Annotated in this window: 102 protein-coding genes and 4 tRNA genes (2 of these 106 cut by a window edge); 72 read left to right on the top strand and 34 right to left on the bottom strand. The window is 40.7% G+C overall.

The window, feature by feature from the left end; translation table 11 throughout:
- From RIC88_RS04180 to RIC88_RS04140, 9 genes are all read left to right on the top strand, one after another.
- A protein-coding gene (locus RIC88_RS04180; protein WP_350216260.1) for an alpha/beta fold hydrolase crosses the window boundary here: on the top strand, window positions 1-745 show its 3' portion. It extends 98 nt beyond the left edge of the window; only the last 745 of its 843 coding nucleotides appear in the window; its start codon lies off the left edge, out of view; it ends in the stop codon at window positions 743-745.
- Window positions 746-862: 117 nt separating this feature from the next.
- On the top strand, window positions 863-1,672 hold the full coding sequence (locus RIC88_RS04175) for a helix-turn-helix domain-containing protein (protein ID WP_350216224.1): 810 nt from the start codon (window positions 863-865) through the stop codon (window positions 1,670-1,672).
- Between the two features lie 30 nt (window positions 1,673-1,702).
- The gene (locus tag RIC88_RS04170; RefSeq protein ID WP_350216223.1) at window positions 1,703-2,371 is read left to right on the top strand and encodes a hemerythrin domain-containing protein; all 669 of its coding nucleotides are present in this window, start codon (window positions 1,703-1,705) and stop codon (window positions 2,369-2,371) included.
- A gap of 62 nt (window positions 2,372-2,433) precedes the next feature.
- Entirely contained in the window at window positions 2,434-4,029 is a 1,596-nt protein-coding gene (gene abc-f, locus RIC88_RS04165; RefSeq protein ID WP_350216222.1) for a ribosomal protection-like ABC-F family protein, read from the top strand.
- 157 nt (window positions 4,030-4,186) lie between these two features.
- Window positions 4,187-4,999 (top strand): ion transporter, encoded by an 813-nt coding sequence (locus tag RIC88_RS04160; protein ID WP_350216221.1) that lies wholly within the window; start codon window positions 4,187-4,189, stop codon window positions 4,997-4,999.
- Between the two features lie 80 nt (window positions 5,000-5,079).
- Window positions 5,080-5,922 (top strand): alpha/beta fold hydrolase, encoded by an 843-nt coding sequence (locus RIC88_RS04155; RefSeq protein ID WP_350216220.1) that lies wholly within the window; start codon window positions 5,080-5,082, stop codon window positions 5,920-5,922.
- Window positions 5,912-6,397, top strand: coding sequence for an RNA polymerase sigma factor (locus tag RIC88_RS04150; RefSeq protein ID WP_350216218.1), 486 nt, complete (start codon window positions 5,912-5,914; stop codon window positions 6,395-6,397). The genes RIC88_RS04155 and RIC88_RS04150 overlap by 11 nt, the downstream gene beginning before the upstream one ends.
- Window positions 6,390-6,983: a hypothetical protein gene (locus tag RIC88_RS04145; protein WP_350216217.1), complete on the top strand. Its 594-nt coding sequence runs from the start codon at window positions 6,390-6,392 to the stop codon at window positions 6,981-6,983. Before RIC88_RS04150 ends, RIC88_RS04145 begins: the two co-directional genes overlap by 8 nt.
- Before the next feature lie 99 nt (window positions 6,984-7,082).
- Window positions 7,083-8,042: a c-type cytochrome gene (locus tag RIC88_RS04140; protein ID WP_350216216.1), complete on the top strand. Its 960-nt coding sequence runs from the start codon at window positions 7,083-7,085 to the stop codon at window positions 8,040-8,042.
- Window positions 8,043-8,086: 44 nt separating this feature from the next.
- On the opposite strand, the gene RIC88_RS04135 is transcribed toward RIC88_RS04140, so the two are convergent.
- Both RIC88_RS04135 and RIC88_RS04130 read right to left on the bottom strand, forming a co-directional pair.
- Window positions 8,087-8,737 (bottom strand): tetratricopeptide repeat protein, encoded by a 651-nt coding sequence (locus tag RIC88_RS04135; RefSeq protein ID WP_350216214.1) that lies wholly within the window; start codon window positions 8,735-8,737, stop codon window positions 8,087-8,089.
- 23 nt (window positions 8,738-8,760) lie between these two features.
- Window positions 8,761-10,905: a TonB-dependent receptor gene (locus RIC88_RS04130; RefSeq protein WP_350216212.1), complete on the bottom strand. Its 2,145-nt coding sequence runs from the start codon at window positions 10,903-10,905 to the stop codon at window positions 8,761-8,763.
- Window positions 10,906-11,028: 123 nt separating this feature from the next.
- Here RIC88_RS04130 and RIC88_RS04125 point away from each other — a divergent pair, with 123 nt between their 5' ends.
- Window positions 11,029-12,318, top strand: a complete 1,290-nt coding sequence (locus tag RIC88_RS04125; RefSeq protein ID WP_350216211.1) for an amidohydrolase — start codon at window positions 11,029-11,031, stop codon at window positions 12,316-12,318.
- Window positions 12,319-12,786: 468 nt separating this feature from the next.
- Here RIC88_RS04125 and RIC88_RS04120 read toward each other — a convergent pair whose 3' ends face one another.
- A complete protein-coding gene (locus RIC88_RS04120; RefSeq protein ID WP_350216209.1) occupies window positions 12,787-13,350 on the bottom strand; it encodes an EF-hand domain-containing protein in 564 nt (187 codons plus the stop codon).
- A 113-nt stretch (window positions 13,351-13,463) separates the two neighbouring features.
- Here RIC88_RS04120 and RIC88_RS04115 point away from each other — a divergent pair, with 113 nt between their 5' ends.
- The 12 genes from RIC88_RS04115 (at window position 13,464) to RIC88_RS04060 (ending at window position 23,031) form a co-directional block, all read left to right on the top strand.
- Complete coding sequence (locus tag RIC88_RS04115; RefSeq protein WP_350216207.1) at window positions 13,464-13,862, top strand: hypothetical protein; 399 nt, start codon at window positions 13,464-13,466, stop codon at window positions 13,860-13,862.
- A 121-nt stretch (window positions 13,863-13,983) separates the two neighbouring features.
- Window positions 13,984-14,628 carry a cupin domain-containing protein gene (locus RIC88_RS04110; protein ID WP_350216205.1) on the top strand — a complete coding sequence of 215 codons (645 nt, stop codon included), beginning with the start codon at window positions 13,984-13,986 and terminating at the stop codon, window positions 14,626-14,628.
- A 66-nt stretch (window positions 14,629-14,694) separates the two neighbouring features.
- Window positions 14,695-15,282, top strand: coding sequence for a Crp/Fnr family transcriptional regulator (locus RIC88_RS04105; RefSeq protein ID WP_350216203.1), 588 nt, complete (start codon window positions 14,695-14,697; stop codon window positions 15,280-15,282).
- Between the two features lie 61 nt (window positions 15,283-15,343).
- Window positions 15,344-16,312 carry a cyclase family protein gene (locus RIC88_RS04100; protein ID WP_350216202.1) on the top strand — a complete coding sequence of 323 codons (969 nt, stop codon included), beginning with the start codon at window positions 15,344-15,346 and terminating at the stop codon, window positions 16,310-16,312.
- 28 nt (window positions 16,313-16,340) lie between these two features.
- Window positions 16,341-16,637 carry a DUF1330 domain-containing protein gene (locus RIC88_RS04095; protein ID WP_350216201.1) on the top strand — a complete coding sequence of 99 codons (297 nt, stop codon included), beginning with the start codon at window positions 16,341-16,343 and terminating at the stop codon, window positions 16,635-16,637.
- A 184-nt stretch (window positions 16,638-16,821) separates the two neighbouring features.
- Window positions 16,822-17,658: a methylated-DNA--[protein]-cysteine S-methyltransferase gene (locus tag RIC88_RS04090; protein ID WP_350216200.1), complete on the top strand. Its 837-nt coding sequence runs from the start codon at window positions 16,822-16,824 to the stop codon at window positions 17,656-17,658.
- A gap of 230 nt (window positions 17,659-17,888) precedes the next feature.
- A complete protein-coding gene (locus RIC88_RS04085; protein ID WP_350216198.1) occupies window positions 17,889-18,581 on the top strand; it encodes a 2OG-Fe(II) oxygenase in 693 nt (230 codons plus the stop codon).
- Window positions 18,565-18,831, top strand: coding sequence for an Ada metal-binding domain-containing protein (locus RIC88_RS04080; RefSeq protein ID WP_350216196.1), 267 nt, complete (start codon window positions 18,565-18,567; stop codon window positions 18,829-18,831). Before RIC88_RS04085 ends, RIC88_RS04080 begins: the two co-directional genes overlap by 17 nt.
- A complete protein-coding gene (locus tag RIC88_RS04075) occupies window positions 18,831-19,442 on the top strand; it encodes an alpha-ketoglutarate-dependent dioxygenase AlkB family protein (RefSeq protein ID WP_350216195.1) in 612 nt (203 codons plus the stop codon). The genes RIC88_RS04080 and RIC88_RS04075 overlap by 1 nt, the downstream gene beginning before the upstream one ends.
- Window positions 19,443-19,552: 110 nt before the next feature.
- Complete coding sequence (locus tag RIC88_RS04070) at window positions 19,553-20,683, top strand: serine hydrolase domain-containing protein (protein ID WP_350216194.1); 1,131 nt, start codon at window positions 19,553-19,555, stop codon at window positions 20,681-20,683.
- A gap of 93 nt (window positions 20,684-20,776) precedes the next feature.
- Window positions 20,777-21,871, top strand: a complete 1,095-nt coding sequence (locus RIC88_RS04065; protein ID WP_350216193.1) for a type 1 glutamine amidotransferase domain-containing protein — start codon at window positions 20,777-20,779, stop codon at window positions 21,869-21,871.
- A 59-nt stretch (window positions 21,872-21,930) separates the two neighbouring features.
- Window positions 21,931-23,031, top strand: coding sequence for an adenylate/guanylate cyclase domain-containing protein (locus RIC88_RS04060; RefSeq protein WP_350216192.1), 1,101 nt, complete (start codon window positions 21,931-21,933; stop codon window positions 23,029-23,031).
- Between the two features lie 81 nt (window positions 23,032-23,112).
- Here RIC88_RS04060 and RIC88_RS04055 read toward each other — a convergent pair.
- Window positions 23,113-23,186: transfer RNA gene (locus RIC88_RS04055), tRNA-Arg, on the bottom strand.
- A gap of 97 nt (window positions 23,187-23,283) precedes the next feature.
- Window positions 23,284-23,370, bottom strand: a tRNA-Ser gene (locus RIC88_RS04050).
- Window positions 23,371-23,652: 282 nt separating this feature from the next.
- Between RIC88_RS04050 and RIC88_RS04045 the strand changes: the two genes are divergently transcribed.
- The 9 genes from RIC88_RS04045 to RIC88_RS04005 all read left to right on the top strand — a co-directional run bounded on the left by RIC88_RS04045 (window position 23,653) and on the right by RIC88_RS04005 (window position 30,935).
- Window positions 23,653-24,393 carry a toxin-antitoxin system YwqK family antitoxin gene (locus tag RIC88_RS04045; protein ID WP_350216191.1) on the top strand — a complete coding sequence of 247 codons (741 nt, stop codon included), beginning with the start codon at window positions 23,653-23,655 and terminating at the stop codon, window positions 24,391-24,393.
- A gap of 114 nt (window positions 24,394-24,507) precedes the next feature.
- On the top strand, window positions 24,508-25,476 hold the full coding sequence (locus tag RIC88_RS04040) for a vWA domain-containing protein (protein ID WP_350216190.1): 969 nt from the start codon (window positions 24,508-24,510) through the stop codon (window positions 25,474-25,476).
- Window positions 25,473-26,279 (top strand): hypothetical protein, encoded by an 807-nt coding sequence (locus tag RIC88_RS04035; RefSeq protein ID WP_350216189.1) that lies wholly within the window; start codon window positions 25,473-25,475, stop codon window positions 26,277-26,279. The genes RIC88_RS04040 and RIC88_RS04035 overlap by 4 nt, the downstream gene beginning before the upstream one ends.
- 93 nt (window positions 26,280-26,372) lie before the next feature.
- Window positions 26,373-27,551: an acetyl-CoA C-acyltransferase gene (locus tag RIC88_RS04030; protein ID WP_350216188.1), complete on the top strand. Its 1,179-nt coding sequence runs from the start codon at window positions 26,373-26,375 to the stop codon at window positions 27,549-27,551.
- Between the two features lie 77 nt (window positions 27,552-27,628).
- Window positions 27,629-27,829, top strand: a complete 201-nt coding sequence (locus RIC88_RS04025; protein ID WP_350216187.1) for a hypothetical protein — start codon at window positions 27,629-27,631, stop codon at window positions 27,827-27,829.
- Window positions 27,829-28,122: a type II toxin-antitoxin system RelE/ParE family toxin gene (locus tag RIC88_RS04020; protein WP_350216186.1), complete on the top strand. Its 294-nt coding sequence runs from the start codon at window positions 27,829-27,831 to the stop codon at window positions 28,120-28,122. Before RIC88_RS04025 ends, RIC88_RS04020 begins: the two co-directional genes overlap by 1 nt.
- Window positions 28,110-29,411, top strand: a complete 1,302-nt coding sequence (locus RIC88_RS04015; RefSeq protein WP_350216185.1) for a toxin-antitoxin system YwqK family antitoxin — start codon at window positions 28,110-28,112, stop codon at window positions 29,409-29,411. The genes RIC88_RS04020 and RIC88_RS04015 overlap by 13 nt, the downstream gene beginning before the upstream one ends.
- Window positions 29,412-29,463: 52 nt before the next feature.
- A complete protein-coding gene (locus RIC88_RS04010) occupies window positions 29,464-30,600 on the top strand; it encodes a M23 family metallopeptidase (protein WP_350216184.1) in 1,137 nt (378 codons plus the stop codon).
- 20 nt (window positions 30,601-30,620) lie between these two features.
- Complete coding sequence (locus RIC88_RS04005) at window positions 30,621-30,935, top strand: potassium channel family protein (protein ID WP_350216183.1); 315 nt, start codon at window positions 30,621-30,623, stop codon at window positions 30,933-30,935.
- A 49-nt stretch (window positions 30,936-30,984) separates the two neighbouring features.
- Here RIC88_RS04005 and RIC88_RS04000 read toward each other — a convergent pair whose 3' ends face one another.
- From RIC88_RS04000 to RIC88_RS03990, 3 genes are all read right to left on the bottom strand, one after another.
- Window positions 30,985-32,385 (bottom strand): M16 family metallopeptidase, encoded by a 1,401-nt coding sequence (locus RIC88_RS04000; protein ID WP_350216182.1) that lies wholly within the window; start codon window positions 32,383-32,385, stop codon window positions 30,985-30,987.
- Between the two features lie 7 nt (window positions 32,386-32,392).
- Window positions 32,393-33,772: a M16 family metallopeptidase gene (locus RIC88_RS03995; protein ID WP_350216181.1), complete on the bottom strand. Its 1,380-nt coding sequence runs from the start codon at window positions 33,770-33,772 to the stop codon at window positions 32,393-32,395.
- Between the two features lie 106 nt (window positions 33,773-33,878).
- Window positions 33,879-35,045: a PQQ-dependent sugar dehydrogenase gene (locus RIC88_RS03990; RefSeq protein WP_350216180.1), complete on the bottom strand. Its 1,167-nt coding sequence runs from the start codon at window positions 35,043-35,045 to the stop codon at window positions 33,879-33,881.
- Between the two features lie 138 nt (window positions 35,046-35,183).
- On the opposite strand from RIC88_RS03990, the gene RIC88_RS03985 reads away from it, so the two are divergent.
- Both RIC88_RS03985 and abc-f (RIC88_RS03980) read left to right on the top strand, forming a co-directional pair.
- Window positions 35,184-37,172 carry a sensor histidine kinase gene (locus tag RIC88_RS03985; RefSeq protein WP_350216179.1) on the top strand — a complete coding sequence of 663 codons (1,989 nt, stop codon included), beginning with the start codon at window positions 35,184-35,186 and terminating at the stop codon, window positions 37,170-37,172.
- A 58-nt stretch (window positions 37,173-37,230) separates the two neighbouring features.
- Complete coding sequence (abc-f, locus tag RIC88_RS03980; protein WP_350216178.1) at window positions 37,231-39,111, top strand: ribosomal protection-like ABC-F family protein; 1,881 nt, start codon at window positions 37,231-37,233, stop codon at window positions 39,109-39,111.
- An 18-nt stretch (window positions 39,112-39,129) separates the two neighbouring features.
- Here abc-f (RIC88_RS03980) and RIC88_RS03975 read toward each other — a convergent pair whose 3' ends face one another.
- The 3 genes from RIC88_RS03975 to RIC88_RS03965 all read right to left on the bottom strand — a co-directional run bounded on the left by RIC88_RS03975 (window position 39,130) and on the right by RIC88_RS03965 (window position 44,432).
- Entirely contained in the window at window positions 39,130-39,549 is a 420-nt protein-coding gene (locus RIC88_RS03975) for a hypothetical protein (RefSeq protein ID WP_350216177.1), read from the bottom strand.
- Between the two features lie 67 nt (window positions 39,550-39,616).
- Window positions 39,617-40,312 carry a hypothetical protein gene (locus RIC88_RS03970; protein WP_350216176.1) on the bottom strand — a complete coding sequence of 232 codons (696 nt, stop codon included), beginning with the start codon at window positions 40,310-40,312 and terminating at the stop codon, window positions 39,617-39,619.
- 97 nt (window positions 40,313-40,409) lie between these two features.
- Window positions 40,410-44,432 carry a hybrid sensor histidine kinase/response regulator transcription factor gene (locus RIC88_RS03965; protein ID WP_350216175.1) on the bottom strand — a complete coding sequence of 1,341 codons (4,023 nt, stop codon included), beginning with the start codon at window positions 44,430-44,432 and terminating at the stop codon, window positions 40,410-40,412.
- A gap of 151 nt (window positions 44,433-44,583) precedes the next feature.
- Here RIC88_RS03965 and RIC88_RS03960 point away from each other — a divergent pair, with 151 nt between their 5' ends.
- The gene (locus tag RIC88_RS03960; protein ID WP_350216174.1) at window positions 44,584-44,994 is read left to right on the top strand and encodes a lipocalin family protein; all 411 of its coding nucleotides are present in this window, start codon (window positions 44,584-44,586) and stop codon (window positions 44,992-44,994) included.
- Between the two features lie 76 nt (window positions 44,995-45,070).
- On the opposite strand, the gene RIC88_RS03955 is transcribed toward RIC88_RS03960, so the two are convergent.
- A complete protein-coding gene (locus RIC88_RS03955) occupies window positions 45,071-45,736 on the bottom strand; it encodes a DUF6090 family protein (RefSeq protein ID WP_350216173.1) in 666 nt (221 codons plus the stop codon).
- Between the two features lie 181 nt (window positions 45,737-45,917).
- Here RIC88_RS03955 and RIC88_RS03950 point away from each other — a divergent pair, with 181 nt between their 5' ends.
- Both RIC88_RS03950 and RIC88_RS03945 read left to right on the top strand, forming a co-directional pair.
- On the top strand, window positions 45,918-46,736 hold the full coding sequence (locus RIC88_RS03950) for a M48 family metallopeptidase (protein ID WP_350216172.1): 819 nt from the start codon (window positions 45,918-45,920) through the stop codon (window positions 46,734-46,736).
- Window positions 46,737-46,861: 125 nt separating this feature from the next.
- Complete coding sequence (locus RIC88_RS03945) at window positions 46,862-47,833, top strand: YitT family protein (protein ID WP_350216171.1); 972 nt, start codon at window positions 46,862-46,864, stop codon at window positions 47,831-47,833.
- 99 nt (window positions 47,834-47,932) lie between these two features.
- Here the strand turns inward: RIC88_RS03945 and RIC88_RS03940 are convergent, their stop codons facing one another.
- Entirely contained in the window at window positions 47,933-49,054 is a 1,122-nt protein-coding gene (locus tag RIC88_RS03940) for an amidohydrolase family protein (protein ID WP_502879993.1), read from the bottom strand.
- A 106-nt stretch (window positions 49,055-49,160) separates the two neighbouring features.
- Here RIC88_RS03940 and RIC88_RS03935 point away from each other — a divergent pair, with 106 nt between their 5' ends.
- Entirely contained in the window at window positions 49,161-49,643 is a 483-nt protein-coding gene (locus tag RIC88_RS03935) for a deoxycytidylate deaminase (RefSeq protein WP_350216170.1), read from the top strand.
- A 51-nt stretch (window positions 49,644-49,694) separates the two neighbouring features.
- On the top strand, window positions 49,695-50,720 hold the full coding sequence (locus RIC88_RS03930; protein WP_350216169.1) for an alkaline phosphatase D family protein: 1,026 nt from the start codon (window positions 49,695-49,697) through the stop codon (window positions 50,718-50,720).
- 58 nt (window positions 50,721-50,778) lie between these two features.
- Here the strand turns inward: RIC88_RS03930 and RIC88_RS03925 are convergent, their stop codons facing one another.
- The 3 genes from RIC88_RS03925 to RIC88_RS03915 all read right to left on the bottom strand — a co-directional run bounded on the left by RIC88_RS03925 (window position 50,779) and on the right by RIC88_RS03915 (window position 55,266).
- Window positions 50,779-53,250, bottom strand: a complete 2,472-nt coding sequence (locus RIC88_RS03925) for a TonB-dependent receptor (RefSeq protein ID WP_350216168.1) — start codon at window positions 53,248-53,250, stop codon at window positions 50,779-50,781.
- A gap of 85 nt (window positions 53,251-53,335) precedes the next feature.
- Window positions 53,336-54,589, bottom strand: a complete 1,254-nt coding sequence (locus RIC88_RS03920) for a sensor histidine kinase (protein ID WP_350216167.1) — start codon at window positions 54,587-54,589, stop codon at window positions 53,336-53,338.
- Window positions 54,586-55,266 (bottom strand): response regulator transcription factor, encoded by a 681-nt coding sequence (locus RIC88_RS03915; protein WP_350216166.1) that lies wholly within the window; start codon window positions 55,264-55,266, stop codon window positions 54,586-54,588. Before RIC88_RS03915 ends, RIC88_RS03920 begins: the two co-directional genes overlap by 4 nt.
- 127 nt (window positions 55,267-55,393) lie before the next feature.
- Between RIC88_RS03915 and RIC88_RS03910 the strand changes: the two genes are divergently transcribed.
- The 3 genes from RIC88_RS03910 to RIC88_RS03900 all read left to right on the top strand — a co-directional run bounded on the left by RIC88_RS03910 (window position 55,394) and on the right by RIC88_RS03900 (window position 59,247).
- Window positions 55,394-57,850 (top strand): S9 family peptidase, encoded by a 2,457-nt coding sequence (locus tag RIC88_RS03910; protein WP_350216165.1) that lies wholly within the window; start codon window positions 55,394-55,396, stop codon window positions 57,848-57,850.
- Between the two features lie 142 nt (window positions 57,851-57,992).
- Window positions 57,993-58,718 carry an NAD(P)-dependent oxidoreductase gene (locus RIC88_RS03905; RefSeq protein ID WP_350216164.1) on the top strand — a complete coding sequence of 242 codons (726 nt, stop codon included), beginning with the start codon at window positions 57,993-57,995 and terminating at the stop codon, window positions 58,716-58,718.
- A 70-nt stretch (window positions 58,719-58,788) separates the two neighbouring features.
- Complete coding sequence (locus RIC88_RS03900; RefSeq protein ID WP_350216163.1) at window positions 58,789-59,247, top strand: GNAT family N-acetyltransferase; 459 nt, start codon at window positions 58,789-58,791, stop codon at window positions 59,245-59,247.
- Between the two features lies 1 nt (window position 59,248).
- On the opposite strand, the gene murB is transcribed toward RIC88_RS03900, so the two are convergent.
- Both murB and RIC88_RS03890 read right to left on the bottom strand, forming a co-directional pair.
- The gene (gene murB / locus RIC88_RS03895) at window positions 59,249-60,265 is read right to left on the bottom strand and encodes a UDP-N-acetylmuramate dehydrogenase (protein WP_350216162.1); all 1,017 of its coding nucleotides are present in this window, start codon (window positions 60,263-60,265) and stop codon (window positions 59,249-59,251) included.
- 11 nt (window positions 60,266-60,276) lie between these two features.
- A complete protein-coding gene (locus RIC88_RS03890; protein WP_350216161.1) occupies window positions 60,277-61,995 on the bottom strand; it encodes an amidohydrolase in 1,719 nt (572 codons plus the stop codon).
- A 58-nt stretch (window positions 61,996-62,053) separates the two neighbouring features.
- Between RIC88_RS03890 and RIC88_RS03885 the strand changes: the two genes are divergently transcribed.
- The 4 genes from RIC88_RS03885 to RIC88_RS03870 all read left to right on the top strand — a co-directional run bounded on the left by RIC88_RS03885 (window position 62,054) and on the right by RIC88_RS03870 (window position 66,345).
- Window positions 62,054-62,563, top strand: a complete 510-nt coding sequence (locus RIC88_RS03885) for a hypothetical protein (protein ID WP_350216160.1) — start codon at window positions 62,054-62,056, stop codon at window positions 62,561-62,563.
- Between the two features lie 159 nt (window positions 62,564-62,722).
- Window positions 62,723-64,879 carry a 30S ribosomal protein S1 gene (rpsA, locus tag RIC88_RS03880; protein WP_350216159.1) on the top strand — a complete coding sequence of 719 codons (2,157 nt, stop codon included), beginning with the start codon at window positions 62,723-62,725 and terminating at the stop codon, window positions 64,877-64,879.
- Between the two features lie 68 nt (window positions 64,880-64,947).
- Window positions 64,948-65,018: transfer RNA gene (locus RIC88_RS03875), tRNA-Cys, on the top strand.
- A gap of 469 nt (window positions 65,019-65,487) precedes the next feature.
- Window positions 65,488-66,345 carry a hypothetical protein gene (locus RIC88_RS03870; protein WP_350216158.1) on the top strand — a complete coding sequence of 286 codons (858 nt, stop codon included), beginning with the start codon at window positions 65,488-65,490 and terminating at the stop codon, window positions 66,343-66,345.
- Here the strand turns inward: RIC88_RS03870 and RIC88_RS03865 are convergent.
- Complete coding sequence (locus RIC88_RS03865; RefSeq protein ID WP_350216157.1) at window positions 66,339-67,448, bottom strand: DegT/DnrJ/EryC1/StrS family aminotransferase; 1,110 nt, start codon at window positions 67,446-67,448, stop codon at window positions 66,339-66,341. The two genes, RIC88_RS03870 and RIC88_RS03865, sit on opposite strands and share 7 nt — an antisense overlap.
- The gene (locus RIC88_RS03860) at window positions 67,445-68,065 is read right to left on the bottom strand and encodes a sugar transferase (RefSeq protein WP_350216156.1); all 621 of its coding nucleotides are present in this window, start codon (window positions 68,063-68,065) and stop codon (window positions 67,445-67,447) included. The genes RIC88_RS03865 and RIC88_RS03860 overlap by 4 nt, the downstream gene beginning before the upstream one ends.
- Before the next feature lie 80 nt (window positions 68,066-68,145).
- On the opposite strand from RIC88_RS03860, the gene RIC88_RS03855 reads away from it, so the two are divergent.
- Window positions 68,146-70,590, top strand: coding sequence for a penicillin acylase family protein (locus tag RIC88_RS03855; protein ID WP_350216155.1), 2,445 nt, complete (start codon window positions 68,146-68,148; stop codon window positions 70,588-70,590).
- The gene (locus RIC88_RS03850) at window positions 70,587-70,958 is read left to right on the top strand and encodes a hypothetical protein (RefSeq protein WP_350216154.1); all 372 of its coding nucleotides are present in this window, start codon (window positions 70,587-70,589) and stop codon (window positions 70,956-70,958) included. The genes RIC88_RS03855 and RIC88_RS03850 overlap by 4 nt, the downstream gene beginning before the upstream one ends.
- On the opposite strand, the gene RIC88_RS03845 is transcribed toward RIC88_RS03850, so the two are convergent.
- A complete protein-coding gene (locus RIC88_RS03845; RefSeq protein WP_350216153.1) occupies window positions 70,959-71,390 on the bottom strand; it encodes a DUF4920 domain-containing protein in 432 nt (143 codons plus the stop codon). It lies immediately after the preceding gene.
- Window positions 71,391-71,592: 202 nt separating this feature from the next.
- On the opposite strand from RIC88_RS03845, the gene RIC88_RS03840 reads away from it, so the two are divergent.
- Window positions 71,593-71,763, top strand: coding sequence for a hypothetical protein (locus RIC88_RS03840; RefSeq protein ID WP_350216152.1), 171 nt, complete (start codon window positions 71,593-71,595; stop codon window positions 71,761-71,763).
- A 123-nt stretch (window positions 71,764-71,886) separates the two neighbouring features.
- Window positions 71,887-73,128, top strand: a complete 1,242-nt coding sequence (locus RIC88_RS03835) for a tetratricopeptide repeat protein (RefSeq protein WP_350216151.1) — start codon at window positions 71,887-71,889, stop codon at window positions 73,126-73,128.
- On the opposite strand, the gene RIC88_RS03830 is transcribed toward RIC88_RS03835, so the two are convergent.
- Both RIC88_RS03830 and RIC88_RS03825 read right to left on the bottom strand, forming a co-directional pair.
- Entirely contained in the window at window positions 73,125-73,580 is a 456-nt protein-coding gene (locus RIC88_RS03830; protein WP_350216150.1) for a hypothetical protein, read from the bottom strand. The genes RIC88_RS03835 and RIC88_RS03830 overlap by 4 nt on opposite strands.
- Window positions 73,581-73,793: 213 nt before the next feature.
- Entirely contained in the window at window positions 73,794-74,804 is a 1,011-nt protein-coding gene (locus RIC88_RS03825) for a quinone oxidoreductase family protein (protein WP_350216149.1), read from the bottom strand.
- Window positions 74,805-74,885: 81 nt separating this feature from the next.
- On the opposite strand from RIC88_RS03825, the gene RIC88_RS03820 reads away from it, so the two are divergent.
- The 3 genes from RIC88_RS03820 to RIC88_RS03810 are packed head-to-tail and all read left to right on the top strand — an operon-like array spanning window position 74,886 to window position 77,140.
- Window positions 74,886-75,221, top strand: a complete 336-nt coding sequence (locus RIC88_RS03820; RefSeq protein WP_350216148.1) for an arsenosugar biosynthesis-associated peroxidase-like protein — start codon at window positions 74,886-74,888, stop codon at window positions 75,219-75,221.
- A gap of 3 nt (window positions 75,222-75,224) precedes the next feature.
- On the top strand, window positions 75,225-76,262 hold the full coding sequence (gene arsS, locus RIC88_RS03815) for an arsenosugar biosynthesis radical SAM (seleno)protein ArsS (RefSeq protein ID WP_350216147.1): 1,038 nt from the start codon (window positions 75,225-75,227) through the stop codon (window positions 76,260-76,262).
- A 17-nt stretch (window positions 76,263-76,279) separates the two neighbouring features.
- Window positions 76,280-77,140: an ABC transporter substrate-binding protein gene (locus tag RIC88_RS03810; RefSeq protein WP_350216146.1), complete on the top strand. Its 861-nt coding sequence runs from the start codon at window positions 76,280-76,282 to the stop codon at window positions 77,138-77,140.
- Window positions 77,141-77,213: 73 nt separating this feature from the next.
- On the opposite strand, the gene RIC88_RS03805 is transcribed toward RIC88_RS03810, so the two are convergent.
- The 4 genes from RIC88_RS03805 to RIC88_RS03790 form a co-directional block, all read right to left on the bottom strand.
- Window positions 77,214-77,951 (bottom strand): pentapeptide repeat-containing protein, encoded by a 738-nt coding sequence (locus RIC88_RS03805; RefSeq protein WP_350216145.1) that lies wholly within the window; start codon window positions 77,949-77,951, stop codon window positions 77,214-77,216.
- A 324-nt stretch (window positions 77,952-78,275) separates the two neighbouring features.
- Window positions 78,276-79,142 carry an ATP-binding protein gene (locus RIC88_RS03800; protein WP_350216144.1) on the bottom strand — a complete coding sequence of 289 codons (867 nt, stop codon included), beginning with the start codon at window positions 79,140-79,142 and terminating at the stop codon, window positions 78,276-78,278.
- 811 nt (window positions 79,143-79,953) lie between these two features.
- Window positions 79,954-82,818, bottom strand: coding sequence for a PD-(D/E)XK nuclease family protein (locus tag RIC88_RS03795; protein WP_350216143.1), 2,865 nt, complete (start codon window positions 82,816-82,818; stop codon window positions 79,954-79,956).
- A gap of 44 nt (window positions 82,819-82,862) precedes the next feature.
- Window positions 82,863-83,870 carry a S41 family peptidase gene (locus tag RIC88_RS03790; protein ID WP_350216142.1) on the bottom strand — a complete coding sequence of 336 codons (1,008 nt, stop codon included), beginning with the start codon at window positions 83,868-83,870 and terminating at the stop codon, window positions 82,863-82,865.
- A 169-nt stretch (window positions 83,871-84,039) separates the two neighbouring features.
- Between RIC88_RS03790 and RIC88_RS03785 the strand changes: the two genes are divergently transcribed.
- The 12 genes from RIC88_RS03785 to RIC88_RS03730 all read left to right on the top strand — a co-directional run bounded on the left by RIC88_RS03785 (window position 84,040) and on the right by RIC88_RS03730 (window position 99,450).
- The gene (locus tag RIC88_RS03785) at window positions 84,040-86,571 is read left to right on the top strand and encodes a zinc-dependent metalloprotease (RefSeq protein ID WP_350216141.1); all 2,532 of its coding nucleotides are present in this window, start codon (window positions 84,040-84,042) and stop codon (window positions 86,569-86,571) included.
- 275 nt (window positions 86,572-86,846) lie between these two features.
- Window positions 86,847-87,428, top strand: coding sequence for a VanZ family protein (locus tag RIC88_RS03780; RefSeq protein WP_350216140.1), 582 nt, complete (start codon window positions 86,847-86,849; stop codon window positions 87,426-87,428).
- A gap of 69 nt (window positions 87,429-87,497) precedes the next feature.
- Window positions 87,498-88,214, top strand: coding sequence for a hypothetical protein (locus tag RIC88_RS03775; protein ID WP_350216139.1), 717 nt, complete (start codon window positions 87,498-87,500; stop codon window positions 88,212-88,214).
- Between the two features lie 182 nt (window positions 88,215-88,396).
- The gene (locus RIC88_RS03770; protein WP_350216138.1) at window positions 88,397-88,831 is read left to right on the top strand and encodes a hypothetical protein; all 435 of its coding nucleotides are present in this window, start codon (window positions 88,397-88,399) and stop codon (window positions 88,829-88,831) included.
- A 362-nt stretch (window positions 88,832-89,193) separates the two neighbouring features.
- A complete protein-coding gene (locus RIC88_RS03765; protein ID WP_350216137.1) occupies window positions 89,194-89,580 on the top strand; it encodes a helix-turn-helix domain-containing protein in 387 nt (128 codons plus the stop codon).
- 52 nt (window positions 89,581-89,632) lie between these two features.
- The gene (locus RIC88_RS03760; protein WP_350216136.1) at window positions 89,633-90,028 is read left to right on the top strand and encodes a VOC family protein; all 396 of its coding nucleotides are present in this window, start codon (window positions 89,633-89,635) and stop codon (window positions 90,026-90,028) included.
- 329 nt (window positions 90,029-90,357) lie between these two features.
- On the top strand, window positions 90,358-91,047 hold the full coding sequence (locus RIC88_RS03755) for a hypothetical protein (RefSeq protein ID WP_350216135.1): 690 nt from the start codon (window positions 90,358-90,360) through the stop codon (window positions 91,045-91,047).
- 302 nt (window positions 91,048-91,349) lie between these two features.
- Window positions 91,350-92,405, top strand: coding sequence for an efflux RND transporter periplasmic adaptor subunit (locus RIC88_RS03750; RefSeq protein ID WP_350216134.1), 1,056 nt, complete (start codon window positions 91,350-91,352; stop codon window positions 92,403-92,405).
- Between the two features lies 1 nt (window position 92,406).
- Window positions 92,407-95,466: an efflux RND transporter permease subunit gene (locus RIC88_RS03745; protein WP_350216133.1), complete on the top strand. Its 3,060-nt coding sequence runs from the start codon at window positions 92,407-92,409 to the stop codon at window positions 95,464-95,466.
- Window positions 95,463-96,761: a TolC family protein gene (locus RIC88_RS03740; protein ID WP_350216132.1), complete on the top strand. Its 1,299-nt coding sequence runs from the start codon at window positions 95,463-95,465 to the stop codon at window positions 96,759-96,761. The genes RIC88_RS03745 and RIC88_RS03740 overlap by 4 nt, the downstream gene beginning before the upstream one ends.
- Before the next feature lie 424 nt (window positions 96,762-97,185).
- Window positions 97,186-97,677: a DinB family protein gene (locus RIC88_RS03735; protein WP_350216131.1), complete on the top strand. Its 492-nt coding sequence runs from the start codon at window positions 97,186-97,188 to the stop codon at window positions 97,675-97,677.
- 246 nt (window positions 97,678-97,923) lie between these two features.
- Entirely contained in the window at window positions 97,924-99,450 is a 1,527-nt protein-coding gene (locus RIC88_RS03730; RefSeq protein WP_350216130.1) for a bifunctional GNAT family N-acetyltransferase/carbon-nitrogen hydrolase family protein, read from the top strand.
- 44 nt (window positions 99,451-99,494) lie between these two features.
- On the opposite strand, the gene surE is transcribed toward RIC88_RS03730, so the two are convergent.
- Genes surE through dnaG form a run of 4 tightly spaced genes read right to left on the bottom strand, consistent with a single transcriptional unit; the run spans window position 99,495 to window position 103,999 of the window.
- On the bottom strand, window positions 99,495-100,265 hold the full coding sequence (gene surE / locus RIC88_RS03725) for a 5'/3'-nucleotidase SurE (protein ID WP_350216129.1): 771 nt from the start codon (window positions 100,263-100,265) through the stop codon (window positions 99,495-99,497).
- Window positions 100,266-100,268: 3 nt separating this feature from the next.
- Window positions 100,269-100,871, bottom strand: coding sequence for a hypothetical protein (locus RIC88_RS03720; protein WP_350216128.1), 603 nt, complete (start codon window positions 100,869-100,871; stop codon window positions 100,269-100,271).
- Window positions 100,868-102,067 (bottom strand): bifunctional 3,4-dihydroxy-2-butanone-4-phosphate synthase/GTP cyclohydrolase II, encoded by a 1,200-nt coding sequence (locus RIC88_RS03715; protein WP_350216127.1) that lies wholly within the window; start codon window positions 102,065-102,067, stop codon window positions 100,868-100,870. The genes RIC88_RS03720 and RIC88_RS03715 overlap by 4 nt, the downstream gene beginning before the upstream one ends.
- A gap of 3 nt (window positions 102,068-102,070) precedes the next feature.
- Entirely contained in the window at window positions 102,071-103,999 is a 1,929-nt protein-coding gene (gene dnaG / locus RIC88_RS03710; RefSeq protein WP_350216126.1) for a DNA primase, read from the bottom strand.
- A gap of 83 nt (window positions 104,000-104,082) precedes the next feature.
- Here dnaG and RIC88_RS03705 point away from each other — a divergent pair, with 83 nt between their 5' ends.
- The 7 genes from RIC88_RS03705 to RIC88_RS03675 all read left to right on the top strand — a co-directional run bounded on the left by RIC88_RS03705 (window position 104,083) and on the right by RIC88_RS03675 (window position 112,834).
- Window positions 104,083-105,393: a hypothetical protein gene (locus RIC88_RS03705; RefSeq protein WP_350216125.1), complete on the top strand. Its 1,311-nt coding sequence runs from the start codon at window positions 104,083-104,085 to the stop codon at window positions 105,391-105,393.
- Between the two features lie 108 nt (window positions 105,394-105,501).
- Window positions 105,502-106,593: an Mrp/NBP35 family ATP-binding protein gene (locus tag RIC88_RS03700; protein WP_350216124.1), complete on the top strand. Its 1,092-nt coding sequence runs from the start codon at window positions 105,502-105,504 to the stop codon at window positions 106,591-106,593.
- Window positions 106,594-106,596: 3 nt separating this feature from the next.
- A complete protein-coding gene (locus RIC88_RS03695; protein ID WP_350216123.1) occupies window positions 106,597-106,875 on the top strand; it encodes a NifU family protein in 279 nt (92 codons plus the stop codon).
- 7 nt (window positions 106,876-106,882) lie between these two features.
- The gene (locus tag RIC88_RS03690; protein ID WP_350216122.1) at window positions 106,883-109,816 is read left to right on the top strand and encodes a T9SS-dependent choice-of-anchor J family protein; all 2,934 of its coding nucleotides are present in this window, start codon (window positions 106,883-106,885) and stop codon (window positions 109,814-109,816) included.
- A 32-nt stretch (window positions 109,817-109,848) separates the two neighbouring features.
- Window positions 109,849-110,700, top strand: coding sequence for a PASTA domain-containing protein (locus RIC88_RS03685; protein ID WP_350216121.1), 852 nt, complete (start codon window positions 109,849-109,851; stop codon window positions 110,698-110,700).
- Window positions 110,697-112,538, top strand: coding sequence for a T9SS type A sorting domain-containing protein (locus tag RIC88_RS03680; protein WP_350216120.1), 1,842 nt, complete (start codon window positions 110,697-110,699; stop codon window positions 112,536-112,538). The genes RIC88_RS03685 and RIC88_RS03680 overlap by 4 nt, the downstream gene beginning before the upstream one ends.
- On the top strand, window positions 112,535-112,834 hold the full coding sequence (locus RIC88_RS03675; protein ID WP_350216119.1) for a rhodanese-like domain-containing protein: 300 nt from the start codon (window positions 112,535-112,537) through the stop codon (window positions 112,832-112,834). The genes RIC88_RS03680 and RIC88_RS03675 overlap by 4 nt, the downstream gene beginning before the upstream one ends.
- Here RIC88_RS03675 and RIC88_RS03670 read toward each other — a convergent pair.
- Together RIC88_RS03670 and RIC88_RS03665 are read right to left on the bottom strand one after the other, a co-directional pair.
- The gene (locus RIC88_RS03670; RefSeq protein ID WP_350216118.1) at window positions 112,831-114,054 is read right to left on the bottom strand and encodes a site-2 protease family protein; all 1,224 of its coding nucleotides are present in this window, start codon (window positions 114,052-114,054) and stop codon (window positions 112,831-112,833) included. The two genes, RIC88_RS03675 and RIC88_RS03670, sit on opposite strands and share 4 nt — an antisense overlap.
- Window positions 114,047-114,682, bottom strand: coding sequence for an HAD family hydrolase (locus tag RIC88_RS03665; protein WP_350216117.1), 636 nt, complete (start codon window positions 114,680-114,682; stop codon window positions 114,047-114,049). The genes RIC88_RS03670 and RIC88_RS03665 overlap by 8 nt, the downstream gene beginning before the upstream one ends.
- A gap of 234 nt (window positions 114,683-114,916) precedes the next feature.
- Between RIC88_RS03665 and RIC88_RS03660 the strand changes: the two genes are divergently transcribed.
- Window positions 114,917-114,990: transfer RNA gene (locus tag RIC88_RS03660), tRNA-Ile, on the top strand.
- 72 nt (window positions 114,991-115,062) lie between these two features.
- Here the strand turns inward: RIC88_RS03660 and RIC88_RS03655 are convergent.
- Window positions 115,063-115,343 carry the end of an MCP four helix bundle domain-containing protein gene (locus tag RIC88_RS03655; protein WP_350216116.1) on the bottom strand. The gene runs 361 nt beyond the window's last position, so only the last 281 of its 642 coding nucleotides appear in the window; its start codon lies off the right edge, out of view — the gene reads right to left on this strand; it ends in the stop codon at window positions 115,063-115,065.

Here is a 115,343-nt window from a genome sequence, read left to right as displayed (position 1 = left end):
TGAAGGAGATCTTAATGTTCTGCTGGTTCATGGTTGGTGTATTGATCAAACCTATTGGGACAGCCAGGTAGACGCCTTGAAATCAGACTATCGTGTAGTAACAATGGACTTACCTGGTTTTGGTGAGTCAGGTATAAACCGTGAGGAATGGACCATAGAAAAATATGGAGAGGATGTCAATACACTGATCAAACAACTAAATCTTTCAAATGTTGTATCGGTTGGACACTCAATGGGAGGAAACGTGGTGTTGGAGTCGGCAGTAAATAATGATCAGGTAATAGCCGTGATCGGTATTGATAATTTCAAAGATGTAGGATCTGAATTAACCCCCGAGGTGCAAGAACAGGTAGACGACTTCATGGTCATGCTGGGTGAAAACTTTGCAGAGATCGCTTCAGCCTATGCGGAAGGATCACTTTTTCACAATAGCACAGACAGTTTGGTGAAGAAACGTGTAATGGATGATTTTGCCTCCAGCAATCCGGCCAGCGCCATCGGCAGCCTCAAAGCACTGGTGGACTATGGATCAAAAGAACAGACGCTTCTTTCTAAATTAGAACAGCCACTCTATCTTAATAATAGCAATGCCTCTCCTACCAGTCGTGATGGACTGGACACCTCCGGTGTTAATTATGAGGTGATAGATATTGATTCTACTGGTCATTATCCGATGATCGAAAAGCCCAAGGTTTTTAATGAATTGCTAATAGATATTTTAGCAAGGATTGAAGCAAAGCTTTAAGAATTACCTCGAGAAAGTATATTAATAAAAAACAACAGACAGCAAGATTGGACAACTTTCGGCCTTTTACGTATACTAGTTTTGGCCGAAATATCGATTTAAGCGTTGGTAAAGGAATTGCTATCGTACATCAACCATCACCTGGATGGTGACATTTCGTTGGAGCGACTTTCAAAGCTCTCTGGCTACTCTCCTTTTTACCTTCACAGAAAGTTTAAAAGTAAGATTGGTTATTCCATTCGCAATTTCATCATCCACCAGCGAATCGAAACAGCCGCCTACATGCTTACCCTCACCACAATTCCCATTGCACAGATCAAGCACTTGGTTGGGTACGAGACTGCTAGTTCCTTTAACAAAGCATTCAAAAAAGTGATGGGTGTTTCACCCAAATCATTCCGTACCAGCAATAATTATCTGGAAGCTGTGCATCATGTACCAAAAAGTGAATACCTGTCACTTAATTACGAACTGATCAAACTTCCGCCACGCAACGCCATAGTATTCCCCAGTGTGGGAAACTACTTCCACCGCGAAATTTATCAGGTTTGGGGCGAGGTGGATCGTTATTTACAAGTGAACGAGCTGAGCGAAGATCAATTCGAATATCTGGCCATCCTCCACTCCTGCCAAAATATAACACCTGACCTTCCGGGCAGGTATGATGCGGTAATTGTCCCTAAACCGGGGACAAAGCTGGAAGCCAATCGCTTCTTTCAGACACAGGTGCCTGGTGGAAAATTCATCAAGTATCGCTTTTGCGCTAATGCTGCAGATTTTCAGAGGCTGACGCTAGTTATTGGAAAACACATGGAAAGTCAAGGCATTGTCCATGGTCAGGGTATTTCCTACCTGGCATTCCATACCCTGCCCAATCCGGGTAATCCAGACAACCTTCTCACCGACTGGTATATGCCAATCGAGTAGTCAATCAGAATCATCTTAATACTTAAACATATGAAACAACAAGTGGATTTATTTACGCCAATTCATAAGGCCATCAGGGCGATGCTTTATCAGCTAGGCAGTGAGCTGCAGTGTACGAACATTGCCAACAAAGAGGAATGCAGACTCATGGTGGACAAGTTGGAGCACAGCCTCGAACTGCTGGAAGAACATGCCCGTCATGAGGATGAAATCATCTTCCCGGCTATTGAAAAAGCGCTTCCTGGGATCACTGAAGAATCAACTGAAGAGCATGAGGCCTATTCAAAAAAGGTAGAGCGTCTTAGAGCTTTGCTTGCAGATTTAAAGATGGCAGTTCGGAAAGACGAAATTCCAAACGCAATGGTGGCTAATCTTCGAATCAAATTTACTGACTTCATTGCCTACTACTTACTGCACATGAATCACGAGGAAGAAACACTGCTTCAGGCGTCCATTCAGCACCTATCCTCCGACGAACTACTAAACGTCCGTCTGAGAGTGCAACTGGATACGGATCCAGAAAGGTACACCGAATGGCTACAATGGATGCTTCCTGCCATGGACTTGAGTGAGCTGGTTCCTCTGTTTCGTCAGGTTAGACAAAATGCTCCGCCAGAGGTCGCACAAAAATTCGATGCAATCGGCAATGAGTGCATCCCAGAGCACAGATGGAACTCACTCCATGAAATGATGAATTAATCATGGTTCGCATGGAGTCCGGTTGTAATGGTCGGGCTCTTTGCTTTTAACTCTTTTCCGATTTGATACATCTGCAAAACATATCGTATTCACATCCAAACAAAGACCCACTCTTCGACGGCATAAGTCTGAACATTAATAAGGGTGATAAAGTTGGTTTGATTGGCAGAAATGGTATAGGCAAATCCACATTTTTGAAGCTTATCACAAAGGACCTTCAACCTACCTCAGGAACAATAGAGATCCGCATTACGCCGTATTACATCCCACAGCTGGTTAGTCAGTATGACCATCTCACAATCGCACAATCCCTAAATGTCGCGGAAAAAATCGCTGCTTTACATCGAATACTTGCCGGAGGCGGAACAATAGATGATATGATGACACTTGATGATGACTGGTCGGTTGAAGAACGCTGTATGGATGCTTTACATAAATGGGGGCTGAAGAACCTGAAACTTACACAAAAACTGGAAGGACTAAGTGGCGGTCAAAAAACAAGGGTTTTCCTCTCAGGTATCTCCATACATCAACCTCAAATGGTCATAATGGATGAGCCGGGCAATCATCTGGACCTGACCGGAAAAAGAAAGCTACACACTTGGATCGATCAAACATCCCACACATTACTTGTCGTGAGTCATGATCGTTCGTTTCTCGATCGGATGAGTACGATATGTGAATTGCACAAACATGCGCTGGTAATATATGGGGGCAATTATCAGCATTATCTCAAGCAAAAAGAGTTAGAACAGGAAGCATTATTTCATGACATACACACCAAAGAAAAGGAGCTTCGAAAGGTTATTGTCAAACAAAGACAAACCATAGAACGACAACAAAAGCAAGTGTCCCGAGGGAAAAAGAAACAGGTAAAGGCAGGTGTGCCGAAAGTGATGATAAATAAAATGAAGAATGATTCCGAAAACACTTCATCACGGTTAAAAACCACACATATACAGAAGACGGAAAGCATCGGAAGTGAGCTGTGCGAGCTGCGGGAAAAGCGCACTGACCCTTTTAAAATTAAAGTTGGATTTAGCCAGTCCACCCTGCATGAAGGGAAGCAACTAGTCAGCGCCCAAGAGATCAACTATAGCTATAATTCTATTCCCATATGGAGGAGTCCACTAAGTTTTGAAATCAGAAATGGAGACAGGCTGGCTATCCTTGGCGATAATGGTTCCGGAAAATCAACTTTAATTAAACTGGTTTTGGGACATCTACAACCAGACCGTGGTGAAGTACGTCGAGCAAATTTCACTGCTATATATCTGGATCAGGATTATTCTATAATCCAAAATGGGGTATCCATTTATGACCAGGCAGAATCGTATAATAACAATTCGCTACCTGAACATGAAGTGAAAACCATCTTGAATCGCTTCTTATTTAAATCAAATGACTGGAAAAAATTGTGTGCAAGTCTTAGTGGAGGTGAACGAATGAGGCTCTCACTGGCGTGCCTGTCGCTCTCCAGCAAAACTCCGGACATCATCGCTCTGGATGAACCAACCAACAACCTTGATATTGAAAACATAACCATTCTGACACACGCCATCAATGAATATCAAGGAACGATTCTGATAGTATCCCATGACCAGGTCTTTCTTGAACAGGTTGGAATAAAAAACTCACTGGATCTTTCAAGCCCATAACTTTATAGATGGTGAAATTCCTGTTGAAAACATTTATCATTTCACCTCTTTTATTTGACATCCATCTATGTAAAAACCTGTTCACTGATCAATTATTAGGAATTATTCACCAATTCAAGGCTATCTTTCCTCAACGTTCACCCTATCGCCGACACACATGATCCGTTTTGTAGAGCACATCCTTAAAAACTTCCTGGAGTCACCCCGTTTCCAGAACTTCATCACATTCATCATTATTCTAAATTCCGCTCTCATCGGGTTGGAAACCTATCCAACGATGATGAAAGACTATGAACCAATCATCGACACTTTCGATATGGTCATTCTGGTGTGTTTCACCATTGAGATTGTTCTAAAAATTTTCATTTTCCGCCGTAAGTTTTTCACCAATGGCTGGGATGTCTTTGACTTCTTCGTAATAGGTATCTCCATCCTTCCGGCTGCAGGGTCATTCTCAATTTTCAGGGCATTAAGGATCATCCGAACCCTACGTTTACTTAAGAGCTTACCAAAACTTCGCCTCATCATTGAGTCGCTCCTTCACTCACTTCCAAGTATCGGGTGGATTGTGGTTTTGCTCACCATCGTTTATTACATATATGCTGTCGTAGGATACAATCTTTTTGCTACCCAGTACCCTGAATATTTTGGTTCATTACACACCTCCTTTTTTACTCTTTTTCAGATTATGACACTAGAGAGTTGGTCATCGGCTATCGCCCGTCCTATTATGGATGGCGTCCCTTATTCAGCGGTCTATTTTGTGACTTTTATACTTATCGCTACCTATACTACACTCAATGTATTCATCGCCATAGTGGTAAATACCATGAACCAACTGGCGCTAAAAGGCATGCATGAAGACGAAGAACAAATGAAACAGTTTATGGCTGCTCAGCATAAAGTATTGCATCAGAAGCTGGATCAGTTACAGAAAGAGGTATCGTCACTAAAAAAGGACAATAAGTAGTCATCCAAATTATTTTTTCACAGAAGTGTAACAAACTCATGTCTTTGGGTTCAAAGAGGAAATTGAAAACAAAAACAGACATGAAAAAAATAACATTCTTATTTAGCGCCATCCTCTTTGCTCAGCTTGCAATAAGCCAGGCGCCTATTCAGGTAGAAAAAAGCGGAGAAGGAAATCCAATTCTTTTTTTACCGGGCTTCACTACTCCGGGATCGGTATGGAATGAAACCATCGAGAACCTCAATGGTACTTTTGAAACACACACAGTATCCTACGCCGGTTTCAATGGATTGGTTCCCATTGGCACTCCCTGGTACGCACCTATCAAAGATCGTTTGATTGAGTATGTGAAAGAAGAAAAGCTTACCAACCTGACCGTGATTGGTCACAGCATGGGTGGAAACCTGGCAACTGATCTAGCTGCTGCATTAGGTGACCATGTAACCGGATTGATCCTGGTCGATGCACTCCCTTGCATGCGGGAACTGATGATGCCCGGTGTACCTGCTTCCTCTCTCCAGTATGACAGTCCATACAACAATCAGATGCTGGACATGCCCAATGATGCCTTCAAAAATACGGCGCTCATGATGGCCAGAAACATGACCAACCAGGAGGATAAAGTAGAAATGATGGCAGGATGGTCAATAGCTGCGGATCGTAAAACATACGTTTATGGATATACGGATTTATTGAAACTGGATCTGAGACCCACATTGGAAAATATTCAGATTAAGACATTGATCCTGGGAGCGACATTCCCTACTCGAGAAATGTGTCAACAAACATTTGAAAAGCAATATACGAACCTGACGAATAAAACAATCTCGTTAGCCGATGATAGTAAGCACTTTATCATGTTTGATCAGCCGGAGTGGTTATACTCGCAGATCAATAGCTACCTAACAAGCAATGCCCAATAAAAACAAACTTTTCGAAACCCTGCACACTGATTACTTCGGAATGGTCAATCAGATGTGCCTGGGTTTTATGAAGGGAAATACTGACTTAGCAAATGATCTAACTCAGGAGTCATTTATTAATACCTGGAGAGCCCTTGAGAAATTCAGGGGTGCATCCAGCTATAAGACCTGGATTTATCGAATTACAGTAAATACCTGCTTGAAGTATATCCGGGATAATAAACTGAAAGATCAAACCTCCATTGATGCGTACATGCAACTTCCAGATGATTCGGGAAATGCAGAACAGAAACATCAAGAACTCTATCATGCGATTGGTCAATTGGGGGAAGTGGACAGACTCATCATCATGATGGTGCTGGACGAACTTGAATACAATGAAATAGCAGAAGTGGTGGGAATCAACGAGGGTAACCTGCGAGTGAAAATCCACCGCATCAAGAAGAGCCTTAAAAAAATATTAGAAAATGAGTGATCTATTAGAAGACCTAAAAAATAAATGGGATGACGCAAAGGAGAAAAATCTTCAGCGTCCATCCACTGCTGAGGTAATAAACCTCTCTAAAAAGAAAATGAAGGGCGCGGTAAATATGCACATCGGAAACATTGCAATCCTTACCATTACCCTGATTGGCATATCTGCGTTCTTTATCTATGTGGCGCCTCTTCAATGGGTATTAAGCCATATAGGGATCGTCCTGATGACAGGTGGATTACTGCTCCGTATCTTGATTGAATGCTACAGTATCTATCGTGCCTCAAAGGTGAAAATCAGCGATTCAACGGCAGTTTCAAGCGGAAAGTCTTTACGATTCTATGCCTATCGCAAGCGCATTCACGGACCGGTGACCATTTCCATATTGATAGCTTATACGTTAGGGTTCTATTTACTTACACCCGAGTTTGCCACGTATTTTACAACAACTCAAGTCGTGCTCATAGATTTATCATACCTCCTTGCAGCGGCAATTTTTGGTTATTCTATCCGAAAGGGAATTAAAGATGAAATGAGGCTCTTGAATGAATGGAAGGAATTACAAGAAGAAATTGCGAAAGAGTAGCAATTAAAATTTGTAGAAAATCATTAATTTTCATTGGTCACACCCAGCCGCCTGGTACTTAACCCTGATGGTAATGGTGTGCCATAAAACCTAACACCAATGAAAAAAGTATTAAAAATCCTGGGATTGGGATTGGCCACTATAGTGGTAATCCTGATCGTAACTTTAGTGGTCATTAACTCAAGTGACATTCCTTCTTATGAAATAGAAACCATCTCATTTGAGCACGAAAGTAGTCCTGAAGCCATAGCAAGGGGTAAAAAACTATCACAAATGCTATGTGCTAACTGTCATATGGATCGGTCCACCCGAAAACTGACAGGACAGAGAATGAAAGATGTACCTACAGAATTTGGAGAAATTTTTTCACCTAACATTACTCAAGATGAGACCTATGGAATCGGTACCTGGACAGACGGAGAAATCGTTTACTTACTTCGGACAGGCATAAAGAGAGATGGTCAGTATGCACCGCCTTATATGGCCAAGCTACCTCACATGTCTAATGAGGACATCAATGCAATTATTGCATTTCTAAGATCAGACGATCAAATGGTACAGGCGGAAAATAAAGCAGATATACCTCCAAAACCATCTCTTCTAACCAAAATTCTTTGCAAAGTGGCATTCAAGCCATTTCCAATGCCGGAAAAGTCAATTCCTCCACCAGATACAACTAATACTGTTGAACTGGGGAAATACCTTGCCCATAACCTGGACTGCTACTCCTGTCATTCTGCTGATTTCAAAAGCAACAATTATTTAGACCCTCCTCAAAGCATTGGATATTTTGCCGGTGGAAATCCAACATTAGATATGGAAGGAAGAGTAAAGATAACTCCAAACCTTACACCTGATCAGGAAACGGGAATAGGCAGTTGGTCAAAAGAAAAGTTTATTAAGGCTGTGAGATTTGGTCAGAAAGAGGGTGAGCAGGCACTTACTTATCCGATGATGCCCTACATCCAGCTCACGGAATATGAAGTAGGAGCTATTTACGATTATCTTCAAACCATTCCGGCAATTGAGAATAAGGTCGTGCGATCGATTTATAACTGAAAAATCAAAGCAGTAGTTTCTAACGAAACTACTGCTTTATCTACTTACTCTCCTTTTTCACAAAATTCCTGGATAGCCTCCTGAGTACTCTCTTTGCCCCAGCTCGGAGCAAAAGGATTATCCTTTTCACCCTCTTTATCAAACAGTGCAAGAGCTTTAAAAATACTTCCGCATGCATCCTCAGTTCCTCCACCCATAAACTGAGCCGTACCATATTGCATTCTTCCCATTAAGTAATGCGCCCTTGGATTGTCGGGATTCAATTTGATAGCTTTTTGAAAAGAGGTAAATGCAAGTCCACTATACGTCATACCCCTTGTTGCGGGATCAACTGTCAGCTTCATCATATGGATATACCCTCTCATGGCTTCCAATTCAGAATCGTTTGGATTAATAGTTTCTCCTTTTTCCACTGCTTTCATCCCCAGATCAAGGTACTTGTCTTTGTCCTCTGCATTTTCGTACATGAAACTCATTCTGATGTAACCAAATGCTGTATAGTAGTATGGTTCCCACCTGTTGCCTTCTGCCTCTCCTATTCTATTCAATTGATTGATTACATCCTGAAGTGCTTCCGGGCTCTCAGCACTAAATATGGCTGGAACATTCTTTCCCATTGCTTTCTCAAACTGACCGCTGGCCAGAACAATAGTGGCGCATAGGACACCTGCGATTATTAATAGATTCTTTTTCATAATTGATAAGTATTTAATTGATTTTAAAGATTGGGTAACTGATTAATGCCTTTGTTTTTTGATAGGGTGATAAACACACCCAGGAATATGAATCGCCTGGCTGGTGGAGTTATAGGTCTGCTTGCGTAAAAACCGTTCCCATCCGGTTGGTTGGCAAATTCATAGCCATAGATATTATTGATTCCCAGCACATTATTGACCATTGCATGAATGATCACCTGGTTGCTGTAGAGATAGCTGAAATTGAAACTTAAATCGTGGTACGAAGGAGTTTTGCCTCCTTGAAATTGTTCACTGTTCAGGTCATTATAGGGTCTTCCACTTGCTAACGAATAAGTAAGCCCCACCTGACTTTTAATCTCGTCGATAAACTTCTTCATCACAAAAGAGAAGTTGTGTGCGGAGGCAAATGAAGGGGTAAATGAACCCGGATAGTCTTTATATGTCCTTTCGGTTTGTAGAAAAGAATAGCTGATCCAGTAGTCTGTGTTTTTAAAGGTCCTGGAATCTCTCCAAAAAAAGTCAAGCCCCCTGGCATAGCCGTTTCCATCAAATTGGAAAGTGTTGGCATCATAGATGTTCTGATATTTCAAAAGCTCATCATACCGCTTCTCATAAGCCTCTATTCTAAAGCTCCTTCCCTCTTTGATCCATTGATAGTTTGCTATATAATGCTGGGCTTTCTCCGGACTCACCGAAGGAGAGGTTAGTATAATCTGCGTGGATGGAGCCTGATAAAATTGTCCATAAGCAAGCGAAATCTGGCTACTAGCTCCTGTCTTATATGCTGCTGAAAGGCGAGGAGATACATTTATTTCATTGGTTAGATTATTGCGCTCTAGTCGTCCTCCTGCTTTAAAACCAAGTGATGAGGAAACATAGGTTTCGGCTTCAATGAAAGTGGCGGCAAGGGTTTCATCAAACTCCTGCTCAAACGGACCTGAAGCATCCGCCAAAACCTGGTCTACTTTACGATTAAATACTTCACCACCAAACAGAATAGCCAGTCTGTCAGAGTGCTGATAATCCGTCACCAGTTTGGTGTGAAAACCAACCAAGTCCTGATCGCTGCTGTTCGTATCAATGGAAGCAAAATCCTTACTTCTGGTAAAAGAAGCTCCACTTTTTATTCCCCACTTATCATCTATCAACTCCCGATAAGAAGCATTAAAGTGTGCATAATCATTGGAGACAGAAACAGGCAACTCCACCTCAGGATTTGCAATATCAGACTCATACAAGTCCATATTTGAAGTGCTGAGATTGGTGTAGAATTTCAGCATCCCTGTTTTACTTGTTTTAATTCGATACGCAAAATTTCCATTTACTTCCTCCGGGGCTTTATCCCAGTTTAGGTTTTGTGGAGCTAGTTTGAAATATGGGGTTAGGTTGGTGTATTGGATTTTACCTGCAAGTGAGCTATTCTCAAAGGCTCGGGTAGCCGAAATATCAGCACCTACGGACATCAGAGAAATATCCGTCCGATTATTATCCGCTAAATCCTTTGATTGCAAAATCAAAGCAGAGGAAAGTGCCTGGCCGTATTCGGAAGAATACCCCCCGGTAGAGAAGCTCATTCCTTTGAACATGAATGGAGAAAATCGACTTCTGCCGGGCGTATTCGGAGCAGATGGGCTGTACTCATTGTGCACTAACATCCCGTCAATAAAAGTTTTGGTTTCCCTACCATCCCCTCCTCTCACAAACAGTCTTCCGGTCTCCCCTACTGTTTGCGTGCCGGGCAATGTGTTCAATGCACCCGGTATATCTGCTGTCGCGCCAGCTGTGGTTACAATATCAAGCGGCTTCAATACCTCTCGTTTTCCTTCCTCGGAAGCGTGAAAAGCGCCGGCTGTGATAATCACCGAGTTCAACTCACTTATTTTTTCCTTCAAAATAATATTGAGTTCCTGACCTCCGGGCTCTAATGACAATACAACCTCGTGAAACCCAATATAAGAGGCAATCAATACAAGGCTGTCTTCATTAGTAGTGAATGAAAAATTACCATTGATATCTGTAGTTGCTCCATCGTAGGTGCCTTTCAGGTAAACATTCACTCCAAGAAGTGGTTCGCCAGACTTCTCAACTACTTTTCCTGAGATGGTCACTTGCCCAATAAGCGTAAGGCTTAAAAGAAATAAACAAAGGGTTGTAATCGATCGCATGAGTTTTGACTTTTAGATTCAATCCAAAAGTCCCGCAGATCACAATCATGAACCAATCATCCTCACCGAACTGTAGAAATATCATGATGAGTTGTAACTTATGCTTTCAAAATCAGAAATATTATGAAGAAAACTATTCTTACCTTATTTACTCTAATATTCTCATCAGTCCTATTTGCGCAGAAATTCGATAAGCAAATCGAAAAAATGGTAGCGCAAACGGAGAAAGACGTCATCGAATGGCGGCACTGGTTTCACCAGAATGCAGAGCTAAGCAATCGGGAATTTGAAACAGCGAAACGAATCACAGAAATACTTACTGAAATTGGCTATGAGCCGCAAACCGGAGTAGCAAAAACCGGGGTAGTTGCCATCCTCAAAGGAGGAAAACCCGGCCCTGTTGTTGGATTGCGAGCAGACATTGACGGACTTCCGGTAAAAGAAAGAGTAGAACTGCCATGGGCGTCCAAACAAATGGGTGAATATAATGGTGAGCAAGTACCGGTGATGCATGCGTGTGGGCATGATACACACATCAGTATTTTACTTGGAGTTGCTAAAATGCTATGGGAAATGAAAGAAGAAGTACCGGGCACGGTAAAATTCATCTTTCAACCGGCTGAAGAAGGAGCACCAAAAGGTGAAGAAGGTGGAGCGAAATTAATGGTGAAAGAAGGAGTGCTCAAAAACCCTGATGTAGAGGCCATCTTTGGTTTGCATATCAACGCGCAAACACCGGTAGGGAAGCTGAAAGTCAGACCGGAAGGAATCATGGCTGCTGTCAATTCCATGCGAATTGACATTAAAGGCAAACAGGCACATGGTTCTGCACCCTGGGATGGAGTAGACCCGGTAGTTACTGCAGCACAAATGATCAATAATTTTCAAACCATTATCAGTAGAAACATGCAGCTCACTGAAGCTCCGGCGGTGTTGACTATTGGTGCTATTCATGGAGGGGTTCGATACAACATCATTCCGGAGGATTTGTATATGCTTGGAACTATCAGAACTCTGGATGCGGACATGCGAACTCAAATCCTGAAGCGCATCAGAGAAGTAGCCCAGAAAACCGGTGAATCAAATAATGCTGAAGTAGAAGTCTGGATTGATGAAGGATATCCTGTCACTTATAATGAGCCTACCCTTTATGACCAAATGCTTCCAACCTTGATGCGAGCAGCAGGCGAAGAAAATGTGGAGATCATCAAACCGATTACAGGGGCCGAAGATTTTTCATTCTTTCAGGAACAAATTCCCGGCCTTTATTTCTTCGTGGGTGGGTGCCCACCTGAAAATAATCCTGACGAGGTGGCCGGACATCACACCCCGGATTTCTATGTGGATGATGCCGGAATGAAGCTTGGGATGAAGGCAATGATGGGGCTTACACTGGACTACATGAGTAAATAAAAAAAGAAGCCGTCAGACGGTTAGTAAATTGAGTTATCATAATTGCGTCAGTTTGTTGAACCGTCAGACGGCTATTTTTTTCCTTCATTAGATCATACGCTTCCTAAATAGGAAAATAATTATATTATTTCTTTAAATAATTAAAAACCATAAGTATTATGCTTATGGTTTTTTATGGTACAATACCAATATATAATTGCAGTATTTGAATTGATCTTTGGCCCATAAACATTAAAGAAATCAAAGCTATGGGTTATTTATTTAAACTTTTTGCCAAGAAGGATAGAATCAAATTATCAAAGGCAGAGTCAGGAGAATGGATGGTAAAAAAGAATCTTAAGATCTTATACATCGGATCGAAAGAAAAGTGTCAGACCTATATGAACCAGCTAAGGATAGCTTGAGCAAGCTAATAAGTTTCAAATAGGAACAGGTGTATGAACCCCGCTACATGCGGGGTTTTGTTTTTTAGTCTCGATCACCCCAAAAACCAAATAGCCAATTACCGGGAGATTTTTCATCGCTTGACATAAAAAACTCATCAACAGCTTCCATCAACTCATCTTTGGTGATAAAATCATCCCCATCCCTATCCAGTTTCACAAAAGCTTTGGCAGAATGCTTAATGGGAATGTGATAGCACATAAACATATCAGAATATTCATTCACTGAGATTACATCATCCTTATTCAAATCAAATGAGTCAAAGATGGAACTGATCATGTGCTTTACCCAGCTTTTATAAATATGCTCATTACCCTTACTGAGCATATTGTCGAAGAATTCAAGAAAGTGCTCCTCATTGGCTACTCCCCCTTGAAGTTCAAAGTACTTTTGAAACATCCTCCAACTCTGGGTACTTCTGTTGATGATACGCTCATAGTTTTCGGTCCCGGGTTTGAACATCCACAATACGCATAGTGATTCGCCTATTTCACGGAAGTCATTTTCCTCTAAGACACCATTTCTATCCTGATCCAGCACCACTCTGAAATAGTGCGATATCTTTTCTTTTTGAAGCTCTGATAGCATATCTACTGGTTTTAGGTTGCTAAAAGATAAGGGATATATCTTAATACACAAGCTTCAATAAAAGTGACCACAGAGAAACAATCAAAGCTCATAATCGAAAATATTTTTTGACAATGCTTTTTGATATCTTTAGTAGTATGGAGGGGCTTTACAAAGAAATACATGATGAGAATGAGATTGTCGTTATCGACTACTCCAAAGTTCCCCATGAGAAAGAGTTTGAACTAATGAAATATTCATTGGAATATATTTCCAATTATGAAAAATCTTCAGCGCTGGTTTTGGAGATTATATCTGGTGTAAAACTTAGTGCTGAAATTCTTGAATACTTCCCACAATATTTTGATAAAATAAGAAAACATGTAAAAAGATGGGGATCTGTTGGTTTTGGGAAATTGATTTTTAAAGAAATGATTGATGCTAAACTTATCAGACCCAAATCCGGTGAAAATAGAAATATCGATTGGTTTGAGACAAAGGAGGATGCGATTAGGTTTCTGGTGCAAGAATGATCTAGATCCTAATAATCAATAAGTTCAGAGGCTCGGAAAACAAATTTATCAGTCAATCAGCCATGTTTTTTGACCTGAAATCTTATTATCTTTCTATAGTCAATCATCAAACTAACCAACCATGAAAAAGATCAATTTTATTGTAACTGTATGGGTTGTTCTTGTTATGTCATGCTCACAAGGCAATGAAGGAACTCATTCTCACGGTGGCGAATCACACACCCATGACCAAACGAAGGAGACCTTCTCTATTGAAAAGTTAGTAGCAGAAGTGAAAACTGTACCAGATTCCATTATGGAATATTTGCATGCTCAGCACCATTCGCATAAAGTACTGGAGCGTAGAACCGTCCCTCCGGGCTATGAATCCAAAGAACTCAAAAACTGGAGTGAATACTTTGCAAAAGTGGAAGACCTGCCGGCCATCAATCCAGGACCCGGTGAATACGTACATGTTATGGAGGGATATAAACACGGATATAGGAATCTTGTTATCGGTATCACCGAAACCTTCCCCGGTGGAGCACCACCTATGCACACTCATAAGGGTGAGGAATCTCATGTATTGTTAGAGGGTACGATTCTATACGCATTAGGTGACACGCTATTCACCATTGAGGCTCCATACATTGTCAACATCCCACCTATGGTACCTCATGCGTTTAAAAATATAGGAGAAAAAACCGCTAACCTGGTCGTCATCTTTCCTACGAACGTATGGGAATACGATGTGCTTGATTTTTTTCCATTTAAGGAAAAAGAGTAGCAACTAAATTTGGATGGTGTTGACTTCAAGACCCACCATCCATTTTTAAGCAATCCTGGCAAACAGATGTACAGCACCCTCATCGAGAACATCAAAGAACTCGTTCCTCTTTCTGAGAAAGAAGCGGAGTTGGTTTGCGATGCATTTAAACCCCGCCACTTGAAAAAGAAAGAGCATCTGCTTCAGAAAGGTGATCCTTCCAACCATATGCGTTTTGTTTCTATTGGATGTATGAAGGTTTATTCCGTTGATGAGGACGGGCAGGAACACATTCTTCAGTTTGGCATTTCCGGATGGTGGATCAACGATCTTTATGCCTTTCTAACTGAAACACCCGCTACCCTTTTCATTCAGGCCATTACGGAAAGCACCATGATGCAGGTGCATCGTGATCGGCTAAACCAGCTGTACGATGAGGTGCCCATGATGGATCGCTTCTTTCGCATCAAAACACAAAATGGCTATGTCGCTTTACAGGAACGAACCATCCGATCCATGAGTGATAGCGCCGAGCTACGCTACTCCGAATTTATCAATCGATACAGAGACATGGAGCAGCAAATTCCTCAATATATGATCGCATCGTATCTCGGCATTACCCCTGAACATCTGAGCACCATTCGAAAAAAGATGAGCACACAAAGTCTTTCTTAAGATACCTTAATGTTTTCGTTTTCGCTGGCTTGAAACTTTGTAATCAAAAAGTTAAAAAGCTATGAAAGCAACATTCTTTTCTATGTTATTGCTCCTCACATTGGCTGTCCAGACACAGCACAAAGAGGTAGTTGGTACAAGTCCATGGGGACCGGAAGATGAAATCGGCACCCTGAACTTAATGACCGAAGCATCCAAGCTTCAGGTTCTCTCTCAGATTAATTCGGGCAAGGCTTATGATCTTAGTGTCGACTACTTTGTGGGTATGCCTAGTTTCCATGCACTTGGAGATCCAGGCTATCAGTATTGGCTGACTCACACTCCTCATGGTACGATCGTTGACAATCCGAATGGAATGGGTGAAGTGATGAATCGCAAGGTGAGTTACACAGGGGATGCTATCTCTATGTACACGCACATGGGTACACACATTGATGCACTCAACCATTTTGGACTGCACGGAAAAATTTGGAATGGATTTACTCCGGAAGAACATCTGGGCGACAAAGGCTGGAAAAAAACCGGGGCAGAGACCATCCCTCCCATCATCGCTCGTGGAGTGATGATTGATGTAAAATCATCCAAAGGGACACTTCCTGCGAACTATCGGGTTACTGCCAAAGACCTTCAGGATGCACTTAAAAAACAGCGAGTTGGGTTGGAGCCTGGCGATGTTGTCGTTATCCGCACAGGTCAGGCTAAGTTTTATCAGGATGCAGATCACTATCTCGACAACTATCCTGGTATCAGCCTTGATGCTGTAAAGTGGCTTATTGAAGACAAGGGCATCATGCTTCTGGGTGCAGACAACCTCAGTTTCGAGGCATTCCCTCCGGAGCGAGAAGATGATTGGGTACCTGTACACACCTATCTACTGGCTGAAAAAGGTGTGATGTTCATTGAGCAGATGTACCTGGAAGAGCTGGCCAATGATGAGGTGTATGAGTTTGCATTCATCGCAGCTTCACTGAAACTGAAGGGTGCAAGCGGCTCTCCAATGCGTCCCATTGCCCTACCTATATCCAAATAATTCTGAAAAAAATTAAACAACAAACAACATGTCAGCTTACATATTATTTGACAACCTCACGGTAACCAGTCCTGAGGATTTAGAAACCTACAAAAGCCAAGTGGCTAAAGTGGTAGAAAAACACCAGGGAAAGTACGTGGTACTGGGTGGTAAAACAAGAGTGGTTGAGGGATCGGTAACACCCAGTTACCTGGTCATGATTCAGTTTCCAAGTTTTGAAATGGCGGAAAAGTGGTACGACTCGGACGAGTACAAAGATTTGAAGGCTCTTCGTCTGTCTGCCACAACATCCACCGGGGTGATCATGGAAGGGTTACCTGTCTGATTGGTATAAGCGAATGGCTCACTTGAGTCCATTCGCTTTAATCGATCTGGGACGGTGTAAACGTCCTTGATTGTAATTAAGCACTCAATGATTGGTTCTAATATGTCTAATTTTATCTCCGCAAGATTCGGGTGTTTTCCAGATATACCCAGTGCTAGTTTTACCTTCGTAAATAAGCATAAGAATGGAAACACAAAACAGCATCAACTTTCAGCGAATTGAGCTGGCCATCGGATACATCCGGGAAAACTTTCGGCAGCAACCAAACCTAGATGAGGTGGCGGAGCACGTACACCTAAGCCCGTATCATTTCCAGCGAATGTTTTCTGACTGGGCGGGTGTAAGTCCGAAAAAATTCCTTCAGTATATCAGTACGGCGCATGCAAAGAGACTTTTAAAAGAGGAACAGGCTACTTTGTTTGAGGCCTCCTATGAAACCGGTCTTTCAGGCACCAGTCGGTTGCACGACCTTTTCATCAACATCGAAGGGATGACTCCTGCAGAGTACAAGAACGGAGGTAAGAATTTGTCCATCAACTACAGTTTCGCTGATAGCCCATTCGGAGAGATCATCGTAGCATCCACCACCAAGGGTATTTGTCATCTGGCTTTTTCTGTAGATAAAGGAGATGCGTTAAATGACCTAACCAATCGCTTCCCTAATGCTTATTTTAATCAGCATCTGGACATGATTCAACAAAATGCGCTCTTCATTTTCACTCATGACTGGAGTAAGCTCAATGAAATCAAACTCCACCTGAAAGGCACAGACTTCCAACTGAAAGTCTGGGAAACACTGGTCAAAATTCCATCAGGTGGTCTTTCTACCTATGGAAAAATTGCAAAGCAAATCAGCAAGCCTAAAGCTTCACGAGCTGTGGGGTCTGCCGTTGGAAATAACCCGGTCGCTTACCTCATCCCCTGTCATCGGGTGATTCAGTCTACCGGGCAGATTGGGGAATACCACTGGGGAAGCAACCGTAAAACGGCTATGATCGGCTGGGAAGCTTCACAGGTGTAATAAGCAATCTGCTTTTTATTACTGACATCTGATAAAAATAGAATTTATTAAAAAAATGATCTTAGAATGAACCAAGGAGGTTTAGTGCTTTTTTCAAAAAAAACACCCCCTGCTCGGGGTGCTTGTAAGTCCCCTTTAGGGGATTTAGGGGTAAGTTTTATGTAAGTTTCATTTGAAATCATTTTTACTCGGATACCAATAATTTTTTATCACTAAAAAGTCTTTTCGCAATGAAAAAATTACCCTGGGAAGAAATACATGAATCCCTGAACACGCGAGGGTTTGCCTCCCTACCCGGATTAGTTGATCCTAAAACCTGTGATGAGTTGATCTCCCTTTACCCTGAAGAACCCATCTACCGGAAGACAGTTGTGATGGAGCGTCACCGATTTGGGTTGGGAGAATACAAATATTTCAACTATCCCCTGCCTGTATTCATACAGGAGTTGAGAGCTACCATGTATCCATACCTGGCTCCAATCGCCAATCAATGGATGCACGTCCTTAATATGGAAACCAGATACCCGGAAGATCATGAAACGTTCCTTGCTACCTGCCACAGTCAGGGACAGCAACAGCCTACCCCCCTGATCCTAAAATATGGTAAAGGTGGCTACAATACTTTACACCAGGATCTTTATGGATCTGTGTACTTCCCACTGCAACTGGTGCTATTTCTATCCGACTATGGAACAGCCTATGAAGGCGGTGAATTTGTAATCACAGAGCAAGTCCCTCGTTCACAATCAAAAGCACGGGTAATCAAACCACAAAAAGGTGATGCGCTTTTGCTTGCAACATCCTTCCGCCCGGTTAAAGGGACTCGAGGATATTACCGAACCAACCTTCGGCATGGAGTAAGCGAAGTAACTTCAGGCAATCGGTACACGATGGGAATTATCTTTCATGATGCAACAAACTAGTATGATTAATCACACATGCATCACTGATCATGCTCTTTTCCAGGCAATAAGATCCGGTAAAATTAAGCTTGGTGGAAACAAGCGATTGAAAATATTCGGAAGGTTAAATTGCAAATCAGGCAAACGAATGAAAAGATATAACCGAGTGTTTTTTGTAAGTGAAGAAGAGGCCATAGCAGAAGGGTACCTACCTTGTGGTCATTGCTTGCGAAAAAAGTATATTATCTGGAAACAATCGACTAGGAAATAATGGAGCTATTTGAGCGAAAAGTTGATTACACAAAAAACTGGTTGCCCCATGATGGTATTGTTAATTATTATGGCAAAATATTCAATCCTACGGAAACTAATCGCTTGCTCATGGCCCTTTTGAACACAATTGACTGGCAGCCTGATCAGGCAATCATTTTTGGAAAAACCATCACTACCAAGCGGAAAGTGGCCTGGCATGCAGAAATGCCTTTCCCTTATCGTTATTCCGGAACCACCAAAGTTGCACTCCCGTGGACAAAGGAACTTAAATACCTCAAAGAAATGGCCGAAAAACATTCCGGAGAATCATACAATTCGTGCCTGCTCAATTTGTATCATAACGGTGAAGAAGGCATGGCCTGGCATAGCGATGGGGAAACGGAACTAAAGAAAAATGGAGCAATCGCTTCTTTGAGCTTTGGTGCAGAGCGAAAGTTTTCTTTTAAGCATAAGCAAACCAAGGAACGCATCTACCTTCAGTTGGAACATGGGAGTTTGATGGTGATGAAAGGCACCACTCAAACCCACTGGCTTCATCGGCTCCCACCTACCAAAAAGGTTAGTCAGCCTAGGGTGAACCTAACCTTTAGGCAAATGATGGAAAGTTGATCCGGTTATAAACCCTCAACATCTCCTTTCCAAACCACTCATCAATTATCCTCTTGTTTGAGGGATGAAGTCGTGCTATTTTTTGTTAAGAAATCACAAACTCAAAACATATGAAGTGGCACTCCTCAACCTTGTTTGTATTCACTTGCATTCTCCAACTAGCTTTCGGACAAACTGATCAAAAAATTCAGGCTGCACTGGACAGCATCCAAATAGCAGCGGATTACCCAGGTGTTGTATTCACTTATATTGATCCCGAAGGCGATGTGTACGCTTTTGCCAGTGGGATGGCTGATAAGGAAAATGATGTGCCTATGACCATCAATCACAAGCTTCATGGAGGCAGTACCGGCAAGACCGTGGTTTCTGCAGTGATCATGCAACTCGTCAGTGAAGGTAAGTTGTCATTGGATAATAAAGTCTCAAAATTCCTGGGAAGCAATGACTGGTATTCCCGTCTGGCCAATGCAGAGGATATCACGATAAGAAACTTGCTTCAACACACTTCGGGTATTATTCGATATGAATTCAAAGAGGCTTTCCTGAATGATCTGGCTATTGATCCTTCTCGTGCCTGGAAGCCGGAAGAACTCCTAACGTATGTGCTGGATGACGAACCTCCTTTTGCTGCTGGTCAGGGATTTACTTATGCAGACACAAACTACATTTTGCTCGGTATGATCATTGAGCAGATTACCAATAATTCCTTCTATGAAGAAGCGGAAGAACGTGTATTGCAGCCACTTGGAATTACCAACTTCACCCCTACCAACACTGCATCCGTCCCCAACATGGCCCAGGGGTATTATACCGAAGGGTCTGAGTATGCCCTTGGTTTCAAAGCTCCGTTTCTTGTCGGTGGGAAAGCACAAAACAACATGCAGTTTGAGTGGACCGGAGGTGGATATGCCTATAAAAATGCAGACTATGCCAGCTTGCTCAAAAACATATATGAAGGTAGAGCTTTTGACATGAGTGAGCTCAAAGATGAATTTTATAACTACGTGGAAGCCGCTGAGATCAGGAGTCAGTATGGACTTGGCGTCATTAAATATGAATTTCCGGGATTAGGTACATTCATTGGGCATTCAGGATTCTTTCCTGGATACAACACGGCTGGATTTTATCATCTGGAAACAGGTCAGGTCTTCACCATGCAAATTAACTCTACCAATGAAGCTCAATTACAACGCTTTTTTGGAAGCTATCTTAGACTTGTTCGATTGATTATGGAAGAGTGAATAATTATCAAATCCTGCTGTCGCTAAAACTCAGTCTTGTAACTTTTAGTGATCGTTCTTCCTCATCACACAAGAATCTCTTTACTCACTAACATGTCCAGAACAAAAAAGATAATTAAATGGTCCGTAATCACCATTGTCATTCTTGTCATATCATTGACAGCATTTGGTTATTGGTTTATGGGGCTCATAGTAGCAGATAAACCGATGTATGAAGGCATCACCAAAACACGTTCTTCTGATCTCACCTACTTGATAAATGACTCGGTTGAGTACCGAGGAAAAATACTAGCTGTAGTAACAAGCACCGCTGAAATGGGTACCAGCGGCAAATCAACAGGCTATGAATTAACGGAGCTATCTCGTGCGTACTATGTTTTCATGGCTAATGGATTTGAAGTAGAGGTAGCAAGCCCACTTGGCGGCCAACCTCCGGTGGTCATAGATGATGACGATGTTGGGAGTTATGACTATGCTTTCATGAATGATTCCGCTGCACAATACAAAGTCAACAATACCCTTGCCTTAGCTGATATAACCGCTTCGGATTATGCAGGTGTCTATTTTGTAGGTGGTAAGGGAGCTATGTTTGATTTCCCTGACAATGCTTCAATCCAAAATCTCGTTCGAGAACTCTATGAGAATGATAAAGTGGTTGGTGCAGTATGTCACGGTCCGGCAGCATTGGTCAATGTCAGCCTAAGTGATGGGAAAGCATTATTAGCAAACAAGACCGTCAGTAGCTTCACTAATGAAGAAGAGCTGTTCCTTATCCCGGATGCTCCTGAAATATTTCCATTTATGCTTCAGACTAAGCTGATTGAATCAGGGGCCTCTTTTCAAGAGGGTTCTTTATACCTCGAAAATGTAGTGACTGATGGAAACCTGATCACAGGCCAGAACCCTTGGTCTACCTGGGCTGTTGCTGAATCAATGATTGAGGTGTTGGGGTATACTCCGAAACCACGTACAATCACCGCTGAGGAAATCTCGGTAGCTATTCTAAATATGTATGCTCGGTTAGGTTATGAACAAGCCAGGCAACTATTAGCAAAAAACTTGAATGAAGGAACTCCTATCCATAGGGAGCTTCTTGCGGTGCATAGCATCATTTCAGCAATGCAATGGAAACTGGGGACTACCATTGACCTTATCCGTCTTTTGGCATATGCCAAATCGAAGAAATAGCTGTAAACCCCTTTATGCGTTAATTTAGGGGCTGTTCATCACACCTGAATTCCATCACTGTGCTCAACCCTAAACAAAAACGAAACATCAGTCGCATCATCCCTTTTGGGATCATCTGGTTAGTGACCGGTTGGGTGTTTTTATTAGCTGAAACAGTAGCAACAGGTAATCAAAACCTCAACCCAAATACTGCTGTTACCTTAACAATACCTGTTTTCATTTTTGCAAGTTTGGCCGTGACCTCTGTTGGTCTATTGGTTGGGTTGATCGAGTTGGTTATTCTTGAGAAGCGATTTCGTCATTACAGCTTTGCCAGAAAGGTTGGCTACAAATTCATATTTTATCTAGCGCTAATGCTGATCCTCCAGGTCATCCTCTTCCCAATCGCATCTGCACTGGATCTTGGAGTGAGTCTGTTTGATCAAATAGTATTGGAAAAGACGCTACTATACTTTCAAAGTCTGGTCTTCGTCAATACCATGTTTCAGCTTTCCTTTCACCTGATTTTGAGTCTGCTATATGCAGCAATCAGTGAAAATCTGGGACATCAGGTGATGTTCAATTTTTTTACCGGTATGTATCATAGACCCAGAGTGGAGGAACGCATATTTATGTTTTTGGATATGAAAAATTCAACCACTATCGCTGAAAAACTGGGACATATAAAGTACTTCGATTTTCTACAGATGTATTACGATGCGATGACAGACCCCATCATCAATCATTTGGGTGAAGTGTATCAATATATCGGAGACGAAGTGGTCATTTCATGGAAGAAAGACCAGGGACTTAAAGACAACAACTGTATTCGTTGCTTTCAGGGGATAAAGGATAGTCTGGCCCTTATGGAAAGTCAATTCAAAGAAAATTATGGAATAGACCCGGAATTCAAGGCTGGTATACATGTGGGTGAAGTAACCACAGGCGAAATTGGTGCACTAAAAAAGGAAATCATATTCACCGGGGATGTACTAAACACCACCGCCCGCATTCAGGCACTCTGCAACGAACATCAAGTGTCATTGATAATTTCAGAGGAGCTCAAAGATCAACTTCCTGATGATGTTCAGACTCGGAATCTTGGTGCTATTCAACTCAAGGGCAAATCACAATCCACTAAAGTAGTAGCTTTACTAACAGATGCTGCACTCTCCTGTTGAGCAATACGACAATCTTTTTTGTGGGGAGAGTTATTGTAATCCATAGAAACAAAAAACCCGCATTTCTGCGGGTTTTAGTAGTGATTCGCCCAGGGCTCGAACCTGGAACCCCCTGCTTAGAAGGCAGGCGCTCTATCCAGTTGAGCTAGCGAACCATTGCCTTCACCAATGTTTCGGCAATTAAAATTGCTCGATCACCAGCAAACTTGAATCGGATTTTCTCCGGTTGCTGCTTTCGCAGCATTTTGTTTGCGGAGAGAGGGGGATTCGAACCCCCGGTACGATTTCTCGTACGCATGTTTAGCAAACATGTGGTTTCAGCCACTCACCCACCTCTCCGGGTTTTTTCTGAATATTTCAAGAATTCTTCAATTCAAGACCGTTTCTGTTTCAAAGGCTGAAACGGTTTCAGCCCTGCCTGCCGGCAGGCAGGCACTCACCCACCTCTCCGGGGTATTAGCTTAAAGCTCTTTTTAGCATTAAAAACGCTAAATATCCCAATCAAATGACCACACTTTTGTGGGATATCCCTGAAAAGGAGTGCAAATATAAAAGTTACCATCAAAAATCCATTTCCTTAATCCATTTCTTTAGTAATTTCCTTTTAAATAATCTTGTGATATGAATAAAACACAGATTCTTTTAGCCTTGGTGATCATTAGTATCTTCGGTGTGAGTGTTACATTCCTGGACCTCTCCCACATAATTGCTAAAAGGTCAAATCCGACCGATACCAAAAGAGCTCCTAAACATGGGGAGGTAAGACAGTACACCAAAGACCAGCGCCTGAAAACTATCGTCAATTATTATCAGGGAATTAAACATGGCACCTCCTATCTATACCACGATGATGGAGAAACAATTCTACTTGCCATGCCCTACATCAATGGGAAGAGAGAAGGAGTTTCTAAGAAATACTATGAAGATGGGCAACTATACGCCTCCACATCTTATCAAGATGACAAAATTCATGGACCGAGAAAAACATATTATTCCAATGGTCAACTCAAATCTGTAGTTAATTATGGATATGGATATGCTGGAGTAGGAACTGAAGAGTATCTTTTAGAAGGAACCAGAAAGCCTGAAAATAAAATTCAATTTGAAAAAATTGGTGATCGTTACATGTTATCAACCTCCGAAGCATGTACGGAAATCAGATTCCTGATAGGTCAGCTAATTGAAGATTCGTTTTATGATCCATCGGATAAAAATGTAAGGCTTCTTCCCAAAGAAAATGGAGTTTACTTTGTAGATACAGAAGTCTTCACACCTAGCTATCTTAAATATCAGGACATTATTTGTTCATGCAGTAGTTCGCAAGGAAATCCGATTATCTTAAAAGCAAAACTGATTCTGTAAATCCGAAGACTGCCGCTTCCACCCTTAAAAAATGTTAATCCATAAAATACTAGTTCATATCAATGAATTGATCTGTTAGATTTGCCGCCAAAGAACCTGAAACACAATAGGTGCATGAAATGGGTTAATTCCGTAAGTACTTTCGAACTTGTTCTGTTAGGAACATTCATCTTGCTCTATGCTGCATTTATATGGCGGGTTGTGTCAACGACCAAACGATTAGGCCTTCCAGCAAGAAGGGTTTTAATCAAAACCATTCTTCGTAGTTTATATTTCTTTCTAATCGTCTTAGCATTGCTGGGGCCAAGTTTCGGCGATGCTTCTCGGGAAATAAAAACGGTTGGTAAGGACATTTTCATCTGCATGGACCTTAGTCAATCCATGAATGCGAACGACGTTCAGCCCTCCCGACTAGAGAAGGTTAAGTTCGAATTGAAAAATATTGTGGAGGCCTTTAGTTCGGATAGGATTGGCCTAATCATGTTTAGCAGTGAAGCTTACCTGCAATGTCCGCTTACTTACGACAACAATGCCCTCAATCTTTTCATCCAAACCCTTAATACTGAGATGGTTCCGAACTTTGGAACTGATTTTGGTCCACCACTAGAAATGGCTACCGAGAAACTAATAGCAGATGACACGGTAGTCACACGATCCAAGTCCAAGATTACCATTCTCATCAGCGACGGGGAAGATTTTGGAGACAATACGGATGAAATAGCTGAAGAACTGGAATCGGAAGGCATTACATTATTTACCCTTGGAGTGGGTACCAAAAAGGGTAGCAAGATTCCAACCCGGAATGGGTTCAAAACAGATAACTCGGGAAATGAAGTAATATCACAGCTCAATTCTTCTTCACTGGAAGATTTGGCTGAAAACACGGGAGGAGAATATTTTGAAATAAATGAATCAAGAAACGATGTTGAGCGTTTGATAAATGCGATCAACAATGTAGAAGGAGAAATGCGCGATGCAAAACAAATAGATTCTACTCAAAACAGGTATTTCTACTTTTTGGGTCTAGCATTGTTTTTGATGGTAATGGATGTACTATTTAGTGTGAAATTGATCAAACTATGAAAATCGTATTTGCTGTCATATTAGCTTTAATAATTTCCGATCCTAAAGAGATTGCTAAGGTCAATACCCTTAAAAAAGAAGCAGAATCCGCCTATCTGGCTGGAGATTATGAGCTAGCTCTCTCAAAATATACTATCCTAAGTGATTCGCTAGGTATTGATGATCCGGCAATTAAATTAAACCTGGCGCACTCGCACTATCATCTAGGTGATACCGCTGGAGCAAAAAGCAGATATAATCAGCTGGCCACTGCACCTAGCAATAAACTAAAATCTGTTGCCTTCCAGCAACTTGGTGTTATGAGTAAGGATGCCGGAAAACTTGAAGAAGCGCTACAACAACTCAAATCAGCCATTAAAGCTGATCCAACAAACCAGGAAGCACGCTATAATTATGAAGTAGTGAAAAAACTGCTGGAGGAACAAAAGAAACAGGAACAAAATCAGGATCAGCAAGATCAAGAACAGGAGAATAAAGACGGAGAAGACGAGCAGGAAAAGAAAGATCAAGAGAAGAAAGACGGAGATCAGGGGGATCAGGAAAAGAAAGATGGTGAGCAGGAGAAGTCTGAGGAAGAAAAGAAAAACGAAGAACAACAAAATCAGGAGCAGAAAGAGGGAGAAGAGGAACAACAGGAGAAATCCCAGGAACAGATGACGAAGGAAAAGCTCAAAGAAATGGGCATAAGCGAGGAAAAAGCTCGCCAGCTACTGGAGGCTATGCGTCAGAGTGAGATTAAGTACCTACAACATCAAAAAAGAAAACCTACCAAGCGACCTCCAAGTGGAAAACCGGATTGGTAGCAGATTCTGAACTTTTACGATCTTTGCGTCCCGAAATTGAACCTTCGGGACTTTTTATTGATTAAAAAAACAAACAATAACCACATCATAACAATGAAAGAAGTTTACATAGCAGCGGCAGTTCGTACACCTATTGGAAGCTTTGGAGGAAAACTTTCCGGTTTTTCTGCCACCCAGCTTGGAACATTCGCAATCAAAGGAGCATTAGAAAAAGCCGGAGTGGCTGCTGATCAGGTACAAGAAGTTTTTATGGGTAACGTCCTTTCTGCCAACCTGGGACAGGCACCTGCCCGTCAGGCAGCTATTGGAGCAGGTATTGGTCACAATGTGCCTTGCACGACGGTTAACAAAGTATGTTCTTCAGGTATGAAGTCTGTTATGTTTGGAGCTCAGTCAATCATGCTTGGCATTAATGATGTGGTAGTTGCGGGTGGAATGGAGAGTATGTCAAATGTACCATACTACATTCCCAAAGCAAGATTTGGATACAAATACGGCCATGGTCAAATGATTGATGGTTTAATGCACGATGGGCTTTGGGAAGTGTACAACGGATTCCCAATGGGCAACTGTGCTGACAATACCGCCAAAGAGATGAACATCTCCCGTGAAGCTCAGGATGAATATGCAATCAACTCTTACAAAAGAGTTGCCGCCTCAACAGAAGCCGGAGATTTCAAAGATGAAATTGTGCCAGTAGAAATTCCTCAACGAAAGGGTGATCCTTTGGTAATGAACGAGGATGAAGAATTCAGAAATGTGAATTTTGATAAGATCCCTTCACTAAGGCCTGTATTTGATAAAGCGGGGACAGTGACTGCAGCAAATGCATCGACTATCAATGATGGAGCATCTGCGCTCGTCTTAGTTAGCAAGGAAAAAGCGGAAGAATTAGGACTTACGCTCATTGCTAAAATCAAAGGTTTTGGAGATGCAGCACAGGAACCACTTTGGTTTACAACCGCCCCTTCATTAGCTATTCCGAAAGCATTAGCTCATGCGGGTATTGAACAAAGCGATGTTGACTTCTGGGAAGTAAATGAAGCATTTTCTGCTGTAGCAATTGCCAATCAACAGAAATTAGGTTTAGATCCGGAAAAACTAAACGTATTCGGCGGTGCAGTTGCCATCGGTCACCCACTGGGAACATCAGGCGCACGAATCATTGCAACATTAAATTCTGTCCTGACCAAAAAAGGTGGAAAAATTGGTGTAGCTGGAATATGTAACGGTGGCGGAGGAGCTTCTGCTATTGTTATAGAGAAAGTTTAAGACATAAAGCAATCTCGTAAAAAGTCCAACGTTCTACGTTGGACTTTTTATTTAAAAGAAGGTACTTTTATAAAGTTATGACTCGATTTACAATAGATATTCCGGATGAAAAGGTTCCTTTTTTCAAAGAGCTTATAAAAAATCTCGGTTTGGAAAAGGATATAGATATTCGTGAAGATCAAAAACAAATTGTTCTGGATCGAATCAAAAAATCAAAAAACAATCCAGAACTTCTACTGGAATGGGAAGACATTAAGAATGACTTCAAGCTCGGCTAATGAGTTTCTCAATTAAAATTGAGTCAGAAGCCAAAGAGGACATACAGGAAGCCATCGATTGGTACAATGCTCAAAAACCGGGACTTGGTGCTTTATTTTTAGAGGAGATAAATAGTTCGGTTGAACAGCTAAAAATCAATCCGCATTATCAAGTGCGCTACGATGAGGTGAGATGTTTACCTACAAGAATATTCCCTTTTATGATTCATTTTACTTTAAATGAAGAAGCGCAAACCGTAATTATAAGAGGAGTTTTTCACACATCAATGAGTCCAAAAAAATGGAAAAGATAATTATTGTTTTTTTCACTCTTGTTCTTTACTCGAAGGCTTACACCCAAACCCAGATCAAAACCTACTATGAGCAAGGACAGCTTAAGGAAGAGTATAATATCCTTAACGGAGATAGCACTCGGGTCGATGGAGCATACAAAATGTATGACCTCAATGGTAACGTGATAGTTTCTGGGAACTTCGATTCAGGAGCAAAAGATGGCATTTTCTACAATTATTACCCGGACGGAAGTATCCAAAGGCAAACGATCTATAAAAATAATTTGAGAGAAGGATTGACTCAGATATTTTCTCCCGGTGGAAATGTCCTTCAGGAAACAATGTTTGAGCGAGATACCATTGTCGGGGAGATCAAACTTTATGACGAAAAAGGCAACCTAAAAGGGGAGACCACTTTTGCAAACGGTAAACCCAATGGCTTGGTTCGCTCCTATTTTGACAATGGAAATATCAAAGAAGAAGTTACCTATCAAAACGGGAAGCCGAATGGCATCACTCGCCACTATTATGAAAACGGGGAACTTCAACTGGAAGCTAACTATCGTGGTGGTCTGCTTGATGGCGATTATAAAACTTACTATCCATCTGGGAAATTGGAGATGGAAGTGGTGAACATACGAGGAGACCGAACCGGCTCTGTAAAAATGTATCATGAAAACGGTCAGATAAAAGCTACAGGCAGCTATGCCAATGGCGCTCTTCAAGGTGATTATTTAGTATATTTTGAGAATGGTGATACGAAGAGTGAATACAAATATCGGGATGGATATCGGGTAGGTAAAAGCCTGGATTATTTTGAAAACGGGAATGTACGACTGGAGTCCAGTTTTTCCAACAATGGACTTAATGCTACCGTAAAGGAGTACAATGAAAAAGGGAAGTTGATCGCTCAAAAAGAGCTTTCAAATGAATTACCAGAAGGGACTTGGAAAACATGGGACGATAAAGGAAACCTCTTAGCTATCGAACGATATGAGAAAGGAAAACTTCATGGAATCCAGGAAACTTATGAGAAAGGTCAAAAAAAGACCACCACTGAATACCGGTTTGGAAATAAGTATGGACCACACAAAGAATACTATTCCAGCGGAGACCTAAAAATTGAAGCCAGTTACGAACTGAACAAATTACAAGGTGATTATACCTCCTATTATAAAAATGGACTAGTAGAATACTCGGGCAAATACATAAGGAACAGACGTCATGGGGTGTGGATCTACTATGATAAAAAAGGAAAACAGACGGAGGAAATCACTTACAAGCACGGCGAGAAAGTGGAAGGAAATTAAACCGCCGATCAATTTTTCCTAACAGCTTCACTCATTCTCCGTACAAAGGGTAATGAACTCGAAGTTTATCGCCACAATCCTTCTTCTCTCAATATTGTTTGGTTGTACAGAAGAAAAAGTACCTGAAAGATTTTATCCAAGAAACGACCATCACGCGTATTGGTACTCTCTTAAACAGGCCAATTTGCTTAGCACAGCTTTGGGCAAAGAATGGCTCGAAGCATCAGAAAAGCCCTTTGAACAACAAATTCAAGTTCAACTCCCCTATCAGGAATCATTTGTTTTATCCGACTTAAAACCCGAAGCTATAGGATATCGATTTGAGGCAAAAAGAGGACAAAAAGTTCTGGTAGACATCCAACTTATCACCAAGGACACCACCAAAGTTTTTGTTGATCTATTTAGAGTTCAGAATGATTCACTTGGCGACTACCTTCAGGTGGCTTCTGCCGACAGTACGCTGCAACTTGGATTTGAACCTCGAAGGGATGCTTCCTATTTATTGAGATTGCAACCGGAACTTTTGAGAGGAGGACATTACACTGTCACCATTGAAAATGTGCCCACCCTTGATTTCCCCGTAGCAGGCAAAGACAAAAGGGCGATTCAAAGTGTTTTTGGTGACCCCAGAGATGGTGGCAGACGGGAACATCATGGAGTAGACATTTTTGCAAGCCGGCACACTCCCATTCTTGCGCCAACAAAGGCCGAAGTGCGCTTTGTAGGTGTTCGTGGTTTGGGTGGCAAAGTAGTGTGGCTTTTCGATCGGGAACGAGGTACGAATCTATACTTTGCTCACCTTCAGGAGCAAAAGGTAAAAAGATACCAAATGGTGAATCCCGGTGATACGATAGGTACAGTAGGCAACACCGGAAATGCCAGATATACCCCTCCACACCTTCATTTCGGTATTTATCGAAACGGCCCGATTGATCCTTATGCATTCATTGTCCCTGAATATGCCAGACCGAAACCTATCATTCCAGATACGATTCTCTTAGGAAAGAAAATAGAACTTACTAATGATCTAATTCTCAAATCAGCAATGAACTTTAACGCGGATCCAATTGATACGGTTAAGGTAGGAGGTGTTATTACCATTAATGCTGTTAATCACAACTACATACGAGTAACCAATGAAAAAGGCATTACCGGATTTCTAACAATGAAAGAGGCGAGTAAATTCTAAGAGAATCATTAATTTGAAATATGATTTTCTTTCAAACCATCAAAGCATTTCTTGCTGATAAGGAGTACCGGGATTTACTACTCACTGGATTGGCCATACTTATTCTTGGAACAGTGGTTTACCATGAGCTTGAAGGGTGGACTTACCTTGATGCCTTTTACTTTTCATTTATCACACTTACAACCATAGGTTTTGGTGATTTTGCACCTCAGACCGATGGGGGTAAAATCTTCACAATCATTTATATCACAATAGGGGTTGGAATTATCCTGTCCTTTATCAACACACTCTATCATCATTACAGCAAGGTCATTAAGAAAAGTAGAAAGAAATAAAAAAAGCAACTCATCAGGAGTTGCTTTTTCATATCATTACATGTCCGGATTAATTTCCGCCAAATTCTTTTTCGTAATCATTGATTTGCTGCTCGATTTTTTTCTTGTCACCGACAATTACGAGTTTCATATCCTCCGGTCTGATGTACTTTTTCACCAACTCACTTACCTGCTCCGGAGTAACCGCATAGATATTTTTCACCTTTTCGGTAAGGAATGATTCCGGTAAATCATAGATATCTAAATAAGAAAGCTGTCCAATAATACCTCCTGGAGTAGAGTTCTGAAGCACGTAAATTCCTGCCTCGTAATTCTTGATACCATTAAGTTCCTCTTCTGAAGGAGGTTCATCCTGCAACTTATAAATCTCCTTGGTGATCTCTCGCAAAGCGGGTCCGGTCACATCTGTGGTCACATCTGCCATTTCAAACCAAACTGCCGACTTATATCTATCAGAAATCGTGCTGTATGGAGAGTAGGTGTAGCCTTTGTCTTCCCTGATATTGCTTGTAATCCGTGATCCAAAAGATCCCCCTAAAAGGGAGTTTGTGATATCCAACGCCTGATAATCAGGATTTGATGGATCTGCAACAGGCAATCCAATCATTATTGTAGATTGAGGTGCATCCGGTCTGTCAATCATCTGAATATTATCCGAAAGCTGCGGTTCTGCCAACGGGTAGTTTGCCTCACTACCAGCCTTCCATTCACCAAAATTGCTTTGGATCGCGCTCTTCACAGATTTAGCATCAAACTTTCCTGCTACGTAAACAGTCGTTCGTTTTGCTCCAAAATTTTCATCATAAAATGCCCTTATCTTCTCCAAATCATAGCTGTCTAGCATTTCATCTGTTGGGAAAATTCTTCCATACGGATGATCGGGATAGATAGATGCGTAAAACTTATCCATCGCCTGAGATTGAGGTTGTGTCTTACTTACACTCAGCTGTCTCTTTCGATCATTGATCAAACGGTTCAGCTCCTCCTCCGGAAAAGTAGGGTTCATTAATACGTCACCCATCAGTTCAATTGCATCAGGAACAAACTCGTACAAAACAGAGGCAGTCAGCGTGGTGGAGTGATTTCCAACACCAATGGAGAGGTCTCCTCCCATACTGGCAATCTGATCTGCAATTTCATTTGCCGAGCGATTAGTACTGCCTTCCTGCATTAGATCCCCCACCAAATCAGCCAGCCAAACTTCATCAGCTCCTTCATTGATATTTCCGGTCTTGATCACAATTTGAATGGTAGCTTTAGGAATAGAGCCCCATTGCACCATGACTCCTTTCATTCCATTTTCAAGATTAAAGACGTCTTTTTCAGGAAGCGTGAAGCCTTTTGGCTCTCCTCCCGGTGGAGGAGTTTCTTTTTCAGTTTCTATCTCCTGAGCTATCCCCCAAATAGGGATCAGGTATATATAAAATATATATTTAAGTAATGTTTTCATGTTTCTTCTAGTTAAGAGATTCAGCGGTTGGTTTCAATGAGAGAATGGTTCTATTGGTTGGTCGCAAATATTCCTCAATCGTTGCGTTAACATCCTGAATAGTCACTTTTTTAAACTCACTTTCAATGTCATTTATCCTGGCAGGATTGTCATCAAATAACGCAAAACTGCAAAGCAAGTCCGCTCGTCCAAAACCAAAAAATCCACCTAAATTATCGTATAAGCTTGATCTGATCTTTACGATTGCATTGTCCAACATGTCCTGCGTTACCCCATTGGCTTGCAAATCAGCAATCACCGCATCTACTGATTGAATAATGCTATCTGCTTCTGTTGTGTTATCATATGTTAAGTCAAACATCCACTGCATGGGGCCTTTGTAATTGAACATATTACCCAGGTAGTTGATACCTCCTGAAACATTCGCCGCATATCCATTTTCCTTTACCAGCTCCTTGTATAGTAAGCTATTGTCACCTTGAAGTAGGATTTGATCTAACAATCCCATAGCATAATATGATGTGCTGTTTCGTTCAGGCATGTGATAAGCCATTGCAATTGCGGGTTTTGTAGCTAGCTTATCTTCTTTTTCAAATCGCTTTTCTTCCGTTTGTCTCTTTTCTGAAATGTCCGGAGTAGATGGAAGTTCCGCTGATGGAATATCACCGAAATACTGCTCTATCCATTTCTTCGCATCGGCTATTTCAAAATCTCCCACCACAGAGATGGCAGCATTATTTGGTGCATAGTAGGTATCAAAAAAGCTCTGAACGTCTACTAAAGTAGCAGCATCCAGATCTTCAAGGTCACCGTAGAAGTTGTGCGCATTGTACCAATTTTCATTGGCATACTGAGGCATGTCTAACCATGGAAATCCACCATATGGCTGATTCAATACATTTACTTTCACCTCATTTTTCACTACTCCTTGTTGGTTAGTTAGATTGTCTTGTGTAATAGCCAAGCCTCGCATTCTGTCTGCTTCAGCCCATAACATTGTTTCTAACTTGTGAGATGGAACAATTTCAAAGTAGTTCGTGAAATCAAAACGTGTGGAACCATTGAGAACGCCACCGTTTTGCTGAACCAATTTGATGAACTCCATCTTTCCAAGATTCTTGGAGCCCTGAAACATCATATGCTCAAATAAGTGAGCAAACCCTGTTCTATCTTTCGGTTCTATTCTAAATCCTATGTTATAATAGGCTGCAATCACCACCGTTGGTGAGGTTTTATCCTGAGAAAGGATCACTTTCAAGCCATTGTCCAGCTTGTAGTATTCCACCGGCACCTCGAAGTAGGCCGATTCACTCTTTTCTTCTGCAGGTGTACAACTAGCCAGCCATACAGAGCAAAGAGCCATTAATAATAAATTTCTGTGCTTCATAAGTGCGTTTTTAGGTATAATAAGATTGGTAATAAAATAAATTTGAGATTATTTCAATAGCTGAATTCCATGAATGGGAGTAACAGATAGTTAACGGATCAACTAGCTATTTCGCATACGATATTCTAAAAATGGTACCTGCCAAATCATCCGATACCAGCATTGATCCATCCGAAGCAAAAATTAAATCAACAGGTCTGGCCCACCCCGTGTTTGTTTCTTTATTTAAAAAGCCGGTGGCAAAATCTTCGTATGCTGTGCCTATACCGTTTTCCTCTGTTACCATGGTGATCTTGTACCCGGTATGCCCCACTTCAGGTTCCCGGTTCCAGGAACCATGTTCAGCTATAAATATTTTATGTTTATACTCTGAAGGAAAGGTCTCACTGGTACAAAATTTAACTCCGAGTGGCGCAACGTGCGGTCCAAGGTTTTGAGCAGGCTTCACAAAATCGGAACAAGGATACTTATGTCCAAACTCCGGGTCTTTTATATCACCCCCATGGCAATACGGATAGCCAAAGTGTTGGCCAGGCTCAGAAATTCGATTTAGCTCACAAGGTGGTAAATCATTTCCCATCCAGTCTCGTCCATTGTCCGTAAACCACATCTCTCCAGTCTCAGGATGCCAGGTAAACCCGACTGTATTTCTTACTCCGTGAGCATACACTTCCCGATCTGAACCGTCAGGGTTCATGCGGGTTATGCTTGCATACATTTCATTTTTACTTTCACAAATATTGCATGGTGCGCCGACCGGGACATATAGTTTTCCATCAGATCCAAAAGCAATGTACTTCCACCCATGATGTCCATCGCGTGGATAATCATCATAAATCAAGACTGGTTCAGGTGGATTATCCAGATTTGCCTCGATGTTATCATACCTCCAGAGTTTTGAGATCTCAGCAACATAAAGAGAGCCATCTTTAAATGCGACTCCATTAGGTGAACGCAGATCAGTAGCTATTACATATTTTTCATCCGCTTTCCAGTCACCATCCGTATCACGAATGGCATACACGGTACCTCCTCCTCTATTTCCGATAAATAGCGTTCCACTTTCAGTAAGTGCTAAGGATCTGGCATTGTTTACCCTGGCAAAAACTTCAATCTGAAAACCTTCAGGAAGTACAACCTCATTAAGATTAATTCCTTCCATAGAGGTAAGAGCGGAGGATGAACCTTCAGGTTCCCCATCATTAGAAGTGTCTGCATTATTAGAAGAACATGATCCCAAAATCAGAAAAACAAGAAATAAGCTCTTATTCATGGCTTTTTTTCTTCAAGTTAAAAAATCCATTGGTAACCTGGTTCATAAATTCAATCGAAGAAATACTCCTATAAATAGAATAGTCTGGCAAAAGGTAATTTTGTTTCCTACATTTCTGCCTCAAACCAGCAATTCAACTTGATCACCAGAACTTTCGCGTATATCTCATTTATACTGCTGCTTAATGCTAGTTATGCACAAGAGCATCTGCTATTATTCAAAGGTGAGCGCATCGAGCTGAATGGTGCCTGGAATCTGACTATGTATGATTTCCTGAGCTATGACGAAATTGGTCAGAACAAAGAAAGTGTTTTAATAGATGTACCAAGTATTTGGAATGATGTCATTTGGGAAGGGGGTAAAATAGGAGCCTATGGGTATGGCACTTACTATCGTACGTTTGTTTATCCCCGGAACCTGCCTGACACAACACTTGCCATCGAAGTGTCTGAAATAAGCCTGGCATACAGGCTTTACGCTAATGAAAAGCTAATAGGACAGGTTGGTAATCCCGGCATTGATTTATCACACAGCTCTCCGAAGATCGACCATCAAATATTTGATTTTAGCGTTCAGGCTGGCGATACCGTCACTCTCATTTTTCACATTAGCAATTTCGAACATAAGACCGGCGGCATGTGGTACGCCCCCACCATCGACTTTGAATCGAGAATTATTAACAAATTCGAACTTAACCGTACAATAAAACTGATCATTCTTGGCTGTATCCTCATCGGAGGACTGTTTCAGTTTACCATATTCATACTTAATCCGAAAGAAAAATTCTGCATCTATTTTGCACTCGTCTGTATGTCGCTTTCGATGATTATTGTTACCAGAGGTGATCTTACCATAATGGATCTTTTTCCTGGCACTTCATGGGTGACTTTGAAGAAAACACTGTACCTGGCTATTACCCTGACCGGACCAGCTAACGCTCTGTTTCTAAGGGAGATTTATCCAAAATTTTATCATAAAAAGGTCATTGACATTATGGCTATTATGGCCATTGTTCTTTCATTATTTGTTGTGGTCGTTCACCCAAGTATCACCTATTCCATCGTGCCATGGCTCCATGGATATAATATTATCATTGGGGTCTACCTCCTTGTGTGTCTCATTCAGGCAGCAATTGTTAAAAAATATGGAGCAAGGTTTTTACTCTTTGGCTACACTGCAGTATTCTTCACACTGGTATATGATATGCTGAGCAGTCAGTACGTGATTCCTTCATATTCTTTTGAAATGATGTATGTCGGTATTACCATCTACATCATCCAGCTGATGATCCTACTTTCCAGCAGGTATCTCTTCGCGCTCAAGGGAAAAGAAGAACTGTCTAATCACTTAAAAAAGGTGAATAAGGAGCTGGAAGAAATGGTAGAGCGAAGAACAAAAGCGCTGAAGGACAAAAATGAAATCATAGAAACAAAGAATGCTGAGCTTCAAAAAGCAATCAAAGAAAAAGATCACTTAATGGCGGTCGTGGCACATGACTTAAAAGCTCCTCTCTCAAGCATTCAAGGTCTTAGTGAATTGATGGGATCTAAGTTGGAAGGTCAATCGGCCGAATTTAACGAGATGATCAAAAAGGTGACCATGGATGGTAGAGCGATGATTGAAAACCTAACCGAGCTGAAGGTATTTGAGCAAGGTGATTATGAGGTAAAGTTGAAGCCATTTGATATCCGAGAACTGTTTGAGCAGAAAAAGATGGAATATAAGACCACCGCAGAGAAAAAGAACATCACGCTCGAAAGCCATCTTGATCCTAAACAAACGCTTGTTTGTTCCGACGAAAACATAATCGGAAGAATCATCGATAATTTACTTTCCAACGCTATCAAATTCACTCCAAAGGGAGGCGAAGTATATTTTGATATTTGTACAGAGAGTAAAAATATCATTCTGTCTATTCAGGATAATGGTCCGGGATTTAAAGAAAAAGACAAGAGTAAGGTTTTTAAAAAATTTCAACGATTATCTGCCCGACCTACAGCGGGAGAAAGCTCTACCGGGTTAGGATTATCCATCGTGAAGACTCTTGTCAACCTTCTCAGGGGAACTATCACTTTAGAAAGCGATGAAGGAAAAGGAGCCACTTTCACCGTAACCATACCTGTTTAATTCGATAGTTTTTTATTTGTTTTCATTCTCTCTCCTGCATTGAATTACTTTTGCGGCCATGATCGATATTACGAACCTTTCTTACTATCTCGGTGACCGTGCGCTGTACGATGAAGCTTCACTTTTCATAGGTCCAAAAGACAAAATTGGGTTGATTGGATTGAATGGAACAGGTAAGTCCACCTTGCTGAAAATGATGGTGAATGACGTTCAACCATCAGGGGGTAAGATATCGATGAGTAAAGACACTACCATCGGATTTCTGAATCAGGACTTGCTTTCATTCCAAACCCAGGACTCTATTCTTTCAGTAGCTATGACAGCATTTGCCTCAACGATGGCCATTCAGAAAGAGATCGACAAGGTGATTAAAGAGATGGAGGAAAACTATCGCGATGAGTTGGTAGATAAACTGACCAAGCTACAGGAGAGGTTCGAAACCCTGGAAGGCTACACCCTTCAGTCCAAAGCAGAAGAGATATTGGAAGGTATTGGGTTCAAGACTTCTGATCTGTCACGTCCATTGAGCGAATTTTCGGGAGGTTGGCGGATGCGTGTAATGCTTGCCAAATTGCTTCTGGAAAAGCCAAGCTTGCTCATGCTCGATGAGCCTACTAACCACCTGGATCTTCCTTCCATTCAATGGATTGAAAACTACCTTCAGTCATATGAAGGCGCATATATCATTGTATCTCACGATAGAGAATTCTTAAATAGGACAGTCAATAAGGTTGTAGAGGTAACTCAGGCAGACTTACATGTGTATTCCGGAAACTATGATTTTTATGAGCAGGAAAAAGAGCTGAGAAATGAGCTGCAACAAAATGCTTTTGAAAATCAGCAGAAGAAAATAAAAGAAGCCGAACGATTCATTGAGCGATTTAAAGCAAAAGCATCAAAAGCAAGCCAGGCTCAATCCAAGATGAAAATGTTGGATAAAATGGAGCGTGTGGAAGAGGTGATTGATGAGAATATGAAGGTCAATTTCCGCTTCAATTTTAAAACTCAATCAGGCAGACATGTCAAGCGACTGGAAAATATTTCAAAGGCTTACGGTGATTTGCAAATCCTGAAAAACACTTCTATTGGTATTGAGCGTGGTGACAAGATTGCCCTCATCGGAGCTAATGGAAAAGGAAAATCTACCCTACTTAGGATAGTAGCAGGAACTGAGAAACATGAGGGAAGGGTGCAAACCGGTCACAATGTGATTAATTCCTTCTACGCCCAGCATCAATTGGAATCCCTGGGGGTTCAGAATGACTTATTAGAGGAATTAAAACAGGCAGGAACTGGTAAAACAGAACAAGAACTTAGAAGTGTCCTTGGATGCTTTTTGTTTTCCAATGACGAAGTGTTCAAAAAAATCAAAGTGCTCTCTGGAGGTGAAAAATCCCGTGTAGCTCTGGCTAAAACACTGATTTCTGAAGCAAACTTTCTCCTGCTGGATGAGCCAACCAACCACCTGGATATGATGTCGGTAAGTATTTTGGTTCAGGCGCTGCAACAATATGAAGGCACGCTCCTCCTCGTTTCGCACGACAGGCATTTTATTACACAGGTAGCCAACAAAATCTGGTACATTGAAAATCAGGAAATAAAAGAGTATCCGGGCACCTACAAAGAGTTTGAATGGTGGTGGGTGAAAAATAATAAAGGACAGGAAACTTCAAAAAAAGAGGACAAACCTGCCGAGAAAAAGACGAAAGCTAAGCCAAAGAACAATTCTGAAGAGCAGCAATCAACCAAAGAGTTGAAAGAGGTAGAGAAAGATATTGAAACCTTAGAGACCAAAATTCAACTGCTTGAAAGTAAAATGGCCGATCCTCAGATTTATGAAAATCCCGAGGAATATGAGAAAGTGAACATAGAATTTAGCCAGAAGAAAAAAGAGCTCGAACAGCTTATGGAAAAATGGGAGGAGCTTGTTGAAAGTTAAGCCCCTCCACAGATTACTTTAATCAAGGAGGTCAGACTTTTGTTCTTTGAGTTCCCGGATTTCTTCTTTTGCCGTACTTTCATCTACAAATTCTATTTCGGCCATTACTTTAAAGCTTTTGTTTATCACCGTACACCTAAAATAATACTTTCTGCCTTCCTCAATATTCACATCCCATGTTTTAGGATTTATTACGAATACGCCTGCAACAAATGTCCGTTCACCAAGCTGAGCATATTCTGCTTTGTACCATCGCCCATTTTTAAGTTTTACAATTACTTCGTCCGGCTCCACGGTTCCAATAATTATTTCAGGTCTGCTATTTGTAAACTTTTTAGGCCTGTAAAAGTAGATTTCAGCCGTGCGCAACGAATCATTGACAGCATGATCGCTTCTGTTATCCAATATCAATATTGGTTGGTTTTTGGTTATACTCATGGTTTTTGGTTCACTCTGGCCAATCATTACTATAAAAGTGTCAGGAAAAGAATCATCTCTTCTTCTTTTATAGATCCCAACCAAATGAAAGTTCGAGCATCGCGAAAATGACAACTTCGTTATATGACGCATAAAGCTCTCCGGTATTAATGTACCGTTCTTCGTCTTTAAGCGTAAATGACGCACCTGCATAAAGTCCCAGGTTTAAATACGAGGAATCTCCGGTCCTCCATTGATAGCCAAAATTGGAGATAAGTCCCAGATTGGTTGCCTTCTCTTCAGTTGCATCGATTTCACTTACATCATAGCGTGCGGTACCCCAGGAAAAATCTAAAAAACCTCCATAATACATCGAATTTCCATCTTGAGCATAACTCTTTAGTCCGAGTCCAAGAGCAGCTGTTCCTGCGGATAATTCACTGTCTTCCTCAAAACCGGTCCATGCTGCATGTGTAACAACTCCGGCAAATGCGTACCTGAAATAGGGAACTATATAGGTTCTATCACTTAGTGCTACCTCATACTGAAATATCGGCCCGAACTGAAGAAATCCCAATGGATTGACATTGAATGAATTTTCTCCCTCTGAACTCACCTTATATAGTTCATCTGTTTCAGGATCGCTATCCTTTTGTATGTCTTCTTCATCAAAAAACTGAATTTCTTTTTCAGTTAACTCCACCATCGCTATTTCCTGTGCAAAAAGCGAGGTAGCACAAATGCATACTGCAAGTGCCAGAATTAGTCTATTTAGCTGTAACATAGTAGTAGGGTTTAAAATTTACTACTAAGCTATCCGGTAGGCTTTATCATCCTTGTCACCGAGGTTACGGTCCTTGACACCAGTGTTACCAACTATTTCACGACTCACTTTTCAATACATCTGACGGATTAATCTGGTAAACACTCTTAAAAGCGCGGGTAAAATATGAGAGATTATTGAAGCCTACAGAGTAGGCGATCTGAGAAACATGTCCCTTTCTTGATTTCAAATAATGATAAGCTTTTTTCAAACGATAGTTTCTGACAAACTCAGAAACTGAGCAGCCAATGACTGCTTTCATTTTTCGGTGCAATTGAACTCTGCTCATTGCCAGTCTTTTCGCAAATTGATCCACACTGAATTCATGATTGCTCAATTCTTCCTCGAGTGTATCTATGGCCTTTTTCAAAAATTCATCCTCCATCGATGGAATATTTTCAGCCTTAGGATTTAGTAAAAATTCATGATAGTGATGGTCTCTAATTCTTGAGCGCTGAATGAGCAGGCTGTGTACGCGAACCATAAGTTCATCTGTATCGAAAGGCTTAACGAGATAATGATCAGCCCCAATTTCCAATCCTGCTAACCTGGGTTCTTTCTCTGTTTTGGCCGTCAACATAATGACTGGTATATGACTGGTGGCAATATCTTTTCTTAACCTGCTTAATAGCTCAATTCCATCCATTTCAGGCATCATTAGATCTGTGATGATCAAATCAGGGACAGACTCCAGAGCACTGTTCAGCCCTTCCTTACCATCTCCGGCAACCTTTACCAGATATTTTTCACCAAGTTGAAACGCCAAGTATTTTTGGAGATCAACATTATCTTCAACAACCAAAATTGTATCCTGATCTTTTCCATCATTTGAGGCATCCAAAATAAATTCTTCACTCTCTTGTTGCCTTACAGCTTCATGAACCTTGGTTTTCTCAATATCAATTTTCTGATCATCTTGGTAGACATCTTCCTTGGTGGGGATGGAGATGCTAAAAGTTGTGGTAGCACTATCGCTGGTTACAGAAACTTGTCCGTGGTGAAGTTCAGTGAATTCCTTAACAAGAGCCAAACCAAGACCTGTCCCCTCTACCATTGAACCGCTTTTGGACTGATAAAAGCGACTGAAAATAGCCTCCTGATCTTCTGCGGGAATAGTAGCACCATCATTGATGACCACTATTTTAATTTTGCCATCTCCAATTTCGACCTGGAAATTGACATAAGTTGTGGCAAACTTAAAAGCATTGAATAGCAGGTTTAGCACAACTTGCTCTAATCGTTCCCTGTCATAAAAGGTGATAAAGGAGCCTGAAGGGATATCCACGATAAAGTCTATCTCCTTTGTCCTTGACAACTCATGAAACGATTCAATGACCACTTTTATCCAACCCAGTATGTCATCTTTTCTGACCGATAAAATCAACTTGCCAGCCTCCAGCTTAGCTAGATCCAAAAGTTGGTTGATCAACCGAAGCAGTCGAGCTGTATTGTTTCTTATCACATTTAGGAGCCACAATGTCTCTTTATCCTCTTTAGCTCTCTTCATTAAGCGGTCTAACGGGGAAGTGATCAACGTCAAAGGAGTTCTGAATTCATGAGAGATGCTTGTAAAAAAGCGGGTCTTCATCTCATCCAATTCCAGGATTTTCATTCGCTCCAACTGTTCAACTTTGAGGTTCGCCTTCAATCTCTCCCTTACTATAAATGTTCTGATAACAAGACCAAGGGCAGAAATAAACAGCAATCCGTACAAAGAGTACGCCCACCAGGTTTCCCATGGAGCCGGCAATATGGTAATCATCATCTTTGCATGTTTATCGCCCCAAACTCCATCGCTGTTGGTTGCTTTAACTTCTAACACATACTCACCATGATCCAGGTTAGTGAAGGTAGCCTGCCTGTCTGTAGCGCTGGTATAAATCCAGTCTGTATTGAATCCATCCAGACGGTAGGCATATTGATTTTTTAAAGGAGCCTGATAGTCAAGTGCGGCAAACTCAAGTGTAAAAAAGTTTTCCTTATGATTTAAGGTGATTTCATCATTGAAATTTATATGCCTGGTTAGCTTTTTACCGTCAAGGTTTTGTGGCTTATTGAGAATTTTCAGTCCAGTAAAATAAACAGGCGGTGAGAAGATTTTTGGTTTAAGACTATCCGGATGGAAGTAGTTGAAGCCATTTCCACTTCCAAAAAACAGATAGCCATTGGAGGCTTTGAAATAAGCATCCGCATTAAAGCCCTTACTTACCAGCCCGTCTGCTTCACTATAATTCTTAACCTCACCACTTTCGGGAGCATATTTCGTGATTCCGTTATTGCTACTCAGCCACAGGTAACCTTTTTCATCTTCAATGATCCCAAGAATAACATTGCTTGGTAACCCATCTTCAGTTGTCAACAACTCAACCTTATTCTTTTTTGTATCAAGTCTATTCAATCCTCCTCCATCTGTCCCGACCCAGATTACTCCATTCTCACCCGTTAAAACACTTAAGACTGTGCCGTGTGAAAGTGCTAATTCTCCCTGATTCTCCTCATTGAACTTCCGGTATTTTCCATTGCTTTTGTCTAGCAATAACAGGCCATCGCCATAAGTGCCAATCCATAAGTTGTCTGCATCAGCATCTGTAATATTTAAAACCGGTGGTGACCTGATTGCTCCGGGATCCAGCAGCGAATAAAAGTAGGATTCGGTGCTAGTTGGATCATAGCGAATAAGACCGCTTCCATATGTTCCAATCCAAACTAGTCCCTGACCATCTTCATATAGGTATGTAGCATTTTTTACCTCATGTCCATCAAACTCGGTGTATGTATTAATCAGGTTTAAATTCTGATCATATCGGTACACACCGTGTCCATATGCAGTCACCCAAACTTCTCCATTTTCGCATACTACAGAGGACCATATATCTGGTGCTTCTGTCAGTTTGCGGGCTTTTGGTTTAGCTCCGGAAGTGAACTCAAAGTATCCCACTTCATTTTCTGTACTGAATACAATTTTTCCGTCATCTGTTTCATCAAACTTAGTTATCACCGTATTGGAAAAAGCAGGAACCAAAGATGAAATACCGAAGGACTTGATCGGCTGGTCTTTGATATTAAACCAGGAAATACCACCTTCGGTACCAAGCCATATGTTGTCCAGGTCATCCTGATAAATGAACCATATATTGTCGTTTACAATGCTTTCCTGATCAAGTCTGTCATTCTGAAATGAGGTTAATTCTCCAGAAACAGGATCAACAGAAACAAGGCCTTTTCCTAAAAATCCAGCCCAAACATTTTCCACGTCATCTATAAAAACGAATGGGACGCGATTGTTTTCCAGATCCTGAAAAAGATATTGCTGAAAAGTTGAGGTGGATCTATCAAATGAATATAGACCTCCTCCCCACGTGCCTAACCAAATTATCCCTTTCTCATCTTCAGCCACAGATAAGATATTATCATTTTTTAGTCCATTACCTGTTTGCTCATCAGCCTGGTATCGAAAAAAAGATTCCGTCTCTTTATCAAATAGGTTTAGTCCATTTTGAGTACTTATCCATAACTCCCCATTTGCATCGACAAAAAGATCGTGGATCAGATCATCACTCAGAGAAGTTGGGTCATTTTCCTCATTTGAATAATGTTTGAATATCCCGGGGTTAATCATTTGTGCCAGTCCTCCTCCATAGGTACCTATCCATAGATTCCCTTCATTGTCCTCAGTAATATCGTTTACTGAATTGTGTGGGAGGCTTTGGGGATTGTCCGGATCATTCTGAAAAGTGATGAAAGTATCGGCATACCTATCGTATAATGACAACCCTCCACCATCGGTACCTACCCATAAATTACCATTGGAGTCTTCGTACAACGCCCAAACGCTGTTATCAGGAATAGACATGGTATCTCCGGGAATATTTTGATAAGTAGTGAAATGGTATCCATCAAACTTGTTAAGTCCATCGGTAGATCCAAACCACATGAATCCGTGTGTGTCTTTGAGTATCTCAAAAACCAGGCTATAGGAAAGACCATCCTGAACAGTTAGGTTTTTAAATCGAATATTATCCTGACCGTAAGAATTTTGACATAAAATCATCAGTCCAAGCAAATAGCTTCTGAACTTCATTGGTGAGGTTTTTTAGCGAATCCCTTCTTAAAAGTTAAGTAAATCAAAATAAAGTTCAAATGATACGTCCATGTCAAAACCTGAAACAAGAGTGATAAGACAAAGAGTGAGACCCATCTAGCTTAGTGATATCAAAAAAAATGTTTGTCCTATGAAAACTCACAAAGAAAAAATGAAACGAATGTTGAATGCGAAAATGCTCACTGGGGTCTTGTGTTTACTATTCTTATTGACCTCTTGTGGTGATGATGATTCAGGCCCAAGCCGCACTGATCTTTTGGTTGGTACCTGGGAGTTAGATGAAATCAATGGATCAAATCTACAATCCGGTTTTACAGTAGAGATCACCTTTGAGAGAAATGGTGATTATGAAGAAGATATAAATGCCAATGGCGAAGTAGAAAGGTATACTGGAGAATGGGAGTGGAACAAAGATGAGGATGAAATCACCATCGACTATGACCAAAACTTTGCTGATTGGGAGTTGGATGTAGAGGAGCTCACCGCTGATGAATTGGAATTAGATGATGGATCGGATACCTATTTACTAGTGAAGAAGTAATTTAATTTAGTCACCTTTTCATTTATCTCAGATCCCAATTGCTTTTGCTTTTGGGATTTTTTGGATTAATTGCTAATTAAAATTTCCTCAAATACTCCTCCAATTTCTCTTTTACACCTTCGACTCTCTTCTTCACCTCACCATAGAATTCATCTTTTGCCGTGAAAAGAAATCGATAGGCATAAATCATATTTTGAAACTCAGCGTCCCTAAGAAAATCATCCGCCACGGTAGATCGAGAGGTAAACCTTATATTTTTCATGAAGTATGGTTTGATGAAATCCCGAACATGCTCATTCAAAGCTTCATCATATTGATTGGTACCCCGATAGTACTGTTCATATAATTCAATAACCTCATTTCTAATTTCGAAATCAGAAATTTTATCGATCTGTCCTGAAGATTTAATGGATTCATAAACTGTACGTTGTGGTACAAATGGTGGATTGTATTGAATCGTCAAAATATCATTTCTTACCTGAGTATTATCCTTATATGGCTTTCCAGTAGTAGCCTCCGAAAGCGTAACGATGGAATTTGAGATCATCCTATTCACCTGCTGAAGGGTGTCTAGGGCTTCTATATCTGTTTCTAAATCTTTGATCAGGCTCTCCAGATACTTCTGCTCCTGGGCTTTGTTATTTGCTTCAGCTTTGTAACTCTCCAAATAAAATGCAATGGTGATACCAAGAATCACAACAAGTAAGTTTGCCAGATGATCCAGCCAATTAATCTTCTTCATGGAATAAAAATAAATGAAACGTGTTCAAAACCTTCAATTCCAACAGATTTGCGAGCCATATGTCTTACCTCTCCACAATCTTAATTGTTCTGGCACGACATTCGATGTTTATACATCCACTATAATGAAACATACGTTCTATTTTTGAGATCGTATTATCTTCATTGAAAAATTCAAAAACATGAAACGAAAGTTTGCTTCTTTTTCCGTCATCTTAATTGCGTTGGTTCTCATCCAATGCTCAAGCGTACCGATGAGTGACCGATCTCAACTATCACTTATCGGTAACGACAAAATCTTTCCAATGAGTTTTGACCAATATGAGCAAGTGAAGAAGGAAAGTAAAATTATCACAGGAACAGATGATGCACGGACGGTGAAAAGGGTTGGAACCAGAATTCAGCGAGCTGTAGAGCAATATTTCAGCGATCAGGGTGAGTCCAATTATTTGAATGATTATAAGTGGGAATTTAATTTGATAGAGGAAGACGAAATGGTTAATGCATGGTGTATGCCCGGTGGCAAGGTCGCATTTTACACTGGCATCATGCCTATCTGTAAGGACGAGCTAGGAGTCGCGGTGGTTATGGGACACGAAATTGCCCATGCAATCGCTAACCATGGACGCGAACGAATCAGTCAACAATACGCCGCACAATTTGGTCTTTCGGCTGTCAGTATTTTGCTCACTGGCGGAAGTGGCGGCCCCTCCATTCCAACTGACATTATCATGCAAGGAGCAGGTGCTGCTACTTCTCTGGGAATTCTTGCATTTTCCAGAAAGCACGAATCTGAAGCAGATAAACTTGGATTGTACTTTATGGCAATGGCCGGATATAATCCTCAGGAAGCACCAAAATTCTGGGAACGTATGGCAGCACAAAGTGGTGGAGAATCTCCCCCGGAGTTTGTGTCTACTCACCCCTCTCATGACACCCGGATTTCTGACTTGAAGAAGAATATGCCAAAGGCGATGGAATATTATAAAAATTCTGATTGATGATTTTTGAATAGATTAAAAGTTTAGAGAAAGAAGCAGACGAACTAACTGCCATTTTTGTAGCTTCGGCAAAGACAGTGAAATCACGAATAAATCAAAAATCCTAATTCACCAATCATCATTTTTTGAAATCTACACCCATATATCGCTTCTTTAAGTCCCTACAATCACTCGTTGGAGGCAGAGCAAAACGCATAAGTGATTACACAATCGCACGCTATTCGATTGCTGTAAAGGACAATGCCAGCAGATGGTTTAAAGAGTTTATTTTCTTATCACTTGGTATCCTATCAGCTGGATTTGGATTGCATGGGTTTCTATTGCCCAATGATTTTATTGACGGTGGGGTTACCGGTATTTCGTTACTTACAAGAGTAATTACAGGCTACCCATTACCAATCCTGATCGTACTCATCAACATTCCTTTTATCGTATTAGGGTATTTTCAGATAGGGAGGTCATTCGTTTTTAAAAGCATTATAGCCATCATTGGGTTGGCACTGGCTTTGAACTTCATACATTACCCGATTATTACTTCAGACAAACTACTTGTGTCGGTCTTCGGAGGTTTTTTCCTTGGAGCAGGAATAGGATTATCTGTGAGGGGTGGTGGTGTTCTCGACGGCACGGAGGTGCTTGCGATCTACCTTGGGAGGAAAACAGGTTTGACTATTGGTGACTTAATTCTGTTATTCAACATACTTATTTTCTCTACCGCTGCATACCTCCTATCCATAGAGATAGCCCTTTATTCCATCCTGACCTATCTATCTGCATCTAAGACAGTTGATTTTGTAATTGAAGGTGTGGAAGAATACATTGGGGTTATTATTATTTCAAAACGAAGTGAATCATTGCGCCTGATGATCACAGAAAAAATGGGAAGGGGGGTTACTATTTATCGTGGCAAGAGTGGCTTTGGAAAAAGGGAAGACCTGGCGGAAACAGAGATACTATATTCAGTCATCACACGTCTTGAGATAGGTCGCATGCAAAACGCAGTTAAGTCCATTGATCCACAGGCATTCATTGTGATGAATAGTGTGAAAGACCTGAAAGGTGGCATGATTAAGAAACGACAGTTTAAGGAGCATTGAGCTCTTTTAACCACAGAGAACAAGAGAGTTTACACTGAGATCACAAAGATAGATTTCTTTGAGTGCTTTGTGGATTATCCGTGCTCTCTGCGGTTAAATTTACTCCTCAAACTGACCCACTTCCAACCCAGGAACAATCTTACATGCATTCTTATAGTAAACCTTTTTCAGCACTTCATCTGAAAGGCCTAATCCGTACATTCTCCAAAAGGCATGATACTTTTTATAGTATGGAAAGTATTCGTCTTCTGTTTCCAGTACTCTGAAATAAGTATAAAATTCTTCAGGATTGTAGGCATCTTTACCAAATAATAACCGATCCTGATACTTCTCAAAAAAGGCCTTTGCCCGTCTTGGCTGTCTTCCAAATTCAGCAATCACTGCTCCTATCCCAAAGTACACATTGGGATACATTTCTAAATGCTCCCCTGCCTTATCCAGATCGTTGGCCATCCAGCCCATGTGCGCGTTTACAAAAGTGGTGTTTGGGTGTTTTTTAAAAACATTATGTTGTTCCGCTATGATTTGCTCAAAAGGTGCAGGGTCATCTGCTCCTCGTTTTCTGCCTGGGCGCATCTTCAGTTCGAGCCATCTTTCATTATCTCCATCCATGGGATCCCAAAATGGTTTTGGGTCTGCCGCATGTATAAGTACCGGAATTCCCAACTCACCACACTTCGCCCAAACCGGATCAATTCGTGGATCATCAATTGCCACACGATTTCCCTCTGTATCAGTATAACTCAGTCCAAGGCTCTTATAAATCTTTAACCCTCGTGCTCCGGCCTTTACGTCTTCTTCCAACTCTTTTACGGCATTCTCAGTCCAACCTTCTTCACCAATATTATTAAAAGAAACATTCGTGAAAACGATTATACGATTTTTAGCCTCTCCTTCTACCCTCCTTACCATTCCTGCCAGATACTCCTGTGTTCCTATATCTCTTGTTTCTCTGTTGAATCCACGCCCGCTTAAGTTTACCATAGCGCCCATATTTAATTCATCCATTTCCTTTACAAGGGATGCAATTCCTTCTTTGGTAAGGTTCCATTGGTGACTATGGATATCCACAAAAGGAAACTTTGCACGGGTAATCGGATTTTCTGGAACCACCAAAGTTGAAGTAGGATTGTAATCCTCAAAGCTCATTTGTTGTTCCACCTCCTGAGCCGACAGTGAAGTGAGACATAGTATAAAAAGAAGAGATAATGTTTTGCGCATGCTTTTTTAGGTTTAGTCGATGACAATAATACGAATCTACGTTAGTATCGGACGAGTCAATTATTTATTTGGTTCGATTTCAGTTTGGGCTGGTTAATTTCGCACCATGGAGCGACCGGAATTTGACGATATTTTTATGGAGTTGGCAGTAAACCTCGCCAAACGATCCCATTGTATCAAGCGACATGTAGGTGCTGTACTCACCAAAGACACCCGAATTATTTCCATCGGATATAATGGACCACCTTCCGGAACCCACAACTGTGATACAGAATGGCCGGAAGAGGGCTGCCCTAGAGATTCTAAGGGAAGTTGCTCATTGGCACTTCATGCTGAGCAAAATGCTATTCTGTATGCAGTAAAGAACAAAACAGACGTTGAAGGAGCCACACTCTATGTTACGCTCTCACCTTGTATTGCTTGTGCCCGGATCATTTATACGATGAAAATTGAGAAGGTCATCTACTTAAAATCATACGCCGAATACAAAGGCATTCCAAGTGATGAGGGTCTGGACTTCCTAAGAAGGTTTGGCGTAGAGGTTGAGAAATATGAGGGAAACTTGGATAACGTGACTGAGCTTGTGTAAGCTTAATAGCTAGGTAATCACCTTTTAGACATACTTGCGTATTTTTCCATAATGAAAAAGGTCCTCTACTCACTTATCTTCCTCTCATCCTTAGCTCCTGCCCAACAAGCGGATGTTACCCATAGTAAAGAAATCATCAGGATAGCTTTTGGCTCGTGTAGCCATCAGGATAATATTGAGGGTCAACTGTGGTCTGAAGTAAATGCTACAAATCCAGATCTTTGGATTTGGCTCGGGGATAACATTTATGGAGATACAACTGATATGGGGATAATGAAGGCGAAATACGATCTTCAAAAATCACATCCGGATTATCATAAACTAATCAAGAGTACCAGTGTGATTGGGATATGGGATGATCATGATTATGGCGTAAATGACGGAGGAAAAGAATTCCCCGCAAAAGATCAAAGCAAAGAGCAGCTTTTCGATTTTTTGGGTGTGGATAAAAACAATCCTGCAAGAAAAAGACAGGGAGCTTACCAGTCATACACCTACCAACATTCTACAGGAAATACCAAAGTGATTTTGCTCGACACCCGATACTTCCGCGACTTCCTGCAATGGAATAACCCCGGCACTTACGAAAAAGAATCGATTGTAAATCCAACGGGCGATATTCTTGGAGAAAAACAGTGGAACTGGCTGGAAAAGCAGCTTTCAGATCCTGAAATTGACTTCTTCATTTTAGGTAGTGGAATTCAGGTTATCCCGGAGGAACACAGATGGGAAAAATGGAGCAATTTCCCGCAAGCAAAAACTCGACTGCTTGAAATGATAAAGACAACCACTAAGGCTCCCTTGGTTATTCTCTCCGGTGATCGGCATCTTTCAGAAGTTTCAAAACTAGATTTGGATGGATATGATTACCCGCTGTATGAGTTTACTTCCAGCAGCTTAAATGCCCCAACGGAACCTTCACCGGAGAACAACGAGTTCAGAATCAAGGATAAAATACATGTACAAAATTTTGCTGTCATGACTATCATCTGGATAGCGAACAATCCGATGATCCAGCTAAAATACTATGGAAAGGCCAATAAAGAATTGGCAAATTACTCCGTTCGATTTAACTAAAAAGACCCTCCCGCTTCACAGCTAAGGAGGGTCATCACCAACTTACTCAAAGTTATTTTTAGAAATCGCCACCTTCATAATCGCCATCTCCTCTATCTCCATCCCTTCGTTCACGTTGTTTTCTTTGATTTAATCTATAGGTAAAAGAAAGTGTTGCGGTAGTTGATCGCCACTGAAATTCACTGTACTGGAATGAGTTTTCATTGAAAGTCTCACTCCTCCATTTTCTCGTATTAAACAGGTCACTTACATTAAAAGCAAGCGTTCCCTTATTCTTTAAAATATCTCGGGTTACTCCTATATCTACTGTGGTGACTGAAAAGTTTTTCCCTTGAACCGTGTTTCTTGGCGCCCGATAATTTACGTTTATCTGGGCATCAAAAAGGTTATTGAACTTGAAATTATTACTAACTCGCGTCGAAAGTGAAACAGCCTCAGCTTCATCGTAGGATACCACTTCATCACCAAATGAAACTGAGCCACCTGGAACATAAGATCTAAAAAAGTTTACATTCCCACTTACCCGATACCAGTCAGTAAAATCCTGTGAAATATTGAACTCCGCTCCAAAAGATCGCTCAATGGATACATTGTATGGTCGTGTGAAAGTAATGCCATTTTCATCAGTAGATCGTAATCGCTGCTCGACACCTTCAGTGTATCGGTAATATAAGCCACCATAAAAGGTAGACTTTTCAAGATTTAGCAAATAGCCCAACTCATAAGAGTCTGTAAATTCCGGCTGAAGGTTCGGGTTTCCTACATAAAAATTTCGATTATCCGAAATTGAGCTGAATGGATTCAGTCTTCTTCCTCTTGGTCTACTAATTCTTCGACTATAGCTGGCTTGAATAGCCTGTGTTTCTGTCATTTGATAAGTGAGGAATGCACTTGGAAAGAAATTGGAGTAATTCTGCCTATTCCTGATGTCGTTTGTTTTTTGGTAGGTAATCAACTTTGTATACTCATATCGCATACCTAACTGCCAGGATAACTTATTAAGCTTATTGCTTACTATTCCATAGACAGCCAACACATCCTCCTCGTATTCAAACTCATTTGAAAAGGTTGAGTCCACTTCATACACGCCACTTTCATTCCTTTCGGTCACGATATAATTATTTCCAACCAGACGATCAGTATATCTTGTCCCAAATTCTAATCTTCCGTCTTTGGCATATGGATGAATGTAATCTGACTGGAGCATGTATCGCTCTTCTATTTCATCATTTACAGCTCGCTGATATAGGAATGGTACTTGGTTGTTGTATGTAGTCCCTTCGCTTTGTACCAGATCACTGCTTTCCTGTTCGTTGTTGTTTTGATACTGAAAATCTGCTGTAAGCTTTTGTCCTTTTCTATTAAAATTTCTTACATAGTTCAGCGCATATTCAAGGTTTTCATCCCCTTCACCTTCATTGTCGTTACGTAAGGTCAGAGAATCAGACCCGGATGGCTCAAAGAAATCACGGTAAACCAATTCGGTTTCATTTTCTTCATCAGAATACCGATATAGAAAAGAAAGGGTCAGGGTGTTCTTATCATTAAGATAAAAATCTGAACCAAACCGTGTAGAGTAGCTTAGCCCTCCTCTATCATGCTTTCGATCCCGTATGGTAAATGAAGGACTACTTGGACTGGCATTATAGAATTCCTGCTCAGAAAACCCACTTCCATTATACCGTCTGTAGTTAACACCGACATTAGTAAAAAGATTAAACCAATCTCTTCTAAGGTTCATATTCACCGATCCTCCATGATTGTCAGGTATTCCAGTGTTCACCTGAAAGCTGCCATTTACTCCTTTATTTTGATCTTTTTTGAGAATAATATTGATAATTCCTGCAAGCCCTTCCGCATCATATCTCGCCGAAGGGTTTGTAATTATCTCCACACTCTCCACAAGATTTCCATTCAATTGTCGTAGCGCATCATTACTACTCAAACCGACCAACCCTGAAGGTTTTCCATCAATAAGGATTCGTACATTTTCACTTCCTCGCAAACTCACATTTCCTTCTACATCTACCTGAACGGAGGGTAGGTTGTCTAAAATATCCGTAGCACTACCACCAAGGTTACTCAGGTCTTTACCAATGTTAAATACTTTTTTATCAAGCGTCATCTCCATTTGTGTTCGCTCGCCTTGCACCACTACCTCTTCAAGCAGTGTTTCATTTTCTTTTATCTCTACAATCCCAGCATCAAATGCCTGATTGTTTCGATTGAGCATTACGTCTGAAATCGTCGCATCCAAAAAGCCCATAAATTGAATCCTAATGTAAAAAGTACCCGGTCTAGTTGGGATTTCAAATCGTCCTTCAACATCTGTGAGTCCTCCGGTAACAAGCGTTGAGTCCCTTTGAGAGAAGACACTAACCGTTGCAAACTCTACTGGTTGTGCATCAGATGCATTAACTAATTGTCCTTTGATGATAAATGCCGGTCTTTCTCCTTGCTGTGGTGCCTGACCTAAAGTCATTGTAATAAGGCTTGTTAATAAAATTATGAGTAATCCTTTTTTATTCATGGCTCAAAATAAACGAACCTCTTTGAAGCATGTTTGAGTGAAATTTGAAGCAAATCTGAAGTTTTAAAAATCTTTCTATTTGTGGTCAAAAGCTGATTTGAATGGTATGCAAATCAGCTTGTGATTCATACTTAATCTTGTAATCATAGAAATCGCAAATCTTTTTCACGATAGCGAGTCCTAACCCCATAGATTGGCTACTTTGATTTGACTTCTTAAACCTTTCAAAAAGGTGATCTCCCGGAATAGAAAGCTGTGGACCGGTGTTGCTGATTGAAAACTTATTATGAGTGAGGCTAACGAGTATTTTTCCTCCCTCCCAGTTGTGCCGTATAGCATTGTTAATGAGATTGGTCAGCAGCAACTCAATCAAAACCTGATCTGCCTGAACACTTACTCCATCAGCTATATTTATCTCTCGCTCTATTGATTTCAATTCCATCAACTCCCGAAACTCGTCCAGCATATGACCAAGTTTGTAAGAGAAATTAATTTCTGATACGTTCTCGAACTCTCGATTTTCAATTTTAGTCAGAAGAGCGAGCGCATTGCTCAGATTGCTCATTCGCTTAATGGTGTTTTGTGCGAAAATGATTTGTTCTACCTGCTCTTCTGTAAGATTGTCTCCATCCATGAGTACTTCCAGCTTACTCTGCACGATTGCCAAAGGTGTCTGCAACTCATGAGACGCATTTTCCGAAAACTCCTTTAAAGATTGATAGTCAGATTTAACCTTGTTGGTCATTTCTGTTAAAAACTGGTTCAGCCGTTTAAACTCAGCAACATTTGACTTAGGAAATTTTAAGCTTTGACCCGGATCAGTAAGTGAAAAGCTCTTGATAACCGCCAAGCTGTTATTGAATGGTCTTAGAATAAAATAGGAGGCAAGAAATCCTATTATTAAAACGGCAGCAAGCAATATTAGATACATTGTTACCAGCGACTCAACTAACCCATCTTTAATATCATCCGGCTCTATGATGATATCGTACAAACTTATTTGATAACTGACCCCATCCACATTCCTTATCGCATCCAGTCTAAGGTGAGGCTCCAGCCTCTCAAGCTGATTATGCATTACTACCGTATCTGAAAAGGAAGTGGTTTCTTCCTGTTGTTCCATCAGCGGAATGATCGTTAGTTTAGTCCAGTTGATCGTGTCCTTTACTGGTCTACGTTCCAGTCTTCTTTCTACACCATTTAATCGCTCAATCAAAAACCTGCGCTGCTCAAAGTTGACTTCACGCATCATCACATCAAAACTGATCACTCCTCCTACAAGGAAGACGACTAATGACACTAGTACGAAAATGATCGTTATGCGAACTATTAAATTCATGTTTCGTCTTTCATTTTATACCCCGCTCCATAAACAGTCTTCAGATAGTCTTTGCCACCAACACTCATAATTTTCTTTCGCAGATTCTTAATGTGCTGATAAACAAAATCGAAAGAATCCATTGTATCCATGTAATCACCCCATAGATGTTCCGCAATTGCTTGTTTTGTTAACAGCCGGTTTTGATTTACTACAAAGTAGTGAAGTAATTCGTATTCCTTTCGAGTCAGTTCTAAAGCAGTGTCATTGACCGTAACCTCGTGATTCTCCAGGTTTATTTCTATTTCATTGAAATTAAGCGTTCGCCTCCCTTCTTGTTTGCGCCTTCTAAAAACCGCATTAGCTCTGGCATTGAGCTCTGCCAAATGAAATGGCTTTGGCAAATAGTCATCCGCCCCTAGCTCCAGCCCATGAAGCTTATCATTAAGTGCATTTTTTGCTGAAATTATTACTACTCCTATATCCGGCCAGTTTGCTTTCACTACTTTCAATAGAGAGAGGCCATCACCATCCGGTAACATTAGGTCTAACAAGAGCACATCATAGGAAAAGGCATAGAGTTTATCTGTTGCCTGAGCAAAAGAGTTAGCAACTTCGCATACGTCACCCTCTTTCGAAAAGTAATTTCGAATGCTAGATGATAACTCTTCCTGATCTTCCACCAACAATAATTTCATAAAGCAAACATAATGGGGCTTTTTGAAGCAATTCTGAAATTACCCTGAAACGCATTTATATAAGCGGTCACAAAAAACAACTCATATTTTCTAACTTCATGATTCTAAATCAAATACAGCTTGGATCATGAAAAAGATTTTGAATTATGCATTGCTATTCCTACTATCGATTGCCACGCTAGCACAAGGTTCACTTGAATATCAGCAACCACCGGCAGAAATTAAAGAACTCATTGATGCTCCGCTTGCGCCTTGGGTACGCATTGATAATAAAGGAGAAAACGTAGTACTACTTTATCGCGATGCTTATAAGACAATTGCAGAACTTTCTGAGGAAGAGTTGCGACTGGGTGGGTTGCGAATTAATCCGGTAACTAATATTGGGAGTCGAACTACTTTTTATAATAATATCAAAGTAAAGAAAGCCTTTGATGCCGATGCTAAACAGGTATCAGGACTGCCTGAAAATGCACGCCTGGCTTACTTCAGTTGGTCACCGGATGAATCTATGATGGCTTTTACTCATACTACCACTACGGGAGTGGAAATCTGGGTTTTAGATGTAGAAAAAGGATTCGCCAAAAAATTAACTAATGCAGGCGCTAATGCGAATTTAGGTTCACCTATGACATGGTTTACTGATGGAAAAGCATTGCTGGTGAAAATGCTTCCGGATGATAGAGAACCTCTTATTAATACCGAAACTGCTGTTCCCACAGGCCCAACAGTGACGGAGAGCACAGGAGCAAAAGCTCAAAATCGTACCTATCAGGATCTATTAAAGGATCCAACTGATGAAAAGAATTTTGAGCAGCTAGCACAGTCTGAAATCTATAAAGTGACAATAGATGGTAACTTATCCAAATGGATGGATACCGGAATGCATGAAGAACTGGACTTTTCACCTGATGGAAATTATGTTTTGATTACCACAATCAAACGACCATTCTCTTACTTAGTACCATACTATCGATTTGCCTCAGAAACAACTATCTATGACAAAAACGGAAATACAGTAAAGATGCTTTTGGATATGCCTGTGGATGAAGTTCGTCCAAAAGGCTTTATGGCAACAACTGATCAAAAACGATCATTTAGTTGGCGTTCAGATAAACCTGCTACGATGGTATGGGCCAAAGCACTTGATGAAGGTGATCCTGCTAAAGAGATGGAATATCGTGATGAAGTTTTCGAGCTTCCCGCTCCATTTACTGGCGAAGAAAGATCAATAATTAAAACCAAAAATCGATTCTCCGGAATCACCTGGGGTGCCGATGAAATTGCTGTAGCATATGACTATTGGTTCGACAATCGAAATACAAAAACGTATGTATTCAATCCATCAGACAATTCGCAAGAAGCGAAAATCATCTTTGATCGAAACTATCAGGATGCATACAGTGATCCGGGGGATTTTGTAACTACCAAAAACAGGCTCAATCAATCTGTACTGGCAATGTACAATGGAACTGCCTACTTAATGGGCGATGGATTTACAGATGAAGGTCAATTTCCGTTTGTGGATCAGATGAATCTTGAAAGTGGAAAAACTACAAGGCTTTATCAATCTACATATACTGACAAAGTGGAAGATTTGGTTGATGCTATCGATATGGATAAAGGAGAAATTCTTATTCGACTGGAGTCGCCGACTGAGTATCCTAATTACTACGTTAGAAATATCAAAAAGAAAATGGATTTGAAGCCTATCACACAATTTGAAAATCCATTTAAAAGTATCCAGGATGTTCACAAAGAAGTGATTACTTATAAACGTGATGATGGACTGGAATTAACAGGCACACTATATCTACCTGTAGGTTATGACAAAGAAAAAAAAGAAAAAATGCCGATGATTCTATGGGCCTATCCTGTTGAATACAAAGACAAATCAAGTGCCGGACAAAACACAACAAACCCGAACGAGTTCATTTACCCGTGGTACGGTTCACCAATTTTTTGGGTGACACGTGGTTACGTGGTATTGGATGATGCAGCCTTTCCAATCGTGGGAGAAGGTGATGAAGAGCCCAATGACACATTTAGAAAACAATTGGTAGCAAATGGAAAAGCAGCGATTGATGCAGTAGACGAGCTTGGCTACATCGACCGTAATCGCGTGGGTGTGGGTGGACACTCATATGGAGCATTTATGGTTGCGAATCTATTGAGTCACTCAGATTTATTTGCCGCGGGTATTGCCCGAAGCGGCGCATACAATCGAACCCTTACTCCGTTTGGTTTCCAGCGTGAGGAACGCTCTTACTGGGATGCTCCGGAAGTTTATAACACCATGTCGCCATTTATGCATGCGGATAAAATGAAGACACCACTTCTACTGGTACATGGCAATGCTGACAACAACTCCGGCACCTACCCCATGCAAAGTGAACGGTACTTCAATGCACTGAAAGGGCTGGGTGGTCCTGCACGCTTGGTAATGCTCCCTAAAGAAAGCCACGGCTATCGAGCCAAAGAAAGCATTATGCATGTACTATGGGAGCAGGACCAGTGGCTGGAAGAGCACGTGAAAAACCGTGACCCCATGGAAACTACTGTAGAAATGGAAGTCAAAGATGAATAATGCTTATGACCAACCTAAGGAAAGCCGGATCGCGAGTTTCGGCTTTTTTGTTGTCGTATCACTGATCTTAAATTTCAATGACTATTTAGAGAAACCAACTTTTCCAGCAAGAAAAAAAATATAAATTTCACAATAAACAAGCATGACAACATTAGTCGTAGGTGCCAGCGGGGCAACAGGAAAACAATTGGTTCAGCAACTACTGGCAATGGGGCACAAAGTCAGGATAATTGTGAGGTCTCCGGAAAAGCTCCCAAAAGAATGGAATAAGAATGACAATGTATCAATTATCAAAGCAGAGGTACTAAATATTTCATTGGATGAGATGGCTGGCCATCTGAAAGGTTGTGACGCAATTGCCTCATGCCTAGGACACAACCTGACGTGGAAAGGCATCTATGGACAACCAAGAAAATTGGTGAAGGATGCAACCCGCTTACTATGTGAAGCTCACAAAATAAACATGCTTCAAAAGTCAATAAAGTTTGTTTTGATGAACACAACCGGTAATCAAAACAGGGACCTGAATGAACACATTTCTTTTGGGGAAAGACTTGTAATTAATATTCTCAGGCTGCTTTTACCTCCACACGCGGACAATGAAAAAGCTGCAGATTATCTTAGATTAAATATTGGGCAAATGGATTCATCCATAGAATGGGTGGTTGTTCGCCCGGATACACTAATCAATCAGGACAAGGTATCTAAATATGAGATATTCCCCTCGCCAATCAGAAGTGCCATTTTCAATCCGGGAAAAACCAGCCGCATCAATGTGAGTCACTTTATGGCTAGCTTAATTACCGATAAGGCATTATGGAATGAGTGGAAGGGACAAATGCCGGTAATCTATAACATTGAAAGCTAATAGTTTTTAGCATTCCATGAGACCCAGTTACGCCTCGTGTAGGATTTGATTTTTTTGATAAATTAGGATGGTGAGTCGAATTTCTGAAATAGAGCCATTACGTGAATCATCTCTGCCTGAAGCTTATTTGTTTCTTGAGACGATCTTCACTAATGAGCAGCACATACCTAAAAAGCTTATTCCTTTACAACATAAACAGCAACTATGGTGGTGCATAAAAGATGAAGGCGCCATTGTCGGTACGGTCGCCGCATGGAAAGATGGAAAGGAATGGCACTGGGGTCGATTGGCAGTTGACGAAGGCCAAAGAGGAAGGGGACTGGGGAAGAAATTAGCCATTGGCTCCTTTAAAGAACTTTTTCAATGTGGAATAGACCAAATTATTATTGATGCAAGAGACATTACAGTAGAGTTGCTTTTGTCACTTGGAGCAAAGGTTACCGGGCCTACTACTCAGTTTTATGATATTCCGATCACTCCAATGAAACTTACCAAAAGTGATTTTGAAGGCGTGTACAATCAGACTTGACCTATATGATATTCACCTCTCGTTCCAACTCAATCCCGAACTGACCCTGAATGGATTTCATGATCTCATTTGATAGCTTAAAGAGTTCTTTTCCCCGGCCTTTTCCGTAGTTGACTAACACAAGCGCTTGCTTTTCGTGGACACCAATTTCCCCATCCCTATATCCCTTCCATCCTGCTTTTTCAATAAGCCATCCTGCCGGTACCTTTACTTTATCGGCATCAATCGGATAGCTCTTAATATCAGGGAATTGAGCTTCTAAGGCCTCAAAGTGTAATTTTTCTATAATCGGATTTTTAAAGAAACTACCGGCATTCCCAATATCCATTGGGTCTGGCAGCTTAGACTGCCGAATGTTGATCACCGCCTGACTTACATTCTTAAGGGTTAGCTCCCCCACTCCCATTTCTTCAAGTGTATCCTTAATCGCACCATAAGAAACATTAAATGTTGGGTTTTTAGAAAGGTTGAAAAATACCTTGGTTATGACGTACTCATCTCGAAGTTCACCCTTAAAGATTGAGTAGCGATAACCAAACTTGCAATCTTCCTTAAAGAAAGAAATAGTTTTTCCTGATTTGATCTCATAAGCCTCCAAGGAATGAAACACCTCCTTCAATTCGACCCCATACGCTCCAATATTTTGCATGGGTGCAGCTCCCACTGTTCCGGGAATTAATGAAAGGTTTTCAATACCTCCATATCCCCTCTCTACACACCATAAAACAAACTGATGCCAGTTTTCACCGGCACCTACTGAAACTAAAACATCTTCTTCTGTTTCGTTTTGAACTTGAATCCCTCTGATCTCATTTTTTGCAATTATACCGGTAAACCCTCTGGTGAAAAGTACATTCGACCCACCACCTAGAATCATTTTCTTTTGCGATCTGAAACGACCTGTCTGATAAATTTCATCCAGGTCATCGATGGAATCTATGATAGCAAGAAAGCCCGCATTTTCTTCCAGTCCGAAAGTGTTGTAGGGCTTTAGGGAAACGTTTTGCTGTACTATCAATGCAGGTTACTTTATTCAGCTTCGTACACTACTTCTCCACCAATGATGGTCATTGCCACTTTGGTATCCAAAATTTCCCCTTCAGGAATGGTCATAATATTTTTATCGAAGACTGTAAAGTCAGCATATTTCCCTACTTCTATTGAACCAATGATGTCTTCCATGAACGCCCCATAAGCAGCATCAAGCGTATATGACCTTAACGCTTGCTCACGTGTCATTTTTTGATCCGGCTCATAACCTTCTTCTGGGGTTCCTTTCAGGGTTTTTCTTGATACGGATGCATAAAAACTTGGAATTGGATCGAGTGGTTCTACCGGAGCATCCGTACCATTCACAATTCTGGCTCCTGATTGTAATAAAGCCTGCCACATATAAGCCCCCTCCTCAATTCTTTGTTTGCCCAAACGGTCAATCGCCCATGGACGGTCAGAAGCCATATGAATGGCTTGCATAGTTGGAATAACTCCTAACTCAGCAAAGCGAGGAATATCTTCTGCCCTCATGTGTTGTGCATGTTCTATCCTAAAGCGTGGGTCTTCCTGAAGGTTGGCTTCAAAGGTTCTTTCATATAGATCGAGAACCTCTTTATTCGCACGATCACCAATGGCATGAACACAGACCTGGAATCCAGCCTTGTATGCTTCCTGAGTCAAAGAGTCAATATGAGTCATCGGCTGTACCTGATGTCCAAATTCACCCGATGCATCAGAATACTCTTCAATGAGCCACGCCCCGCGACTACCTAATGCACCATCAGAAGCCATCTTCACAGCTCTTATAGTCAGATGATCATCATATAATCCGATATCAGGTCCTTTTTCAAAATACTCATTCATTAACTCCAAATCTCCTCTGAGCATCACATACAATCGGATTTTAAGTTTATCTTGCTCACCAAACTCCTTGAACAATTCAACCACACGACCTGATCCGGCATCCTGAAACGAGGTAATCCCATATTTCAAGCATTCATCAATTGCCAGTTTCAAAGCTTGTGAGGCATTTTCCTTTGTTGTAGCAGGAATCACTTTTCGAATATTCCCTTGAGCAGTCTCATTAAAAATACCAGTTGGACCATCCATTCCCATAAATATTTCGCCACCATCTGGTTGCTCTGTTTCTAAATTAATCCCGGCAAGCGCCATTGCTTTTGCATTGGCAAGCGCCATGTGCCCGCTGGCATGACTCAAATAAACAGGATGATCCGGAACCGCTACAGAGAGGTCATGATGCGTTGGCAGATTTCGAAACATTCGCTCTGGCTTATTTCCCCATTTATCCTGATGCCATCCTCTGCCTAATATCCATTGACCCTTGGGTGTGCTACTTGCTCTTTCTTTCACCATATCAATTACCTCGGCATAAGATTGGGCTTCCATCAGATCTACATTTATAAGGTTGTATCCCACTCCCATTAGGTGCGCATGACCTTCAACAAAACCGGGAGTCATTGTATTTCCATTTAAATCCACCATTTCGGTAGAATCTCCTTTAAAAGATTCAGCAATTTCCCAAGTACCCGCATAGAGAATGGTATCTGCTTTAACCACCACTGCTTCAACAGTCGAATTAGCCTCATCCACCGTATAAATAGACCCGTTGAAAATGATTTTGTCTGCGAATAGTTTTTGGTTCTTTTCCCCTTGGCTACAGCTAATGGCAAACATTTGTAAAATGATTACACAAATGGTTAGTGATCTAATCTGAATGGTGTGGTATCTATTCATAGTAATTATATATTCGCATCCGTAATTTATTATTAATTATTATTCAAATTTAGTTTACATGAAGAGTACCTTAATCTATTTGACCTTTTTATTGTTTTCCGGAAGCGTATTTTGTCAAACTGCTAACAATGAAGAAACGAATTCACCAGGCGAAAAAACTCAGGTCAACAAAACCAATAGTACTAATTCCAATCCCTCTTCTGTTGAAGAAAAACACTATGCTATAGTTCAGGAAATTCAAACAAACAATACCAAAATCGAATCTCTATATTTTAAAGATGAGGAGGTTTATGCTGCTTATGGTGGAGGAACCGAAATAATCACCAGAGAGTACAAGAAGCATATTTATAAAGCGGGGCAAACACTAATTGAATCTAGTCAATCGAAGCTCGACCAACTCTCACCTTCAAATTATGATGAGCGATTACCATTGCTGAAAGAGATAAATAAAGCTCAAAATCAATTATTGTATTTTATAAAAATCGATAAGACCCGATCAATCGAGAAGAAGCTAAAAAAACTAAAAACACCTGAGGATATATACCCTGTTTTCTTTGCTGAGTTTTAGCACTATCAATTTCATGGTTTTATAAAGCAAATTCCCTAAATTTGCGCTCCGTTCCAAAATGGAATGCTTTTGGTTGTTTCCAAAAGATGTTAAACAAAAATGCTGGTCAGTACCTGACTCCAACTGACACAGTGTACCTAACGGGAGTCATTTTTTATTATGGCAAAGAAAGAAGAAACTGCTAAAGCTGAGGAAAAAGAAACTAAAGCAAAAGCAACTGCTGCAAAAAAAACGACAACAAAAAAAACAGCAACCAAAAAGGCAGATGACAAAAAAGAAGAGGTGAAAGACGAAAAGAAAGCCTCAACAGCAACTGCAAAAAAAGAAACTAAAGCTGAGAAAACTGACGAAGCAAAAGCTGAAGCCAAGAAAGAAGTGAAGGAAGAAAAAGTGGAAGCTAAAGCAGAACCAAAGGCTGAGAAGAAAGAAGAAAAGAAGGAAGAGCCGAAAGCAGAGAAACCTGCTAAAAAAGCTGAACCGGAAATCGAACCGGCTGGCGATTTTGATTTTGATGATGACGGTTTTGATGATGAATACTCTGAGGCTGACCGTAAAGCAATGGAGAAGCTTTATGAGGAGACGCTTACTGAGATCACAGAAAAAGAACTAATTACCGGAACGGTAGTAGGAGTTACCGACAGAGAAGTAATTGTCAACATCGGCTTCAAATCAGATGGGCTTGTATCTCTTTCTGAGTTTAGAGATATGCCTAACCTGAAAGCGGGAGACGAAGTTCAGGTTTTTATTGAAGAGCAGGAAAATGCAAATGGACAGCTTGTTCTTTCCCGAAGAAAAGCAAAAATCGTTAAGGCCTGGGAATCTATTCAGGGTGCCCTTGATAACGATGAAGTAATAGAAGGATTTGTGAAAAGAAGAACCAAAGGTGGTTTGATCGTAGATGTTTACGGTGTGGAAGCTTTCCTTCCTGGTTCACAAATCGATGTGAAGCCTATCAGAGACTTTGACGTATTCGTTGGTAAGTCAATGGAGGTGAAAGTGGTGAAAATCAACTACACGAACGATAACGTGGTAGTATCTCATAAAGTATTGATCGAGAAAGATCTTGAAGAGCAAAAAGCTGAAATCCTGAACAACCTTGAGAAAGGTCAGGTACTAGAAGGAGTTATCAAGAACATGACCAACTTCGGTGTATTCATCGATCTTGGAGGTGTAGATGGTCTACTTCACATTACAGACATCAGCTGGGGTAGAATCAATCACCCGGAAGAGGTGCTTAACCTTGATGAGAAAGTAAATGTTGTGGTTCTTGATTTTGACGACAACAAACAGCGTATCTCATTGGGTATGAAGCAGCTTACTGATCATCCTTGGGATTCACTTGATAAGGATATCGAGGTTGGATCTAAAGTGAAAGGTAAGATTGTGAATGTGGCAGATTATGGTGCATTCCTTGAAATCATCCCTGGTGTTGAAGGATTGATTCACGTTTCTGAAATGTCATGGTCTCAACACCTAAGAAATCCATCTGATTTCATCAATGTTGGAGACGAGATCGAAGCTGTTGTATTGACAATCGATAGAGATGAAAGAAAAATGTCTGTTGGTATCAAGCAGCTTACTGAAGATCCATGGACAAAACAAGATGTTCTTACTAATTATGCTATTGGAACGGAGCACAAAGGAACTGTTCGAAACCTTACAAACTTCGGCTTGTTCATCGAGCTTGAAGAAGGTATCGATGGTTTAGTTCACGTTTCTGATTTGTCATGGACAAAGAAAATCAAGCACCCTTCAGAATTTGTGAAGGTTGGAGATGAGCTGGAAGTGAAAGTGATGGAGCTTGATATTGAAAACAGAAGACTGGCATTGAGCCACAAACACCTGGAGGAAAATCCATGGGATACGTTTGAAACCGTATTTACTAAAGGTTCTACTCATAAGTGTACGGTGACTAGTGTTTCTGACAAAGCTGCGACAGTTGAACTTCCATACGGACTTGAAGGTCAGGTAATTCCTAAGAACCTTAAGAAAGAAGATGGAACTACAGCTTCTGAAGGTGAAACACTTGAATTCAAAGTGCTTGAGTTCTCTAAAGATGATAAACGAATCGTTCTTTCTCACTCTGCTATTTGGGACAAAGATGCTGAGCAACCAAAAGCTTCTACTGGTAAGAAGTCTACTGGAGGTGGTAAAAAAGGAAACACGCTAGACAAAATCAACAAAGAAGTCGAAAAGTCTACGTTAGGTGATCTGGATGCCCTTTCAGCATTGAAGGACAAAATGGAAGACGCTGGAAAATCTTCTGCGAAGAAGGCTACTAAGGCGAAAACCAAAAAAGAGGAAGAAGAGAAATAAATCAATTTAAAGAGCCATCCGATTTACTTCAGGTGGCTCTTTTTTTCTACTTTTGCATCAAATTTTATGGCGCTGTGGCCGAGTGGCTAGGCAGAGGTCTGCAAAACCTTTTACAGCGGTTCGAATCCGCTCAGCGCCTCGCATAAGCAACCTGTAAGGGTTGCTTTTTTTTATTTCATATTGTGCGGATGAAAACCGTAGGTTCGAAACCGACCCGAAGGAAGGTTCATGAGGGGTTATGCGCATGCAAGTGCGTATGAACTAATCCGCTCAGCGCCTCGCATAAGCAACCTGTAAAGGTTGCTTTTTTTATTTCATATTGCGGATGAGTACCATTCGGTTCGAAATGCGAAGCACTCTTAAGTATTATGCTTATTAATATTTAGGATTTTACCCCACTCCTTCCTGGTCATTATCTCCCGTAATATTGTATTGTAACACATTAGTTATGGCAACATTAATTTTCTCATTAATATTAGTAGCCGTGTTTGTAGCAACAGACCAAGCATGGTTTACTCGCAAAAGCAAACGATTAGGGTGATTATTTGTAGAAATTGTTTTCCGATCTGCAACGGTCGGAAACTTTTCTGCAATATTTTTGAACTCTAATGAGAAAACTCCTCACAGCATTTTTCTTACTATTCTACATTTCGTGCTACTCGCAGAACTTTCTGTCCTGGCAATTTAGCGATCGGTATTTCTCATTTTCTGTAGGCACTGGTGCATCCACCTATTTAGGAGAATTAAATTACAATAACACCATCAACGATGATATCTCTCTGATTAATTTCGGAATAGAGGCACGCCTTCTCAATCGTATTGGTGCTCGTTTGGAAGGATCATATTTCAGCTTATCGGGAGCTGATAGAAATGCTCCGGACAGCACATTTCAAAGACAAAGAAATTTGTCATTTCAATCAAGAAATATTCATTTTCAGCTTCACACCATCTATTATTTAAAACCTTACCAGGGAGATTACTACAAAAGATTGTTCTTTGATCCTTATCTCTTTTCGGGTGTAGGATATATGAAGTTTACGCCCACTGCTACCCTTGGGGGAGAGGAGTACAAATTAAGAGATGCACAAACAGAAGGAGTAGAATACAAAAAATGGGTCACAACAATACCTGTCGGAATTGGCGCCAAGTTTAAAGCGAATGAGTTCCTGAATTTCAATCTGGAAATATCCTATCATTTTACTTTCACTGACTATCTAGATGATGTTTCTAGTACATACGCTTCGGAATTTGCAAATACAACAGCAGCCCTGCTGAGTGATCGTAAAGAAGAAGTTGGAGTGGTCAATCAGGAGTTTTATGATCAAATTCTTCCTGGCTCACCTAGAGGCAATCCGGATAACAACGACAGCTTTATTCAGATAGGCATTAGAGTAGAAATCTTCCTACCGCCGGACTTGTTTACGGGGAAAAATAAAGCAATCATTAAAAAGCCATCTGCTTACTGATTAACCCATCTTCTTATCTGATCAATAACAATTTCCTGGTCTTCTTCAGATAAACCAGTCCCTGATGGTAGACAAATACCTTTTTGATAGATTTTCTTACAAATACCTTCTCCAATAAAGTCATACTTTGAATAGGCTCCATGTAAATGTAATGGTTTCCAAAGTTCCCTTGACTCAATGTTTTGATCGGCCAGATATTGAATTAACTCATTCACATTCACGTGATTGTCTTTAAGCAAAGCAGTGGATAACCATCTATTAGATTGATATTCTTCAGGCTCCTCAAGGAAATCAAAACTGCTATTAAGAGCATCTCTATACCTTTCGAATATCGTCCTTTTTTTAGCGATGAATTCTTCGAGACGCGTTAGCTGTTTTAAGCCCAACCCAGCTAAAATATTGCTCATTCGATAATTATACCCCACCTCATGATGATCATACCCATGTTTGCTGCTATTTGCCTGAGTAGCCAGATGAAGTGCACTTTTCCTCTCCGCATCGGTACAAATCAATGCTCCTCCTCCACTTGTGGTAATAATCTTGTTTCCATTGAAAGATAAAATTCCATAATCAGCAAGACCGCCAACGTTTTTGCTATTCAACTTTGCTCCCAAAGCTTCCGCTGCATCCTCAATGACTTTGATATTAAAGTTTTTAGCAACCTGAAGAATCTGATTCATTTGCCCAGGCATCCCATACAAATGAGTAATGATTATTGCCTTAGGTAAAATCTTGCAACCTGATAAATAGTTAGATAAGACATTCGGATCCATATTCCAGGTGATATCCTCACTATCCAGCAATACAGGAATGGCTCGTTCATATAAAATCACATTGGCACACGCTGCAAATGTGAAGCTGCTGGTAAGTACTCGATCGCCATCAGAAACCCCGCAAAGCTTGAGAGCCAAGTGGAGTGCTGCGGTTCCTGAATTGACTGCTAACACTTCCTTCCCGCTGAATAGCTCACCCAGTTGACACTCAAACTCATCCAGCGCAGGACCCACCGGAGCAACCCATCCGCTTTGTAGCACACTACTTACTCCTTCCAGTTCATCTTTGCCAACATTGGGGGGCGATAGGTATATCCGATCGTGCTTCATCGTTTTGATGCGTAATCACTAAACTTAATTGTCTTTCCTTTTTGATATGAAGTCATATCCCGTCGCAATAATGCCATAATTGTTTTGCCCAAAATTTTAATATCCCATCCAAATGAAATATTATCAACGTATTCAATATCTAAACTCATCCTTTTCTCCCAATCTATTGCGTTACGACCGTTCACTTGGGCCCAACCGGTAATTCCAGGCAATACTTCATGACGTTTTTTCTCTTCTGTATTGTAAAAATCAAGATACTCGATAAGTAATGGTCTTGGCCCAACAAAAGACATATCCCCTTTGATTACATTGAGTAGCTGCGGTAATTCATCTACCGAAATAGATCGCATGAATTTTCCCAAACTTGTAATACTGGACTCATCAAAATCGGTTTTCATTGTTCTAAACTTGAACAAGCTAAAAATTCGTTCACCTTTACCAACTCGCTTATGAATGAATATGGGAGTTTTTAAAAAATGAAGTGCCAAAATAAGTCCAATTATAAGGAGTAAAGGACTTAGTAAAATCAATAATACAGATGCTGTTAAGCGATCAAAAAATTGCTTTATTACGCTTATATAAAATTTACCTCTGTGCATCTCGCTAAAAATAGGCATTACCCCTTTTATTTGATATTTTTCACCTCAAATTAAGTTTTTTATCAATCAGCACAGAAATGGCCAAAGTGGCTCATTAAATGAAAACATTTCGATTTGTCATCTCATTTAGCATTACCCTTGCTTTAGGCATTGCTTTGAACACCAAGATTGGAGTTGTTCCTCCCCTTGGAAAATTCTTAAGCCCATTTCATGGTTTTTGGCAAAATGCTGAAAATGAGGCAATCGATATTGAATCAAATGAAATAGAAAATGGACTAACAGATAGTGTAAATATCTACTTTGATGAACTGCTGATTCCTCATGTTTTCGCCTCAAATGAGAAAGATTTGTTTTTCGCGCAAGGGTATGTAACCGCCTATCATCGGTTATGGCAAATGGAATTCCAACTCTATTCTGCAGCAGGACGTCTGGCGGAAGTTCTCGGTCCAAAAATTGGCAATGCAAACATTGTAGATGTTGATAGGCAAATGCGACGCATAGGATTAATGTATGGGGCTAAAAAATCAGAAGAACTTTTCAAGAAAGAAGAACCGGAAGTGTATGCGTTGATTCAATCATATACCGAAGGAGTTAATGCATATATCAACTCGCTATCCTATGCTGATCTCCCTATTGAATACAAATTATTGGACTATAAGCCGGAAGCCTGGACGCCATTAAAGTGCTTTCTTCTCATATCAAACATGAATAATATGCTATCTCGGGGGGAAAGAGATTTAGAGCATACGAATGCACTTAAATTATGGGGAAGGGAAGTTTTTGAGATACTATACCCTGAACGCCCGGATACCATTGATCCGGTAATTCCAGCCGGAACAAAATTTAATTTTGATCCAATTATTGTTAAGAAACCAGATGTAACATTTCCTCTTGAGTTCACTGATCCAATAATTAAGAATCCGAATGAGGATAATGGTAGTAACAGTTTTGTAGTCAATGGTGAAAAAACTGCTAACGGAAAGGTGATATTAACAAATGAGCCGGACCTCAGTTTAAACCTGCCAAGCATCTGGTATATAATGCAACTCAACTCCCCTGAAATAAATGTGATGGGTGCCACCCTTCCCGGGGGACCTGGAGTTATTATCGGATACAATGATTCAATTGCGTGGGGCAATACCAACGCTAAGAGAGATTTGGTAGACTGGTACTATATACAGTTTAAAGATGAAACCAGGGACGAGTATTTATACAATGACAATTGGGTCCCAACCAAAAAAGTAATCGAGGAAATCAAAGTAAGGGGATCATTCAGCTTTTATGATACCATTATATATACCCATCACGGACCACTAGTCTATGATAGAAACTTTGGTAGTGACCGAAGTGAGCTGATCAATTTGGCAATGAAATGGACTGCTCATGAAGGAAGCAAAGAGATCAAAGCACTTTATATGGGGAATAAAGCTGAAAATTATGATGAATTTGTTGAAGCATTTGGGTATTTCAGTGGCCCTCCTCAGAATTATTCCTTTGCATCTGTAAATGGTGATATAGCCTTGTGGATCAACGGAAAGTTCCCGGTAAAATGGGAAGAACAAGGGAAGTTTTTAATGGATGGAAGCAATATCGATCACGAATGGAAGGCATATATGCCGCATTCACATAACCTTCATGTTAAGAACCCTCCACAAAATTTCGTGAGTTCTGCAAATCAACATGCCGCTGATTCGCTTTATCCCTACTATCAGTATGACTATCACTACGAGCATTATAGAGGTAGGAGAATTAATGATCGTTTGCGTGTAATGGATAACATCACAGTAGAAGACATGATGAATCTGCAACATGACAATTTCAATTACAATGCCTCAGAAGCTTTGCCAATGATGCTAGATAGTTTGGACTCTGCTTCATTTACAGATCTCGAATGGAGTTACTATAACAAGCTTGTAAACTGGGACTATTTTAATGATCCTGACATTCAAGGACCCACAATTTATGAGGTATGGTGGAGAAAACTAAATGCAAAACTTTGGGACGAAATTGATAGTAGTGAAGTAGCCGTGTATCGACCTAACTGGTTTAATACCGTAGAAATTCTGAAGAAGGAACCTGATTTTTCCATGATTGATAACAAGTATACTTCGGTCGTTGAATCAAGCGGAGACTTGTACAGACAAACCTTTAAAGAAACTATAAACTCACTTGAGGAGTATTTAGAGAAAGAAGGGAATTCACTTCTTTGGTATCAATATAAGAACACAACCATCAAGCACCTTCTTAGAATAGAACCTTTCAGCAAAGGTCAGGTCAAAATTGGTGGAAACAGATCCATAGTTAATGCAGCATCAAGTTCTCATGGACCTTCATGGCGAATGGTTGTTGAATTAGGTGCTGGAGAGGTTAATGCCTGGGGAGTATACCCTGGAAGTCAGTCAGGTAATCCAGGAAACCCAACCTATGGTCATATGATTGATGATTGGGCTTCCGGAGAGTATTACCAACTTCTCTTTGAAAAGAGCCTCAGCCCGAAACATGAAAAAGTCAATCACAGCATAACGCTAAAACCAGAAAAATGAAACTGATAATAAGATTAATCTTTATTGGAGCCCTTACTTATTTCCTATCTCCCATTTTTACCTGGTGGACGGCTATGGCCGTGGCATTTCTTGTTTGCTATATTTCACCATCATCAGGTCTAAACGCATTTGTAGCCGGTTTTCTTGGTGTTGGTCTCGTCTGGATGGGTCATGCGTGGAATTTAGATGTTCAAAATAATTCCGCCTTCAGCAATACCGTAGCTGAAATAATGCAGGTAAGTGATCCGATTTTACTCGTGTTTGCTACCGGACTCGTTGGAGGTCTTTCCGGAGGATTTGCTTCCTTGTCGGGAACATTCTTTAGACAGTTGTTCCTGAAGCAGAAAAAAAGGAGTCTATACAGTTAATCAGCTCTCTTTGATGAGAACTCCTTTTGCCACAAAAGTGATCGAGTTCCTCATGGATTCATCGTATTCCTGACCCCCATCCTCCGCATAGTGACGAGCTACATCTTCATCTAGAATTTCTTCCTTTGCAATTCCTTCTATAATCACTTCACTTCCACTAACGTCTTTAGGAACGAAAAAACCATAGTCTTTGAACGTAACACGGATGTTAATGTCGGACTCATTCATAATTGTCATCCAGCAGCCTTTCATTTGGCAAACTTCTTCAATTGTAGCCCTAACCTTAAAATTAGCATTCTCCTCACCTACTTGAGCTAAGAATTCCTCAACAGAAATAGCGTTCTCTGAAGAAATTTCTTCACCATGAAATGCAAACTTTTCTGAAGGATTACTACAGGCAAAAGCGAACAGGATTATTGCGATGTATCTCATAAGATTATTCTTTTCAGCTAAGATAAATCAGCATTACTTATTTAGGATATTTTCCTGGATTAAAAAATAAATATTATATATAACTGACTTATAATCAACATTTTAATTTGATAAAATTAATTTTTTAAAAAAACTTTTTAGTTATGTGTAAAATTAATTTTTTTGCTTACATTTGATTCATCATTAAAAACCTTATAGAGTTATGAAAAGAAAACTATTTACAGCATTTGCAATTTTGGCATTATTCACATTTACAGCATGCCAAGAGGACGCAGCTATGGAAGAACTTGTAGATGATATTGAGCTAAATCAAACTTCTGATCCGGATGGTGATGATGATGACACTAATCCTCCAGGAACAGGAGGCAGCTAAGAATGATCTAAGTATTGTTTGATAAGGTCGATAAGAAGTGGCCTTTCATCAAAAATATTGGAAACGCTTTCAAGGATTTGATAGCGTTTTTTTTATATTGCAGATAGGAAACAGTTATTTGGGGTGAAATATATTCTTACGCTATTAGTAATTCTCACAACCAACTCTTTATTGTGTGCCAACACAATCGAAGACAGAATCAATTCTATATCTTCCCTTATAAATCAACATCCTGATTCAGCATTAGTTTTAGCTCAAGAATTAATGGATGATGCCATGAAGCAGAATCATGAACTTGGTATTGTTCAGAGTAATTTCATTTGCGCTTACATATATGATAAAGTAAAGGGTGATTATGGTAAAGCAATCATTTTCTACTTAGAAGCTATTAGGAACGCTGAAGAGTCTACATATGAGCGGGTGAACGTGGATTTAATATCATTACACAAAAACTGTGGTGTCATTTTCAGAAAATTTAATTCGTATCCTTTAGCTGAAGAATATTACAAAAAGGCTTTGAGCATAGCCCATTCTATCCAAGATAGAAAAGAAATAGCGAGTATTAACTTCAATGTCGCCGGACTTCTAATGGATCAAAAAAGATATAATGATGCAATCTCTATACTAGATGATTTAATAACTAATACTGATTTTGATTCTAAAGACTATTGGAAATACAATAATCGTCTGGGGATTGCTTTATACGAGTCCAGTTATTATGATCAGGCCGTTAAAGCTCATGACAACTCTTTAAAGTATGCAGAGTTGTCTCTCGAATTGCGAGCATATACCATTCATAATATTGGAAGGTGCTTTGCTGCTCAAAACAATGATGAAATGGCATTAGCTAGTTTCAACAAAGCATTAGAATTAAAAAATCAACTTACAGATAAAACAGTTCTCTTTTCTACCTATAGTGAGCTTGGGCAGTTAGCTTTTAAAAATGACGAAATCAAAAAATCGTTGTTTTACTTCAATGAAGCTGAAAAACACATTGATGAAATTACAGATTTAGACCATTTTGAATTGTATAAATTAAAAGCCGATGCTTTATTTAGGCTAAATTCCTTTAATGAAGCTAAGCGCTATGAGGATCTTTACTCCAAAAACCTTAACAACTATCTACATCTACAAACAGAAATCCAGGAAACTGACAAGCGATATAATATGGATCTCATCACCAAGCGTTACTTTGACGAGGTTGAGAAGCAAGAAAGAATTGCTTCTATTCTTTTATACTCCAAATTGATATCAGGTACACTTTTAATGCTACTGTTACTTTCTGTAGGATATAATTGGTATCAGAAAACGAAATTGCGAAGAAGTATTGTACGGGAATTGATTGATCTAAAAATCCTCGATTAAACCTTCAATTTTAGTTTTTCCTTAAGAACTTTAAGCATACCTTCTTGACGCTCATGTAAAAGAATCAACTTATTCTTTTGCTCTGCAGATTCATCCATCATAAAGGTTACTAATTCCTCCAATTCCAAAACTTCATGTGAGTCTGGTTGCGTCAAGCGCATCTTTACGAACAACTCGCGAATACGTGCTCTTAAGTTTACATGGGTTGGGGCTATTTCTTTGGAAGTAACTATATCATCACTCCACATAGATCCTTCACCCTTTATTAGCCACTCAGCATTCAGCTTATCGTAAGTTTTAAGGATATTAAGGATTAAATCAAAGCTGGGTTTGCTTCTTCTACCCTTAATTATGTTGAAAATAACCGTTACGCTTACCTCTAAACTTTCGGAGAAAGAGGTTGGGTTCATGTCAAGAACCTTAATAAGCTTATGAACACGATCATTTATCATGTGATAAAAATAATAAATACTTTTTAAGAAAAAAAAGAAGGATTGCTTGTTAGCAACCCTTCATCATTAAGAACCAGCTATGGAAAATAGATACTCACTATCTATCTTTCGAATTTATATGCTTTTAATTACTCAACAAAGCTTTTTTCAATTTTTTTTATCAAATGATAATACAAAAGAGTTATTGGAAACTTAATTAAATAAATTTTTAGCTTAATCTATTTTTATAACCAACTTTCCAACAGAATCCCTGGACTCCATAAATGCATGCGCCTCTGCTAGGTTTGTAAACGTAAACACCTTTCCAACAATAGGCTTTAAATTATTTTTATTTACAAACGCAAAAAGTTCATCCCATATTTCGGAGGTAAGATTCTCGTTCTCAGTCAAATATCCTATATGGGATGCGAAAATACCTTTGCTCTCAGTAGCCATTTTCATCATGTTCACTTTCGGTGCATCCATGTAGGTCTTTATCCATGACAATGGATTCCACATTTTCAAATTCATACTTGCAAACCCAATCACAACCAGTCTGCCAAACGAATTGAGGAGCTTTAGGCTCTTTTTAAAGACATCACCCCCAACAGTTTCCAAAACACAATCAACTCCACCACCATCATTCATTATCTCTTGATAAAAATCATTGACCTTGTAATTGACCGGTATTCCTCCCAGCCTTTCAATCAATTCTAATTTATAATCTCTACTAGCTGTCCCATAAACCTTGCACTTCAAGGCACTTCCAATTTGCACCGCTGCTGTTCCTACACCTCCGGCTGCTGCTTGTATCAGTATTCTTTCGCCAGCCTCAACCCTGCAAAGCTTTTTCAATGCCACCCATGCTGTCATAAAATTGACAAGGAATGCAGCATTTTCTTCCGGAGTGAATTGCTTAAAAGCGGGGAAACATAAATGCTCTGGTGCGCAGGTATATTCTGCGTAGGATCCATACTGCTGACCAACAATAACCTTGTCTCCCACTTTAAATTTTGTTGCGTTCTCACCAAGTTCAACTACCTCGCCATAACATTCCATACCCATTATATATGGTTTCTTAGGTGCCCAACTATACTGCCCCTTTCTGGAAAGAATCTCTGCATAATTAATGCCTATGGTCTCGACTTTTATTTTTATCTCTCCTGATGTCGGGGATGGTTCAGGAATATCTTCGATTTTTAAAATCCGTGGCTTACCAGTCTTTCGTAGTTGATATGCTTTCATTCGTTAGATGTATGACGTTTGGATTGATTAATAATGCGCTGGCAATTTAATGTTTTAACTTCACCATAAATAAACAGAATGATGAAAGAGACCTATTATAACAGGGAAGATTTAAAAAAATTCGGTGAAATAACTGAATGGCAAAAAAAGCTGGGAGATAAGTTTTTTGATTACTATGGAAGTGTTTTTGAAGAAGGTGCACTTACCGCCAGGGAAAAATCCCTAATAGCCCTTGCTGTATCACACGCCGTGCAGTGCCCGTACTGTATAGATGCATACACTTCCGATCTTCTAAAGAAAGGTGTTGATGAAGAGCAAATGATGGAGGCTGTTCATGTTACTGCGGCAATTAAAGGTGGAGCTGCGCTGGTTCACGGTGTGCAAATGATGAATCAGGTAAATGATAAATTAATGTAAGGAATGCTAAAATCTCTCAAAAGACAAAAACACAAACTATCATCTCCTGAAGGACAAATTGAAGTTCTGGATAATGCTGAAGCAATTGATATTCCTCGATTTGAGGATAAGCTCAATGCCATTGGACATTTTCCTCTTGAGCCAACAAGCATTGAAATATTTCAAGTGAACGTTGGAAAAATGTGCAATCAGGTTTGTGCTCATTGCCATGTTGATGCAGGCCCAGATCGGAAAGAGATCATGACCAAGGAAACCATGCAGCAATGTTTGGATGCCATTCAGGATACTGACATAAAAATAGTTGATTTAACGGGTGGTGCTCCGGAGATGAACCCTCATTTTAGATGGTTCGTTGAGGAACTGACAGCAATGGGAAAACAGGTAATTGTGAGATGTAACCTGACAATTATTCTTGCCAATCCAAAGTATAATGATCTTCCTGAATTCTTTAAAAAGCACAATGTTAATGTAGTATCCAGTCTTCCATATTTCACAGCAAAACGTACAGATGCTCAGAGAGGAGATGGTGTTTTTGATAAATCAATCAAAGCTTTACAAATGCTAAATGCAGTTGGCTATGGAAAGGAGGGTTCAAAACTTAAATTAGATTTGGTTTACAATCCGGCGGGCGCTTTCCTTCCGGGGGATCAAACAACCCTAACAGCTCAGTTTAAGAAAAAACTAAGAGAGTACGACATTGAGTTCAATGATCTTTTTGCTATTACAAATTTACCGGTAAGCAGATTTCTCGAGTATCTGGTGAAAACTGAGAAATATGAGGATTACATGAATGAATTAGTTAATGCTTTCAATCCCGTCGCAGCAGAAGGTGTGATGTGCAGGAATACACTAAGCGTAAGCTGGGATGGTTATCTTTATGATTGTGACTTTAATCAAATGCTTGAGCTGAAAGTGAAAGCACCCAGCCATATCAGCGAATTTGATATTGAAGCATTGACGAACAGGGAAATAACCCTAAATCAACACTGTTACGGATGCACTGCAGGGGCTGGTTCAAGTTGTGGTGGTGCAACTACTTAAAAAAATCTGCTTGTTAAATGAAAAAAGTAAGAATTGGAGGTGTTCCGGAACATTTCAATCTACCAATACACCTGGCTAATGAAAAGGGATGGTTTAATGATGAAGGTATATCAGTAGAATGGACAGATTTTCCTGGTGGTTCCGGATACATGAAGGATGCCCTTCGCAACAACGAAGTTGACTTGTGCATTTTACTTACAGAGGGCATTATCTCTGACATCTTAAAAGGAAACCCCTCTAAGATTGTAAGTGGCCACATAAAAACCTCATTGACTTGGGGCATTCACGCAGCTACCGATTCCGCTTCGTTTCCGAATATTTTTGACAGAAAAATTGCAATAAGTCGGTTTGGCTCTGGCTCGCACCTAATGCCAATCGTCCATGCTATGATAGAGAATCAGTCTATAAATCCTGATCAGTTTATTGAAGTGGCAGATGTAGAGGGGGGAATTGATTCGTTGAAGGATGGAAATGCTGATATATTTTATTGGGAAAAGTTCACCACTAAGCCTTATGTAATGAGTGGTGAGATCAAGAAAATTGGGGAATTTATTTCGCCCTGGCCTTGCTTTATGATTGCTGCTACTAACAAAATCATTGACCTGGATCCTGAACTGGTTAGTAAAGTTTTGAAGGTGATCCATCGATCAAATGAAGATTTTATGAAATTAGAGGATGCTCCAAATTTAGTTGCAAAAAGGTATCATCAGGATCTAAAAGACACAGAAAGATGGTATCACTCAACTGAATGGTCTGTGGATGGATGGGTAAGCAACAAAATGCTTGAAGGAGTTTTATATTCCTTGAGGGAAGCTAAAATCATTAATGAAGAAGCTTCTTCAAATGGAATAATCTGGAAGAGAAATGAACAGAAATAATAAAACCCCTACCCATATAGGGCAGAGGTTCATAAAACGTCACGAGTTGGTATCGTGTATATATGAAGAGAAATTAGTTTCGATTGTTAATTAAATAGCTTGTGAAGCTTTCCCCGTTGATCTTGGTGTACTTGGCATCAATATCATCCCTCACTTCCAGACCTGAAATATCAAAATCACCTCTGGCTTTCATGTATTTTATATTCCACGATTCTTCAAAAATCGCTGACTTGAAGCTTACACCTTCATCAAATTGAGCGTATTTAAACGTGGCATCATCCTCAAAAAAGGTATTAGAAAAGTCTGCTTTTTCATCAAACTCTGCATATTTAAAAGTAGTCTCTCGTTGAAATTTTGTGTTAGAAAAATCTGCTCTACCATCAAAGTCGGAGTACTTAAACATGGCGTTTTGTTGGAACTCGCAGCTTTTGAAAGTTACATTTTTATCAAAATCAGCAATAAATGTATAGCCGGACCTATCATCGTGGATATATGCCAGAACATCATCCTTAAACGTGCAATTCCTGAATGAAATCATTACGTCAATAGACTCCTCCACAGTATTATTGCCTCCATTATTCCACCATTTTGACTTCTTTGGTAAGTCGGGCATCTTATCCGCCATATAAGTAAAGTCAAGATCACCTGAGATCGTCACGTTCTCATAAGTGATATCCTTTCCTTCCCTGATGTCTTTCATTATCTGTGCAGAAGTAACGGTCTTCTGTGCAAATGCCCTGAGTAGGAAAAGACTAAAAAGCACCAGCATAGCTATTCTGATTTTTGTGGATTGGGAAGTTGAGATTTCCATTGTCGTATCTATTGTTATTGTGTATTACTATTTAGATGCACATTGTTTAAAAAAGTTGCATCACACTATAAATACCTCTTAAAATATCAATGGTTACACCCGGGATGGGGATCGGTTAAAAATAAAAGCTCAATGGAGTTTCCAAAATCCAAAAGGCGAGGGTCACTCGCCTTTGGGTTGGTGTGGCCTTTGCAGCCAATAAACTGCAAGGTCCAATCTAACCACCTTACGGACTTAGCTTAATTGCTAAACCCATAATTAAGTTAGACAATAAAAATTTTGGATCAAAGTTTTAATCCGGAATTGAAAGTTGAAAACTGATTTTCATTCTTTTTCTGACAAAGATTGACCGATTTCTTTAATCACATCATCGAGACTTGCCGCAGAAACCCTAACAATATTCAACATCTCATCTGCCCTTTCTTTGTCACATTTTTCTTCAAGATGCTGTACGGCTCCTAATATATTAGCCAATGGTGCCCGAACCAGGTGTGAGTTCATAAATGCATAGCGCTCGAGTTTTGCATTTCGTACTTCCAAATCCTTTGTTCGTTCATCAACAATTCTTTCAAGTGAGCCATTCATGGTCTTGAGTTGACTAATCAATTCCACTACTTCCCGGTTTTTAGTTCTTAGACGACTGTATGATTTGCCCAATAGGTTATAAAGAAGTGAGAAACATCCCACGAGTGTGATTACAAAAACAGAGCCAGCAAAAGCATATTGAGTAAAAGGAATATCTGCCATGTACGACTTACCCACCATTCTATTTCCAAAACCTGCATCTATGATGAGTGTAATCAAAATGATTACCAACCACACATGTGATGTTCTCAGGTTTCCAAAAATGAAAGCTATTAAGGGTATGGACGGCATCCAATAAATGATAACATGAAATACACCTGGTAGGAAAAAGAAACTTAGTTGAAACATTAGATACAAAACCAGCAGTTGCAGGTTTCCTATCAATTTAGAATTCCCTCCTTTTTTAGCCGCTATCAATAATATTATATTGACCGCAAGGAGTGGAAGGATGAGCGGAAGTGAAGTGGCCTTTAAGTCAATTAAAAACTCACCGATTGCCAGAAGACCTATTAAGATAGTGAGTAGTAAAATTGTAATAAACTGTACCCCTTCTGATTTCGGAACCTTATAATCCCTCAGAAGCCAATTCTTTAATTTCCTGAACATTATATCTCATAGCTGATGATTCAGTCCCAATATATTGAGTTTTATGAAAAATGGCCAAGGTATATTTAGTAGAAATAAATAAAAAAGTCCTGATCATAAATGAAAAGGACCTAAATACTTATATAAAAGTATGAAGAGGATCGTTCTCTCAGATAAACTGAGTATGTATTTTTAACTCACTCAAAGTAAAGCCTCAGCGTAAGCCCTTAGAATAAACATGCCGATCAAAATCAGCATCCCTATTCGGATTTTTATCGAAGATGATTTAGAAAGTTCCATGGCGGTGGATCGTTTTATTAATGATTACAATGCAAAGATGATTCACATTCATCAATAGTTGCAAGGTTTTCTGGAATGTTCATAAATTCTTAATAAGAACTAGAAATCAAAACAATTAATCGTTCGATTGCCAATAATGACATAACAACCAAATAATCATATGATTAATTAATTTGCATTAATACTATTTGGCAATGTGAACCAACCACGAAATCTTCTACGAATAGTCCTCAAATATGATATTCGACCAAAGGGCAAAATTGAACAACAAGTTTGAGGAGGTATCCAGCACGAAATCAAAGTGCATGCTTTATCGATTAAAAGTCTTCTTTAATCGTACATAAAAAACCCCAACCTTTTCTGGCTGGTGCATCACTCAAACTACTACTCAATCACTACTAAAATCTTAATCCGAAAAGCAAAGCTCCTGGCTTCTTCATTATCAAACTCCTTCCTTTATCCATGCAACAGGATAAAGACAATAAAAATGCTAATAAATTCTAAAAAATGTTAAATGTGGTTTATACCGAATTTATCGCTCGCAGATCCCACGAAAATCACAAAAGTTACATTTCTTTAGATCCTCTGTCTGGTCGAATGGTTCTTCCTTACTAAAGATTTCCGTCAATAACTCTTTCATCTTTTGCTCAAATGGAGGTAGATAAGCTCTGGCATCAGCGATCGGATTACCATTGGTTTTCAGACGGTAGTCAAAATCGGTTTGAAAGAATTGCTTAATATTAATCAATCCTGGGACTATGGAATTTTCCTGACCATATTTAGAGGCATACAGCCAGGCGTAGAAGAAGGTTTGATAGCCTGCTTTTCTTCCGGGTTGATATTTATAAAATACGTCCGGATTGAAAATATTGTCGAAGGATCCGATCTCCGTTTCGTCTCTCCCTGTCTTATAGTCCAGCACCCTCACGGTCTCTCCTTTTCTATCCACACGATCTATGTCTGCACCCAGCTTTACATTTATTGATTTTTCATTTGGTTGAATCTCAATGAAACGCTCATATTTATCTTCCGCCTCCAGGCTGATGATTTCGAAAGGGACATATTGTTTATCCATCTCTATCACTTGCTTCACAAACTTTCGAATGATTTCCGCCATCACCACATTTCGATCCTTAAACTCAAAGCGCTTTTTGCCCTTCATCCCAAACTCATCCTTAAAAGCTTTTTCCATTGCCCCGTCAATAGAACTCTCCATCCGGAAAAAATCATTCTCATCAATCACCCGACTCCCTTTTTCATTCATTGTATCCAAATAGAGGTATTCCAGGGTGCGGTGAAGTGCATTTCCGAAATGTCTTGCGTTCAGATCATCACTCATCTCATCACCAGAGAACAGCCTAAGCACATATCGGAAATAAAACTTCAAACGACAATCCAGGTAGATGTTTAATGCTGAAGCTGACAACCTTCTCTGGTCCATCTCAGGAACAGCATCTGTGTAAATGGATAGTTTGTCCAACACCTCTGAGGTAGTTTCAATGGAAATTGGTTTTATCTCATTGACCTGAATGGAATTACTCAGTTTCTTGCGTTTTACTTCCAATCCGCTCTCTAGTTCTATTTGTCGAATGAACCGGCTCACCTCCCCGCTCAATCCAAAGTCCGCATACATGTTATAATAAAAGAAGAGCATTTGCGAGTTTTGAAACAATCGATAGAACAGGTAGGCATAGATCGCATCTTGCGTTTCAAACGTCGGTAAATCAAAAGCCTTCCGAATGCGATATGGGATGAAAGAACCTGCGCGCTGAGAGGCAGGGAAAATATCTTCATTCATGTTTAGCATCAACACGTGCTTGAAGTCCAGATTACGAGTCTCTAACACCCCCATAACCTGTAGTCCTTCTACTGGCTCCCCGGTGAATGGGATTTTTACGGATCGTGCAGCTTTTCTAAACAACCCTTTGAAGGTCTTGATGTCAATGACCGTTGATTGCTTTTCAAGGATCTCATTCAGACGAGACAGCAGCTGCTGAAAGTGATATAGATATTCTCGTTCTAAACCGAAACGCTCAATGACCTGATCTCCAAGCACCACAATAATTTCCTGCAGGTATCCGGCAAGACTCTCTTGCTCCCCTACTTGCCTAAAAATGGTATTGAGAACAGAAGACTGGATACCTAGAATTTCTTGCTGGAATATTCGAATCTGATTTTTCTTCTTGATTTCGCGAATCAGCTTATCTAATGGATTTTTGTCATCCTTGTAGAGGTAAGGATGACTCAGGATATCGATGGTTGGCTTATGATAAAACGAGAGGCCGTTCTCCGCTGAAAGGCTGGCATGCTCCTGTAATTCAATAGCTGCTTCCAGCAATCCAAACAATGGTGTATCCTTAAGCGGGTACCCCATGGTTACATTGAGCTTATCTACTTTTTCAGGAATCGCATTCAAAACAGGAAAAAGCATGTAATCCTGAGGCAGCACCACTACAATCTCCTCCTTCTTAGCTCCTGCAGTCATCAGTCGGTCAATTTCCTCCCCGATCAACTTCGCCTGGCCAACCTCCAGTGAAACACCTGTAACATCTACTTCTTTTGGTTGCTTAACTTTCTCTGGGAGTGGGTTTGGGAAACTTTCACCCAGAATTGGGTCTTTGGCATAACGACGTAAAAAATCGCCAGCTTCCTGATTCTCATCATTTATGTAATAGCCATCTATGTCCCATATCACCACTGCCTTGTATTCAGAGACAAAATGTTTTATTAGTACTTCCTCTGCAGGAGTTAACGCATTAAACCCGGCAAAAATCAACGGCTTTTCAGAGTAATTAATCTTCTCCAAATCTTCAACCAGCTCACGATAGACATGAGAAGTATATCCTACGCCTTGAGTTTTAATCCGTTCCTTAAAGGTGGCATAGACAGGCATGAGGATACGCCAGGTCTCTACAAATTGCTCTTGGGTTTTAGTTGCGGTTGGCAGGAATTCTTGCCAGAATTTTTTAATGATCTTCTCCTGCTCTTCATCCAGGAAGTAAAAGTCTTCTGCCAGTTGACGATCATCCTTTACATAAGTAAAGAGCTGTTCGGGATTAACCAGGTAATGATCAACCTCTTCAAAATCACGCAACAACATTTCCCCCCAGAAATAAAAAGACTCAAACCCTTCGGACTGCACCTGGTGTGTTTTGAACGCCTCAAACAACTCGAAAATAAGCGTGAGTGGGTCAGTCTTCTTAGTATTGGAAAAGGAAAAAAGAAAATCTTCCAAACTAAGTGTTGCCGGTGACCATACCGGTTTATCAACTTTCTTAGAAAGATGCTTCTTCAGGAATAGACCGGCCCTTCGGTTAGGGAATACCACAGTACAATCCCCTAAATGATCATGATGATGCTCGAGTAAATGATCTGCAACTTCGGAGAGAAAGGCCATGCGGCAACATTCTACAATTGCCAACTAAAAAGCAAGTATCGGAATCAATCTTGCAGTAGTTCTATTGCTTTCAAGACAACCTGATCCTTTGTTGGGTCGACGCTCTCCACAAATACATCCGGAGGTATTCCTTTGCCTTCATAAAGAACCATATCTCTTGAGTAGGTGCGTTTGTTGGAGTAATTAAGCCTCCACCCGTTCTTCAATCGTTGGGATGCGACATGCGACATGGCTCCCATGGTAGGTGTGCCTACTATGGTTACGTTTTCACGTCCCTTCAGGGAAAGTGTGAACACATCACTGGCACTGGCCGTAAAGTTGCTGGTAAGAAGGGCGATGGGTTTTAGAAATTGATAAGGTCCTTCGGGCCTCACCTCCCAGCTTCTCAGCTTGGTGTATTCATTCTTTCCAGCCATTCGTGTTTCTTTATAATGAGAGATATAGGTTTCATCCACCAGACGTCCGGCGATTTTATGCAGCGTTTCGTCATTACCACCCGGATTGAGTCGAATGTCCAGGATGAGACCATCTTTATCCTTTACCTGATCCAATGCTTCCGCAAAAGCCTGATAGGTTCCTGCCATCAGGTTGAGTCGTATGTAACCAAAACGCTCATTCGAACTCACGAAAACATGTTCATCAATTTCTTGCAGTTCATTAAAACCATTCGATTTTAGCGTTGCATCAGACACCTTCCAAAAAGCTTCCTTGCTCTCATAGGCTTTGAGGATAGCCGCAGTATCGGAATAGGTAAAGCTGTTGCAGCGCAAATCGCTTTTGCTATCGATCAGAGAGGTATGGCCGTCATGCAGTTCGGAGATCATCTGGCAACATAAATCAAACAGCTCATCTTCTGTATCAACATCATTTAGTTTTGGCTCATAGGCTTCTTTAACTTTTTGCCAGTCTACTTCACGTATGTCAAATAATGAATATCGCTCATCCAGCAGCGTCCACAATTCATTAAATGTTTCATGTTGGACATCCGGTTTTTGCGAGCAGGAAATCAGTGGAATGAAAAGCAGATAGAAGGTGATCTTAGTTAGTCGCATGAGTTATTTAGGTAAGTGCTGATACTAATACGTTTGAATGAGATGATAAGTGTTACCGTTTGTGGAAATGATAGACTTCATTTCCATCGATCTATTTTATAAATGTAATCACTTAAAAATCAGCAGATAATTGGGTAAATTAACCTCCACACCAAACACCATTTCACACATGATTAAAAAAATTGCTATCGCTATGCTATGGGTAGGACTATTCACACCTGCTCACTCCCAGGATAAAGACAAGGAAGATGAAAAGCCCGATGAAAAGACCATAGAAGACATCACGAAAAACTGCAAAGTTTATGATGGACTTTTCAAAGTGTATCAGGATACTATCAAAGGCAGTGTTTACATGGAGGTACGTCAGGATCAAATAGGTCCTGAGTATATCCATTTTTCTCAGATTATGGATGCACCTCTCGACTTTTATGAGAGAGGCAGCTATGGTTATGAGAAGGTATTTACAATTAGTAAGAGCTACGAGCGAATTGAAATCACCCTTGAAAACATAACGGCCTATTTTGATCCAAATGACCCGTTAAGCAGAGCAAAAGATGCTAACCTGAATAGACCAATTATCTATTCAGAAAAGATCGAAGCGTCATCTAAAGACGGTAAAACACATCTCATTAAAGCAGAACCTTTGTTTTTAAAAGAAGCTTTTGTTCAAATAACACCAAGACCTGATCCTGGCAATAAAGACCCTAATGCCCTGAAGTTTGGAAGTCTTAGTGACAGCAAAACAAAATTTTTACAAATCAAAAGCTTTGAAGAGAACACTGACTTTCGAGTAGAAATGATATATGAAAATTCTACGGCAGGCATGTTTTGGCCCGTTTGGGATGATGACCTAACTGATCCACGATTTTTGAGTATAAAGGTCTATAATACCATTATCAAGATGCCAGATAATGACTATCGCCCACGATTTGATGATCCTCGGGTAGGCTATTTTGGCCAGCGTGTTACAGATATGGTTGATCGCTCAGCAACACCATTCAGAGATATGATCTCACGTTGGCACCTGGTAAAAAAAGATCCCAACGCTGAACTATCAGAGCCAGTGGAACCAATCGTTTGGTGGATTGAAAACACCACCCCGGAAGATTTCAGAGAACCTATCAAGCAGGGTATACTGCGCTGGAACCGTGCTTTTGAACAAGCAGGCTTTAAAAATGCAATGGTAGTAAAAATCCAGCCTGATGATGCCGAATGGGATGCTGACGATATTCGCTATAATGTGATTCGCTGGGTATCTCTGCCTCGTGGGCTTTACGGAGGTGCCTTTGGGCCTAGCTTTTTCAACCCAAGAACAGGACAGATGCTCGGAGCAGATGTAATCATGTACTATGGATTTATTCGTGCTGAGATCACAGAGAGTGATATCTATACACGTACGACTTCCACCAGACCCGAACGGTTCAATGCTAAGCATTGCGCTTTTGCATCGGAGCTGGCAGTCAATTTCAATGCCGGACGCACCATGATCCGGGCACTTGGCCGAGGTGAAGCAGAGGAGAAAGAACTGATCAATCAATCATTAATGATGCTTTCGCTACACGAGGTGGGCCACACCCTGGGGTTGAATCACAACTTTAAAGCAAGTCACTTCCTGGACAATGAAAAAGTGCATGACAAAGAGTTTACCAGCACCTATGGGATGACCGGCTCAGTGATGGATTATTCCGGAGTAAACCTAGCGCTGGATGCTGAGAAGCAAGGCCTTTATTATGAAGTGACTCCCGGTCCGTACGACAAGTGGGCAATCGAATATGGTTATAAAGTATTTGACCCGAAAGAAGAGGATGCGGGTCTAAACGAGATTTTGTCCCGTTCCTCCCAGCCAGAGTTATTGTTTGGTAATGATGCCGATGACATGCGCTCCCCTGGCAGAGGGATAGATCCACGGGCGCAAACGTGGGATCAGACCAACCAGCCAATTGAATATGCAATTGACCGGTTCAAGCTGATTGATCAATCCTTAAAAGGCCTGATGGATAAGGTAGCTAAAGAGAACACTTCCTACCAGTATTTCAATAACTGTTATTACTTCCTAACCGGGGACTGGTGGCAAGGTCTAACAGCCATCAGCAGGTATCCGGGAGGCGTGTATGTAGACCGATCTTTTATTGGGCAAGAGGGTGCTACCCAGCCTTTTACTCCTGTGCCATATGCTATGCAAAAGCAAGCCATGAATGCCATTAACACCTACGGCTTCAGCCCGAATGCCATGCAAACCCCATCAGAAGTGTATAGCTACCTGCAAAATCAACGCAGGGGGTTTGACTTTTGGGGGCAGACAGAGGATCCAAAAATCCATGATCGGATTCTGGCCTTCCAGCAAAACATCCTAAATCACATGATGCATGAACGTACATGGCAAAGGATCATAGATTCGGAGATGTATGGCAACACTTACAGGCTAGCAGAATATGCCACCGACCTGACAAACGGAGTGTTTAAGGATGATATTGCCGGCAGTGTAAACTATCGCAGACAAAACCTCCAGACTGAATATGTAAATAGACTGGTGGGTGTGATGAAGGCTGATGATTACAATCACGTATCCAAAGCGGAAGCCTTCCGACAGCTAAAATCAATAAATAAGATGGTTTCAAAAGCAAAGTCCCCAGATAGCGCAACAGAGGGTCACAGGCAATACCTAACCTATCTAATTGAACAAGCTATGGATGAGGATTAGCATTTTAATAAGCTAAAAAAGATGACTCCTTCTCAGCGATGGGAAGGAGTTTTTTTATCAAATAAAAAGTAGACCCTGAAACAAGTTCAGGGTGACCTTGAATTTAATAAGGAGTCATGCTGGACCGTCATTTTGCCTGAATTCTTGACCATGGTATATAAGACCCCTCTCCCATTAATGCCCCAGTTCGTGTCCTCATGAAACGTTGGTTTGTGAAGACACAAACCATGGCAAAAAACTTCATTGAATAAACCGGGTATCTTTGAAAGAAGCCAATGACCCGCTTTAAATCATCTCGTGAAAAAAGAATGTGGCTAGGCGCAGGTGTTGCGGCTGCAACAATCTTTCTTACCCTGTTCATAGGAAATCCTCTGGCCAACCAGCTGCGAGATCAAAATATTCAGGCAGTATTCTTTGTATTGGGGATGGTTTTGGTAAGTCTAGCAATTCTGATACACGGCATTAGAACCAAACCCAACAACGTCGAATGGATACTGTTGGTCGGATCAGTGGCTCTCGTTGTAATGCTTTACGTTAGACTGGGAATTCCGGAAAGAAGTCATATGATTGAATACGGAGTGCTTTCAATCTTTGTCTTCAGCGCCCTGCAAGAACGAGCAACAACCACGAACTCAAAATTAATGCCTGCCCTCCAGGCAATTCTGCTAGCCTTCTTTATTGGAGTAATGGATGAGAGCATTCAACTCTTGCTGCCTTATCGGGTATTTGATTTTCAAGACATCCTTTTTAATGGGATGGTCATCGTGATGGCTATTGCGGGCAGTAGCATACTGCGATGGTTACGAAGACGATTCAGTACAAATCCAAACCATGACAAATGTGGAAATGATAACTAAGTATGACTCGACTTTATATCGAAAAGTGAAATGTTATATTTTCACAACTTAAAAAAATCAAGCCTCCTCGTGAACGATTTTAAAACCATCGCAACATTTACATATCCATCAGAGCTAGCTGTTGCCAAATCCAAGTTAGCTTCAGAAGGAGTTGAGTTTCGAACATTGGATGAACTTTCAGTTCAGGCACACAACTTTCTCTCAAATGCTATCGGAGGTATCAAGCTTCAGGTTCGGGAGAAAAACATTCATAAAGCACGTAAAATTTTAATAGATGGAGGCTTCATAAAAGATGAGATGGTCGAATTGTCCGGGCTGGAAAAAAAGCTCAATGATATAGGTTTTCAAAAGAAATTGAAAACAGGATTTTACATTCTCATGGGAGTAATTGCACTGGCCATCATTATTGCGGTAAGCATAAAAACCTATCATGCTCCTAATGATTTTCAGAAGCTGGTAGGCAGAAATTGGTGTCTGGATCAGATGGTTTATAAGGGAGAGGTTTACTATCCGAATACCCTGCACGACGAAATACAATTTAAGGGAATCGATGAATGTGAAGAAAAAATTCAATTCCATGCAGACGGGTCTGCCACTATCCCCGGGTTTACCACAAGACTAATCAATGCAAAATGGTCACTGAAAGATGACTTGATAGAGATTTATAGTGATGACACACTGGCAACAATCTTTAAAGAGAAATACTCATATACAATGAATAAGGAGATGCTAATTTTGGCAGCTGACTCCATTACATTATTCTGTTACAATGAACTCTATCATTAGTTTCTCATTATGTTAAGATGTCCTAATTGTAATTCCGAAGAAGTTTCAAAACCACGACTATCGGCTAGAGCCTTTGCTATCACGGTGTTATTGATTGGCTTCCCTTTGCCCTTCATAAATCGGGAGGTGCATTGCTTTGATTGTGGAAAAGATTTTAAGTATAAAAAACAGCCTTTGAAAACATGAAAGTAACCGCAACCTTTATATGCATATTCATTAGCATAACCGCTTCGTCTCAACCTATCAATGAATTATTTGATGGACTATGGAAAGGACATCTTCAAAGTAAATACCTGCTCGAAGAATCAGATTCAATTAATCAAAAAGGAGATCTGTTTGTAGAAATAGATGCAGATCAAATTTCTTTCAGGTTTTCTGGTGACTCACTTTTCATGTCATATAGAGACTCAGTATATGGATCATACGCTATAAATCTACCTGACTCTATAGGTGACAATCTATCTTGTTATGATGGTTCCGGTTTTACTTGGCTAAGAGTTGATGAGATCAATAAAGACACCTTGATCCTAGATCCTAACATGTTGAGCATAGGAAAGAAATATAAAAACATGAGATCCGTAGGATCCAGATATATTTTAACAAGGACACAAGATTAATTCTACTCCGCAAACCTTTTGGAAAATCAAATTCAATGCCTCTGTTCGTACCCTCATCAAACATTGATTTACAAAGAAAACCATGGCAAGAAGACCATCAAAATGGGGAATAGCTTCATGCCTGTTTTGTAAGCACGATCCCATCAAGCTCGCAATAGCGAGCTCCCGCCAAAAATCACGAGGCTGGCTTAAGTGATGGACGGGATTTGATTTTGGCTAGCCACTTTGCACAGTTGGCAATGAAAAAAGTGTGAGTCTACCATATTGGATGTAAACGCGCACTCTAGTTATATTTGAAAGGTGGATAACGAGCTGTATTGTTTCGTTATATTGATGTTTGCAGTAATACCTGCAGCTTGAAAATGACATTTTACGAACAAAAGCTTAAAAATCTTCAGACGAACCTTTATAAAAATCAGGATCAGATCGACGCAATAATTGCAGTTAGAAACTTCATAGACGCTAACTATGAAGCTGATTTGAACATGAATCTACTGTCAAAAATTCAACTAATTTCTAAATATCATCTTATACGCTTATTCAAAAAATATTACGGTCTCACCCCAAAGCAATATTTGATCGATAAACGAATTGAAAAATCTAAAGAACACCTGGTAAAAGGAATGACCGTCACGAAATCATGTTATGCTGTTGGATTTACGAGTTTGGGATCATTCAGCGCACTATTCAAAACGAAAACCGGAGAGACACCAGGACAATTTCGGAAAAGAGCAACTTTCGAGAAATAAATTAATTTATGATACTTCATCTTTGGTGTAGATAAACTTAAATCAATTAAAGATGAAGGTAACCATCATGAGCATCCCGGTTCAGGATCAGGAAAAGGCATTCAGGTTTTATACTGAAAAACTAGGATTTATTAAGAAACTCGACACTCCTCTAGAAGGTGGCAATCGATGGCTGACTTTGGTTTCACCGGAATGGCAAGATGGGCCAGAGTTATTGCTGGAACCAGCACCCAATCATTTTGAGCCAATGAAAGTCTTTCAAGATGCATTGATGGAGGCGGGAATTCCGTGGACTCAATTCGATGTGAACGATGTGCAGGAAGAATATGACCGATTGATTGCCCTAGGTGTCGAATTCAGTATGAAGCCAACAGAAATGGGAACTTGGAAAGTCGCAGTTTTTAACGATACCTGTGGGAATAATATCCAACTTGTCGAGACACTGTAAATACTACTGCCCACAAGCCAAGAAACAGAAGTGCTTTCTACCTCCCTCTCGTCCTCGTTTGTAACGAGGATGACTAAACTACCAGCATTTACAATGTACACCCCAGCCTCAGTTCATATCCTCACGAACAGATAACCTTCGCTAAACCCCAACCTAGCGCGTTTACAACGCGTGCGTAGAAGAGAACCGGAACATTATATATTCAGCTCAGCAAAAGATAATGCTGGTTTTAAGGGTATTATGAGGTTGAATTGATAAGTTAACTGCTTAAATTTTTTAAGAATCCTTTTTACAAACGAGGACTAGATAAGAGCTATTTAAAACAAAAGATGAAATTCATTGCACATTACCTAATCGGATTGCTCCTTCTAACATCATGCGTCCAAACTGAAAATAAAAAACTAGCAATTGAATCCAATTCAGAAAAGAAAGCCATTAAACAGGCAAATCCCTCTGAGGAATCAGATAGTACTGGTGGTTTTAGCATAATCAATACAGGACCAAGGGGTGGTCGTTATTTAAGTTCTACTGGCATTGACTATAGATATACAGTTTTTAGAATACAAATTATTAATGACACGATTGTACCGATAAATTTTGACATCAAATTTCCTAGAAGCTCAATATCACTTTTACCTGATTCTACTATTGAGTTAAATGTTTTCCTTGTACCTGAAAAATATATCCCAATAGCAATAAAGGACACTTTCAATTTCGGCCTGGATTTAGAAAAGTTTTTTGAGTCTGGTGATCCCCAAAAATTTGAATTCAATTCAGTGATAGAGCCGAATAAACAATCCACTATATATATAGGGATGCTTTTTGCCTCAGAAATAGCAAATGGTGTCACAAGGTCTCAATTGGCAGTTGAATGGCATGATGAATCGCCACATTATCCTGTAGAATCAACAGTCCATTACCATTTGAAAAATCAGCCTTTAGATCTTATCTATGGTATAAGCTTTGATGCACCCAATAATTATATATCGATACCATGTGGACAAGTCCGAATCAAATAATTTTTGGGGTCGATCAATATTAGAAAATGAAAATGCTCGCCACTCTCGTCCTCGTTTGTAATGAGGATGAATTAACCCCCCTCTCCCAGCCTCGGTTCGTGTCCTCACGAAATCGAAAACCTATCTTAAATTTCATTTGTTGCAATCCACTAAACTGATACCACCATTTCACCACTCATCAAAATGAGGCTTATAAATGTGCTCATCTATGGAATATTTATTGAACTTTAAATGTTCCAACTCAAACATTCAGGACTTCTTGTGGTCTTACCATGTAATCAAGGCGCATAATGAACAAATCTGTGAAGAGAATACTGTATGTAGTCATCATCCTGGTAGTAATCGGATTGATTGCCTACCCCAAGCTCCCGAAAGTCACAAGTACTGACGCAGATGATGCCCCATCCAACACCCAAAGTGAAAAACTTACGGTGAATGCGATCATCGTCAATAGCGAGCAGCTGGCAAACACAGTAAACGTGACCGGCTCTTTGATTGCTGATGAATCGGTGGTCTTAAACTCGGAGCTCTCCGGCAAAATCGAGAAGATTTCATTTAAAGAGGGGCAAAAGGTCACCAAAGGACAGACCATTGTTACCCTCAACGACGATGAGATACTTGCAGAAATTGAAAAGCTTCAGTTCACCAAAAAACTGAACGAAGACGATGAATACCGACAAAAGGTGCTGCTGGAAAAAGAAGCGATCAGTCGGGAAGAATATGAAACAGCACTCACCACGCTCAATACCGTAAAGTCAGAAATTAAAGTACTTGAAGCGAGGCTCCAAAAGCACTACATCAAAGCACCCTTTTCCGGAATCTCCGGATTTAGAGATATCGCGGAGGGCAGCTATTTAAATCCGGGCGCCCGTATCACCGAGCTTTACCGGATCAACCCGATCAAGCTGGAATTCAACATCCCCAGCAAATACATCAGCTTAGTAAACAATGGTGATCAATTGACTTTTGAGGTAGATGGCTATGATGAGCAGTTTACCGGCGAGATTTATGCTATAGAGCCTTTGATTGATCCTCAGACCCGAAGCATCAGTCTGCGCGCAAAAGCAAGAAATGATGAGTCTAAGCTGTTCCCGGGACAGTTTGCCCGGGTTAGTCTGACGCTGGAAACCATCCCCAATGCACTGATGATCCCTACCGAATCAGTCATTCCGGAGTTGAGCGGGAAAAAGGTTTTTCTATATAAAAACGGTAAGGTGACTCCCGCGCAGGTAAGTACGGGCATACGTACAGAGGATCGGATTCAGGTTACTTCCGGCATTAATGAAGGTGATACGGTAATTACAACTGGCATCTTACAGATCGGTCCGGGGATGCCAGTAAACGTAACGATCAACTAACATGGCCAGTCTTTCCAATATCAGTATTGATCGTCCGGTCCTTGCGATCGTAATGTCGATCGTCATCATTTTGTTTGGTGTCATTGGCTTCAGCTACCTGGGTGTTCGGGAGTATCCAAGCGTAGACCCTCCGGTAATCACGGTATCCACGAGCTATACCGGTGCGAGTGCAGATGTGATTGAGACGCAAATCACCGAGCCACTGGAAGAGTCGATCAACGGGATTGATGGAATCAAAACCCTTTCCTCCATTTCTGCTGATGGAAGGAGTACTATCACGGTAGAGTTCAACCTGGAAATTGACCTGGAAGCTGCAGCAAACGATGTGCGTGACAAAGTTTCCCGGGCCGTCAGGAATTTACCACCTGATGCAGACCCACCCATCGTGACCAAGGCAGATGCGGATAGCAGCCCGATCATCGCATTGAGAATTTACAGTGAGCAAAGGAACCTGCTGGAAATGTCAGAAATCGCTGACAACCTCTTCAAGGAAACATTCCAGACCATTCCCGGTGTAAGTGAAGTGCGAATCTGGGGAGAAAAGAAATATTCCATTCGGCTCTGGATGGATCCAAACAAGCTTGCAGCCTATCGCCTCACTCCGCTGGATATTCTAAACGCCGTAGGTGATCAAAACATTGAGCTGCCATCGGGGCGTATCGAAGGGAGCGCCACTGAACTTACCGTGCGGACGTTTGGTCGCCTTTCATCCCCTGAAGAGTTCAACGATCTGATCATTCGCGAATCAGAAAATGATATCGTCCGGTTCAGGGACATAGGCCGTGCGGAGTTTTATCCTGAAAACGAACGAACAGCCCTTCGAAACAATGGTATCCCGTTGGTACTAAATGCCATTGTGCCACAACCCGGCTCCAACAACCTGGATATTGCAGAGGAATTCTACAAACGTTTGGAGGCACTCCAGAAGAACATCCCCGAGGACATTCAAACAGAAATTGCCTTTGACAACACGGAGTATATCAAAGAGTCCATTGCGGAAGTAAAGCAAACCATCTTCATCGCTTTCGGACTGGTGGTACTGATCATTTTTGCTTTCCTCAGAGACTGGCGTACCACTTTCATCCCGGTCATCACCGTCCCGATTGCCCTGATCGGATCATTCTTCATAATGTATCTGCTGAATTTCAGTATCAATGTGCTTACCCTTTTGGGTATAGTGCTCGCTATTGGTCTTGTAGTAGACGATGCGATTGTGGTATTGGAAAATATCTACTCCAAAATTGAAGATGGAATGGAGCCGGAGGAAGCCGGAAAGAAAGGAACCAAAGAGATCTTCTTCGCAGTAATCTCTACCACAGTCGCGCTTACTTCGGTGTTCTTTCCCATTGTCTTTCTCCAGGGACTGACCGGACGGCTTTTCAGAGAGTTTGGGATTACAGTTGCTGTGGCCGTGATCATATCTTCATTTGTAGCGCTGACGCTAACACCGATGCTTTCCAGTAAGATGCTGAAAAAGCGAGAAAAGAAACAATGGATTTACGAAGTAACAGAGCCATTTTTCGTTTGGCTAAATGCGAAATACAATCGTGCGCTGGACGCCTTCATGGGTAACCGCTGGATCTCAGGAGTGATCGTATTGGTGGCAGCCGGATTGATCTACGTTTTTGGTCAGGTGCTCCCATCAGAGCTATCCCCTTTGGAAGACAGAGGGCAATTCAGAATATTTGCTACTGGTCCTGAAGGTGCCACTTTCGATTACATGGACGAATATGCGATGGACATGACGAACATGCTATTAGAAAGCGTGCCGGAGAGACAATCCATTATCTCAATTACCAGCCCGGGGTTTTCTTCTTCTGCCGCAACCAATGCAGCCTTTGTAATAGTAAAATTGAAGGACATTCAGTATAGAGAACGCTCGCAGCATGAGATCGTCCAGTCTATACGTCCAAAGGTGGCCGAAAATACGATGGCTCGTGCTTTTATATCTGAGCCTGAATCAATCGGAAGTAGCTTTGGTGGCTTACCGGTAAGCTTTGTCATACAGGCACGAACGCTGGAGCAACTAAAAGAAGTCCTACCTGAATTTTTAGAAAAGGCAAACGCCAATGCTGCATTCAGCTATATCGATCTTAACCTCAAGTTTAACAAACCTGAGCTCGGTGTTCGCATCGATCGTGAAAAAGCTCAATCCATTGGGGTATCCGTGCGTGATGTAGCCCAAACCCTCCAGCTTAGCCTGAGTGGAAATCGCTTTGGTTACTTCATCATGAATGGCAAGCAGTATTATGTCATCGGACAGCTGGACCGATACAATAGAAACGAACCGCTAGATCTCAAGTCCATCTACGTGAAATCCAAAAACGGAGACCTGGTACAACTGGACAATTTGGTGTCTCTGGAAGAGCGATCCACCCCTCCCCAACTGTTTCACTACAATCGATTTACTTCAGCAACGGTAAGCGCACAACTAAGTGAAGGGGTTTCACTTGGGGAAGGATTGGAACAAATGAATATCATTGCGAATGAAGTATTGGACGACAGATATCAAACGGCACTGTCCGGTTCTTCATTGGAATTTCAGCAAAGCTCCAGTAATCTATACTTTGCTTTTGCACTGGCGCTGGTTCTCATTTATCTGGTGCTGGCTGCTCAGTTTGAAAGCTTTAGGGATCCATTGATCATCATGTTCACCGTGCCTCTGGCGCTTCTCGGTGCGATGTTTAGCTTGTGGTATTTCAATGAAACCCTCAATATATTTTCACAGATAGGCATGATCATGCTAATTGGTTTGATCACTAAGAATGGCATATTGATCGTGGAGTTTGCTAATCAGCAAAAGGCAGCAGGTCTTGATATCATGGAGTCGATAAAAGTGGCTTCCAAAATGCGTTTTCGCCCCATTCTCATGACCAGCCTTTCGACCATTTTAGGAATCTTACCTATTGCACTGGCATTGGGTGCCGGTTCCGAAAGCAGAGTATCCATGGGAATTGCGGTAATTGGAGGACTGATCATCGCGACATTCTTAAGTTTGTTCGTGATCCCGGCGATCTATTCATTCCTTACGAGTAAAGAAAAAAGACTGGCAAGAGTATGATAAAACTTCTGTTACTATTTGCACTGATACAGCCTGGAGACACTCTTACTGAAGATAAGGTGATCGAGCTGGCGCTGGAACATAATTTTGATATTCGACTGGAAAAGTATAACCTGAAGGTAGCCGAAAACAACAATACCATCGGGAATGCCGGAATGCTACCAACGGTTGGCGTAAGTGGGTCCGGACGACAATCCATTCAGGACACGGAGCAGCAGTTTATCAGCGGTGAAGGACAAAGCCGGGATGGGGCTAAAACTACTGTGTACACAGCTGGTGCCAGCCTTGATTGGACCTTATTTGATGGGTTTCGAATGTTCGCCACGAAGGATCGCTTAGAGGAAATTAGCCAGCTTAACCAGATGGCATTCAAAAACCAGGTTCAGGATGCCATATCAGATGTACTCAAATCATTTTACAACACTGCCCTGGAGCAGGATCGCCTTGCATTGCTGGAAAGTACACTCAAGCTATCAGAAGAGCGAGTGACGATCAGCAAGGAAAAGTATGAGGTGGGCAAAGCAAGCAAACTCGAGTATTTGCAAGCGCAGGTGGATTACAATTCAGATCAGTCAGCTTTAGTAAAGCAGCAGGAAGTCATTGCCATTCAGAAACTACAGCTTCTGCATCTCATCGGGGTACAAGAAGGGTATGACTCATTTACACTGGCATATACACACGATACTTCGGATAAGCTCAAAGATCTGGCTAACATTGAATCTGATGCTATTCAGCAAAATCCAATGCTAAAGCAGCTGAGAAGTCAGCAAGAGGTAAATATCCTCACGATCAAAGAAAATGAACGAGAGCGATTACCTACCCTTGATTTTAACCTGGGCTACAATTATTCCAACCTTACTGCGGAAGCAGGGTTTCTACAAAGCAACGTATCGAGCGGTATCACATACGGCCTCACAGCAACCATGACCCTGTTCGATGGATTGAATCGAAACCGAACCATCCAAAATGCAAAGATTCTCAGTGAACAATCGTTTACCGCTTACGAACAAGGCGAAGCACAGCTTCGAACTGCCGTCAGATCAGGATTGATGACTTTACGAAATGCACAGATACTGGCTGATTTGGAACAAAAGAATCTGGAGGTAGCAGAAGAAAACGTGTCCATCGCACTGGAGCGATATCGTGTTGGCAAATCAAATCCAATTGAGGTTAGGGAAGCACAGAATAATGCTGTAAACGCACAGATACGCTACATAGAAGCACTTAATACCACAAAAATTGCTGAGATTGAATTGCTAAGATTGTCAGGGAATCTTTTGGGGAGTAGGGAATAAGTTCGAATATTTAATATAATCTATCCCGGCCTTGTGCCGGAATCTTTCAAAAAATTTCACGAAATGAAGATGCCGGAATAAATGCGGCAAACCATGAAGCATATTCCCTTCCATGTGCCTGCCTTTGCCAGTAAATAGTCCGGGACCTCCAAAGATTCCTGAATTCCGCTTCGCTACATCAGGAATGACGCTACAGTTTTGAAGTTCTGAAACTCAACATAGTGCAGCACCCGCTTGTGCTATAATAAAAACATCCCCCTCTTATCCACTTTCCATCACGCCCCCCTTCAAGTGGGAATTATTCCTCTATCGCCAACCTAAGGTTGAAGTAATCCTCGCCCCTGATTTCAATCCCGTATTCGTTACGGGATCTTCCTCTCAAAAGAGATTAAATGTTAGTCTGGATATGTCTAACTTTTCATTCATGAAGCTCACACCTCAAGACGGATTCCCCTATTACATTGATTTAGTCAAAGGTGAAGAATTGAATGCACTCTTTTCGTCTACAGTTGCCATATCATTTTTAAAGTCTCTAAATGAAGAAAAAGCCTCCTATCGCTATGCACCCCACAAATGGAGCATAAAGCAGATTATTGGACACATCACTGATCATGAGCGAATAAAAATGTTTAGAGCTTTTCAGCTCAGCAGAAAGATGAAAGTAGAGCTATGGGGATATGATCAGAATTTGCTTGTTTCCAATGCACGTTTTGAAGAACTAACCATTGAACAGTTGATCATTGATTTTTCGAATGTTCGTCAGGCATCCTCAAGCTTCATTGACTCATTATCAGAGAACCAATTGCAAATCAAGGGTATGGCGCGTGAGCATAAAATCACACTTGAAGATTTTCTGAAATCAATCATTGGGCATGAGAAGCATCATTTGGATATGATTAGAGAAAGGTATTTGTAAAATGCAGTCAAATCATCCTTATATGCTTCTCTATCCCGGCCTTGTGCCGAGATCTTCCAAAATTCATACTTCTCGAAAATTCATAATAAATTCTGAATTTTAAGGTATAAAAGGAAAGCCAAGATCTATATTGAGACCTTGCGGAAACGATTATTTAAAGTTTAAATCACCCTCAAAAAGGAATTTCATACAATGACTAATAATTTAATATTCTAAACATTCCACCTTCCAGCATACCTTTACATTATGCAAGACATTGACATAGAAAACATAGAGCTCTCCTACTTAAGTCTGGATGACTATCAGGAATTGAAGCGAGCGATGATTGAATCTTATCAGAAGGTTGAAAACAACTTTTGGGAGAAACATGAGCTGGAAAAATTGATGTCTTTGTTCCCGGAGGGGCAGGTTGTTATTAAAGTAAACGGACAGATCGCCGGGTGTGCATTAACGATGATCACTAACAGTCGTGTCGCTCAAAAACGACATACTTACCGTCAGATCACAGGCAATTACACCTTTAGCACACACGAAAAAAATGGCGACATTCTCTATGGAGTTGATCTTTTCATAAAACCGGAGTTCAGGGGGCTGAGACTTGGCAGGCGCTTGTATGATTACCGAAAGGAATTGTGTGAACGCATGAACCTTCGCGGTATCGCATTTGGAGGTCGAATACCCAATTATCATACACACGCCAAAGACCTGACTCCTCGCCAATACATCGACAAAGTAAAGCTTAAAGAAATCGACGATCCTGTCCTTAACTTTCAGATTTCCAATGACTTTCATGTATCCAAAATTCTAAAAGGGTATTTGGAGGGGGACAAGGAATCCAAGGACTATGCAGTACTACTTGAATGGGACAATATCTATTATGAAGAGGTGACCGATCAGGCCAGCTCAATCAAACGTGTGGTACGTCTTGGGCTTATTCAGTGGCAGATGCGTCCCTATAAAGACCTTGATGATGTGATGCAGCAGGCAGAATACTTTATCGATGCAGTGTCAGATTATCGTTCAGATTTTGCGCTATTCCCGGAATTTTTCAATGCGCCACTAATGGCTGAAAACAACCATTTAGCTGAGCCTGATGCGATTAGAGAACTAGCCAAACACACCGAGGAAATCGTGAATCGTTTTTCAAAATTGGCAGTGACCTACAACATCAATATCATCACGGGAAGTATGCCGGAAATGCAAAAAGATCGCCTTTATAACGTTGGGTATTTGTGCAGAAGGGATGGCTCTGTAGAGCGTTATGAAAAACTGCATGTCACACCTGATGAATCTAAAATCTGGGGAATGGAAGGAGGAAATAGCCTTCAGACCTTTGAAACCGATTGCGGGAAAATTGGGGTACTGATATGTTATGACGTGGAGTTTCCTGAACTGAGCAGGCTACTTGCGGAAGAGGAAATGGATATTCTTTTTGTGCCGTTCCTTACTGATACACAAAATGGATACTCTCGTGTGAGAAACTGTGCCCAGGCACGAGCGATAGAAAACGAATGTTATGTAGCGCTGGCAGGAAGTGTCGGCAACCTACCTAATGTGCACAATATGGATATCCAGTTTGCGCAATCGGTTGTTTTTACGCCATGCGATTTTGCCTTCCCTACCAATGGGATCAAAGCTGAGGCAACACCCAATACAGAAATGATACTGATCGCTGATGTGGATGTGGATGATCTGAGAGAGCTACACAAATTTGGAAGTGTGAATAATCTTAAAGATCGTAGGACTGATTTGTATGAATTGAAGAAGAAGTAAAGTCAAGCTTTAGGAAAGTTTAGAACTTTCCTAAAGCTCTTATTTCAAATACCCCACTCCTCATTGATCTGAGCAATAGCATGGTGACCGGTCATATCAAACTGACATGGTACAATGGAAACATAATTATTGGCTAACGCCCATTCATCATTGTCCTCCCCTTTGTCATGATTTACAAAATTTCCTACCATCCAGAAGTAGGATCTTCCGTAAGGATCTTTTCGCTCATCAAATTGTTCTTCCCAATTTGCATTAGCCTGACGACATACTTTGATTCCTCTAATTGGCTCTTTTTGAATGACCGGGAAATTGACATTTAAGGCAATGCCTTTTGGAATTCCATTTTTAAGCGCTTCTTCAATCACCTTTTTCACATAATTATCAATGTGATCCATTTCAGCTGCCGGATCATAATCACACAAAGAAAATCCAATAGCCGGCAAACCTTCTATGGCGCCTTCAATCGCTGCACTCATGGTACCGGAATAAAGCACACTGATAGAGCTATTGCTTCCATGATTTACCCCTGAAACAACCAGATCAATATTCCGATCTTTCAGCACATAATGCTTTGCCAGTTTGACACAATCTGCGGGTGTTCCGGTACATTCATATGCTTCAATACCTTCAAACAGTTCACTTTTCTTTAGCCTTAAAGTATCACCAACAGTGATAGCATGTCCCATTCCGGATTGCGGACTGTCCGGAGCAACCACTACCACTTCACCGAGCTGTTTAGCCACAGTTATCAGCTTCCGGATGCCTCTGGAGGTAATACCATCGTCATTGCTTACTAGGATTAAGGGTTTTGCCATAGATTAAATTGAATTGTAAAACGCTGTGATCCGCACAAGATCGGCCATTTCGTTAGTATCTAACTTGTTGTCTTTGATAAATTTCTTTACATCCGATTGCTTCTTGATCATAAAAGCAAGCAAATCTTTTTTCTTTCCGGTATAATAGGTGATTTTCCCTTTGCTATCCAGAAAGTAGAATGAGTACTCAATCACCAACCTGGTGGTATTTCCCCCTCCCCAATAAGCTGAGGAGCTATTTACTGACTGACTTACAATACGCTCCCGAGCCATCAATGAAAGCTTGCCTTCATATACCAGCTCAAAAAACACAGGAATTTTATAGTCAATGTTAACTGTGTAAGGAATCGAGTAAAATTGACGGTAATTGTTCAGAATAGAATCAAATATCTCAAAGTAAAATACTTTATGACTTGAAAATGATTTGGTTTTGCCTTTGTAAATAACAGTTAGAAGATTGGCATCCAGATCATATTTAAGGTCTCCTTTTATGGTGTCTCTATCGACTGTCACCATGAAACCCTCATGAAAAACCTCGGATGAAAATTGCTGTGCTGAAAGGCTAACAGCAGCAATTAATAAAAGCGTAGAAAGTAAATGTCTCATTTTAAAATCTCGTGCCCTAGCTTATCTCTTTTTGTTTCCAAATATTTCTGATTGTGTTCGTTGGGAGCTATTTCTATGGCTATGTTCTCTACAATTTCCAGACCATACCCCATCAATCCGACACGTTTTTTAGGGTTATTTGTAATTAATCTCAATTTAGTAATTCCAAGCTTACGCAAAATCTGCGCACCAACCCCATAATCCCGCTGATCCGACTTAAACCCAAGCTCCAGGTTAGCTTCTACCGTGTCTTTTCCTTCCTCCTGAAGCTTATACGCTTTCAATTTGTTCATCAGTCCTATTCCCCGGCCTTCCTGATTCATGTAAAGCACCACTCCTTTCCCTTCCTTTTCTACCATTTGCATGGCTCCATGTAGTTGTCCTCCACAGTCGCATCGGCAGGATCCAAAAATATCACCTGTCACACATGAACTGTGTACCCTTACCATGACAGGTTCATCCTTTTTCCACGTTCCCTTTATCAGTGCCAGATGTTCTTCTCCTGTGTTTTTTTGCTTAAATGCTTTCAATTGAAAATCACCCCAATTTGTAGGCATACTTACTTGAATCTCCTCCTCAACCATCGATTCTTTCTTCATGCGATACTCGATCAAATCTGCAATCGATACCAACTTCAAACCAAATTTATCAGCAATCTTACGGCAATCAGGGAGCCTGGCCATTGTGCCATCATCCTTCAATATCTCAACCAAGACTCCTCCCGGAGTTAATCCTGCTAATCTTGAAAAATCAACTGCAGCTTCCGTGTGCCCTGCTCTACGTAGCACTCCTCCCTGCTTGGCCTTCAGGGGAAAAATGTGACCGGGACGACCCAAATCTTCAGGTTTTGTATCTGGATTTACCAATGCTTTGATGGTCTTCGATCTATCTGAGGTAGAAATACCAGTGGTGGTGCCGTGACCAATTAAATCAACTGAGACAGTGAATGGGGTTTCGAAAGTTGCCGTGTTCTTTCCCACCATTAAATCCAGGTCCAGCTCTTTACATCTATCTTCAAGCAGAGATGCACAAATAAGGCCTCTTCCCTCCTTTGACATAAAGTTGATGATGTCTGGCGTCACTTTATCTGCAGCACATATGAAGTCCCCCTCATTCTCTCTATCTTCATCATCTACCACGATGATCACTTCTCCATTTTTTATGGCCTCAATGGCTTCTTCAATTTTATCAAGCATTGCTTATCCTACTAATACGTTCCCTAATATTTTGGCTATTTCTACCGATACCATCTTCAACTCATTTATGTCATCCAAAAGTTCATCCACCTCTGCTTCATTTGTAGCATGTTTGAGCTTCTCGGTTTCCTCCTGAATCAATTGCTGCACGATTCTGAATTTTAAGCGAAGTACATTGGTATAGGTGACGTCCCTTAAAAATTCAGTTTCTCTCGGCACATGAATCTTATATTTCTCACTCCAGTTTTCGCTAATTTCATATTTATCAGCGCTTAAATCTATCACCGTCTTCCTGATCTCTTCATCATCATGATTCAGAAGGTATTCACCATCTATTACTTCTCCTTCATTCAATTTTTCCCTAAAGACATCAACGATCCTTCGATAGGTTTCATTTGTAAACTGGATTTCATCTGCTTCGTTCAGAAAATAGTCGATTAAATTCTGATCCTGCATTTCGCGGGTTTGTATTTTACTTTTCCCGTAATTGACCAATACTCTGATGCTTTCTCGCTCCTGATATTCAATGATTTTCCCAATATCCAGTTTATCTATCAGATCCTCTTGCTCCATTGGAAATGGGGGCATTTCCTCTTGAATCGGGGGTTCATCCCTCCCCTTATTCCTTCGGTTTTGAATCAGGATTTTATTTTGCTCTGCTACCAATACAGACTCAGCAATGCCTAATAGATCGCTGCACTCTTTGATATAAACTGTACGCTTAACCGGATCATTGATCTTGGTGATACTCGATACAATATCCTTAATTACCCCGGCTTTTTTCACCGGATCGTTTCCGGTTTCATCCAGCAGCACTTTGGTTTTGAAGCGAATGATATCCTGAGCTTCTTCACCTACATATTCCCTGAAACCCGATGCACCTAGCTGTTTCGCATAGCTATCCGGATCTTCTCCTTCAGGCAGTGCAACAGCTTTTACATTCAAATCTCCTTCAAGCAAAAGATCAATTCCTCGCATGGAGGCCTTAATCCCTGCCTGATCCCCATCAAATATTACGGTTACATTCTCCGTGTAGCGACGAATCAGTTTCACCTGATCTTCGGTAAGAGCGGTACCTGAAGAAGCGACCACATTTTCAATTCCTGCCTGATGCATCGAGATTACATCAGTATAACCCTCCACCAAATAGCAGTTATCTTCTTTCCGTATGGAATTTTTACCCTGGAACATACCATACAGCACTTTGCTCTTATGGTATAGCTCCGTTTCAGGGCTATTTATGTATTTCGCAGACTTGTCAGTACTAGAAAGTTTTCTTCCTCCAAAGGCGATCGTTTTTCCTGAAACATTGTGGATAGGGAATATAACCCTACTTCGGAAGCGATCATAATTCTTTCCTTCTTTGTCAATTACCAATCCAGCCTCAGCAAGTAATTCTTTGTTATAGCCTTTCTGTGTTGCCTCATTTAAAAGTCCATCCCATAGTTCTTTGGAATATCCTAATTCAAATTTCTTAATTGTCTCCTCAGTAAACCCTCTTTCTTTGAAGTATGACAAACCAATTGACTTCCCTTCATCCGATGTGTGAAGTACTCTTTGAAAGTATTCACTGGCAAAATTCAGGACTATATAAAGGCTCTCGCGTTTATTTTGGGCTTGCTGAGCTTCATCGGATTGTTCCTCTTCCTTGATTTCGATCCCATACTTTCCGGCCAGGTATTTGAGGGCCTCTACATAGCTAAGTCCATCCACTTCCATCACGAATGTAATGGCATCACCTCCCTTTCCTGAACTGAAGTCTTTAAAAATGCCCTTTGATGGGACTACATAAAAAGAAGGGGTCTTTTCATTGGTAAATGGACTCAGGGCTTTATAACTTGAGCCTGAGCGTTTCAGAGTCACAAAATCCCCTACAACCTCGACAATGTCGATTCGATTCTTGATTTCTTCGATGGTTGATGGATGGATCATAGTTGAAGTTGGGATGCAAAATTACCTGATAAAATGCAGACGTCATGATCAGGAATAGCATATACATTTAAACAAAAAATTCAATGCCTAAACAAACGACAGATCCGGTAAATATTCTTTTTGTTTCGATCTCCGGTTTGATCAGTGATATTGCCTGGATGTGTACACAAGAGGGGCATCATGTGAAATACTTCATAGAAGAAGAAAGTGAAAAAGAAATCGCGAATGGATTTGTAGAAAAAGTAGATGATTGGGAAGCTGAAGTCGACTGGGCAGATTTAATTGTCTTTGACGATGTGCTGGGACAAGGTGAAAAAGCTAAAAATTTGCGTGATCAGGGGAAGTTTGTTGTTGGGGGCACACCATATACAGACAAGCTGGAAGATGATCGGTCATTTGGGCAGGCAGAGCTTAAGAAACATAAAGTCAATATTTTAAACTATCATGAGTTTGACTCATTTGATGCAGGAATAGAACACATTAAAGCAAACCCCGGAAAGTATGTGCTGAAACCGAGTGGTGAGGCTCAGAATATCAAACGACTGCTTTTTGTTGGAGTCGAAGAAGATGGAAGCGACGTTCTTCGCATTCTTAGTGCATATAAAAACGCATGGAGCGATGAAGTGAAGGTTTATCAGCTTCAAAAGAAAGTGGATACAGGTGTTGAGGTTGGTGTTGGTGCATTCTTCAATGGAAAGGAGTTTATCTACCCGATTAACATCAATTTTGAACACAAAAAGCTATTTCCCGGAGAGTTGGGTGTAGCAACCGGTGAGATGGGGACCAGTATGTTCTGGAGTGGACCTAATAAAATCTTCAATTCTACACTCAAAAAAATGGAACCTACATTGGCGAAGGAAGGGTATGTCGGTTATATAGATGTTAATTGTATAGTAAATAGCAATGGGATTTATCCTTTAGAATTTACTTCTCGTTTTGGGTACCCAACGATTTCAATTCAGGCTGAAGGAATGCTCAATCCAATCGGGGATTTTTTGTATCAGCTAGCCAAGGGAGAAAAGATCAATTTAAAAACGAAAAGTGGTTTCCAGATCGGAGCTCGAATAGTGGTTCCACCATTCCCATACAAAGACCCAAAAACATTTGAGGCATTTTCAAAAGATGCAGCCATCATTTTTAAAAAGCCGATGACTGAAGGAGTGCACATTGAGGATGTGAAGCTTGTAAACAACGAATGGCTGATCACCGGGGGTACAGGAGTTGCTCTAATAGTTACAGGAATGGCGTTAACGATGAAACAGGCCCAACAGCAGCTTTATACAAGAATCAAAAATATTATGATTCCAAACATGTATTATCGAACTGATATTGGAAATCGTTGGTTTGAAGATAGTGATAAGTTACATGCCTGGGGATATCTCAGAGAGAACTAGAATGAAAGCATAAAACCAATTACTGATAGTTATCTAAGTATCCGAAATTGAATACCAAAATCGACAATTAGAGTAATTGACCAAGAGACTTTATAACTTGCGGAGCGAATGGAATTGACGAAGGAAAATCTACTAAAAGCACTGAGTGAAGTGATTGATCCAGATCTTAAAAAGGACCTGGTTTCACTCGGTATGATTCAAAATATTCACATCGATGGAAACAAAGCTGCATTTGATGTGGTCCTCACCACACCGGCTTGTCCTCTCAAAGAAGTGATCAAGAAGGACTGTGAAGAAAAAATACAAAAGCATTTAGGTAATGTGAAAACCATCATCAACATGACTTCCAATGTAACAACCAAAAGGGATGAAGGTCCGGTTCTACCTGGGGTTAAAAATATCATTGCAGTTTCATCCGGAAAAGGAGGCGTTGGGAAGTCTACGATTGCTGCGAATCTTGCCGTTGCGTTGGCAAGAAGTGGTGCTGATGTGGGATTAATTGATGCAGATATTTATGGTCCATCCATCCCAACAATGTTCAATTGCGAGTTTGAGCAACCGGGAATCGTGCAGGAAGATGGCAAAAACAAAATTGTCCCTATCCAGCAGTATGGCGTGAAGCTTATTTCCATTGGATTTTTAACCAATAGTGAAGATGCCGTGGTTTGGAGAGGACCAATGGCAAGCTCAGCCTTAAGACAATTTATATCAGATGCTAAGTGGGGTGAGTTGGATTATTTAATCATTGATTTACCTCCGGGCACCAGTGATATCCATCTTACGCTGGTACAGGCTGTACCTGTGACCGGAGCAGTGGTAGTTACCACTCCTCAAAAAGTAGCACTTGCAGATGCTCAGAAAGGTATTTCCATGTTTAAACAGCCACAAATCAATGTGCCGATTTTAGGATTGGTTGAGAATATGGCCTGGTTTACCCCAGATGAACTTCCTGACAATAAATACTTTATCTTTGGAGAAGAAGGAGGAAGAAAGCTGGCTGAAAAGAATGAGATTGAGCTGCTGGGCCAAATCCCTATCGTTCAGTCGATTAGGGAAAGTGGAGACAGTGGCTATCCTGCAGCAATGAAGGATGGAGAATTATCGGATGCTTTTAAGCATCTTGCGGAGAATGTAGCCAGACAGGTGGCAATTAGAAACGCCTCGATGTTAGAGACTAAAAAAGTAGAAGTGACCGTTTAGTATATGTCAGAATTAGTTGAAAGAGTAGAAAGAGCACTAAACAACATCAGACCATATCTGGAAGCTGATGGAGGAGACGTGAAGGTGCTGGAAGTGGATAAGGATATGAATGTAGTGCTTGAGCTAATGGGTAACTGTGGCACTTGCCCCATGTCTACCATGACACTTAAAGCTGGCGTAGAAGAAGCTATTAAAAGAGAAGTTCCGGAAATAAAAAGCGTTCATGCCGTTAACATTACTTCGCCAGACGACCCAAACGCTAAACTCCCATTTGCTAATTAATGGACCCATGCGAAGTGGGTTACTCTTTTTTTTATGCCTGATTTCCCTTGGCTCTTCAGCTCAGGAAAGGTGTGGCACCATAGCACCCACTACTGGTGAATTTGAAAATTGGATCAGTACCAAAATCGCTGAGCGTAAAAATCTAGCACATCGTTTACAAGCCCCTCTTTATCAAATCCCCGTTGTTGTTCATGTTTTTCACAAAGGTGAGCCGGTTGGTACAGGGGTAAACCTTTCTGAGGAGCGTATTAAAGCACAGATAGATTCACTAACCGCTGATTTCAGAAGGATGAATGCCGATGCGGTAAATACACCAGATGAGTTCCTTCCGGTAGCCGCCGATGTAGAAATTGAATTTGTTTTGGCAAAACAGGACCCAGCCGGAAATCCGACCAATGGTATTGTCAGGCTAAGAGGTTCGAGAGATGTATACAGGGCCAACTCTCACAGGCCGCTTTTACGATCAGAAAGTTACTGGCCTGCAGAGCATTACCTGAATATTGTGGTCACAGACCTACAAGTATTTTTAGGATATGCCTCATTCCCTATTATCTCTTTAGAAGGAATCACAAATGATACAGAAGATTTCATTTTCGATGGAGTCCTGATTGATTATGAATATTTTGGTGTAAATCCTTCGTCTCCTTCTTTTGAAAGCTACGGAAGAACACTCACACATGAAGTTGGTCATTACCTGGGTTTACGACATATTTGGGGAGACGGCAACTGTACCAAGGATGATTTTGTAGACGATACTCCTCTGGCTGACAATGATAACGGAGACTATACTTCGCCATGCACATTTCCAAATCCGGATGACGATGAAATTTGCGTGGCTGGTGAGCCAGAGATGTTTCAAAATTACATGGACTACACCGATGATATTTGTATGAACCTGTTTACACTGGGACAAAAGACGAGGATGCGCACGGTCATGGACAATGCTCCAAACAGGATGTCCTTGATTTCTAGCCCCGGTTTATCAGATCCAACTCGGTTTTCAAATGACTTGGCAGCTACAGCGATTATTAGACCTCATTTTGCTGAGTGTGATGCTAATGTTTCCACACAAGTAATTGTTTCAAACTATGGCATCAATGAGGTTTCTTCCTATGATATCCAGCTTGTAATTGATGGCAACCCTGAAGGCACTCCACAAAATATTACAACAACCTTAGCCCCACTTGCTACAGACACTATTTCATTCGGATCGCATTCAATATCCTCATCAACAATTGTTTCTTATGAAATAAGTAACGTGAACGGTGGAAGCGATGGAAATAACTTCAATAACTCTATTGTAAGGATGGTGAAATCCGTCACTTCTCAAACACTTCCTTTCAATGAGGATTTTGAGGGCAGTGTAGACGTACTTGGTGAATACGGACCAACCAAGCCTTGGCAAGTTGTTAATGCTCCAAAATCCACTCCCGGCAATCAGGCATTTAATTTCAAAGCTTACAACAACACCGAATGGTTTGGAGAACAGACTATTTTCAAAACTCCAATTCTAAATTTAGAAGGGATTGCGTCGGGAGACCTCAGGTTTAGCTATGCTCATGCTAACAGACCTGACGCTTTTTACGATGGTTTGATGGTAAAAGCGAGCCTTGATTGTGGAGAGACTTTTCCTGACATCATTTTTTTCGGATTTGGGCCAAATCTTGCTACTGCATCCGAAAACAATAACCCTTTCACCCCTGCCAATCAGTTAGAATGGATCGACACTTTAATTAGCATAACAGAGTATAGGGATATTGATGGTGTCCAGTTTGCTTTTGTTGGAATCAATGGAAGCGGCAACAACATTTATGTCGATGATGTACAAATAGTAGAGACCAATTTATTTGAGAATGACATTAAGCCTCTAAGCTTAAAAGGGCCTTTAATCACATGCTCAGAATCTTCTGATATCAGACTGAATATAAGAAATGTAGGTTCTGAAACTATTACGTCATTCGAGGTAAAATATAATATCAATAGTGACACCTTGACAACCTCCTTTGATAATTTGAGTATTGAATCGAAAGGAAATGCTTCGTTTAATCTTGCTGCTGATAATTTAGTTACTGGCGGAAATGTTTTCGGGATTGAAATCACCCTGGTAAATGGTGTGGCAGATGAGTCGATGATTGAAAATTCTGTTGAGATCAATGTTCACAGAGATAATGTAGTAGATGAATACCCACTAACTGTCGATTTTGAGTCTACAGATAATTGGGTAATCACTGCAGACGATACAGATACTTTATTCAGAAGAACTTTTCAAAACGACAATGGCGTACTGCAAGCTCGTGGCTTTAATGCGTCAGATCTTGGAAAAACCAATTGGTTTATTAGTCCAAATCTGAATACCGGGGGATTAGACAGTGCAGGACTTTATTTTAGAGTTTCATACGCTTCACGTAGCGGCTTTAGCGATCGACTGCAGGTGTTGCTATCTACCGATTGTGGAGAAACTTACAATACAAATCAACCATTGCTTCATGCTGATTCAGATTCCTTGTCTATCACCGAATCCCAAGACAAATGGGTTCCATTAACCGATTCAGATTGGAAAATGTTTCGAATTGACTTACCTCATAATTTCCCTGATGAAGAATTACGAATTGCATTTGTCTTTACTCCCGGTGGTGGGAATGATTTGTATATTGATGACATAAGTATACGAGGCAATGAACCTCCGGCCTATGCAGAGCCAGCGAGAATATTTCCAAACCCATCCAACGGTAGTTTTAACCTGGGCTTGAATCTTGCAAAGAAAGAGTCTGTAACTATTAGACTATTGGATATGAGTGGCAAAATAATTTTCGAAGAAAGGGTTGACAATGCCTTGAACCAAATTTTAAAATATCAGGCCCCTTCTCAGCAAGGACTTTATTTCCTGAATATCGTTGGACGGCAATTCAATACCTCTCAAAAACTGTTTATTAATCGCTAATTCATTAGGTTTATCCCAACATTAAAAAGTGTATGTCATTTCGAAAACCAACCAGCATTAAAGATTTTCTAATCCATCTAGGAGTACTTATTGGCAGTACTTTTTTAATTGTAATCATCGTGTTTTACATGTGGCTACCAATTACTACAAATCATGGTGAGACCATTACTGTTCCAGACATCAAAGGCAAGACAGTAAGTGAATTGAACGAATTTCTAGGAAAAAGAAACCTACGTTATGAAGCTACTGCAGACTCTAGCTATTCACCGGACTTCCCTCCATTAGCCGTATTGCGACAGGTGCCAAAGCCAAATACAAAGGTGAAAGAAAATAGAAAAATATACGTTACCCTCAATGCGGAAAGCCCACCCAAAGTACGTATGCCTAAAGTGGAAGATCTTTCGCTTAAAAGTGCAATGATGGTATTAAAATCTTATGACTTAAAGTTAGGAGAAGTGAAGTATGTGCCGGATGTCTTCTTTGGTGTAGTACACGAGGCAAGATTGAACGGCAGAACCGTTTTAGAAGGTGAAAAAATTGAAAAAGGATCTCCAATCGACTTGATTGTTGGGGATGGGTATGGAAATACTGTTTTTCAATCCCCATTATTAATTGGTTTAGATCAGGAAGAAGCCGAAATTGCTATCATAGGTTCCGGACTAAAAGTCGGAAAGGTCAGCAGCACAGACAAATCGCTTGCTGGATTTGGTGCCACAGATTCACTGGGAAATGAGATCCTTGAGTACCGGGATATTTCACCGGGCACAGTGCAGCAACAATATCCTCGTCCGGGACGTAGGGTGACCATAGGAGATCCGGTGGATATCTGGATTTATAAGCCAGACTCAGTCAGCAACACTTCCACGATATTGGACAATCAATGAAAAAATATGCCTCTATCATATTTATCCTGATTGCCCAACTGAGTTTTGCTCAGCTGATTGTAAAGCCTATTATAAAGCCAAAGAAGGAAACGAGAGCAAGAGTAGCGGTTATGGAAACGGTTAGCCCGGCTTCACTCCCCTTCTGGGATGATTTTTCAATGAGTACTGATTCTGTTGATGGCATTCGCGTTTGGGGATCAGATAGTTCAAGACAATGGAATGCGGACTCGAGCAAAAATGTTTTTGTAAATGCAACACTCGCCAAAAACCCACCAACTTATAAGGTGGTCACCTTTGATGGTTTAGATGCAAATGGCGGATTCCATAATGATAAAAATTCCTGGGGCGATCAGTTACTTTCAGAAACCATTGACTTGCAAGGAAAAGCTGATGTAGTTCTTTCCTTTTATTGGCAAGCCGGTGGGAATGTGGAGTTGCCGGAGAAAGGAGATTCATTGAGACTTCAGTTTTACAACCCGAATACAGAAGATAAAAAATGGATCACAGAATGGTTGATAGACGGTGAGGATATTACCAATGGTGAAGATACCGTCTTCACTCAGGAAGCTATTGAAGTACCATCCCAATATCTTACTCAAGACTTTCGGTTTCGATTTCAATCCTTTGGTGATAAAGACGGTCCGTTTGATGCCTGGCATCTGGATTGGATATATTTAAATGAGAATAGAGGTTCGGATGATTACTACTATTTAGATCGGGGATTGACCGGTCAATTATCTTCCCCGTTTGCCCCCTTCAAGGCTCTACCAATTCACCAATTCAAAGAAAACGAGACTTTCTTAACCTCAAGTCAATATGTTCAAGCATTTAATTTGGATGTTCAACTTCAACCAACCGAATACATACTAGTGATAAGAGAGCTTAAAAATGGAACTAGGATAGATTCTATTGAGTACGGTACAAAAGACCCACTTTTAAATAACCCTGACCCATTTAAGGTGTCCGTTCAACGCTATATTGAATTGAATAACGTTGATCTTTCTTCAATTCCAGAAGAGGACTCACTAATGCTTTTATCTGAAGTTTATCTTGAAAGTTCGGATGATGAATTTTTAGATGGATCTCAAATTAACCTACGGGTGAATGACACCATCCGCACCCAGTACCTCTTACATAACTACTATGCGTATGATGACGGGACTGCAGAGTATGCAGCAGGTACAAATATCGACGGGGGCCAGGTGGCTATGAAATTCTGGCTTGAGCAATCGGATACGTTAACACATATAGATATTTACTTTCCAAATATTGACCCTCTTAGTAGCGGTAGTCCACTTGAACTTCGTATTTTCAGGAATTTGCAAGCTGGTCCTATCAGAAAACAAAACATTTTGGTGGAAAATGCAACCGCTCTTAACCAATTTACCCGCTATGAACTAGCCCGTCCACTTATCTTATCAGATACTTTCTATATTGGCTATCAACAAAGCAAAAACGAATACATCGGGATAGGTTTTGATAGAAGTAATACTGAAGCTTCCAAATACATTTATGAAAACAAAACAGGACAGTGGGAACAAAATGTACGTCTATCAGGCGCGTTGATGATACGTCCTGTTTTTGCCAAAGTGGATAGTCTGGTATTAGGGACTAATCCAAAAGAAAAGTCTTTAAAAGTTTACCCTAATCCTACTAGTGGGATTATTAGAATTTCCGGCACTTACGAGGCTATTACTCTGATAGACTTTTCAGGTCGGATTTTAGCTAGGGAAGGAACAAATAGAACTCATGATTTTTCTAGTTTAAAGGCAGGATTATATTTGCTCACTATTCACCGGAAAGAAGGTGATCAAACCATAAAAATCATCAAGAAATGAACGAAGATATTACTTGCTCAGACGTAAAATTGCGATTAGATAAAGGTGAAAAATTCAATTTCATTGACGTAAGGGAGGAGTGGGAATACGAAGAAGCAAATATTGGGGCCAAATTGATTCCTCTTGGAGACCTGCCGGCCCGAATTTCTGAGATCGAACACATGAAAGATGAAGAAGTAATCGTGCATTGCAAGTCTGGTGCAAGATCAGGAAGAGCTAAAAAGTTTCTAAATTCCCAAGGCTTCACCAATGTACGAAACATGGAAGGTGGCATTACAGCCTATCTGGAACTTTAAAAGCCGCCTTCAACAACCAGGGGTTCAGGGCTGAAGCTTAGAATAAAAATCACAAGAGCTATCCAGCCTAATATCTGTCTCTCTACTGATAATGGTGTATTATCGACAACAGGTGGATGATCCACACCAATAAACCTTCCAATCAACAGGGAAAATAACAGCCATCCTGAATACCCCTCCACTTTTAATACTGAGGCCACAAAAAACTGAACAGTAAATAATACGGTAGCATAAAGCAGCCGATCCCTTTTTTCCTTAAACACGCTAAAGGCACACCAATACACCACAAACAGATAAAGCGCGATACTGATGAGGAAATTGCCAATACTCTCCAGCGAACTGTTAACCAGGTCTGCGGTTGTAACCCAACCAAGTCCCGCATAGAAAATAAATCCGGTAAATAATACACGAGAGATTATTGCATGATTTTTAGCCCCAAATAGGCCAAACAAAACGTGTCCTCCGTCCAACTGTCCAATAGGTAACAAGTTCAATGCGGTAAAGAAAAAGGCCAAATAAGCAGCCAATAATACAGGGTAATGCATCAACTCCCTTGAACTGGGAACATAACGATCATTGTGAGCCAAGTACTTTCTTCCGAGGTTCATCAGAATATTGTCCCCGAAAAATACAGCCCCTACCCTGCTTGTATCAATCGTATCAGGAAGCGTCTCAAAGGCCAAACGTTCCGGATTCAAGTCTGATTTTAGAATGAGCGTGTCAAGTCCCTCCATTCGCTCTTCAAAGTTTTCTCCGAATACCTCATATTCTGGGTGCACTTCATAGATGTATTCAGTTTCCGGGAGCGTTTGAAAGCCATATATAAGGAAGATTACAGCCACCACAAATCCGGCAATGGGTCCTGAAACACCAACATCAAAATACTTGACCCGGCTGAAAATGGTTTCTTTAATGCGAATGAACGCACCCATGGTGCCCAATGATGCCATCCCAACAAAGCCAAACCACATGGGGATGTAATAGGGCAATGTTACATTGATTTTATGATACTTAGCTGTGAAATAATGCCCGAACTCATGGACAGTCAAAATCAGCAAAAAGGGAATGGAAAAATGGAAACCAAACAGGAAATCATCCCAGGTCATTCCGAAAAAGATAAACTTACCCAACGTCCATTCAGCACCTGCAAATGTGGTAGTGATAACTGTAACAATAAATAAACCCAGCTGAATGAGTTTGGTCTTTTGATTTTTATCCAAGCCCGAAAATTTCGTTTAATTGTTTGTCAGGGTCGAAAATCTGTATTGCCTTCATCCCTGCTTTTTTAGCCGCCTCCACATTTTCCAATCTATCATCCAGAAATAGCATGCGTGAAGCATAAAGCCCTATATCGTCGATAACAAAATTATAGCAGTTGAGGTTTGGTTTACGCATTCCAATTTCATGTGAATAGTATACTTCCTTCACAAAATCCCTTAAACTAGCCCGGCCCGTTTCTTCCATTATCATCTCCTCATAAGCTATCTCATGGATCATATTGGTATTTGACAAGATGAATGTATCAAACCTTTTACCAATCTGCAGTACTTTATCCATTCGCTCCTTAGTGATAGACTTTAGCATACTATTCCAAATATCTTCAAACTGTCGTTCGCCCATCTTGGTACCTAACAGCGAATTGAATTTAGCTCTAAATTCATCCGGGCCAATCATTCCCATTTCAAACTTCTGTAAAATAGGGGCTGTTACAACCAATTCTTCGATCTCCTCTGTATTCTTTTTAGCTACTTCCGAAAACCGTTTTATTACTCTTGGATAGTCAAGATCAATAAGTACATTTCCAAAATCAAAAATTATGGCATCTATGCCTTGCAGTACGTTTGACATTCGTTGGGTATTAAACGGCAAATATGTAATATTGCGCTTCCTTTTGAAAGGCTATCGCTTACAGTTTTATCAAAACCTGGCTTTGAACATAGCTCAAGATAGCCTGCAAAAAGTAAAATGAACCTATAAACCGCCAGTTGGCGGTCAGGCTCAGATTGGTTAGGGTAGCTGACTGGGACGCATAGTCCGGAGCGCGTAGCTTCATAATCAGTAAGTCCCTGTTTTTTACATAATGGGCCTATAACTCAGTTGGTTAGAGTAACTGACTCATAATCAGTAAGTCCCAGGTTCGAGCCCTGGTGGGCCCACTAAACAAGAAAGCACTTCCGAGATTCGGAAGTGCTTTTTTTGTAAACCTTACTGCATAGAAAAAACTACATCTACCCCTGCCAAAAATCTTTTTGAATTAAAACTTTAGGTGAGGAAATAGCCATCAAAAAAACCAATGTTATCACTATAAGTAATGCAACTTCTAATCGCTTTGTGATTCCATTCGAGGCTATGATTCGGTTAGAACTATCAAGAATTTTCTTTCCTTCAAAAAGTTGAATATCTGATAATGCCTCTAAATCTGACAGTATCAGGTCATACTGACTATTAAGGTGGTTCTTGATAACTATTCTACGCGTAAGTGTTGGATTATGAAAGATCTGATTCTCAA

The sequence above is a fragment of the Ekhidna sp. genome (genome assembly GCF_040220215.1).
GTDB lineage: Bacteria > Bacteroidota > Bacteroidia > Cytophagales > Cyclobacteriaceae > Ekhidna.
The sequence above is the reverse complement of the archived record's forward strand: the minus strand, read 5'-3'. Positions and strand labels throughout refer to the sequence as shown.

Coding starts and splice junctions, on each gene's coding strand:
- RIC88_RS04170 (WP_350216223.1), top strand. CDS start 1,703: ATGAAACAACAAGTGGATTTATTTACGCCAATTCATAAGGCCATCAGG.
- RIC88_RS04160 (WP_350216221.1), top strand. CDS start 4,187: ATGATCCGTTTTGTAGAGCACATCCTTAAAAACTTCCTGGAGTCACCC.
- RIC88_RS04155 (WP_350216220.1), top strand. CDS start 5,080: ATGAAAAAAATAACATTCTTATTTAGCGCCATCCTCTTTGCTCAGCTT.
- RIC88_RS04150 (WP_350216218.1), top strand. CDS start 5,912: ATGCCCAATAAAAACAAACTTTTCGAAACCCTGCACACTGATTACTTC.
- RIC88_RS04145 (WP_350216217.1), top strand. CDS start 6,390: ATGAGTGATCTATTAGAAGACCTAAAAAATAAATGGGATGACGCAAAG.
- RIC88_RS04140 (WP_350216216.1), top strand. CDS start 7,083: ATGAAAAAAGTATTAAAAATCCTGGGATTGGGATTGGCCACTATAGTG.
- RIC88_RS04135 (WP_350216214.1), bottom strand. CDS start 8,737: ATGAAAAAGAATCTATTAATAATCGCAGGTGTCCTATGCGCCACTATT.
- RIC88_RS04130 (WP_350216212.1), bottom strand. CDS start 10,905: ATGCGATCGATTACAACCCTTTGTTTATTTCTTTTAAGCCTTACGCTT.
- RIC88_RS04125 (WP_350216211.1), top strand. CDS start 11,029: ATGAAGAAAACTATTCTTACCTTATTTACTCTAATATTCTCATCAGTC.
- RIC88_RS04120 (WP_350216209.1), bottom strand. CDS start 13,350: ATGCTATCAGAGCTTCAAAAAGAAAAGATATCGCACTATTTCAGAGTG.
- RIC88_RS04115 (WP_350216207.1), top strand. CDS start 13,464: ATGCTTTTTGATATCTTTAGTAGTATGGAGGGGCTTTACAAAGAAATA.
- RIC88_RS04110 (WP_350216205.1), top strand. CDS start 13,984: ATGAAAAAGATCAATTTTATTGTAACTGTATGGGTTGTTCTTGTTATG.
- RIC88_RS04105 (WP_350216203.1), top strand. CDS start 14,695: ATGTACAGCACCCTCATCGAGAACATCAAAGAACTCGTTCCTCTTTCT.
- RIC88_RS04100 (WP_350216202.1), top strand. CDS start 15,344: ATGAAAGCAACATTCTTTTCTATGTTATTGCTCCTCACATTGGCTGTC.
- RIC88_RS04095 (WP_350216201.1), top strand. CDS start 16,341: ATGTCAGCTTACATATTATTTGACAACCTCACGGTAACCAGTCCTGAG.
- RIC88_RS04090 (WP_350216200.1), top strand. CDS start 16,822: ATGGAAACACAAAACAGCATCAACTTTCAGCGAATTGAGCTGGCCATC.
- RIC88_RS04085 (WP_350216198.1), top strand. CDS start 17,889: ATGAAAAAATTACCCTGGGAAGAAATACATGAATCCCTGAACACGCGA.
- RIC88_RS04080 (WP_350216196.1), top strand. CDS start 18,565: ATGATGCAACAAACTAGTATGATTAATCACACATGCATCACTGATCAT.
- RIC88_RS04075 (WP_350216195.1), top strand. CDS start 18,831: ATGGAGCTATTTGAGCGAAAAGTTGATTACACAAAAAACTGGTTGCCC.
- RIC88_RS04070 (WP_350216194.1), top strand. CDS start 19,553: ATGAAGTGGCACTCCTCAACCTTGTTTGTATTCACTTGCATTCTCCAA.
- RIC88_RS04065 (WP_350216193.1), top strand. CDS start 20,777: ATGTCCAGAACAAAAAAGATAATTAAATGGTCCGTAATCACCATTGTC.
- RIC88_RS04045 (WP_350216191.1), top strand. CDS start 23,653: ATGAATAAAACACAGATTCTTTTAGCCTTGGTGATCATTAGTATCTTC.
- RIC88_RS04040 (WP_350216190.1), top strand. CDS start 24,508: ATGAAATGGGTTAATTCCGTAAGTACTTTCGAACTTGTTCTGTTAGGA.
- RIC88_RS04035 (WP_350216189.1), top strand. CDS start 25,473: ATGAAAATCGTATTTGCTGTCATATTAGCTTTAATAATTTCCGATCCT.
- RIC88_RS04030 (WP_350216188.1), top strand. CDS start 26,373: ATGAAAGAAGTTTACATAGCAGCGGCAGTTCGTACACCTATTGGAAGC.
- RIC88_RS04025 (WP_350216187.1), top strand. CDS start 27,629: ATGACTCGATTTACAATAGATATTCCGGATGAAAAGGTTCCTTTTTTC.
- RIC88_RS04020 (WP_350216186.1), top strand. CDS start 27,829: ATGAGTTTCTCAATTAAAATTGAGTCAGAAGCCAAAGAGGACATACAG.
- RIC88_RS04015 (WP_350216185.1), top strand. CDS start 28,110: ATGGAAAAGATAATTATTGTTTTTTTCACTCTTGTTCTTTACTCGAAG.
- RIC88_RS04010 (WP_350216184.1), top strand. CDS start 29,464: ATGAACTCGAAGTTTATCGCCACAATCCTTCTTCTCTCAATATTGTTT.
- RIC88_RS04005 (WP_350216183.1), top strand. CDS start 30,621: ATGATTTTCTTTCAAACCATCAAAGCATTTCTTGCTGATAAGGAGTAC.
- RIC88_RS04000 (WP_350216182.1), bottom strand. CDS start 32,385: ATGAAAACATTACTTAAATATATATTTTATATATACCTGATCCCTATT.
- RIC88_RS03995 (WP_350216181.1), bottom strand. CDS start 33,772: ATGAAGCACAGAAATTTATTATTAATGGCTCTTTGCTCTGTATGGCTG.
- RIC88_RS03990 (WP_350216180.1), bottom strand. CDS start 35,045: ATGAATAAGAGCTTATTTCTTGTTTTTCTGATTTTGGGATCATGTTCT.
- abc-f (WP_350216178.1), top strand. CDS start 37,231: ATGATCGATATTACGAACCTTTCTTACTATCTCGGTGACCGTGCGCTG.
- RIC88_RS03975 (WP_350216177.1), bottom strand. CDS start 39,549: ATGAGTATAACCAAAAACCAACCAATATTGATATTGGATAACAGAAGC.
- RIC88_RS03970 (WP_350216176.1), bottom strand. CDS start 40,312: ATGTTACAGCTAAATAGACTAATTCTGGCACTTGCAGTATGCATTTGT.
- RIC88_RS03965 (WP_350216175.1), bottom strand. CDS start 44,432: ATGAAGTTCAGAAGCTATTTGCTTGGACTGATGATTTTATGTCAAAAT.
- RIC88_RS03960 (WP_350216174.1), top strand. CDS start 44,584: ATGAAAACTCACAAAGAAAAAATGAAACGAATGTTGAATGCGAAAATG.
- RIC88_RS03955 (WP_350216173.1), bottom strand. CDS start 45,736: ATGAAGAAGATTAATTGGCTGGATCATCTGGCAAACTTACTTGTTGTG.
- RIC88_RS03950 (WP_350216172.1), top strand. CDS start 45,918: ATGAAACGAAAGTTTGCTTCTTTTTCCGTCATCTTAATTGCGTTGGTT.
- RIC88_RS03940 (WP_502879993.1), bottom strand. CDS start 49,054: ATGCGCAAAACATTATCTCTTCTTTTTATACTATGTCTCACTTCACTG.
- RIC88_RS03935 (WP_350216170.1), top strand. CDS start 49,161: ATGGAGCGACCGGAATTTGACGATATTTTTATGGAGTTGGCAGTAAAC.
- RIC88_RS03930 (WP_350216169.1), top strand. CDS start 49,695: ATGAAAAAGGTCCTCTACTCACTTATCTTCCTCTCATCCTTAGCTCCT.
- RIC88_RS03925 (WP_350216168.1), bottom strand. CDS start 53,250: ATGAATAAAAAAGGATTACTCATAATTTTATTAACAAGCCTTATTACA.
- RIC88_RS03920 (WP_350216167.1), bottom strand. CDS start 54,589: ATGAATTTAATAGTTCGCATAACGATCATTTTCGTACTAGTGTCATTA.
- RIC88_RS03915 (WP_350216166.1), bottom strand. CDS start 55,266: ATGAAATTATTGTTGGTGGAAGATCAGGAAGAGTTATCATCTAGCATT.
- RIC88_RS03910 (WP_350216165.1), top strand. CDS start 55,394: ATGAAAAAGATTTTGAATTATGCATTGCTATTCCTACTATCGATTGCC.
- RIC88_RS03905 (WP_350216164.1), top strand. CDS start 57,993: ATGACAACATTAGTCGTAGGTGCCAGCGGGGCAACAGGAAAACAATTG.
- RIC88_RS03890 (WP_350216161.1), bottom strand. CDS start 61,995: ATGAATAGATACCACACCATTCAGATTAGATCACTAACCATTTGTGTA.
- RIC88_RS03885 (WP_350216160.1), top strand. CDS start 62,054: ATGAAGAGTACCTTAATCTATTTGACCTTTTTATTGTTTTCCGGAAGC.
- rpsA (WP_350216159.1), top strand. CDS start 62,723: ATGGCAAAGAAAGAAGAAACTGCTAAAGCTGAGGAAAAAGAAACTAAA.
- RIC88_RS03870 (WP_350216158.1), top strand. CDS start 65,488: ATGAGAAAACTCCTCACAGCATTTTTCTTACTATTCTACATTTCGTGC.
- RIC88_RS03865 (WP_350216157.1), bottom strand. CDS start 67,448: ATGAAGCACGATCGGATATACCTATCGCCCCCCAATGTTGGCAAAGAT.
- RIC88_RS03860 (WP_350216156.1), bottom strand. CDS start 68,065: ATGCCTATTTTTAGCGAGATGCACAGAGGTAAATTTTATATAAGCGTA.
- RIC88_RS03855 (WP_350216155.1), top strand. CDS start 68,146: ATGAAAACATTTCGATTTGTCATCTCATTTAGCATTACCCTTGCTTTA.
- RIC88_RS03850 (WP_350216154.1), top strand. CDS start 70,587: ATGAAACTGATAATAAGATTAATCTTTATTGGAGCCCTTACTTATTTC.
- RIC88_RS03845 (WP_350216153.1), bottom strand. CDS start 71,390: ATGAGATACATCGCAATAATCCTGTTCGCTTTTGCCTGTAGTAATCCT.
- RIC88_RS03840 (WP_350216152.1), top strand. CDS start 71,593: ATGAAAAGAAAACTATTTACAGCATTTGCAATTTTGGCATTATTCACA.
- RIC88_RS03830 (WP_350216150.1), bottom strand. CDS start 73,580: ATGATAAATGATCGTGTTCATAAGCTTATTAAGGTTCTTGACATGAAC.
- RIC88_RS03825 (WP_350216149.1), bottom strand. CDS start 74,804: ATGAAAGCATATCAACTACGAAAGACTGGTAAGCCACGGATTTTAAAA.
- RIC88_RS03820 (WP_350216148.1), top strand. CDS start 74,886: ATGAAAGAGACCTATTATAACAGGGAAGATTTAAAAAAATTCGGTGAA.
- arsS (WP_350216147.1), top strand. CDS start 75,225: ATGCTAAAATCTCTCAAAAGACAAAAACACAAACTATCATCTCCTGAA.
- RIC88_RS03810 (WP_350216146.1), top strand. CDS start 76,280: ATGAAAAAAGTAAGAATTGGAGGTGTTCCGGAACATTTCAATCTACCA.
- RIC88_RS03805 (WP_350216145.1), bottom strand. CDS start 77,951: ATGGAAATCTCAACTTCCCAATCCACAAAAATCAGAATAGCTATGCTG.
- RIC88_RS03800 (WP_350216144.1), bottom strand. CDS start 79,142: ATGTTCAGGAAATTAAAGAATTGGCTTCTGAGGGATTATAAGGTTCCG.
- RIC88_RS03795 (WP_350216143.1), bottom strand. CDS start 82,818: ATGGCCTTTCTCTCCGAAGTTGCAGATCATTTACTCGAGCATCATCAT.
- RIC88_RS03790 (WP_350216142.1), bottom strand. CDS start 83,870: ATGCGACTAACTAAGATCACCTTCTATCTGCTTTTCATTCCACTGATT.
- RIC88_RS03785 (WP_350216141.1), top strand. CDS start 84,040: ATGATTAAAAAAATTGCTATCGCTATGCTATGGGTAGGACTATTCACA.
- RIC88_RS03780 (WP_350216140.1), top strand. CDS start 86,847: ATGACCCGCTTTAAATCATCTCGTGAAAAAAGAATGTGGCTAGGCGCA.
- RIC88_RS03770 (WP_350216138.1), top strand. CDS start 88,397: ATGAAAGTAACCGCAACCTTTATATGCATATTCATTAGCATAACCGCT.
- RIC88_RS03765 (WP_350216137.1), top strand. CDS start 89,194: ATGACATTTTACGAACAAAAGCTTAAAAATCTTCAGACGAACCTTTAT.
- RIC88_RS03760 (WP_350216136.1), top strand. CDS start 89,633: ATGAAGGTAACCATCATGAGCATCCCGGTTCAGGATCAGGAAAAGGCA.
- RIC88_RS03755 (WP_350216135.1), top strand. CDS start 90,358: ATGAAATTCATTGCACATTACCTAATCGGATTGCTCCTTCTAACATCA.
- RIC88_RS03745 (WP_350216133.1), top strand. CDS start 92,407: ATGGCCAGTCTTTCCAATATCAGTATTGATCGTCCGGTCCTTGCGATC.
- RIC88_RS03740 (WP_350216132.1), top strand. CDS start 95,463: ATGATAAAACTTCTGTTACTATTTGCACTGATACAGCCTGGAGACACT.
- RIC88_RS03735 (WP_350216131.1), top strand. CDS start 97,186: ATGAAGCTCACACCTCAAGACGGATTCCCCTATTACATTGATTTAGTC.
- RIC88_RS03730 (WP_350216130.1), top strand. CDS start 97,924: ATGCAAGACATTGACATAGAAAACATAGAGCTCTCCTACTTAAGTCTG.
- surE (WP_350216129.1), bottom strand. CDS start 100,265: ATGGCAAAACCCTTAATCCTAGTAAGCAATGACGATGGTATTACCTCC.
- RIC88_RS03720 (WP_350216128.1), bottom strand. CDS start 100,871: ATGAGACATTTACTTTCTACGCTTTTATTAATTGCTGCTGTTAGCCTT.
- RIC88_RS03715 (WP_350216127.1), bottom strand. CDS start 102,067: ATGCTTGATAAAATTGAAGAAGCCATTGAGGCCATAAAAAATGGAGAA.
- dnaG (WP_350216126.1), bottom strand. CDS start 103,999: ATGATCCATCCATCAACCATCGAAGAAATCAAGAATCGAATCGACATT.
- RIC88_RS03705 (WP_350216125.1), top strand. CDS start 104,083: ATGCCTAAACAAACGACAGATCCGGTAAATATTCTTTTTGTTTCGATC.
- RIC88_RS03700 (WP_350216124.1), top strand. CDS start 105,502: ATGGAATTGACGAAGGAAAATCTACTAAAAGCACTGAGTGAAGTGATT.
- RIC88_RS03695 (WP_350216123.1), top strand. CDS start 106,597: ATGTCAGAATTAGTTGAAAGAGTAGAAAGAGCACTAAACAACATCAGA.
- RIC88_RS03690 (WP_350216122.1), top strand. CDS start 106,883: ATGCGAAGTGGGTTACTCTTTTTTTTATGCCTGATTTCCCTTGGCTCT.
- RIC88_RS03685 (WP_350216121.1), top strand. CDS start 109,849: ATGTCATTTCGAAAACCAACCAGCATTAAAGATTTTCTAATCCATCTA.
- RIC88_RS03680 (WP_350216120.1), top strand. CDS start 110,697: ATGAAAAAATATGCCTCTATCATATTTATCCTGATTGCCCAACTGAGT.
- RIC88_RS03675 (WP_350216119.1), top strand. CDS start 112,535: ATGAACGAAGATATTACTTGCTCAGACGTAAAATTGCGATTAGATAAA.
- RIC88_RS03665 (WP_350216117.1), bottom strand. CDS start 114,682: ATGTCAAACGTACTGCAAGGCATAGATGCCATAATTTTTGATTTTGGA.